This is a genomic window from Streptosporangium sandarakinum (assembly GCF_013409935.1).
GTDB lineage: Bacteria > Actinomycetota > Actinomycetes > Streptosporangiales > Streptosporangiaceae > Streptosporangium > Streptosporangium nondiastaticum.
Map to the genome: position 1 here is coordinate 223644 of NZ_JACCCO010000001.1, position 113737 is coordinate 337380.

Annotated in this window: 101 protein-coding genes and 2 pseudogenes (2 of these 103 only partly in view); 42 read left to right on the forward strand and 61 right to left on the reverse strand. The window is 73.1% G+C overall.

Annotated features, from left to right (window positions below; genetic code table 11):
• Both cuyB and HDA43_RS01100 read left to right on the forward strand, forming a co-directional pair.
• Nucleotides 1-604, forward strand: partial view of a cysteate racemase gene (gene cuyB, locus HDA43_RS01095; protein WP_218911549.1) — the 3' portion only. It extends 191 nt beyond the left edge of the window; 604 of the gene's 795 nt are visible here — the last part of the coding sequence; its start codon lies beyond the left edge, outside the window; the stop codon is at nt 602-604.
• Nucleotides 555-2318: a sensor histidine kinase gene (locus tag HDA43_RS01100; protein WP_179817872.1), complete on the forward strand. Its 1764-nt coding sequence runs from the start codon at nt 555-557 to the stop codon at nt 2316-2318. The genes cuyB and HDA43_RS01100 overlap by 50 nt, the downstream gene beginning before the upstream one ends.
• A gap of 115 nt (nt 2319-2433) precedes the next feature.
• Here HDA43_RS01100 and HDA43_RS01105 read toward each other — a convergent pair whose 3' ends face one another.
• From HDA43_RS01105 to HDA43_RS01140, 8 genes are all read right to left on the reverse strand, one after another.
• Nucleotides 2434-3246: a PIG-L family deacetylase gene (locus tag HDA43_RS01105; RefSeq protein ID WP_179817873.1), complete on the reverse strand. Its 813-nt coding sequence runs from the start codon at nt 3244-3246 to the stop codon at nt 2434-2436.
• Between the two features lie 206 nt (nt 3247-3452).
• Complete coding sequence (locus HDA43_RS01110; RefSeq protein WP_179817874.1) at nt 3453-4475, reverse strand: ROK family protein; 1023 nt, start codon at nt 4473-4475, stop codon at nt 3453-3455.
• A complete protein-coding gene (locus HDA43_RS01115) occupies nt 4472-6964 on the reverse strand; it encodes a glycoside hydrolase family 2 protein (protein ID WP_179817875.1) in 2493 nt (830 codons plus the stop codon). Before HDA43_RS01115 ends, HDA43_RS01110 begins: the two co-directional genes overlap by 4 nt.
• Before the next feature lie 54 nt (nt 6965-7018).
• A complete protein-coding gene (locus HDA43_RS01120) occupies nt 7019-7954 on the reverse strand; it encodes an ABC transporter ATP-binding protein (RefSeq protein WP_179822572.1) in 936 nt (311 codons plus the stop codon).
• A complete protein-coding gene (locus HDA43_RS01125) occupies nt 7954-8895 on the reverse strand; it encodes an ABC transporter ATP-binding protein (protein ID WP_179817876.1) in 942 nt (313 codons plus the stop codon). The genes HDA43_RS01120 and HDA43_RS01125 overlap by 1 nt, the downstream gene beginning before the upstream one ends.
• On the reverse strand, nt 8892-9785 hold the full coding sequence (locus HDA43_RS01130) for an ABC transporter permease (protein WP_179817877.1): 894 nt from the start codon (nt 9783-9785) through the stop codon (nt 8892-8894). Before HDA43_RS01130 ends, HDA43_RS01125 begins: the two co-directional genes overlap by 4 nt.
• Complete coding sequence (locus HDA43_RS01135; RefSeq protein WP_179817878.1) at nt 9782-10777, reverse strand: ABC transporter permease; 996 nt, start codon at nt 10775-10777, stop codon at nt 9782-9784. The genes HDA43_RS01130 and HDA43_RS01135 overlap by 4 nt, the downstream gene beginning before the upstream one ends.
• 72 nt (nt 10778-10849) lie before the next feature.
• Entirely contained in the window at nt 10850-12610 is a 1761-nt protein-coding gene (locus tag HDA43_RS01140; RefSeq protein WP_179817879.1) for an ABC transporter substrate-binding protein, read from the reverse strand.
• Between the two features lie 472 nt (nt 12611-13082).
• Between HDA43_RS01140 and HDA43_RS01145 the strand changes: the two genes are divergently transcribed.
• From HDA43_RS01145 to HDA43_RS01170, 6 genes are all read left to right on the forward strand, one after another.
• Nucleotides 13083-14105, forward strand: a complete 1023-nt coding sequence (locus HDA43_RS01145) for a LacI family DNA-binding transcriptional regulator (protein ID WP_179817880.1) — start codon at nt 13083-13085, stop codon at nt 14103-14105.
• A 29-nt stretch (nt 14106-14134) separates the two neighbouring features.
• Nucleotides 14135-14833 (forward strand): HEAT repeat domain-containing protein, encoded by a 699-nt coding sequence (locus tag HDA43_RS01150; protein ID WP_376770447.1) that lies wholly within the window; start codon nt 14135-14137, stop codon nt 14831-14833.
• A 6-nt stretch (nt 14834-14839) separates the two neighbouring features.
• On the forward strand, nt 14840-15844 hold the full coding sequence (locus HDA43_RS01155; RefSeq protein WP_179817881.1) for a MerR family transcriptional regulator: 1005 nt from the start codon (nt 14840-14842) through the stop codon (nt 15842-15844).
• Between the two features lie 179 nt (nt 15845-16023).
• On the forward strand, nt 16024-18156 hold the full coding sequence (recD2, locus tag HDA43_RS01160; protein WP_179817882.1) for an SF1B family DNA helicase RecD2: 2133 nt from the start codon (nt 16024-16026) through the stop codon (nt 18154-18156).
• A 336-nt stretch (nt 18157-18492) separates the two neighbouring features.
• Nucleotides 18493-22362: a methionine synthase gene (metH, locus tag HDA43_RS01165; RefSeq protein WP_179817883.1), complete on the forward strand. Its 3870-nt coding sequence runs from the start codon at nt 18493-18495 to the stop codon at nt 22360-22362.
• Between the two features lie 154 nt (nt 22363-22516).
• The gene (locus HDA43_RS01170; RefSeq protein ID WP_312872883.1) at nt 22517-23563 is read left to right on the forward strand and encodes a sporulation protein; all 1047 of its coding nucleotides are present in this window, start codon (nt 22517-22519) and stop codon (nt 23561-23563) included.
• 64 nt (nt 23564-23627) lie between these two features.
• Here the strand turns inward: HDA43_RS01170 and HDA43_RS01175 are convergent, their stop codons facing one another.
• From HDA43_RS01175 to HDA43_RS01210, 8 genes are all read right to left on the reverse strand, one after another.
• The gene (locus tag HDA43_RS01175; protein WP_179817884.1) at nt 23628-24245 is read right to left on the reverse strand and encodes a nucleotidyltransferase domain-containing protein; all 618 of its coding nucleotides are present in this window, start codon (nt 24243-24245) and stop codon (nt 23628-23630) included.
• Between the two features lie 351 nt (nt 24246-24596).
• Nucleotides 24597-25103 (reverse strand): flavin reductase family protein, encoded by a 507-nt coding sequence (locus HDA43_RS01180; protein WP_179817885.1) that lies wholly within the window; start codon nt 25101-25103, stop codon nt 24597-24599.
• Nucleotides 25100-25648: an NADPH-dependent FMN reductase gene (locus HDA43_RS01185; protein WP_179817886.1), complete on the reverse strand. Its 549-nt coding sequence runs from the start codon at nt 25646-25648 to the stop codon at nt 25100-25102. Before HDA43_RS01185 ends, HDA43_RS01180 begins: the two co-directional genes overlap by 4 nt.
• Complete coding sequence (locus tag HDA43_RS01190; protein ID WP_179817887.1) at nt 25645-27030, reverse strand: LLM class flavin-dependent oxidoreductase; 1386 nt, start codon at nt 27028-27030, stop codon at nt 25645-25647. Before HDA43_RS01190 ends, HDA43_RS01185 begins: the two co-directional genes overlap by 4 nt.
• Nucleotides 27030-28022: an ABC transporter permease gene (locus HDA43_RS01195; protein ID WP_246423878.1), complete on the reverse strand. Its 993-nt coding sequence runs from the start codon at nt 28020-28022 to the stop codon at nt 27030-27032. Before HDA43_RS01195 ends, HDA43_RS01190 begins: the two co-directional genes overlap by 1 nt.
• Entirely contained in the window at nt 28015-28806 is a 792-nt protein-coding gene (locus HDA43_RS01200; protein ID WP_179817888.1) for an ABC transporter ATP-binding protein, read from the reverse strand. The genes HDA43_RS01195 and HDA43_RS01200 overlap by 8 nt, the downstream gene beginning before the upstream one ends.
• 152 nt (nt 28807-28958) lie before the next feature.
• Nucleotides 28959-29984: an ABC transporter substrate-binding protein gene (locus tag HDA43_RS01205; protein ID WP_179817889.1), complete on the reverse strand. Its 1026-nt coding sequence runs from the start codon at nt 29982-29984 to the stop codon at nt 28959-28961.
• Nucleotides 29985-30403: 419 nt separating this feature from the next.
• Complete coding sequence (locus tag HDA43_RS01210) at nt 30404-31750, reverse strand: lanthionine synthetase LanC family protein (protein WP_179817890.1); 1347 nt, start codon at nt 31748-31750, stop codon at nt 30404-30406.
• 67 nt (nt 31751-31817) lie between these two features.
• Between HDA43_RS01210 and HDA43_RS01215 the strand changes: the two genes are divergently transcribed.
• Nucleotides 31818-32510 carry a sulfotransferase family protein gene (locus HDA43_RS01215; protein WP_246423879.1) on the forward strand — a complete coding sequence of 231 codons (693 nt, stop codon included), beginning with the start codon at nt 31818-31820 and terminating at the stop codon, nt 32508-32510.
• Between the two features lie 16 nt (nt 32511-32526).
• Here HDA43_RS01215 and HDA43_RS01220 read toward each other — a convergent pair whose 3' ends face one another.
• The 5 genes from HDA43_RS01220 to HDA43_RS01240 form a co-directional block, all read right to left on the reverse strand.
• Nucleotides 32527-32676 (reverse strand): hypothetical protein, encoded by a 150-nt coding sequence (locus tag HDA43_RS01220; protein ID WP_179817683.1) that lies wholly within the window; start codon nt 32674-32676, stop codon nt 32527-32529.
• Between the two features lie 166 nt (nt 32677-32842).
• A complete protein-coding gene (locus tag HDA43_RS01225; protein WP_179817891.1) occupies nt 32843-33658 on the reverse strand; it encodes an NAD-dependent epimerase/dehydratase family protein in 816 nt (271 codons plus the stop codon).
• An 84-nt stretch (nt 33659-33742) separates the two neighbouring features.
• On the reverse strand, nt 33743-34198 hold the full coding sequence (locus HDA43_RS01230; RefSeq protein ID WP_179817892.1) for a YchJ family protein: 456 nt from the start codon (nt 34196-34198) through the stop codon (nt 33743-33745).
• Nucleotides 34199-34341: 143 nt separating this feature from the next.
• A complete protein-coding gene (locus HDA43_RS01235; protein ID WP_179817893.1) occupies nt 34342-35673 on the reverse strand; it encodes a WXG100-like domain-containing protein in 1332 nt (443 codons plus the stop codon).
• 7 nt (nt 35674-35680) lie between these two features.
• Complete coding sequence (locus HDA43_RS01240) at nt 35681-36043, reverse strand: hypothetical protein (RefSeq protein WP_179817894.1); 363 nt, start codon at nt 36041-36043, stop codon at nt 35681-35683.
• A 115-nt stretch (nt 36044-36158) separates the two neighbouring features.
• Between HDA43_RS01240 and HDA43_RS01245 the strand changes: the two genes are divergently transcribed.
• Nucleotides 36159-36902 (forward strand): endonuclease/exonuclease/phosphatase family protein, encoded by a 744-nt coding sequence (locus HDA43_RS01245; RefSeq protein ID WP_179817895.1) that lies wholly within the window; start codon nt 36159-36161, stop codon nt 36900-36902.
• A 6-nt stretch (nt 36903-36908) separates the two neighbouring features.
• On the opposite strand, the gene HDA43_RS01250 is transcribed toward HDA43_RS01245, so the two are convergent.
• Nucleotides 36909-37916 carry an endonuclease/exonuclease/phosphatase family protein gene (locus HDA43_RS01250; protein WP_179817896.1) on the reverse strand — a complete coding sequence of 336 codons (1008 nt, stop codon included), beginning with the start codon at nt 37914-37916 and terminating at the stop codon, nt 36909-36911.
• Between the two features lie 242 nt (nt 37917-38158).
• Between HDA43_RS01250 and HDA43_RS01255 the strand changes: the two genes are divergently transcribed.
• Nucleotides 38159-38839 carry a pentapeptide repeat-containing protein gene (locus tag HDA43_RS01255; protein ID WP_179817897.1) on the forward strand — a complete coding sequence of 227 codons (681 nt, stop codon included), beginning with the start codon at nt 38159-38161 and terminating at the stop codon, nt 38837-38839.
• Between the two features lie 123 nt (nt 38840-38962).
• Nucleotides 38963-39913, forward strand: a complete 951-nt coding sequence (locus HDA43_RS01260) for an NAD(P)H-dependent flavin oxidoreductase (RefSeq protein ID WP_179817898.1) — start codon at nt 38963-38965, stop codon at nt 39911-39913.
• 14 nt (nt 39914-39927) lie between these two features.
• Here HDA43_RS01260 and HDA43_RS01265 read toward each other — a convergent pair whose 3' ends face one another.
• The 5 genes from HDA43_RS01265 to HDA43_RS01285 form a co-directional block, all read right to left on the reverse strand.
• Entirely contained in the window at nt 39928-40596 is a 669-nt protein-coding gene (locus tag HDA43_RS01265) for a LysE family translocator (RefSeq protein WP_246423880.1), read from the reverse strand.
• 78 nt (nt 40597-40674) lie between these two features.
• The gene (locus HDA43_RS01270; RefSeq protein WP_179817899.1) at nt 40675-41265 is read right to left on the reverse strand and encodes a TIGR03086 family metal-binding protein; all 591 of its coding nucleotides are present in this window, start codon (nt 41263-41265) and stop codon (nt 40675-40677) included.
• A 2-nt stretch (nt 41266-41267) separates the two neighbouring features.
• Complete coding sequence (locus tag HDA43_RS01275) at nt 41268-41801, reverse strand: SRPBCC family protein (RefSeq protein WP_179817900.1); 534 nt, start codon at nt 41799-41801, stop codon at nt 41268-41270.
• Nucleotides 41802-41852: 51 nt separating this feature from the next.
• Complete coding sequence (locus HDA43_RS01280) at nt 41853-42236, reverse strand: ArsR/SmtB family transcription factor (RefSeq protein ID WP_312872887.1); 384 nt, start codon at nt 42234-42236, stop codon at nt 41853-41855.
• 91 nt (nt 42237-42327) lie between these two features.
• Nucleotides 42328-42864, reverse strand: coding sequence for an NUDIX hydrolase family protein (locus HDA43_RS01285; protein ID WP_179817901.1), 537 nt, complete (start codon nt 42862-42864; stop codon nt 42328-42330).
• Nucleotides 42865-43086: 222 nt separating this feature from the next.
• On the opposite strand from HDA43_RS01285, the gene HDA43_RS35685 reads away from it, so the two are divergent.
• Nucleotides 43087-43221, forward strand: coding sequence for a hypothetical protein (locus HDA43_RS35685; RefSeq protein WP_281395006.1), 135 nt, complete (start codon nt 43087-43089; stop codon nt 43219-43221).
• On the forward strand, nt 43208-44155 hold the full coding sequence (locus HDA43_RS01290) for a tetratricopeptide repeat protein (RefSeq protein ID WP_179817902.1): 948 nt from the start codon (nt 43208-43210) through the stop codon (nt 44153-44155). Before HDA43_RS35685 ends, HDA43_RS01290 begins: the two co-directional genes overlap by 14 nt.
• A 58-nt stretch (nt 44156-44213) precedes the next feature.
• Here the strand turns inward: HDA43_RS01290 and HDA43_RS01295 are convergent, their stop codons facing one another.
• Together HDA43_RS01295 and HDA43_RS01300 are read right to left on the reverse strand one after the other, a co-directional pair.
• Nucleotides 44214-46508 carry a hypothetical protein gene (locus HDA43_RS01295; RefSeq protein ID WP_179817903.1) on the reverse strand — a complete coding sequence of 765 codons (2295 nt, stop codon included), beginning with the start codon at nt 46506-46508 and terminating at the stop codon, nt 44214-44216.
• 65 nt (nt 46509-46573) lie between these two features.
• Nucleotides 46574-47572: a phosphotriesterase family protein gene (locus HDA43_RS01300; protein WP_179817904.1), complete on the reverse strand. Its 999-nt coding sequence runs from the start codon at nt 47570-47572 to the stop codon at nt 46574-46576.
• A gap of 72 nt (nt 47573-47644) precedes the next feature.
• On the opposite strand from HDA43_RS01300, the gene HDA43_RS01310 reads away from it, so the two are divergent.
• A complete protein-coding gene (locus tag HDA43_RS01310; protein WP_312872889.1) occupies nt 47645-48682 on the forward strand; it encodes a cellulose binding domain-containing protein in 1038 nt (345 codons plus the stop codon).
• A gap of 93 nt (nt 48683-48775) precedes the next feature.
• Here the strand turns inward: HDA43_RS01310 and HDA43_RS01315 are convergent, their stop codons facing one another.
• The 3 genes and pseudogenes from HDA43_RS01315 to HDA43_RS01325 form a co-directional block, all read right to left on the reverse strand.
• On the reverse strand, nt 48776-48934 hold the full coding sequence (locus tag HDA43_RS01315) for a hypothetical protein (RefSeq protein ID WP_179817905.1): 159 nt from the start codon (nt 48932-48934) through the stop codon (nt 48776-48778).
• A gap of 47 nt (nt 48935-48981) precedes the next feature.
• Nucleotides 48982-49143 (reverse strand): annotated as a pseudogene (locus HDA43_RS36605) (hypothetical protein); the annotation flags it as partial.
• Nucleotides 49104-50563: pseudogene (locus tag HDA43_RS01325) on the reverse strand (glycoside hydrolase family 95 protein); the annotation flags it as partial. The pseudogenes HDA43_RS01325 and HDA43_RS36605, both read right to left, overlap by 40 nt.
• Before the next feature lie 327 nt (nt 50564-50890).
• Here HDA43_RS01325 and HDA43_RS01330 point away from each other — a divergent pair.
• A complete protein-coding gene (locus tag HDA43_RS01330) occupies nt 50891-51646 on the forward strand; it encodes a hypothetical protein (RefSeq protein ID WP_179817908.1) in 756 nt (251 codons plus the stop codon).
• 88 nt (nt 51647-51734) lie between these two features.
• Here HDA43_RS01330 and HDA43_RS01335 read toward each other — a convergent pair whose 3' ends face one another.
• Complete coding sequence (locus HDA43_RS01335; protein WP_179817909.1) at nt 51735-52337, reverse strand: DUF4291 domain-containing protein; 603 nt, start codon at nt 52335-52337, stop codon at nt 51735-51737.
• 192 nt (nt 52338-52529) lie between these two features.
• Entirely contained in the window at nt 52530-52769 is a 240-nt protein-coding gene (locus HDA43_RS01340) for a hypothetical protein (RefSeq protein WP_179817910.1), read from the reverse strand.
• 574 nt (nt 52770-53343) lie between these two features.
• Here HDA43_RS01340 and HDA43_RS01345 point away from each other — a divergent pair.
• From HDA43_RS01345 to HDA43_RS01355, 3 genes are all read left to right on the forward strand, one after another.
• Nucleotides 53344-58203: a non-ribosomal peptide synthetase gene (locus HDA43_RS01345; protein ID WP_179817911.1), complete on the forward strand. Its 4860-nt coding sequence runs from the start codon at nt 53344-53346 to the stop codon at nt 58201-58203.
• Nucleotides 58204-58267: 64 nt separating this feature from the next.
• Entirely contained in the window at nt 58268-63628 is a 5361-nt protein-coding gene (locus HDA43_RS01350) for a non-ribosomal peptide synthetase/MFS transporter (RefSeq protein ID WP_179817912.1), read from the forward strand.
• 279 nt (nt 63629-63907) lie between these two features.
• Entirely contained in the window at nt 63908-65020 is a 1113-nt protein-coding gene (locus HDA43_RS01355) for an ABC transporter substrate-binding protein (protein ID WP_179817913.1), read from the forward strand.
• 57 nt (nt 65021-65077) lie between these two features.
• Here HDA43_RS01355 and HDA43_RS01360 read toward each other — a convergent pair whose 3' ends face one another.
• Entirely contained in the window at nt 65078-65509 is a 432-nt protein-coding gene (locus tag HDA43_RS01360) for a hypothetical protein (RefSeq protein WP_179817914.1), read from the reverse strand.
• A 613-nt stretch (nt 65510-66122) separates the two neighbouring features.
• On the opposite strand from HDA43_RS01360, the gene HDA43_RS01365 reads away from it, so the two are divergent.
• From HDA43_RS01365 to HDA43_RS35690, 3 genes are all read left to right on the forward strand, one after another.
• Nucleotides 66123-66587, forward strand: a complete 465-nt coding sequence (locus HDA43_RS01365) for a hypothetical protein (RefSeq protein ID WP_218911551.1) — start codon at nt 66123-66125, stop codon at nt 66585-66587.
• 196 nt (nt 66588-66783) lie between these two features.
• The gene (locus HDA43_RS01370) at nt 66784-68196 is read left to right on the forward strand and encodes an Ig-like domain-containing protein (protein ID WP_179817915.1); all 1413 of its coding nucleotides are present in this window, start codon (nt 66784-66786) and stop codon (nt 68194-68196) included.
• A gap of 510 nt (nt 68197-68706) precedes the next feature.
• On the forward strand, nt 68707-68832 hold the full coding sequence (locus HDA43_RS35690; protein WP_281395008.1) for a hypothetical protein: 126 nt from the start codon (nt 68707-68709) through the stop codon (nt 68830-68832).
• Between the two features lie 141 nt (nt 68833-68973).
• On the opposite strand, the gene HDA43_RS01375 is transcribed toward HDA43_RS35690, so the two are convergent.
• The gene (locus HDA43_RS01375) at nt 68974-69393 is read right to left on the reverse strand and encodes a winged helix-turn-helix transcriptional regulator (protein WP_179817916.1); all 420 of its coding nucleotides are present in this window, start codon (nt 69391-69393) and stop codon (nt 68974-68976) included.
• 88 nt (nt 69394-69481) lie between these two features.
• Between HDA43_RS01375 and HDA43_RS01380 the strand changes: the two genes are divergently transcribed.
• Nucleotides 69482-70300 carry an NAD(P)H-binding protein gene (locus tag HDA43_RS01380; protein WP_179817917.1) on the forward strand — a complete coding sequence of 273 codons (819 nt, stop codon included), beginning with the start codon at nt 69482-69484 and terminating at the stop codon, nt 70298-70300.
• Between the two features lie 333 nt (nt 70301-70633).
• The gene (locus tag HDA43_RS01385; protein WP_179817918.1) at nt 70634-70909 is read left to right on the forward strand and encodes a hypothetical protein; all 276 of its coding nucleotides are present in this window, start codon (nt 70634-70636) and stop codon (nt 70907-70909) included.
• 357 nt (nt 70910-71266) lie between these two features.
• Here HDA43_RS01385 and HDA43_RS01390 read toward each other — a convergent pair whose 3' ends face one another.
• Entirely contained in the window at nt 71267-72049 is a 783-nt protein-coding gene (locus HDA43_RS01390; protein WP_218911552.1) for a TetR/AcrR family transcriptional regulator, read from the reverse strand.
• A gap of 12 nt (nt 72050-72061) precedes the next feature.
• Between HDA43_RS01390 and HDA43_RS01395 the strand changes: the two genes are divergently transcribed.
• A complete protein-coding gene (locus HDA43_RS01395) occupies nt 72062-72421 on the forward strand; it encodes a hypothetical protein (protein ID WP_179817919.1) in 360 nt (119 codons plus the stop codon).
• Nucleotides 72422-72827: 406 nt separating this feature from the next.
• Here the strand turns inward: HDA43_RS01395 and HDA43_RS01400 are convergent, their stop codons facing one another.
• The gene (locus tag HDA43_RS01400; protein ID WP_179817920.1) at nt 72828-73436 is read right to left on the reverse strand and encodes a TetR/AcrR family transcriptional regulator; all 609 of its coding nucleotides are present in this window, start codon (nt 73434-73436) and stop codon (nt 72828-72830) included.
• 122 nt (nt 73437-73558) lie between these two features.
• Here HDA43_RS01400 and HDA43_RS01405 point away from each other — a divergent pair, with 122 nt between their 5' ends.
• The 3 genes from HDA43_RS01405 to HDA43_RS01415 all read left to right on the forward strand — a co-directional run bounded on the left by HDA43_RS01405 (nt 73559) and on the right by HDA43_RS01415 (nt 76335).
• Nucleotides 73559-73780 carry a hypothetical protein gene (locus tag HDA43_RS01405; protein ID WP_179817921.1) on the forward strand — a complete coding sequence of 74 codons (222 nt, stop codon included), beginning with the start codon at nt 73559-73561 and terminating at the stop codon, nt 73778-73780.
• Between the two features lie 53 nt (nt 73781-73833).
• The gene (locus HDA43_RS01410) at nt 73834-75342 is read left to right on the forward strand and encodes a carboxylesterase/lipase family protein (RefSeq protein WP_246424054.1); all 1509 of its coding nucleotides are present in this window, start codon (nt 73834-73836) and stop codon (nt 75340-75342) included.
• Nucleotides 75343-75672: 330 nt separating this feature from the next.
• Nucleotides 75673-76335, forward strand: coding sequence for a recombinase family protein (locus HDA43_RS01415; RefSeq protein WP_179817923.1), 663 nt, complete (start codon nt 75673-75675; stop codon nt 76333-76335).
• Between the two features lie 20 nt (nt 76336-76355).
• Here the strand turns inward: HDA43_RS01415 and HDA43_RS01420 are convergent, their stop codons facing one another.
• From HDA43_RS01420 to HDA43_RS01430, 3 genes are all read right to left on the reverse strand, one after another.
• Nucleotides 76356-77408 (reverse strand): Tn3 family transposase, encoded by a 1053-nt coding sequence (locus tag HDA43_RS01420; RefSeq protein ID WP_179817924.1) that lies wholly within the window; start codon nt 77406-77408, stop codon nt 76356-76358.
• A 455-nt stretch (nt 77409-77863) separates the two neighbouring features.
• Nucleotides 77864-79078, reverse strand: coding sequence for an acyl-CoA dehydrogenase family protein (locus HDA43_RS01425; RefSeq protein ID WP_179817925.1), 1215 nt, complete (start codon nt 79076-79078; stop codon nt 77864-77866).
• Between the two features lie 127 nt (nt 79079-79205).
• Nucleotides 79206-80423, reverse strand: a complete 1218-nt coding sequence (locus HDA43_RS01430) for an MFS transporter (protein ID WP_218911553.1) — start codon at nt 80421-80423, stop codon at nt 79206-79208.
• 85 nt (nt 80424-80508) lie between these two features.
• Between HDA43_RS01430 and HDA43_RS01435 the strand changes: the two genes are divergently transcribed.
• Nucleotides 80509-81168 (forward strand): TetR/AcrR family transcriptional regulator, encoded by a 660-nt coding sequence (locus HDA43_RS01435; RefSeq protein WP_179817926.1) that lies wholly within the window; start codon nt 80509-80511, stop codon nt 81166-81168.
• A 10-nt stretch (nt 81169-81178) separates the two neighbouring features.
• Here the strand turns inward: HDA43_RS01435 and HDA43_RS01440 are convergent, their stop codons facing one another.
• Nucleotides 81179-81859, reverse strand: coding sequence for a DUF305 domain-containing protein (locus HDA43_RS01440; RefSeq protein WP_179817927.1), 681 nt, complete (start codon nt 81857-81859; stop codon nt 81179-81181).
• 86 nt (nt 81860-81945) lie between these two features.
• Nucleotides 81946-82470 (reverse strand): hypothetical protein, encoded by a 525-nt coding sequence (locus HDA43_RS01445; RefSeq protein ID WP_179817684.1) that lies wholly within the window; start codon nt 82468-82470, stop codon nt 81946-81948.
• A gap of 183 nt (nt 82471-82653) precedes the next feature.
• On the opposite strand from HDA43_RS01445, the gene HDA43_RS01450 reads away from it, so the two are divergent.
• Entirely contained in the window at nt 82654-82947 is a 294-nt protein-coding gene (locus HDA43_RS01450; protein WP_218911554.1) for a CPBP family glutamic-type intramembrane protease, read from the forward strand.
• Nucleotides 82948-83054: 107 nt separating this feature from the next.
• On the opposite strand, the gene HDA43_RS01455 is transcribed toward HDA43_RS01450, so the two are convergent.
• Nucleotides 83055-84029: a glucosyl-3-phosphoglycerate synthase gene (locus HDA43_RS01455; protein WP_179817928.1), complete on the reverse strand. Its 975-nt coding sequence runs from the start codon at nt 84027-84029 to the stop codon at nt 83055-83057.
• Between the two features lie 150 nt (nt 84030-84179).
• Between HDA43_RS01455 and HDA43_RS01460 the strand changes: the two genes are divergently transcribed.
• On the forward strand, nt 84180-86729 hold the full coding sequence (locus HDA43_RS01460) for a CHAT domain-containing protein (protein ID WP_179817929.1): 2550 nt from the start codon (nt 84180-84182) through the stop codon (nt 86727-86729).
• Between the two features lie 103 nt (nt 86730-86832).
• Here the strand turns inward: HDA43_RS01460 and HDA43_RS01465 are convergent, their stop codons facing one another.
• Nucleotides 86833-88269: a helix-turn-helix domain-containing protein gene (locus HDA43_RS01465; RefSeq protein WP_179822601.1), complete on the reverse strand. Its 1437-nt coding sequence runs from the start codon at nt 88267-88269 to the stop codon at nt 86833-86835.
• 272 nt (nt 88270-88541) lie between these two features.
• Here HDA43_RS01465 and aceA point away from each other — a divergent pair, with 272 nt between their 5' ends.
• Entirely contained in the window at nt 88542-89831 is a 1290-nt protein-coding gene (gene aceA / locus HDA43_RS01470; RefSeq protein WP_179817930.1) for an isocitrate lyase, read from the forward strand.
• Nucleotides 89832-89975: 144 nt separating this feature from the next.
• On the opposite strand, the gene HDA43_RS01475 is transcribed toward aceA, so the two are convergent.
• Nucleotides 89976-91442 (reverse strand): MFS transporter, encoded by a 1467-nt coding sequence (locus HDA43_RS01475; protein WP_179817931.1) that lies wholly within the window; start codon nt 91440-91442, stop codon nt 89976-89978.
• Between the two features lie 500 nt (nt 91443-91942).
• Between HDA43_RS01475 and HDA43_RS01480 the strand changes: the two genes are divergently transcribed.
• Complete coding sequence (locus HDA43_RS01480) at nt 91943-92131, forward strand: hypothetical protein (RefSeq protein ID WP_179817932.1); 189 nt, start codon at nt 91943-91945, stop codon at nt 92129-92131.
• 247 nt (nt 92132-92378) lie between these two features.
• Here HDA43_RS01480 and HDA43_RS01485 read toward each other — a convergent pair whose 3' ends face one another.
• Nucleotides 92379-92741 carry a hypothetical protein gene (locus tag HDA43_RS01485; RefSeq protein ID WP_218911555.1) on the reverse strand — a complete coding sequence of 121 codons (363 nt, stop codon included), beginning with the start codon at nt 92739-92741 and terminating at the stop codon, nt 92379-92381.
• Nucleotides 92742-93111: 370 nt separating this feature from the next.
• Nucleotides 93112-93420 (reverse strand): integration host factor, actinobacterial type, encoded by a 309-nt coding sequence (gene mihF, locus HDA43_RS01490; protein WP_179817933.1) that lies wholly within the window; start codon nt 93418-93420, stop codon nt 93112-93114.
• 161 nt (nt 93421-93581) lie between these two features.
• Here mihF and HDA43_RS01495 point away from each other — a divergent pair, with 161 nt between their 5' ends.
• Nucleotides 93582-93755, forward strand: a complete 174-nt coding sequence (locus tag HDA43_RS01495; protein ID WP_179817934.1) for a hypothetical protein — start codon at nt 93582-93584, stop codon at nt 93753-93755.
• A gap of 643 nt (nt 93756-94398) precedes the next feature.
• Nucleotides 94399-94686: an HU family DNA-binding protein gene (locus tag HDA43_RS01500; RefSeq protein ID WP_179817935.1), complete on the forward strand. Its 288-nt coding sequence runs from the start codon at nt 94399-94401 to the stop codon at nt 94684-94686.
• A gap of 8 nt (nt 94687-94694) precedes the next feature.
• On the opposite strand, the gene HDA43_RS01505 is transcribed toward HDA43_RS01500, so the two are convergent.
• From HDA43_RS01505 to HDA43_RS01525, 5 genes are all read right to left on the reverse strand, one after another.
• A complete protein-coding gene (locus HDA43_RS01505; RefSeq protein WP_179817936.1) occupies nt 94695-95510 on the reverse strand; it encodes an ABC transporter ATP-binding protein in 816 nt (271 codons plus the stop codon).
• Between the two features lie 97 nt (nt 95511-95607).
• Nucleotides 95608-97389: a protein kinase domain-containing protein gene (locus HDA43_RS01510; protein ID WP_179817937.1), complete on the reverse strand. Its 1782-nt coding sequence runs from the start codon at nt 97387-97389 to the stop codon at nt 95608-95610.
• A 330-nt stretch (nt 97390-97719) separates the two neighbouring features.
• Complete coding sequence (locus HDA43_RS01515; RefSeq protein WP_179817938.1) at nt 97720-98886, reverse strand: alpha/beta hydrolase; 1167 nt, start codon at nt 98884-98886, stop codon at nt 97720-97722.
• A gap of 449 nt (nt 98887-99335) precedes the next feature.
• Complete coding sequence (locus HDA43_RS01520; RefSeq protein ID WP_179817939.1) at nt 99336-100214, reverse strand: alpha/beta fold hydrolase; 879 nt, start codon at nt 100212-100214, stop codon at nt 99336-99338.
• A gap of 110 nt (nt 100215-100324) precedes the next feature.
• Nucleotides 100325-100786, reverse strand: coding sequence for a nuclear transport factor 2 family protein (locus tag HDA43_RS01525; RefSeq protein WP_179817940.1), 462 nt, complete (start codon nt 100784-100786; stop codon nt 100325-100327).
• An 89-nt stretch (nt 100787-100875) separates the two neighbouring features.
• Between HDA43_RS01525 and HDA43_RS01530 the strand changes: the two genes are divergently transcribed.
• Nucleotides 100876-101445 (forward strand): TetR/AcrR family transcriptional regulator, encoded by a 570-nt coding sequence (locus tag HDA43_RS01530; RefSeq protein ID WP_179817941.1) that lies wholly within the window; start codon nt 100876-100878, stop codon nt 101443-101445.
• Nucleotides 101446-101607: 162 nt separating this feature from the next.
• Here HDA43_RS01530 and HDA43_RS01535 read toward each other — a convergent pair whose 3' ends face one another.
• A complete protein-coding gene (locus tag HDA43_RS01535; RefSeq protein ID WP_246423882.1) occupies nt 101608-102039 on the reverse strand; it encodes a hypothetical protein in 432 nt (143 codons plus the stop codon).
• A gap of 121 nt (nt 102040-102160) precedes the next feature.
• Between HDA43_RS01535 and HDA43_RS01540 the strand changes: the two genes are divergently transcribed.
• From HDA43_RS01540 to HDA43_RS01555, 4 genes are all read left to right on the forward strand, one after another.
• Nucleotides 102161-102715 carry an MFS transporter gene (locus tag HDA43_RS01540; RefSeq protein ID WP_179817943.1) on the forward strand — a complete coding sequence of 185 codons (555 nt, stop codon included), beginning with the start codon at nt 102161-102163 and terminating at the stop codon, nt 102713-102715.
• Between the two features lie 240 nt (nt 102716-102955).
• A complete protein-coding gene (locus HDA43_RS01545) occupies nt 102956-103711 on the forward strand; it encodes a YcnI family copper-binding membrane protein (RefSeq protein WP_179817944.1) in 756 nt (251 codons plus the stop codon).
• A 413-nt stretch (nt 103712-104124) separates the two neighbouring features.
• A complete protein-coding gene (locus HDA43_RS01550; protein WP_179817945.1) occupies nt 104125-104691 on the forward strand; it encodes a hypothetical protein in 567 nt (188 codons plus the stop codon).
• Nucleotides 104688-105203 carry a hypothetical protein gene (locus HDA43_RS01555; RefSeq protein ID WP_179817946.1) on the forward strand — a complete coding sequence of 172 codons (516 nt, stop codon included), beginning with the start codon at nt 104688-104690 and terminating at the stop codon, nt 105201-105203. The genes HDA43_RS01550 and HDA43_RS01555 overlap by 4 nt, the downstream gene beginning before the upstream one ends.
• Nucleotides 105204-105284: 81 nt before the next feature.
• On the opposite strand, the gene HDA43_RS01560 is transcribed toward HDA43_RS01555, so the two are convergent.
• From HDA43_RS01560 to HDA43_RS35695, 5 genes are all read right to left on the reverse strand, one after another.
• Nucleotides 105285-106007, reverse strand: a complete 723-nt coding sequence (locus HDA43_RS01560) for an alpha/beta fold hydrolase (RefSeq protein WP_179817947.1) — start codon at nt 106005-106007, stop codon at nt 105285-105287.
• A gap of 146 nt (nt 106008-106153) precedes the next feature.
• On the reverse strand, nt 106154-106915 hold the full coding sequence (locus tag HDA43_RS01565; protein WP_179817948.1) for a 4'-phosphopantetheinyl transferase family protein: 762 nt from the start codon (nt 106913-106915) through the stop codon (nt 106154-106156).
• A 24-nt stretch (nt 106916-106939) separates the two neighbouring features.
• Nucleotides 106940-107209 (reverse strand): hypothetical protein, encoded by a 270-nt coding sequence (locus tag HDA43_RS01570; protein WP_179817949.1) that lies wholly within the window; start codon nt 107207-107209, stop codon nt 106940-106942.
• 551 nt (nt 107210-107760) lie between these two features.
• Entirely contained in the window at nt 107761-109302 is a 1542-nt protein-coding gene (locus HDA43_RS01575) for an acyl-CoA carboxylase subunit beta (RefSeq protein WP_179817950.1), read from the reverse strand.
• 259 nt (nt 109303-109561) lie between these two features.
• Nucleotides 109562-110728, reverse strand: coding sequence for an NAD-dependent epimerase/dehydratase family protein (locus tag HDA43_RS35695; RefSeq protein ID WP_179817951.1), 1167 nt, complete (start codon nt 110726-110728; stop codon nt 109562-109564).
• Between the two features lie 292 nt (nt 110729-111020).
• Between HDA43_RS35695 and HDA43_RS01585 the strand changes: the two genes are divergently transcribed.
• Nucleotides 111021-111329, forward strand: coding sequence for a hypothetical protein (locus HDA43_RS01585; RefSeq protein ID WP_179817952.1), 309 nt, complete (start codon nt 111021-111023; stop codon nt 111327-111329).
• Between the two features lie 545 nt (nt 111330-111874).
• Here HDA43_RS01585 and HDA43_RS01590 read toward each other — a convergent pair.
• A complete protein-coding gene (locus HDA43_RS01590) occupies nt 111875-112282 on the reverse strand; it encodes a RidA family protein (RefSeq protein ID WP_179817953.1) in 408 nt (135 codons plus the stop codon).
• Nucleotides 112283-112424: 142 nt separating this feature from the next.
• Between HDA43_RS01590 and HDA43_RS01595 the strand changes: the two genes are divergently transcribed.
• Nucleotides 112425-112805, forward strand: coding sequence for a winged helix-turn-helix transcriptional regulator (locus tag HDA43_RS01595; protein ID WP_179817954.1), 381 nt, complete (start codon nt 112425-112427; stop codon nt 112803-112805).
• 97 nt (nt 112806-112902) lie between these two features.
• On the opposite strand, the gene HDA43_RS36240 is transcribed toward HDA43_RS01595, so the two are convergent.
• On the reverse strand, nt 112903-113737 hold the 3' portion of the coding sequence (locus HDA43_RS36240) for a helix-turn-helix transcriptional regulator (RefSeq protein ID WP_179817955.1). It continues 152 nt past the right edge of the window; 835 of the gene's 987 nt are visible here — the last part of the coding sequence; the start codon falls outside the window, past its right edge — the gene reads right to left on this strand; the stop codon is at nt 112903-112905.

Below are 113737 nucleotides of genomic sequence, written 5' to 3' on the forward strand. Positions count from 1 at the left end.
GTATCTGCGGCGCGGCGTCGAGGGTCTGAAGCAGGCGGGGTGCGAGGTGCTCGCCGTACCCTGCAACACCGCCCACGCCTTCGTCCCCCCTCTGGCGGAGGAGGCCGGGCTGGAGCTGGTGAGCATCATCGAGGTCACCGCCGACGCCCTCGCGGCCGACGGCGTCCGCGCGGCCGGCGTGCTGGCCACCTCGGGCACCCTGCGCGCCGGCCTGTACGCGGACGCTCTGCGACGGCGCGGCGTGGCGGTGATCGAGCCGGACGAATCCGGTCAGCGGCAGGTCACGGCGGCCATCGGCGCCGTCAAGGGCGGCGGCGTCCAACCGGCCAACCGGCGGGCGCTGGCGGAGCTGTCCCGCTCCCTCGCCGATCGCGGCGCGGAGCGGGTCGTCACCGCGTGCACCGAGCTCGTCCTGGCCCTGGACCGCTCCAGCGTCCCCGTCCCGGTTCTCGACCCCGCCCGCCTGCTGGCCCGCCGGCTCGTCGAGGTGGCGTTCGGCGCTCCGGCGGCCCACCGCGGTGGGCTCCGACGCCCCCGGATGCCAGACTTCCCCTATGACGCAGAAGGAGCCCCGTTCCCTGATGCCCAGCATGCGGCTGGATGAGCTGCTGGAAGAGCTGCAGGTGCGGCTGGAGGCGGTGCTGGCCACCCGCGACCGCGTGCACGCCCTCCTGGAGGCGGTCGTGTCGGTGGGCAGCGACCTCGATCTCGAGACGGTGCTGCGGCGGATCGTGGAGACCGCCACCACCCTGGTCGACGCCGGCTACGGCGCGCTGGGCGTCATCGGAGAGGAGAACACGCTCGTACAGTTCGTCCCGGTGGGGCTGAGCGAGGAGGAGATCGCCCGGATCGAGCACTGGCCGCACGGCCTGGGCCTGCTGGGCCTGCTGATCAAGGAGCCGCAGACGCTGCGCCTGTCCGACCTGTCCCGGCACCCGGAGTCGTACGGCTTCCCGCCCGGCCACCCGCCGATGGGCTCCTTCCTGGGGGTGCCGATCCGGGTCCGCGAGGAGGTGTTCGGCAACCTCTACCTCACCGAGAAGCGCGGCGGCGGGGAGTTCGACGAGGAGGACGAGGCGATCGTGGTGGCGCTGGCCACCGCGGCCGGCGTCGCCATCGAGAACGCCCGCCTGTACGAGGAGACCCGCCGCCGGGAGGTGTGGCTGCAGGCGTCCTCCGACGTCACCACCGCCCTGCTGTCGGGCGCCGAGCCCACCGAGGTGCTGACGCTGGTGGCGCGCCGGGCCCGGAAGATGGCCGGCGCCGACGTCGTGGCGGTCATGCTCCCGGGCCCCTCCGGGGAGACGCTGCGGTGGGAGATCAGCGACGGCGAGCCCGGTGTCCGGCCCGCCGAGGGCGAGGTCCCCGTCTCCGGCACCCTCGCCGGCCGGGCCTTCCTCAGCGGCGAGCCGGTGACGGCGAGCGAACGCGACGCCGCCGACGTCTTCCCCATCGTCGACTCCGCCGCCGACGTCACCGAAGTCACCGAGGTCACCGAGGTCGACGGCGGCTTCACCGCCGACGGGGAGACGCCGATCGGCCCGGTGGCCGCCGTGCCGCTGGGCCGGGCCGGGGCCGTCCGCGGGGTGCTGAAGCTCGGCAAGCGCACCGGCCGGCTCCCGTTCAGCACCGGCGAGCTGCACACCCTGTGGTCCTTCGCCGGTCAGGCCGCGCTCGTCCTGGAACTGGCCGAGGCCAGGCGGGACGCCGAGCGCCTGGGACTGCTGGAGGATCGCGACCGCATCGCCAAGGACCTGCACGACGTCGTCATCCAGCGGCTCTTCGCCGTCGCCATGACGCTGATGAGCATCGTCCGCTTCGTCGAGCATCCCGAGGCGGCCTCCCGGCTGCGGCACGGGATCGACGAGCTGGACGAGACCATCCGGCAGATCCGCTCCACCATCTTCGCCCTGCAGGCCCCCCGCGACGCCGCCCCCGGCCTGCGCGCGCAGGTCGTGGAGCTGGTGGAGGGGGCGCGCGGGCACCTGGGGTTCATGCCGGGACTGCGCATGGAGGGCCGCCTCGACAACGGGGTTCCGGCCCCGGTCGCCGAGCAGCTCACCGCCGTGCTGCGCGAGGCCCTGTCCAACATCGTGCGCCACGCCAGGGCCTCCAAGGCCGACGTGCTGGTCGAGGCGACCGGCGACGAGCTGCTCCTCCGCGTCCGCGACGACGGCGTGGGACTTCCCGGTGAGGGCAGGCGCAGCGGCCTGCGCAACATGGAGGACCGCGCCCGGCAGCTCGGCGGCTCCTTCGAGGCGGGCGCGGCCCCCGACGGCGGGACCCTGCTGACCTGGCGCGTGCCGCTCGGCGGCTGACCGCGCCCGGCGGCCGGCCCGGCGGCCGGGCCGCCGCCGGCGCGAGTCACCGCCGGCACGGACCATCGTCGGTACGGGCACCGTCGACGCCGGTGACCGCCGGTGCGGGCCGTCCTCAGCGCAGGCCGTCGAAGAGGTGCTCCTCGCGGCCCGGGGCGGGGACGCGGCTGAAGACGCGGATGAACGCCTCGTGGGAGAAGGCCCGGTGCTGGGCGTCGGCGGGCATGCGCAGCAGGAAGATGTTCTCGCCCTGGCTGGCGTGCGCCTCCAGCGCCTTGCGCTTGCGCTCGACGTAGGGGGCGACGTCCACCATCGCGGTGATCTGCTCCTCGGGGACGCCGAAGTCGTCGGGCAGCTCGAAGTCCTCCGGAGCCGCGCCGGTCGAGCGGAGGAACTCGAACAGCTCGGCGATCCGCTCGCGGGGCACCGCGGTGTAGTAGAGCTTGGCGGGGACGCCGCTCGCCTCGGCCGCCGCCACGGTGATCCGGTGGGCCTGGATGTGGTCGGGGTGACCGTACCCGCCGTTCTCGTCGTAGGTGACCACGACCTGCGGGCGGTAACGCTCCATCAGCTCGGCCAGCCGTGCGGCGGCCTGCTCGACGGGGACGTTGGCGAAGGCGTCCGGCGACTGGTTGGCGGCCCAGCCCTCCATGCCGGAGTCGTGGTAGCCGAGCAGCTCCAGGTGGTCGATCCCGAGGTGGGCCACGGACTCGCGCAGCTCCTGGAGCCGGAGGGCGCTCACCTCCGCCTCGTCGTGGCCGTCCTCGCCAGGCTTGGTCCCGCCGGGGGCGTCGCCCTGCTCGCCGTTGGTGCAGGTGACCAGGACGGTGCGGATGCCCTCGTCCGCGCACCTGGCCAGAATCCCGCCGGTCCCGATCACCTCGTCGTCGGGATGGGCGTGTACGGCCATCAGCGTCAGCTGATCCATGAGTCTTTCTACCCTTCCGTCTGCGTCACAGGCGGCCCGCGAGGCCGGGGGCGGCCTCTGCGAGCTCTTTCCGAGCCCTCTTCGAGCCCTCTTCGAGCCCGGCCCACTCTACGGCGGCGCGCGGCACTGCGGACGGCCGCCCGGGGCGTCCTCGCGGGCCGGATCCCCGGCTCTCCGGGCCGGACGCCCGGGGGACACCCGCGGGATCACTCCGGGACGGCGGGCGCGGCTCCGGGCCGGGTGTCCGGGGGACGCCGGGGCAGGGCGAGGGCGGCGGCGCCGAGCAGGCCGGCGTCGCGGCCCAGGGAGGTGGCGTCCACCCGCAGGCGGCGGGTGAAGCCGAGCCCGGCGTTCTCCGCCATCGCCTGCCGGAGCGGGTCGAACAGGATCGGCCCGGCGGCGGCCACGCCCCCGCCGACGACGACGCGGTCGAGGTCGAGCAGGGCCGCGGCGGTGTGGAAGGCGGTGGCCAGCGCGTCGGCGGCGCGGCGGAAGGCGGCCTGCGCGATCGCGGACCCGGCGCGGGCGCTCGCGGCGAGCGCCCGCGCGTCCGCGCCGGTCCAGCCGCCCGCGCGGGCCCAGCGGACCATGGCGGGCCCGCTGGCGACGGTCTCCACGCACCCGGACGCGCCGCACGGGCAGGGGTCGCCGCCGGGATCGACGGTGATGTGCCCGATGTGGCCGGCGTTGCCGGTCGGGCCGAGGTACGGCACGCCGTCCAGGACGAAGCCGCCGCCGACGCCGGTGGAGACCACCACGCCCAGCACGGCTCGGGAGCCCGCCCGCCGCGGCCCCTCCCCCGGCCCCGCCGCGGCCTCGGCGGACGGTTCCGGCGCCGCGGCTCCCGGCTTCTCCGGTTCCTCCGGGAAGGCCCCCCGCCACCACTCCCCCAGCGCCATGCACTGGGCGTCGCCGGCCAGCCGTACCGGGCGGCCGGGCAGCATCCGGCCGACGGCGGCGGTCAGCGGGAAGTCACGCCAGCGGGGGATGTTGACCGGGCTGACCGTCCCGGCGCGCGGGTCGAGGGGGCCGGCCGAGCCGATGCCGATCCCCTCGATCGCGTCGGCCGGCACCCGGGCGGTGACCTGCTCGACGACCTGGGCGAGTGCCCGGTCCGGCGATCCGGCGCGGCTCAGCGGCACCTCGGCGCGGGCGGTCACGTCTCCGTCGGCGGTGACGGCCGCGGCGGCGAACTTGGTGCCGCCGATGTCCAGGGCGAGGACGGTCACCGGCGGGGCTCGTTCACGCAGCGCAGCACCGGGAAGGCGGTCAGCGCGTCCGGATCGGGGAGGTCGCCGGCGGTGACGTGGAAGACGGCGCTCTCCCCCGGCAGCAGCGTCACCGGCAGGTCGTCCACCCGGGCGCCGAGGTCGAGCCGGTCGGGGAAGAGGGCCAGCTCGCGCAGGAGTGTCCGGGCGGTGACCGTCACCCGGTAGCCGCCCCCCGCCGGTTCGGCGCGCGCGTCCCACCTGGCCTCGGGGAAGGCCACCCGGGTGTCCTCGGCGTAGAAGGACACCGTGCGCGTCCCGCCGAGGCGGGCGACGAGCAGTTCGGCGGCCGGGTCGCCGGGAGCGGCCACGGCGGCGGGCAGCGGGAGGCGGGTGACGGAGCGGGGGGCGACGGTCACCCCGGCGGTCTCCTCGGCCAGGATCTCCCCCGACAGGTCGTGCCGGACCAGCGACAGCTCGCCGTGCCACGGCTCGGCCGAGTCGTTGACCAGCGCGGCCTCGCCGTCGATGACGGCGAGCAGCCGGTCGGCGTAGACGCGGCGCAGCGCGTACCACAGGGGTTTGCGGCGGCCGTCGCCGTCGACGGCGGCCCAGGAGGTGACCGGCCAGCAGTCGTTGAGCTGCCAGACGATGCTGCCGGTGCAGTGCGGGGCCAGCGCGCGGAAGCGGGAGACTCCGAACTCGATGGCCCGCGCCTGGTTGAGCTGGGTCAGGTAGTGCCAGTCGTCGAAGTCCTCCGGCCGGGGCAGGTGCTCGCCCAGGCCGCGCAGCAGCTTGCCGTTGCCGTCGATCGCCTTCTGGTGGTGCAGCACCAGGGGCGCGTCGGGGGCCAGTTCACCGCCGATCGCCCTGCGCATCGTGGCGTACGCGGCCGGGCCCTGGAAGCCGAACTCGGCGGCGAAGCGGGGGCGGTAGGCGGCGTAGCGGGTGTAGTCCTCGCGGTTCCACACGTCCCAGATGTGCACCGTGCCGCGTGCGGGGTCGTTGGGCGGCAGGTCGGGGGCGCCGGAGTAGGGGCTGCCGGGCCAGTAGGGCCGGGTCGGGTCGAGCTCGGCGACCACCCGCGGCAGCAGGTCGTAGTAGAAGCCCGCGCCCCAGCTGCGGCCCGCCAGGTCCTCCTGCCAGCCCCAGTCGGCGTGGCCCTCGATGTTCTCGTTGTTGCCGCACCACAGCACCAGGCTGGGGTGGCTCGCCAGCCGGGTGACGTTCTCCCTGGCCTCGGCCTCCACCTCCGAGCGGAACGGCTCCTCCTCGGGGTAGGCGGCGCAGGCGAACGGGAAGTCCTGCCAGACGAGCAGGCCCAGCTCGTCGGCCAGGTCGTAGAAGTCGTCGCTCTCGTACAGGCCGCCGCCCCAGACCCGCAGCAGGTTCACACCGGCCTCGACGGCCTGGGTGAGACGCTCCCGGAGGCGGTCGCGGGTGACGCGGTTCGGGAAGCAGTCGTCGGGGATCCAGTTGACGCCGCGCACGAACACCGCCTCGCCGTTGACCCGCAGGCCGAACGCCTCGGGGTCCAGCTCGGCGGTGCGGAAGCCGATCCGGCGCCGCCACTCCCGCCGATCCCCCGGCTCCGCGGACTCCGCAGGCTCCACGGGCTCGCCGGGCTCCGGGTGCCCGCCGCGTCCCCCGTGCAGGCGGACGGCGAAGTCGTAGCGGGGCTGCGCGCCGTACCCGCGGGGCCACCACACCTCGACGGCGGGCACGGTGAGGTCGAGGACGGCCTCGTGCTCCCCGGGCGCCAGCCGGGCCTCCGCGGTGACGCCGGCGACCTCGGCGGTGACGATGAGCGGCTCCTGGGCGGCGCGCTCGACCCTGACGTGCGCCGTCACCCTGCCGTCCGTCCCGTCGAGGGTGACCAGCGGGCGCACCCCGGCCAGCCGCGCGCCGCTCCAGCTCTCCAGCCCGATCGGCCGCCAGATCCCGGCGGTGACCACGGCCGGCCCCCAGTCCCAGCCGAAGTTGCACGCCATCTTCCGGATGAACTGGTACGGCTCGGCGTAGGCCCCCGGCCGGTCGCCCAGGGCCGCCCGCCGCTCCTCGGCGTAGTCGTAGGCGGAGCCGAACACCACGGTGAGGGTGTTGTCCCCCTCGCGCAGCAGGTGCCGTACGGGAAAGCGGTAGGAGCGGTGCTGGTTGGCGGTGGTGCCGACCGTGACGCCGTTGAGGACGACCGTGGCGACGGTGTCGAGGCCCTCGCAGACGAGGTCGGTCCGCTCGTGGCCGTCCGGCGTCCAGGTGAAGGCGGTCTCGTACCGCCACGCGGTGCGGCCGATCCAGGTGAGCCGGGTCTCGTTGTCGTCCAGGTAGGGGTCGTCGATGATCCCTGCGGCCAGCAGGTCGGTGTGCACGCAGCCGGGCACGGTCGCCGGCACCCCGGCCACCTCGGCCGCCTCGGCCGCCTCGACGCCGGACGGTACGGCGTTCGCCCCGACGTCACGCGGGACGGCGGTGAGGGTCCAGCCGTCGTGCAGCGGACGGTAGATGCTCAAGTGGTTCTCCTTCTCGCGGCGGCCCGGGGCTTCCGGTGACCGCCGGGCGTTCTCTCAGCGGCCTTTGAGACGGCCTTCGAGGCGACCTCCGGAACGGCCTCCGAGGCGTTCTTCGAGGCAGCCTTCGAGCCGGGCGCACGCCACGAAGTGGTCCTCCCCGGCCTCCGCGAGACCGCCGGTGGCGCCGCCGTCGTGGTACAGGCAGGAGGTGACCGGCTCGGCGTCCTCCCAGGGGGCGTGCAGGCGCGGCACGGCCGACAGCAGCTGCCGGGTGTAGGGGTGCAGCGGACGGCCGAAGACCCTGTCGGTCGCGCCCATCTCGACGACGGTCCCGTGCCGGAGCACGACGGTCCGCTCGGCCAGGTAGTTGCCCAGGGACAGGTCGTGGGTGATGTACAGCACGCCCAGTCCCCGGCCCTTGATCTCGGCGAGCAGATTGAGCACGTCGATGCGGGTGGAGGCGTCGAGCATGCTGGTGATCTCGTCGGCGACCAGCAGCTTGAGGTCCAGCAGCAGCGCCCGGGCGATGAGGACGCGCTGGAGCTGGCCACCGCTGAGCTGGTGGGGATACTTGCCGATGACCTGGTCGGGGTCGAGGCGCACGTCCCGCAGGGCGGCGCGCACCCGCTCGTCCCAGTCGGCGGCGGTCGCCGCGGGGAAGTACGCCTCTCTGATCAGTTGGAACACCCGGTCGGCCTTGAACACCGGGTTGAACGTGCTGAAGGGGTCCTGGAAGACACCCTGGACGTGCCGGTAGTACTCCTTGCCGGGCCGTACCGGGGCGCCGTCGAGGGTGATCGAGCCGGCGGTGACCGGGACGAGGCCGAGGATCATCTTGCCGAGGGTGCTCTTGCCGCTGCCGCTCTCGCCGATCAGTGAGACGACCTGGCCCTCCGGCACGTCGAAGCTCACCCCGTCGACCGCGGTCAGGGTCTTGCCGCCGAAGGCTCCGACCTTGTAGACCTTCGTGACGTTGTCGAGTCTGAGCATCATGCCTTCCAGCAGGCGACGAAGTGATCGGGGGCGATCTCGGCGGCCGGCGGCTCCTCGGCGCACCGGTCGAAGGCGAGCGGGCATCGGTCCCGGAAGCGGCAGCCCGCGGGCGGGTCGAGCAGCGACGGCGGACTGCCCGCGATGCCCGACAGCCTGCGGTCGGCGTGGCGCACGCCGACCTCGGGCAGCGAGTCGATGAGCATCCGGGTGTAGGGGTGCCGGGGCGCCTCGACGATCGTCCTGGCCGGCGCCTTCTCGGCCAGCCTCCCGGCGTACATGACCATGATCGTGTCGGCGATCTGGTACGTGAGCGAGATGTCGTGCGTGATGAAGATCATGCTCTTGACGAACCCGTTGTCGCGGAAGCCGGCCAGCGCCCTGGCCACCGCCTTCTGGGTGGAGACGTCGAGGGCGGAGGTGACCTCGTCGGCGATGAGCAGCGAGGGGTCCAGGAGGGTGGAGATGACCATGACCATGCGCTGCTTCATGCCGCCGGACAGCTCGATCGGGTAGCGGTCCAGCACCTCGTGGGGCAGGCCCACCGCGTCCAGGCGGCCGAGCAGCTTGGCGGTGTCGGGGGTGACGCCGCGGGAGCGCAGCAGCTCGCCCACCATCTTGCCGATCTTGCGGGTCGGGTTCAGCGCGCTCATCGAGTACTGCGGGACGAGCGAGACCTCGTGGAAGCGGAAGTCGTTCATCCGCCGGTCGTCGCCGATGGGCAGCTCCGTGCCGTCGAGCTCGACGGTGCCACCGACGTGGCGCATGCGGCCGTCCATCCGGATGAGGCTCTTGCCGAGGGTGGTCTTGCCGCAGCCCGACTCCCCGGCCAGGCCGAGGATCTCGGCGTCCCCCAGCTCGAAGGAGACGCCGTCGAGCGCCCGCACGTCGCCCCGCAGGGTCCGGTAGTGCACTTTCAGATCGCTGACCCGCAGGCTCATGTCTCCCTCAGCTTCGGGTTGAAGACCTCGTCGAGGCCGACGTTGGCGACGTACAGGGCTCCGACGATCGCGGTGATCCCGGCGCCGGGCGGGATGAACCACCACCACATGCCGAGCTGCATGGCGCTCCACTGGCTGGCGTTCTGCAGCATCAGGCCGAGCGAGACGCCCTCGGTGGGGCCGAGGCCGATGAAGTCCAGCGACGAGGCGATCAGGATCGAGTTGCCGAACAGCAGGATGAACGTCAGCAGCAGGTAGGAGCTCATGTTCGGCGCGATCTCCCTGGTGATGATCTTCCAGGTGTTCGAGCCGCTCAGCCTGGCCAGGTCCACGAAGTCCCGGCCGCGCAGCGAGAAGGTCTGCGCCCGGATGGCCCGCGCCGCCCACGGCCACGATGTAAGGCCGATGAAGATCGCCTGCGCGACGACGCTGCGGATGCCGAGGTAGGCGTTGATGATGAGCAGTACGGCCAGCGTCGGGATGACCAGGACGATGTTGGTCAGCATGTTCAGGATCTCGTCGAGGAGCCCGCCGCGGAAGCCGGCCAGGAACCCGACGACCATCCCGATGAGGGAGGCGACCACGCCGCCCAGCAGGCCCGCCGCGAAGGTGGTGCGCAGGCCGTACACGAACTGGGCGAAGACGTCCTGGCCGAAGGTGGTGGTGCCGAACCAGTACTCCGACGAGGGGGCCTGCATGGGCGGGCCGACGTACTCGTTGGGCGGGGCGTCGATGGTCAGGGGCCCGATCAGGCCCAGCAGCAGCAGGACGAGGACCACGCCGGCGCCGGCGAGGAGCTTGCCGTTGCGCAGCGCGAAGTGCAGCGCCTCGCGGCGCCCGCTGACCGGTGCGGCGGCGTCGCGGGGGACGGCTTCCTGGAGCGCGGTCATGCCTGAGCACCCGCCATTCCCGCCCGCGTCCGCGGATCGACCACGACGTAGACGATGTCGATGATGAAGTTCGCGGCGAGGACGCCGAGGACGATGAACATGAACGTGCCCTGCAGCAGGAAGAAGTCCTGGTTCTGGATGGCCTTGAGGATGAGGCTGCCCAGGCCGGGGTAGGAGAAGACGATCTCCGTCACCAGGGCGCCGGCCACCAGCACGCCGAGCTGGAGCGCCAGGCCGGTGATCTGCGGCAGCACCGCGTTGCGGAAGGCGTAGCGCCGGATCAGCCGCTGCGGCGCGCCGAGCGCGGCGAGGTAGGTGGAGTAGTCGGACTCCAGCTCATAGATGATCATGTTGCGCATGCCGATCGCCCAGCCGCCGAGCGCGACGAGGAACAGCGAGGCGAACGGCAGCGCCCAGTGGTGCAGCAGGTCGAGCAGGAACTCCGCCGACCAGTTGGGCTGCATGGAGAAGCTGTAGCCGCCGGCGATCGGGAAGACGCCCGCGATCACGCCCAGCCCCCAGGCGAGCAGGACCGCCAGCCACATGTACGGCATCGCGGTCAGGACGTAGCCGACCGGCAGGACGGTGTTGTCCAGCAGCCTGCGCCGGGCCGCGTACGCCCCCAGCCGGTTGCCGACGACCCAGCTCAGCAGCACCGACGGGATCATCAGCCCCAGCGTGTACGGCACGGCGCCCATGATGACGTCGCTCACCGGGGTGGGGAACACCCAGATGCTGATGCCGAAGTCGCCGTGCAGCAGCGCCGTCCAGAAGTTGAGGTACTGCCGCCACAGCGGCTGGTCGAAGCCGAAGAGGCCGGTGTAGTACTGCCTCATCGCCTCGACGGCCGCGGGCTGGCTGACGTTGGCACGGGCGACCATGCCGGCGACCGGGTCACCGGGCATGAACCGCGGGATCATCCAGTCGACCGTGACGGCGACGACGAACGTCAGCCCGTAGACCACCAGTTTCCTGCCGAAATATCGACGCACGAGAGATCTCCCGAAGAGGGCCCCTCCTCCCCCCGGAAGGAGGGGAGGGGGAGGAGGGGCGGTACCGAACGGTCAGGAGGCGGGCTGGAGCTGGGTGAGCATCTCGAAGCCGCCCAGTTCCATCCAGTTGCGCCACATGGCCGGCGCGTACTTGGGAGCGCTCGGAGCCGAGGAGGGCCAGTTCTTCCAGACGCTGGTGCTCGACTGGGCCCACAGGCCGTTGTACCAGAGCGGGATGACCGGCAGCTCCTCCAGCTGGAACTTCTGGAGTTCGGCGATCTTCGCCTTCATGCCGGCGACGTCGTCGGTCTTGACCTGGTCGAGCTCCTGCACCAGCTTCCAGGCCCTCTCGTTCTCGTAGCGGCCGAAGTTGACGGTGGTCTGCAGCTTGCGGACCGGGAGCTGGAAGACGTACTCGTAGTACGTCCACGGGGTGTTGGACAGCTGGCGCTCGTTGTTGAGCACCAGGTCGAAATCGCCCTTGTTGCGCTTCTCCACCAGGGCGTTGAAGTCGGGGAAGTCGGGGGTGACGTCGATGCCGGCGGCCTTGGCGCTGGAGGCGATGACGCGGGCGGCCTCCATCCAGTCGGTCCAGCCGGACGGCACGATGAGGGTCAGCTTGATCTTCGAGCCGTCCTTGTTCTCCACCAGCCCGTCGCCGTCGCGGTCCTTGTAGCCGGCGTCGGCGAGGAGCTTCTTGGCCTTGCCGGTGTCGAAGGAGAACCCGGCGGAGGACACCGCGGCCTGGTCGACGAACTGGTCCCACTGCGGCAGCAGGCCGGTGGGGCCGGCGGCCTTGACGAGGTTGCCGTAGACGCCCTCGACGATCTTCTTGGTGTCGACCGAGGAGGCGAGGGCCTTGCGGAAGGCCGGGTCGCCCATCGGCTTCCTGGTGGTGTTGGGGACCAGCCAGGCGGTGTTGGCCGAGAGCATGTACGGCGGCTCGTTGTAGAAGGAGGTGATGCCGAAACCGCCCTTGACGAGGTTGGCCACGCCCGGCAGGAAGTTGTTGCTGAGGTCCAGGCCCTTCTGCAGCAGCATGCCCATCGCGACCTCGTTGCTGGGCGTGGCGATGTCGACGATGTACCGGGGCTTGGGCTCCATGTTCAGGGCCGTCTTGCCCCACCAGTCGTCGCGGCGCTGCCAGACGACGCGGTCCTGGCTGTGGCTCTTGTAGGTGTAGGCGCCGGTGCCGACGGGGTTCTCGTTGACCCCGTTGAGCACGTCCTCCTCCGACCTGCCGTTCCAGACGTGCTCGGGAACGATGGCGCGGCCGTAGAGGTTGAAGTCCCACTCCTGGTAGTTGGCCCTGGAGAAGGTGAAGCGCGCGGTCCGGTCGTCCACCGCCTCGACGCTCTTCAGCCAGTCCCACATGTTGTGGAACGGGATGGTCTCCATCTTGCCGAGCTCGTAGGAGTAGACCACGTCCTTGGCGGTCAGCGGCTTGCCGTCCGACCAGTTCACCCCGGAGCGGAGCTTGACCTCGTAGGTCCTGTCGCCGGTCCAGGAGCCGCTCTCGGCCAGCCAGGGGACGAGCTTGGCGGCGTTGGGGTCGTAGTGGAACAGCGTCTCGTAGACCAGGCCCTTGGTGCCGGTGGCGTAGTCCCACTCGCGGATCGGGTTGAAGTTGGCCGGCGGCCCCCACTGGGAGCCGGTGGTGTAGAGCGTCTCCTTGCGGGGCAGCGAGCCGCCGTCTCCGCCACCGGGGGCCACGGCGGGCGCGCTCGCCGCCCCGGAGCCCTGGGCGGGCGGCGTGGTCCCGCCGCCGGAGCACGCGGCGACGGCCAGGCCCGTCGCCAGGAGCGGGAGGATGATCCGCACCCGGTTTCGCATCTGTCTCTCCTTCCCCCGCCGCCCGGCGGAGGTCTGAACGTCGTCCCAGGCCCCCGATGGATCGGCCCGCGGGAGCATGGCTCCCGCGGGCCTTGTGGGAGCGCTCCCAGTGCGCCGCGAAAGCACGCTCCCCGTCTTCGGGCCGGTGGATGGTGTCGCAACCCGCGCCACACCCTCTGACGCGACGGCACGGGGCCGGACCGCTCCGGGATGCGACTGAACCGGATAAGTACCGAGAACGTAAATTCCGCGTGCACGGCGTGTCAATAGCCGTGACTCCTTCGAGACGTCCCGCCGCGTCGCCCGGCCCGCGCCCCGACGGAGCCCACCCGCGCCGAACAGCGGGGACATCGCAGGATCCGCCGCCCGCCCGCGCGTCCGGATCACGGGCGCTCCGGCTGTGGGCGTGTGCGGCCAGGTAGTAGGGTGCGCGTGGACATCGAGAACCGAACCGATTCAGTCAGGGGGCGTCGTGAAGCGGCCGACGATCGCCGACATCGCCCGCCGGGCGGGCGTCTCCAAGGTGGCGGTCTCCTACGCGCTGAACGACCGCCCCGGGGTGTCGGAGGCCAAGCGGGCGGTGATCAAGGCGATCGCCCAGGAGATCGGCTGGCGGCCCAACAGCGCCGCGCGGGCGCTGAACGGCGCGCGGGCGCGCAGCGTGGGGCTGGCCGTGTGCCGCCCGGCGCGCGTCCTCGGCATGGAACCGTTCTTCATGGAGCTGATCAGCGGGATCGAGAGCGAGCTCTCGGCCCGCTCCTACGGGCTGATGCTGCAGATGGTGACCGACCACGAGCAGGAGACGGAGACCTACCGCCGCTGGTGGGGCGAGGGCCGCGTCGACGGCGCCATCCTGGTCGACCTGCACTTCGCCGACCCGCGCGTCACCGAGCTGGAGACACTCGGCATGCCCGCCGTGGTGCTCGGCCACCCCTCGGAGGCGGGCTCGCTGGTCCCCGTCTGGTCCGACGACGACGCCCCCGTCCAGGAGACCGTCCGGTATCTCGCCGCGCTCGGCCACCGCCGCGTCGCCCGCGTCGCCGGGCTGCCCCGGCTGGTCCACACCGTCCTGCGCGACCGGGCGTTCACCGCCGTCTGCGCGGAGCTGGGCCTGGACGACCAGGTCGTCGTGCACACCGACTACACCGGCGAGGAGGGCGCCCGCGCCACCCGCCGCCTGCTCAGCTCCCGCGACCGGCCCACCGCGGTCATCTACGACAACGACATCATGGCCGTCGCCGGCCTGTCCGTCGCCCAGGAGATGCGCCTGGACGTGCCCGCCGACCTGTCGATCGTGGCCTGGGACGACTCTCCCCTGTCCCAGGTCGTACGGCCGGCACTGACCGCGCTGACCCGCGACATCCCGGCCTACGGCGCCCACGCCGCGCGCACCCTGCTGTCGCTGATCGCCGGCGAGCGCGTCCCGGGGGTCGAGGACGAGGCGGCCCGGCTCGTCCCCCGGGCCAGCACCGCCCCTCCCCCGCCCACGGCGTGATCCCCGCTTGACCTTGACACGATGACAAGGTGTTCGGTGTTGCCGAGGAGGTGGTCCCGATGGCCATGGCGAAACAGGACGCGGACACGATCCGGGCTTTGCGGGGGCTGGAGGACGGCGACTCGTCGGTGCGACTGCGGGCGACGCTGGCGGTCGGCACGGCCCCTGATCCGCGGTTCGTCGACAGGCTCGTCGAACGATGCGCGATCGAGCCCGAATTCCATGTGCGCGACACGCTGACGTGGGCACTCACCCGCCACCCGGCGTCGATGACGGTCCCGAGGCTCATCGACGAACTCCGCTCGGAGCGCGCGCAGGCACGAAGCCAGGCGTTGCACACGCTGTCCAAGATCGGGGACCGGCGGGCGTGGCCGGCGATCACACGGGCGCTGCTGACCGACGCCGACGACGAGGTGGCGCGGAGCGCCTGGCGGGCAGCGGTCGTGCTCGTGCCCGAAGGCGAGGAGACCGGGCTGGCCACGGTGCTGGCGACACAGTTCGGACGCGGCGGGCGCGAGACGCGGCTGAGCCTCAGCCGGGCGCTGGTCGCGCTCGGAGAGGTGATCATGCCGGCCCTGCGCGCCGCCATGACGGATCCCGACCCCCGCGTGCGCGCTCACGCGATCGCCACGGAACGGCTGTCGCGCGACCCTGACGCCGGGTTCGAGTTCGCCATCGAGGAGGCGAAGCGCGTCGTGGCCCTGGGCGGCACCGGCAAGGAGGAGTGACGGGCAGTGCTGATCGGCGATGTGGCACGGCGGTCCGGGGTCAGTGCCCGCATGCTCAGGCATTACGACTCGCTCGGCCTGGTGCGGCCGACGGGTCGCACCGGGGCCGGCTATCGGGAGTACTCCGATGAGGACATCCGGCGGATCTTCCATATCGAGAGCCTGCGGTCGTTGGGGCTGTCGCTGCGCGAGGTCGGGCGCGCGCTCGACGATCCCGACTTCACGCCCTCGGAGCTCGTCGACGACCTCATCCGCCAGACGCGGGAACGCATCGCGGCCGAGACGGACCTGCTCACCCGGCTCCGCCGGATCGACGCCGCGGAACCCGCGGGCTGGGAGGACGTCCTCCACATCGTCGCACTCCTCCAGGATCTGGGGGCGAAGAGCGCCGGCAAGCGCCAGCGCGCGGCCCTGTCCTCGGCCGGAGAGGTTCCGGTGCCGGTGGAAGCGCTGGTCGAGGCGGTGCTGAGTGAGACGGACCCGAACGTCGCCGGGGCCCTCCGGTGGGCTCTGGCGCGATCGGGCGACGACGGACTGGCACCGCTGGCGGAGGGCCTCGGCTCACCGGCGGCCGAGGTGCGCGAACGTGCCGTCCGGTCCATCGCCGAGATCCCGGGCGGGAAGGCGACCGCGCTGCTGCGGGAGACCCTCACGAACCCCGACATCGTGGTCCGCGGGTACGCGGCCCTGGCGCTCGGGGCACGCGGGGTGGCCGACGCGGTCCCGACGCTCATCGACATGGTCGTCGAGGGGACGAACGACGCCGACGCGGCCGACGCGCTGAGCGCGCTGGCGAGTCGTCCCGCGTCGGCGGACCGGATCGCCACCATGCTCGTCGATCGCCTCGCCCACGGCGCCGTCGCATCGTCCGCACGTCCACGGCTGACGCAGGCGCTCGCGGACATCCCGGGGGCCAAGGCGTCACAGGCCCTCGCGGATCTGTCACATGACGAGGACCGTGTCGTCGCGCTCACCGCGGCGTACGTTCTCGGGATACGCGACGCGCGATGACGGATCCCTCCTGGGGCGCTGTGCGCCCCGGACGGACCCGGCCCCCGGAGCGGCGCCGGCGTGGCCCCTTCACCCGCACGCCGTACCCGGTGCGAGCCATACCCGGCACGGGCCCCGGCGCGGGTCCTCCGCCCGCGTCGGCGGCGGCCTGTCGGTCCCGTTGCCTACAGTGATGTCCCATGGAGGCATCCGTCGAGCAGCTGGTGTACGTCCGCGAGGACGAGTACACCGTCGCCCGGATGAGCGCCGACGACGGCCCGGGTTTCGTCGCCTCGGGCCGCGCCCTGGCCGGGGCGCAGCCCGGGGAGACGCTCCGGCTCGCCGGGCGGTGGGACGAGCACCCCCGGCACGGCAGGCGCTTCGTGGTCGACGGCTGCGAGCGGATCGTGCCGTCCACCGTCCGGGCCATCCGCCTCTACCTCGGCTCGGGCCTGATCCGCGGCATCGGTCCGAGGCTGGCCCACGCCATCGTCGACCACTTCGGCGAGGAGACGCTGAAGATCATCGACGCCGAGCCCGAGCGGCTCCGCGAGGTCATCAACATCGGCCCGACCCGGCAGGGCCAGATCACCGAGGCGTGGCGCGAGCAGAAGGCGATCGCCGCGCTCATGGTCGTCCTGCAGGGCTTCGGGATCAGCCCGCTGCTGGCCGCCAAGGTCTACCAGGCGTTCGGCTCCGACTCCGCCGCCATCCTGTCCGCCGACCCCTACCAGCTCATCGGCCAGGTCAGGGGCGTCGCGTTCGCCACCGCGGACAAGATCGCCCTGCAGTCGGGGGTGCCGGAGTGCAGCCCGCAGCGGGTCAGGGCGGCGATCCTCGACCGGCTGGAGGCGGCCGCGGCCGGCGGCGGGCACTGCTACCTGTCGCTGACCGCCCTGGTCACCCAGACGATGGAGCTGGTCGGCCAGGACGAGGAGGTCATCCGGCGGATGGTCGACGCCCTGGTGGCCGACCGCCGGGTGGTGGTCGAGGCGGCCCTCGACGGCACCGGCCGGACCGTCGCCTACCTCGCCTACCTCCACGACCGCGAGCTGCGGCTGACCACCCACCTGACGCGGCTCTGGCAGGCGCCCTCGGAGCTCCCCCTGCGCGCCTTCCACGAGGACCCCGCGCTGCACGAGGACCAGCGGATCGCGGTGAACATGGCGCTGACCAGCACCGTGTCGATCATCACCGGCGGCCCCGGCTGCGGCAAGAGCCACACCGTCAGGACCATCGCCCGGGTGGTGCGGGCCGCGGGCGGCTCGGTGACCCTCACCGCGCCGACCGGCAAGGCCGCCAAGCGGCTGTCGGAGCTGGTCGGCATGCCCGCGATGACCGTGCACCGGATGCTGGCCCACCGGCCCGACGAGGAGGAGGGCACGCTGTTCCAGGAGACGCCCGCGCGGGCCGACCTGATCGTGGTCGACGAGGCGTCCATGCTGGACCTGCACCTGGCCACCCGCCTGACCGCGGCCATCCCTTCGGGCAGCCACCTGCTGCTGGTCGGCGACAGCGACCAGCTCCCCAGCATCGGCCCCGGCAGCGTGCTGGCCGACCTGCTGCGCGTCGAGGAGATCCCCCGGGTCCGGCTGACGCACGTCTTCCGCCAGGCCGAGGGCAGCGGGATCATCGAGGCCGCCCACCGGATCCGGGCCGGCGAGGTCCCGGCGGTCCCCGGCGGCGGGGGCTTCTGGTTCGAGGAGCTCGACGACCCCGAGCGGGTCGCCGAGCGGGTGGTCCACCTGGCGACGGTGGCGATCCCCCGCAAGCAGAAGGTGGACCCGGGCGAGGTGCAGGTGCTGTGCCCGATGCGCAGGGGTCCCACCGGCACCGTCGAGCTGGGCCGGATGATCCAGGAGCGGCTCAACCCCGCCCGCGACGGCGCGGCCGAGCACTGGGCGGGCTCCACGGTCTTCCGCGTCGGCGACCGCGTCATGCCGATCCGCAACAACTACGACAAGGGCGTCTTCAACGGCGAGACCGGCACGGTCACCACGGTCGTCCCGGAGAGCCGGGTCGTCGAGATCCGCACCGACGACGGCCAGGTCGTCGAGTACGGCTTCGACGAGCTCGACGAGCTGACCCACGCCTACGCCGTCAGCGTGCACCGCTCGCAGGGCAGCGAGTACCCGTTCGTGGTGGCGCCGATCGTCGCCGAGGCCGGCGGCGTCATGCTGCGCCGCCGGCTGCTCTACACCCTGGTCACCCGGGCGAAGGCGTGGGTGGTCCTGGTCGGCCGGCGCGAGGCCCTGGAGACGGCGGTCCACCGGCTCGGCGGGCGCCGCAACACCGGCCTCGCCCGCCGCCTCGCCCTGACGCTCCAGGGCTGAACACCCCGGCGCGTCCCGCACTGGTTCCGGGCCGCACGGATTCCGGCTCGCACGGGTTCAGGGCCGCACGGATTCCAGGCCGCGCGAGGCCCGGGTCGCACGAGGGCCCGGGTCGCACGAGGGCCCGGAGCGGCCCGTGCCCGCCGTACGGCATCGCCGGTTTTCCGGTGCCGTGCTCACCTCGTCCCGAAGGCCGGAACGAGTTGGCCCGGACGGGGGCGACCGGGTTAACCTTGATCCGGAAAGGCCGAGAGGCGCTGCAACGGGCCCAAGACCCGCCACGCTCGGTCCCCTACCTGTTCGACAAGGGCGCCTCCGACAACGGAGGTGAGCCGAATGAACACGTCTTCCACCCGCGCGACCACCCGCGACACCGCCCCCGCGCCCGACGGCGCGCCGCAGGAGACCGCGACCCGGGCCGCCGGCCGGACCCGCGCGCTGCGGGAGCTGCTGGACCGGCGGATCGCGGTGCTCGACGGGGCGTGGGGCACGATGCTGCAGGGCGCCGGGCTCACCCCGGCCGACTACCGCGGCGAGATCCTGGGCGACCACCCGCTCGACGTGACCGGCGACCCCGACCTGCTGAACCTCACCCGCCCCGACCTCATCCTCGACGTCCACCGCCGCTACCTCGCCGCGGGCGCGGACATCACCACGACCAACACCTTCACCGCGACGAGCATCGGCCAGGCCGACTACGGCCTGCAGTCACTGGTGCGGGAGATGAACCTGCGGGGCGCCCAGCTCGCCCGCCAGGCCGCCGACGAGGCCGGCGGCCGGTTCGTGGCCGGCTCGGTCGGCCCGCTGAACGTCACGCTCTCGCTGTCGCCACGCGTGGAGGACCCCGCCTACCGGGCGGTCACGTTCGACGAGGTGTACGCCGCCTACGCCGAGCAGATCGGCGCGCTGGCCGAGGGCGGCGTCGACCTGCTGCTGATCGAGACGATCTTCGACACGCTCAACGCCAAGGCGGCGGTCGCCGCGGCCCGCGACGTCGCCCCGCACCTGCCGCTGTGGATCTCGGTGACGATCGTGGACCTGAGCGGGCGCACGCTGTCGGGCCAGACCGTGGAGGCGTTCTGGACCTCGGTCGCGCACGCCTCCCCCCTGGTCGTGGGGGTGAACTGCTCGCTGGGCGCCGAGGAGATGCGCCCGCACGTCGCCGAGCTGTCGCGCCTGGCCGGCACCTACGTGGCCTGCCACCCCAACGCGGGGCTGCCGAACGCCTTCGGCGGCTACGACCAGACACCCGAGGAGACCGCCGGGCTGCTCGGCGAGTTCGCCGCGGCCGGGACGGTGAACGTCGTGGGCGGCTGCTGCGGGACCACGCCCGGCCACATCGAGCGGATCGCCGGCGCGGTGTCCGGGCTCGAACCGCGCCGGGTCCCGGCGCCGCCCGAGCGGACCCGCCTCAGCGGGCTGGAGCCGTTCGAGATCGGCGCGGACACCGGTTTCGTGATGATCGGCGAGCGCACCAACGTCACCGGCTCGGCCCGGTTCCGCCGCCTCATCGAGGCGGGCGACCACCAGGCCGCCGTGGACGTCGCGCTGGAGCAGGTGCGCGGCGGCGCCAACCTCCTCGACGTCAACATGGACGCCGACCTGCTCGACAGCGAGCGGGCCATGACGACGTTCCTGAACCTGATCGCGACCGAGCCGGAGGTCGCCCGCGTCCCGATCATGATCGACAGCTCGCGATGGAGCGTGCTGGAGGCCGGGCTCAGGTGCGTGCAGGGCAAGGGCATGGTCAACTCGATCAGCCTCAAGGAGGGCGAGGAGCCGTTCCTGGCGCAGGCGCGGCACATTCGCGACCACGGCGCCGGCGTGGTCGTCATGGCCTTCGACGAGCGGGGGCAGGCCGACACCGTCGAGCGCAAGGTGGAGATCTGCGCCCGCGCCTACGACCTGCTCACCCAGAAGGCGGGCTTCCCCGCCGAGGACATCGTGTTCGACCCGAACGTGCTGGCGGTCGCCACCGGCATCCCGGAGCACAACGGCTACGCCAAGGCGTTCATCGAGGCGCTGCCGCTCATCAAGGAGCGCTGCCCCGGGGTGCGGACCAGCGGCGGCATCTCCAACCTGTCGTTCTCCTTCCGCGGCAACGACGTCGTGCGGGAGGCGATGCACTCGGCGTTCCTCTTCCACGCCGTGCGCGCCGGACTGGACATGGGCATCGTCAACGCCGGCCAGCTCGCCGTCTACCAGGACATCCCCGCCGAACTGCTGGAACTCGTCGAGGACGTCATCTTCGACCGGCGTCCCGACGCCACCGACCGGCTGGTCGCGTTCGCCGAGACGGTCAGCGGGAGCGGCACCCGCCGTACGGTGGACCTGTCCTGGCGCGACGCGCCGGTGGAGAAGCGCCTGGCGCACGCGCTCGTGCACGGCGTGGCCGACTTCGTCGAGGAGGACACCGAGGAGGCGCGGCGGCAGGCGGCGCGGCCCCTCGACGTGATCGAGGGCCCGCTCATGGACGGCATGAAGATCGTGGGCGACCTGTTCGGCTCGGGGAAGATGTTCCTGCCGCAGGTGGTCAAGAGCGCGCGGGTGATGAAGCGCTCGGTCGCCTACCTGGAACCGTTCATGGAGGCGGAGAAGGAGCGGGCGCGGCTCGCGGCGGCCGGAGCGGGTGACGCGAACGGCGCGGACGGCGCGGACGGGACCGCGGCACACGGTGCGGACGGCGGCGCGACCGGCACGGCGGGTGACGCGGACGGCGCCGTGACCGGCGGCGCGGCGGACCTCGCGGCCGACACGAACCGCACGGACAGCGCGAACGGCACGAACGGCGGCACCGGGCGGGGCAGCGGCAAGGTGGTGCTCGCGACCGTCAAGGGCGACGTGCACGACATCGGCAAGAACATCGTGGGCGTCGTCCTGGGCTGCAACAACTACGAGGTCGTCGACCTCGGCGTGATGGTGCCCGCCTCGCGCATCCTCGACACCGCGGTCGCCGAAGGCGCCGACGCCGTCGGCCTGTCGGGGCTGATCACCCCGTCGCTGGACGAGATGGTCTCGGTCGCCGCCGAGATGGAGCGCCGCGGGATGAGGCTGCCGCTGCTGATCGGCGGCGCCACGACCTCGCGCCAGCACACCGCGGTCCGCATCGCCCCCGCCTACGGCGGCCCGGTGGTCCACGTGCTCGACGCCTCCCGGGTCGTCGGCGTGGTCTCCGACCTGCTGGACCCGGGCCGCGCCGAGGAACTGGACACGGCCAACCGCGCCGAGCAGGAGCGGCTGCGCGAGCAGCACGCCTCCCGGGAGCGCAGCCCGATGCTGACGCTGGCGCGGGCCCGCGCCAACCCCGAGCGGGTCTCCTTCGACGACCTGCCCGTGCCCGCCTTCACCGGCGTCCGCGTCGTCGAGCCCGGCCTGACCGAGCTCCGCGAGATGATCGACTGGCAGTTCTTCTTCCTGGCCTGGGAGCTGAAGGGCAAGTATCCGGCGATCCTCGACCAGCCGGTGGCCCGTGAGCTGTTCGACGAGGCCAACGTGCTTCTCGACGAGATCGTCGCCGCGGGCACGCTGCGGGCGCGGGGCGTCTACGGCTTCTGGCCGGCCCGCTCCGAGGGCGACGACCTCGTGGTGGACGCCGGTGACGCCGCGGGCGGCGCCGTACGGCTGCCGATGCTGCGCCAGCAGACGGCCAAGCCCGAGGGGCGGCCCAACCGGTGCCTCGCCGACTACGTGGCCCCGGCCGGCGACCACCTCGGCGGCTTCGCGGTGACCGTGCACGGCGCCGAGGAGCTCGCCGCCGGGTTCGAGGCCGCCAACGACGACTACCGGTCGATCATGGTCAAGGCCCTCGCCGACCGGCTCGCCGAGGCGTTCGCCGAGTGGATCCACCTGCGGGCGCGGCGCGAGTGGTACGAGCCGGACGCCGACCCGTCGCTCACCGACCTGCACGCCGAGCGCTTCCGGGGCATCCGCCCCGCGTTCGGCTACCCGGCGAGCCCCGACCACAGTCAGAAGCGCGACCTGTTCGACCTGCTGGGCGCCCGGCGGATCGGCATGGACCTGACGGAGTCCTTCGCGATGACCCCGGCCGCCAGCGTCAGCGGGCTGATGTTCGCCCACCCGGGGTCGCGGTACTTCACCGTCGGAAGGCTCGGCCGGGACCAGATCGAGGACTACGCGCTGCGGCGCGGCCTGCCGGTCGCCGAGATCGAACGCTGGCTGCGCCCCAACCTCGCCTACGGCGACTGACCTCCCGGTCCTCCGCCGCCGCCCGGGTGGCCCTCCCCCGGGCGGCGCCGCCGTCCTCCCCCGGAATCCCGGGGCGGACGGCGGGAACCGTGCTCCCCGGTTGATCGTTCCAGCGGGTGGTTCACCATTCAGGACGTCACAGGGAGAGGAAGCCGTGATCTTCAAACGCATGTTGGGGGCCCTGGGGGTCGGGGGTCCGTCGGTGGACACGGTCCTGGCCACACCGCGCGTACGGCCGGGCGGGCCGCTGCGCGGCGAGGTGCGGATCAAGGGCGGTGACTTCGACACCGACATCCAGTACGTCGCCCTGGGGCTGGTCACCCGGGTGGAGTCGGAGTACGGCGAGGGCGAGCACGTCGGGCTGATGGAGTTCCTGCGCGCCGAGGTCTCCGGGTCGTTCCGGCTGCGCGCCGGCGAGGACCGCGTCATCCCCTTCGAGCTTCCCGTCCCGTGGGAGGCGCCGGTCACCGAGATCCACGGTCAGCGCCTGCACGGCATGGCGATGGGCGTGCGCACCGAGCTGGCGGTCGCCGGCGCGGTGGACAAGGGCGACATGGACCCGGTCGAGATCGAGCCGCTGCCCTCCCAGGAGGCGATCCTGCGCGCCTTCGCCCAGCTCGGCTTCCAGTTCAAGAGCGCCGACCTGGAGCAGGGCCACATCTACGGCGCCGACCAGCGGCTACCGTTCTACCAGGAGATCGAGTTCTACCCGCCGCCCGCCTACTCGGGCCTGGTCAACGAGGTGGAGCTCACCTTCGTCTCCGGCCCCGGCGGCATGGACGTCGTCCTGGAGGCCGACCGGCGCGGCGGCTTCCACGGCTCGGGCGGCGACTCCTTCGGCCGCTGGCGCGTCGGCCACGACGAGGCCCTGCACCGCGACTGGGCCGCCGACATCAACGGCTGGCTGGCCGCCCTGTCCCAGCACGGTCACGGCGGTGCCCACGGACACGCCGCCGGGCACGGGTACGACGGGCACCACGACCCGTACGCCCACGGCGGGCACCACGACCCCTACGCGCACGGCGGGCACCACGGCCACCAGGGTCATCACGGCGGGCCCGGCTTCGGGGCCGTCGCCGCCGCGGGCGCGGCCGGGCTGGTCGGCGGTTTCGTGGCGGCCGAGATCGTCGACGAGATCGGCGACGCCTTCGAGGGCGACGACGACAGCGACTTCGGCGGCGGCGACTGGGGCGACGACTGACCCGAGCCCCGGCCCCGGATGACGGCCGGGGCCGGGGCCGATCCGGCGTCGCCGGTCCGCCCGCTCACCCGTCCCGCGCGCTTCGGCCGTCCAGCCGGTCACGCCAGGGGTGGGCGCCGTGCTCGACCGCCAGCGCCTCGTCCAGCCAGCGCCGCTGCGCGCCGGTCAGCGCGGGCAGCGCCTCGGCGAAGTCCGCCTCGTCCTTGGCCCGCCGCCCCCTGGCCTTGTAGAGCAATTGAACCTCCAGCGCCAGCCGGCGGAAACCGTCGGCGGCGACGGTGAGGGAGTCCAGCGGACGACGGATGCGCGCGTCGCGGCGGTAGACCCATTCGTCTCCGTCGGACTCGTCCAGCATCAGCTGGAAGCGCCACGGCCCTCCGGCGTGTTCGCGCACCCATACGTCGTGCGCCCTGGCCGGCAGGGTCTCCCCCACCGGCCAGGGACGAAGGGTGCCCGGCGGGTCGGCCACGTGGCAGTCCCAGCCGGCCAGCATGCGGCGCGTCGCGTGCTGGTCGCGGCGCAGCAGGCCGATGTCGACGTCGGCGTGCTCCCGCCAGGACCGGCCGACGGCCAGCTCCACGGCGTGACCTCCACCGACCCACCAGGGCGCGGCCAGCTCCCGGAACAGCCGGACGACCTCCATCAGGGGCGCCGGCTCCCATGAATCCTCGACGTGTGCCATCCGGCCATCCTTCCCGATCACCGCGGAGCGGTGAAGGCGGTCGAGGGGCCACCGGCCGCGGGGGTCATGAGGCGGTCGGTGAGGTGACCGGTTCCGGATGGCGGACCGGCCGGGATCGGGCTTCGGGCCGGGGAAGCAGGACCGGGGCCGGGACCGGTGGAAGTGGTCCCGGCCCCGGATGACGGCCGGGGCCGGGGCTCGGATCCACCGAGACGGCCCGGCCCCGGCCCGGGGGGTGACGGCCACGGGACGCGGCCCGCCCCAGTCCGGCGGGCGGCGTCCCGGCCGTCCGGTGACGGCGCCGCCGGAGACCTTCGGGGGGAGACCTCCCCTCCGGGGCGCCGTACCGGGTCAGGGGTGGGCGACGAACCGCCCGAACCGGCCCCGGTGGTACAGCAGCGGCAGGCCCCGGTCGCGCACGCTCACCTCGGCGACCAGGCCGACGACGAGGATGTGGTCGCCCACGTCGACCGTCTGGTGTGGAAGACAGACCAGATGGGCGGAGACGTCCTGCAGCAGCGGCGCCCCGAGCGGCCCGGGACGCCATCGGGTGGGTTCGGCGAAGCGGTCGACGCCCTTGCTGGCGAACCGGGCCGCCAGGACCGCCTGGTCACTGGTGAGGATGTTGACCGCGAAGTGGTCCGCGGCCCGCAGCCGGGGCCAGGTGGTCGAGTCCCGGTCCACGCAGAAGGAGACCAGCGGCGGCTCCAGGCTGACCGAGGAGAACGAGGTCGCGGTCAGCCCGGCCGGGACGCCCTCGCTCTGCGCGGTGATCACGACGACGCCCGCGGCGTGTACGGCGAGGGCCTGCCGGAACGTGTCGTGGTCCACGGACCGGTTCCACAGGGTCTCCGTCATGTCCCCGCTCCCTCCCTGAGCCGGATTCCCGTCCTTTCCCCGAGCGCCGCCGTCACCTGGGGGGCGACCCGGGCGGTCCAGCGCGCGAGGACCTCCCCGAGATCCGGCAGCTCCGGCTCCAGGAGCGCCAGCCCCGGGGTGGGGACGTGCGCGCCGAGTTCGACCAGGAGGGGCCGCAGGTGCACCTCGACGGCGAGGGCGTGCCGGGGGTCGCCCATGACCAGCACCGGCAGCGCCGCGACACCGGTCAGCGCGGCCGGGGGCAGCCGGTCGAAGAACGCCTTGAGCAGGCCGGTGTAGGTCCCCTTGTAGGTGGGGCTGGCCACCACGAGCACGTCCGCGCCCGTGACGAGCTCCAGCGCCACCTCCACGCCCGCGGACGGGCCGGGCGCGAGCAGCTGCGACCCGAGCGCCGACAGGTCCACGACCTCGTGGGAGCCGTCGTGCCCGATCCGCTCCCCGATCGCCTCGGCGGCCGCGACCGCGGCGATCCGCGTCCTGGACCCTCCGCGGGGGTTGCCGACCAGCGTCACGACGGAGGTCACGAGGCCACCACCGCGTCCGCCGGGCCCACCGTACCCACCGGGTCCGCCGAGTCGAGCCGCCCACCGGCCGGGGGCCGCGCGCGGCGGGAGGCCGGCCGGGGCAGGTCGTAGTTGTCGCGCAGCGTGCGGCCCTCGTACTCCCGCCGGAACAGGCCCCTGATCTGCAGTTCCGGCACGACGTGGTCGACGAAGTCCTCCAGGCCGCCGGGCAGGACCGGCGGCATGACGTTGAAGCCGTCGGCGGCGCTGTTCTCGAACCAGAGCTGGATCTCGTCGGCGATCCGCTCGGGGGTCCCGGCCAGGACCCGGTGCCCCCGGCCGCCCGCGAGGCGGCCGAGGAGCTGCCGCACGGTCAGGTCCTCCCGGCGGGCGAGGTCGATGACGAGCCTGCGGCGGCTCTGCGCCCCCTCCGTCTCGGCGGAGACGTCCGGCAGGGGACGGTCCAGCGCGTCCTCGGTCAGCTCGATGCCCACCAGGTGGGACAGCTGGGCCAGGCCGTACGCGGGGATGATGAGGTCCTGCAGCTCCTGCTCCAGCCGGCGTGCCTCCCGCTCGGTGGAGCCGATGACCGGGGAGATGCCGGGGAGGACCAGCAGGTCGCCCGGGTGCCTGCCGTACCGGGCGAGGCGGCCCTTGATGTCGGTGTAGAACGCCTGGGCATCGGCGAGCGTCTGCTGGGCGGTGAAGACCGCCTCGGCGTACCGGGCCGCGAAGTCCTTGCCGTCCTCGGAGGAGCCGGCCTGCACCAGCAGCGGGTGGCCCTGCGGCGGGCGGGAGGTGTTGAGCGGGCCGCGGACCCGGAAGTGGGGGCCGTCGTGGTCGAGCGGGTGGATCCGGCCGGCGTCGGCGTAGAGGCCCCCGAGGCGGTCGCCGACGACGGCGTCGTCCTCCCAGCCGTCCCACAGCCCGGTGACGACGTCGAGGAACTCGGCGGCCCGGGCGTAGCGGTCGGCGTGGGCGGGGCGTTCGATTCCGAAGTTGCGCGCCTCGGCCTCGCCCGCGGAGGTGACGATGTTCCAGCCGGCCCGACCGCCGCTGATGTGGTCCAGCGAGGCGAACTTGCGGGCTACGTGGAACGGCTCGTTGTAGGTGGTGGACACCGTCGCGATCAGGCCGACGTGGTCGGTGACCGCGGCCAGCGCCGCCAGCAGCGTCAGCGGCTCCAGGCCGCCCAGCGCGTTGTACCGGACGTCGCCCTGCAGGGCGAGGCTGTCGGCGAGGAAGACCGAGTCGAGCCGGCCCCGCTCGGCGATCCTGGCGAGCTGCTGGTAGTGCCGGACGTCGGTGAGGCGGGCGGGTTCGGTGCGCGGGTGGCGCCAGGCCGCCTCGTGGTGGCCGACGCCCATGAGGAAGGCGTTGAGGTGGAGCGTCCGGGTGGGCATCAGGTGGTCCTCCAGGTGGAAAATCGCCGCTCCACGGCGAGCAGGAGCAGGTTGAACAGCAGGCCGAGGGCGGAGATGGTGATGATCCCGGCGTACATGTCGGGGATGCGGAAGCTGAACTGGGCGTCCTGGACGAGGTAGCCGAGGCCGGCCTTGGCCCCGACCATCTCGGCGAACAGCAGGACGAGGATCGAGGAGGCGCCCGCCAGCCGGATGCCGGTGAAGATGGTGGGGACGGCCGCCGGGAGGATGACCTTCCGGAAGAGGCTGAGCGGGCCGAGCCCCAGGGATCGGGCCGATCTGACCAGCAGAGGCTCCACGGTCCTGACCCCGCTGACGGTGTTGAGCAGGATGGGCCAGGAGCAGGCGTAGAACACGAAGACGATCTTCGATGGCTCCCCCAGACCGAGGATCAGGATGAACACCGGCAGCAGGGCCACCGCCGAGGTGTTGCGGAAGATCTCCAGGACCGGGCTGAGGAAGTCGGCGACCGGCCGGTACCAGCCGATGGCCAGCCCGAGCGGTACGGCCAGCACGACGGCCAGGCCGAACCCGGTGAGGGAGCGGACCAGCGACGCCTGGAAGTGCTCCAGCAGCTGCCCGCCGAGCAGCAGGTCGTACCAGGCGCGCAGCACCTCCGACAGCGGCGGCACGAAGACCGGGTCCACCGCCCCGGTGCGTGGCAGCATCTCCCAGGTCGCGGCGAGCAGCACCACGGCCGGCGCCCGCCGCACGAGCGGGCCGAGCCGGACGCGGCGGCCGAGCCGGGCCAGGCCGGCGAGCCGGGCGGGCCGCGAGGTCTCCGGGCTCTCCGGGGCCTCCAGGATCTCCGGGCTCTTCGGGCTTTCCGGCGCGGCGGGCGACACCGGCGCCGGGGCCGGGATCTGGGTCTGGGTCTGGGTCTGGGTCTGGGTCTGGGTGGTGGGCGATGCCGGGGCCGGGGCGTCGCCCCGGGCGGCTCCGGTCGCGGGTGCGGCGAGGATGTCAGTCAACGGTCCGCTCCTGTTCCCTGCCGGCGGCGACCTCGTTGCGCAGCAGGCTCCAGACGTGGTGGCGGTACTCGCCGAACACCGGGTCGGCGCGCAGGTCGCCCTCGCGCGAGTCGAACCGGACGTCGACGATCTCCTTGATCCGGCCGGGGCGGGAGGTCATGACCGCGACCCGCTGCCCCAGGTAGACGGCCTCGTCGATGCCGTGGGTGATGAACACGACCGTCTTGTGCGTCTTCTCCCACACCCGCAGCAGCTCCTCCTGCAGCGACTCCCGGGTCTGGGCGTCCAGGGCGGCGAACGGCTCGTCCATCAGCAGCACGTCGGGGTCGAAGGCGAGGCTGCGGGCGATCGCGACGCGCTGGCGCATGCCGCCCGACAGCTCGTGCGGGTAGCGGTGCTCGAACCCGGCCAGCCCGACCAGGTCCAGGTAGTGCCGGGCCCGCTCGCGCCGTTCCCGCCTCGGGACGGCCTTGGCCTCCAGCCCGAACTCGATGTTGGCCAGGGCCGTACGCCACGGGAGCAGCGCGTACTGCTGGAAGACGATGCCCCGGTCGAGGCCGGGACCGTCGACGGCGCGGCCGTCGATGAGGATCTCGCCGTCGGTCGGTGCGGTGAGCCCGGCGATCAGGTCGAGCAGGGTGGACTTGCCGCAGCCGCTCGGCCCGACGAGGGTGAGGAACTCCCCCTCGCGGACGTCCAGGTCCACCCCGGTGACCGCGGTGAACGGGCGGTCCGAGCCGCGGGTGCGGAAGACCTTGCCGACGTCCCGGATCCCGATCTTCACCTGTGAGGGGGCGGCCGGTGTCCGGGCTGAGGAGGGAGCGAGCGCGGCGGGTGAGTGACGAGGGAAGGCACCGGCTCGAAAGCCCCCGAGCCGCGCGGCGGCGCCGTTCACGAGGGTCTCTCCCCCGGTGTCCCCGCCGGTGGCGTGCGCGCTCACGAGGTCCTCCCGTTCGCGAAGGGGTTGAACTCGTTGGTGTAGACGTCGGACGCCCTGACCTGGCCGGGCCTGATCTCGCCCTCGCGCCCCAGCCAGTCGATCCAGGTCTGGAAGTCCCTGTCGGAGATCGTCCCGCCCTGGGTGGCCACGCCGCTGCTCTTCCAGAAGCCGACCGTCGAGGGGTCCTCGTTACGGCCCCGCCGGGCGATGATCTCCCGGTACTTGGCGATCACCTCCTGGCGGGAGTGGGTGCGCGTCCACTCGACGGCCCTGGCGAACGCCTCCACGAACTTCCGGGTGGTGTCGGGGTTCTGCCGGATGAACCGCTCGGTCAGCACGACGCTGCCCGCGGTGAAGGAGCCGAACAGGTCGATGTCCTTGAACAGGGGGCGGATGCCGCCGCGTTCCAGGGCCTTCTCCCGCAGGATGCCGGACAGCGCGGCCACGTCGACCTGGCCCTGGCGCAGCGCCTGCTCGGTGTTGACCGGCGGCACGACGACCAGCTCGACCTTGCCGATCTCCTGCGGGGTCAGGCCGCCGCGCTTGAGGTACTCCTTGAGCACGGCCTCCAGGTGGGCGCCCAGGGTGTTGACCCCGATCTTCTTCCCGATCAGGTCGCGGGGGCCCCTGATCGGCGAGTCGCCGGTGACGTAGTAGCCGACGTAGCTGTCGGCGTCGCTGCCGTAGTAGCCGACCACGGCCTTGATCGGGGCCTTGGCCGCCTTGAGCTTGACGATCGCGCCGTTGAACGCGCCGCCGAAGTCGGTCTGCCCGGTGGCCGCGGCCTGGATGTCCTGCGGGCCGGAGATGGTGTTGCCGATCCACTTCAGCCTGATCGGCCCGAGGTAACCGAGCGCCTCGGCCAGTTCGGGGAAGGTGACGGCGCCGACGCTGCCCTGGTAGCGCAGCTCGGTCACCTCCGGCGCGCCGGGCTGGGAGGAGCCGGAGGCGGAGGCGGAGCCGCAGCCGGCGAGGGCGGCGACGAGAAGGAGGGACAGAAGGGCGTGTCTGGTTCTGATCACGGGGGTGGTTCCTCGTGGAGGGGCGCGCTCGCGCGGCGCCGTGCCGCGGGCGGGGCGCGCCGGGGGGAGGACGATGAGGGGGAGGACGCGTGGGCGTCGTCGGCCACGCGGGGACGCGAGGGTTCGGATGCGGCGGCAGGCCGGCCGTGCGCCCTCGTGGAGTGCGGTTGGACGCCGGTGATCCGCGATCAACGACACTGCGCGCTGGCGACGTGGCAGAAGTCCACGTGCGAGCGACGCGTCAGGTGAAGCCCCAGGCTCATGTCCTCGAACCTACGATCCCCCGCCGGATAAGTCAACTTTTCCTACTAGGATTGCATGAAATTAGGCGGGCCCTGTCCGGGGTGACGCGCCCGCGCCCGCCGGGAGCCCCACGACCACTGCGGCCGTTCCCGGCCCGGAGACGTGACGGCCGCCCTTCAGCCGCCGTGGCCGCCGTCGCGGCGCGGCACCGCGGGCGGCGCGGGGATGGCCGGGAACGGGTTGTCGGGTAGCAGGATGAGCCGCCGGGTCCCGCCCTGCAGCGCGGCGTCCAGGTGCAGCAGCGCGGCGCCGATGCCCGCCGCGCCCACCATGTAGCCGGTGTCGGCCGACACCTCGCCCGGCCGCAGCCGCCGGTACGCCTGGTACCAGCGCAGACCCAACCCGTCGTGGCCGTCCGCGCGGCCGATCAGGTCGTCGGCGAGCTCGCGGGCGAACTCCAGGTACGGCTCCCGCCCGGTCTCGGACCACAGCCCGACGAACAGCTCCAGCAGGCCGGCGGTGCCGCAGCACTGGCAGGCCGAGTTCCAGAACCCGGCCGTGCGCCGGTACGGCACGCCGCTGTGCATGACGCCGCGTGCCAGCCGCTCCACCCACATCAGGTCGGACGCCTCGCCCGTCACCCGGTACAGCTCGTGGAACATCCTCGCCACGCCGGCCGAGCCGGAGCAGAACCCGAGGTAGTGCAGGCCGCGGCCCTCCGGCAGGTGGTGCGGGACGACGGCGCACTCGCCGCTGACGACGCCGACCGCGCGGACGAAGTCCGCCCCCCGCCGCGCCGCCTCCAGGAACCGCACGTCGCCGGTGACGCCGTACAGCCGGGCGAGCAGGAAGGCGGTGCCGGCCGTGCCGGACAGGAAGCCCGGGGTGACCGCGTCGGCGGGCAGGCCGGGGCAGTCGCCGAAGAGGTGGCCGGGCACCGGCTGCCCGGCGATGCGCTCGCCCGCCTCGACGGCCAGCTCCTCCAGGGCGGGCGCCCCGAGGACGGCGGCGGCGTGCAGCAGGCTCAGCACCACCCCGCCGTCGCCTCGCTGGGCGGGCTCGCGCGACCAGCCGACGCCGCCGCGCACGGGACGCGCGGCGCGGACGATCCGGCCTGCGGCGGCCAGGGCCGCCTCCCCGAACTCCTCGTCGCCGAGCACCCAGCCGGCCTGCGTCAGCGCGAACACCGTGCCGGCCAGGCCGTGGTAGAGGGAGACGTCCCGCTGCTCCGGCCAGGTGGCGGCGAGGTGGCGGGCCCCGGCACGGGCGTCCTCCAGGTACGCCTCGTGGCCGGTGGCGGCGGCGAGCTCCAGGAAGAACAGCACGATGCCGGCCGCCCCGGCGTAGAGCGAGCCGGGCTCCGGGGAGAGCGCCGACCTGCCGCGGGCGTCGGGGTTGGCCCGCCAGTGCCGCCCCCGTTCGTCGTCGACGGCCGCCGAACGGATCCAGCGGCCGGCCATGATGGCGGCGGTCAGGGGCGTCTCGGCGCGGGCGCTCGATGAGCGCGTCGGATCCAGGCCCATGTTCAAACTATCCCACAAAATTGGTAGGGAAGACCGGTATTCGTCACGGCGTACCGAGAGGACGACGATGCCCCTGCCCGACTTCCTGATCGCCGGCGCTCCCAAGGCGGGGACCACCGCCCTGCACGCCGCGCTTCAGCGCCATCCGGAGCTCTACCTGTCCCCTGTCAAGGAGCCGAAGTTCTTCCTCACCGACGGTCCGCCGCCGGCGCGCGGCGGGCCCGGCGACGTCCAGACCTACCGCGAGCACGTCTGGCGGCGGGAGGACTACGAGGCGCTGTTCGCCGCCGCCCCGCCGGGGACCCTCAGCGGCGAGGCCACCCCCTTCTATCTCTACGACCGCGCCGCGCACCGGCGCATCCGCGACGCCGTACCGCACGTCCGGTTCGTCGTCGTGCTGCGCGACCCGCCCGCGAGGGGGCACCGGTGTCTGGACTGGGGAACGCAGCCGCGAAGCGGCGGAGAGACGAGGGAAGACACCGGATCAAGAGCCCCCGAGCCGCGACGCGCAGCGTCGCCATGGGATCGAGCGGGCGCACTCCAACTGGACCCACCTGTGGTCGGCGGGCCTGGAGCCGATCGGCGGCGTGGTCCGCGCGTGCGCCGAGGAGGACCGGCGGGTCGCGGCCTGCTGGGCCCACTTCTGGCACTACGTGCGGCTCGGCCGGTACGGCGAGCAGCTCGCGCACCTGCTCACGCTGTTCCCCCGCGAGCAGTCATGCGCTCAGCGCGGTCCCGTGCGCCCGGCGCGGCTCCGTGAACGCGGTCCCGTGCGCTCAGCGCAGCTCCGTGCGCAGCTCGTGCGCGCCGTCGGCGCGGGTGTACTCGTAGTACAGCCGCGTGCCGCCCCCGGGCAGGTCGACGATGTCGAGATAGCGCAGGCCACCGCCCCGGTACGGCGAGACCGCGGCCGGGCGGTCGCCCACGGCGACCAGCGCGGCCGGGTCCCACCCCTGCCGAGGACCGGGCCGCCACGATCCTCGGCCTCGTCCCCGTCCTGCTGGCCGTGACCGGCCTGATGTCGCCCTCGGGCTCGCCGTCCTGCTGTTCGGCGGCTTCAGCGTGACCGGGTGACCGGGTGACCGGCCGCCCTCAGGACCCTTCGGCCGGCCGCCGGCCGAAGGCGTGGCGGAGGGTGTACTCGGCGGTGGCGAAGTCGCCGCCCTGGAGCGGATCAGCGGCGAAGTGCTCCGCCGCCCCGGGGATCCGGTCGGCGTACGCCTCGGCGTCGTCGAGGGGGTGGTAGCCGAGCCCGTCGTCGAGCTCCCAGAACCGGCGGGTGTTGGCCGACACCGCGTACGCGGCGGCGAAGGTGACGCCGGGCCGGGTCAGCGCGGCCCAGACGAACCCGGCGCAGTCGCGCGGGCTCAGCCAGGTGGCGAGGTGCCGCGGCTCGCTCGGCTCGGGTTCAAGGCTGCCGATGCGCAGGCACACCACCTGCAGGCCGAACTTGTCGGCGTACAGCCGGCCCAGCGCCTCCACGGCGACCTTGCTGACGCCGTACAGCCCGTCGGGGCGGGGCGGCGCCGACGCCGATACCTGCTGCGCGGCCGGGTAGCAGCCGGTCAGCCGGTTGCTGCTCGCCAGCACCACGCGCCCGACCCCCGTACGGCGCGCCGCCTCCAGCACGTGGTGGGTGCCCAGGACGTTGCCGTCCAGGAGATCGGCGAGCGGCGCCTCGTCCGGCACCCCGGCCAGGTGCACGACCGCGTCCGCGCCCTCGATGACCGAGGCCGCGTCCTCGATGCCGTCCAGATGGGCCCGGCGGACCTCCTCGTCCGGCCCCTGGGCGGTCAGCGGCTCGCGGTCGACCGAGACCAGGCGGCGCAGCCGGCGCCGCAGCGGCTCGCGCAACACGGACCCGACCCGTCCGGCGGCGCCGGTGAGCACGACTCTCTCCACTGTCATGGACCGGGAGTATGCCAGCGGCCACCGACATCTCCGATCATCAGGGTGCGGTGCGGTCGTCCCGTCCCGCCGCGATCCCAGGCCCTAAAGGCGCGGATCGCCCGCCGGGCGCGCGGGCGGGTCCGGGATCGCCCCGACGTACACCCAGGCGCCCGCCTCGCGGACGAACCGGCTGTGCTCGTCGAGCCGCCCCTCGGCGCCGCGCTCGACGTAGTGGGCGCGGAAGCGCACGGTGCCCTCGGTGTGGAACGCGCTGCCGCCGGTCGTCTCCAGGACCTCCAGGCCGGTCCACCGCAGCGAGCGGTCGAGGTCGAGGCGCGGCGGCCGGGTCCGCGGATGCCAGGTCCGCAGGAGGTACCCCGCGTCGCCGACGCTGAAGGCGCTGTACCGCGAGCGCATGAGCGCCTCCGCGGTGGGCGCGGCGGCCTCCCCCCGGTGCAGCCGCCCGCAGCAGTCGCGGTAGGGCGCGGGCAGCCCGCACGGGCAGGGACCGGCGGATGCGGCGGACGGGCGCGGAGAGCGTGGGCTGCGTCGGGACACGTCCCCATTGTGCCCGTCGCCGCGACCGCGCCGGTTCCCGGCGGAGGGCGACGGGACGGGGCCGGCAGACCCGGTCGAGGGCGCCGCGACCGGTCAGAGCGGGAGCCGGACCTCACCGAAGACGTCCGCCCACGCCCTCACCGTCAGGACAGGGTCCAGGTGACCCTTCGTTTCAAGGACCCGTGCGTGTCATAGGACCGAGCCCAGCCGAGGGTCTCGAACCGGCCGTTCTCCTGGTTGATCCACTTGTCCTCGCGGTTGAAGTTGTAGCGGTCGTAGGCGTGAACGGTGATGTCCATGGTGGCCTGGTCACCGTCGATCCGGACGTCCGCGCTGCCCCAGATGGAGTGGCGGCCCAGCGCGAACTCCCAGTTCTTGGTCTCCGTCTGCTTGATCGCCGCCGGCTCGCCGGTCATCTGGAAGTCCCGCCGTCCGGTCTCCCGGTGGATGCGCTCGACGTTCTCCTGGGCACGGCGGATCTCCGCGTCCACGGCGTCGCGGATCAGCTTGTCGTCGCGGTACGCCTTGTCGTAGTCGATGCGGTAGTCGCCGCCGTTGCCCTCCAGGTAGTGCTTGAAGGTGGCGGCCGCCTCGTCGAACCCCGGCGTCGCCTCCTCGGCGAGTTGCAGCGCCCGCCACTTGTGCCAGGCCGCCTGGTCACCGAGCGAGGGTTCGGCGTCCGGGTCGTACGGCCAGGGATCGTCGTAGGGGATGCCCGGGTCCCGGGGCGGCCCGAGGTCGTACCGGCCATTGCGCGGGCCCTCCTCGGGACTGTCCAGGGGCGGGCGCGGGCGGCTCTCCGGCTGCCCCTCCACCAGCCAGGTCACGCCCGCGGACGAGGCGGCCAGGCCCTTGACCCCGTACACGCGACGCAGCGGCGAGACCGCCGGGCGGACCGGGAACGACGGGGGCTTGGCGTGCAGGATGCGGCGCAGGCGGGTCTCCACGGCACGGATCAGCCTGCCGCCGAAGTATCGCTCCAGCCTGCCGCGCAGCGTCGCCACGGCCTTCCTGGCGAACGTCCGCAGCATCATGACGAAGCCGCGCGCCTGGAGCGCGGCGAGCCCGCCGGAGATGACGGCCATGGACGCCGCCCAGATCAGGGCGAGCAGGACGTAGGTCGCCAGGAATATCAGGACGGCCTTGACGATCTCGATGATCCGGGCGAACAGGTCACAGCCGTCCGCCAGGGCGTGCAGGGAGACGGCGAGGCTCTGCAGGTGGCCGGATCGCGCGTCGTCGGCGTGGTAGTCGGCCCAATGGCCGGCCAGCGCGTCGATGTGGTCGCCGGCGTTGTTCCGGGCCGCGTGGCCGACGGCCCCGTGCGCCGCCGGGATCGTCTGGTCGTCGAGGGCGACGGCGCACGCGCGCAGGGCCGCCCCGCAGGCGCGGATATGGTCTTCGTCCTCCGGCGGCCAGCGCACGCCGAGCAGACCGAACGGGGCCTGCAGGTCCGGGGACAGGGTCAGTGCCATGTGAGCCTCAGGCCGGTCGGACCGGCCGGCCGGCGCGGGGTACGCCGGGGCTCTGCACCGCGGCGGAGCCGGGGCTCTGCACGGCGGCGGCGGAGTCGGCCTCCGCCAGGAGGAGATCGTCGGCCATGGCGCGGACGCCGTCGCCGGTCTGGTGGAGGTGGGAGTGCAACAGACGGCAGACGTCGTCGAGCAGGTCGCCGAGCCTGTCCATCGCCGCCCCGGTGGGGGTTCCGCCCCACGCCGTGTCCCCCGTGCCGCGCACGGTCGCCAGCAGGCCACCGGTGCGCCGCTCGAAGTCGGCCGCGGCATCCAGCAGGCCCTGACCGGCACCGACCAGCGACGACCGATCGAAGCGCAACACCTCGGTCATCCGGTGCCCCCTTCGTCCCAACGACAACCGTGAACGATCTTACTTCGGCCGGCGTGGACGGCGTGCCCCGCGGCCCATCGCGCCAGGATGATCATTTGTTCTACGCTGTCCGACCATGAGCAGTGAAGCGAGCATGGACTTCGACGCGGTCGGCAAGCTGGCCGGGAAGGTGGGCGAGGCCCACAGGTCCATCACGCGGGGACGGGCGGCCCTCTCCGAGGGTCCCGGAGCCGTGACCTACGTCCCCGTGCCCAGCGTTCCAGGTTCCAACGCGTTCGGGGGCACGAGCGGGGCCGTCTCCGCCGGTTCCGCGCACGCCGATCTGCAGGCGTCGGCCGACGGCTTGGCGGAGATCCTCATCGGCGTGCTCCATTCCGACGAGGGCAGGCTCCACAAGGTCATCAAGGCGTTCAGGGAGCTGGACGACGAGATCGCCGACCGGCTGTTCGCCGGGGCGAACAAGTCCTTCGACGTCTACAGCGCTCACGTGCACAGCCACGGCCTGCACGGGTACGACGACTTCGTCCGCACCGGCCAGATCGACAGACTCCACGAGGCCATGAACCGCGGACCGTCGCTGCTGGGCGCCGACCTCAACGTCGTGACGCACAACGGGGACAACCCGAAGAACAACTCCTCCGGCGACGCGATCCACGACTTCAAGAACGAGGGGTACACGGTCTACTCGGGCGCGGCCGACGAGACCGGCAGGGTCGTCGGCACGTCTCCCTCCGGCACCCGCATCGACCATGTCGCGGGGTCGCCGGCCTTCGATCTGAGCGGGCAGCCCGTCCTGGTCGACGGGGCCACCTCCGACCATGACGCGCAGCGGGTCGACGTGGACGTCCCCAACTGGTAGGCGGCGTCACCGGGGCCTGATCCGCACCTCCGTCCCGGCCGCGGATCGACCCTCGCCGTCGTCGATCCGCCTGTCGCCCGCGCCGGGCTCGTTGGCGGGCACCGTGATGCTGCCGCCGTCGACGTCCAGCTTCACCTTCTCGTTGTCGCCGGCCCCCTCGATGACGTCGCCCTCGCGGACGAGCACGGCGTTGCCGAACGGCGCGTTGATGACGTCTCCGATGATGGGCCAGTCATCGCTCGCGTGGTACTTCTTGCTCGCCTCCTCGAACCTGACCTCCCAGTTGTCGCCGGTCCGCTCCTCCAGCTCCTCCTCCAGGTCGAAGGTGTTATGCCGGAAGACCTCCTGGATGGTGGCGACGTCCGCGTCCTGGTCGGCGATCACCTGGGCGATGCCGGGGATGTCACCGGAGTCGGTGCCGCTCGAGTCGCCGGGTGAGTTGCCGGCGCCCTGGCCGATGTTGAGGTTGAGCAGGCGCAGCGTGCGCGGCTTCCATTCCTTGGCAATCAGCTCGAACTGGTTCTCGTAGAAGTTCATGTCGCGCTTCTTCTCCGCCAGCACTTCGTCCACCCGGTCGCGGATCTCCTGCGCCACGCTGATCGCGCCGGTGACCAGGCTCGCCTGTCCGGCGTCGCGCGGGCGGAAGGTCAGGCTGTCGAGGCCGGTGACCATGGGCACCGCGCTGAGCTTTCTGCGCTCGTCGTCGAGGAGCCCCTGCTGCACACGCAGCACCGTGGCGGTGTAGGAGAGAAGGTCGGCGACGTTGGCGGCCCACCGGCCGAACCGCTCCACGTCGGCGGTGAGCCTCTTGCGATGGTCGTTGAACGAGGCGGCGGTGTCGCCCGTCCAGTTCTCCTTGGAGAACACCGCGTGCGCGGCGTCGTTGATCAGACCCTCCGCGCTGCCCACTTCGGCGCCGAGGCCGCGCCACGTGCCGGCCAGGATGTCCAGGCGCGCCGGATCGGTCTTCAGATCCCACAGGTCCGCGGTGGTGATCGGGTCGGGTTCGGTCATGAATGCCTCCTCGGTACGGGGACCGGCGCACCAGGCTTACACCCCTTCGTGATCTTCGCAAGATCACGGACCGGACCGCGGCACCTGACAGGCACGGCCCGCCGTACGGGCTCCGGGGGCGGCCCCCACGGCCGTCCGCCCCGGCCCCGGCCCGATCCGTCGGCGGTCCCCGCCCCCTGAGGGGCCGGCGTCGCGGCCTCGCCGGTTTCCGGCCGGGACCCGGCCGGGCTAGGCTCCGCCGCATGCCCTCATCCGCCCGGTCCGCGCCGAAGCCGCCCAGGGAGCCGGCCCCGCCCCGGCTGCCCGCGCCGTCCGCCCTGGTCGTGCTGTCGGGAGACGACGTCGAGGACGACGGCACCTACCGGTCGGCCGGGTTCGGGGACGCGGGCCTGTCGTCCCGGGGGCTGGACGCCGTCGACTTCGAGGAGTGCCGCTTCGCCGGCGCGAGCCTGTCGGGCGCGCGGGCGCGCCGGACCGGTTTCACCGACGTTGAGCTGGAGCGGTGCGACCTGTCGAACATGCGGGCCGAGATGTCGTCGCTGCACCGGGTGCGGGTGTCGGCGAGCCGGCTGACCGGCATGGCGTGGACCGAGTGCGTCTTCCGGGAGGTGACGTTCGACGGCTGCCGCGCCGATCTGGCGGGTTTCCGCTTCTCGTCCTTCAAGAACGTCGTCTTCCGCGACTGCGTCATGCCCGAGGCCACCTTCCAGAACGCCGACCTGCGGGGAGTCCGGTTCGAGCGCTGCGACCTGACGAGGGCCCAGTTCTCCGGCGCCCGGATGGAGGGCGCCCGGTTCACCGACTGCGCACTGCCGGGGATCGGCGGCGTGACCGCCTTCGCGGGCGCCACCGTCAGCGACCGGGACGCCCAGGGACTCGTCCGCGCCCTGGCCGGCGCGATGGGCATCACCATCGAGGACTGAACCCCTCGCCCGCCCTCCGGGGCCGGGATGGCATGCTCGTCGGAACGACGAGGGACGGCGGACGGCCGGGCGCACGGCGGGTGAGAGACGCGGAACGCGCGGGCGGCGGAGAGAGGAGCTGCGATGCGTACCTGGCTGACCGAGCGGTTCGGGATCGGGGTGCCCGTGGTGGGCGCGCCGATGGCCGGCGTGGGCGCGGGGCGCCTGGCCGCGGCCGTGTCGGCGGCCGGGGCGCTGGGCATGATCGGCGTCCCCTCCGCCGCGACGGCCGAGTGGATCGCCGAGCAGGCCGCGATCGCGGGCGGGGACGGCCGGCCGTACGGGATCGGGCTCCTGGCCTGGACGCTGGACGGCGACCCCGCCCGGCTCGACGCCGTCCTCGACGCCCGGCCGAGCCTGGTGTCGGTGAGCTTCGGCCCGTACGCCGGTCCCGTCGAGCGGCTGCGGCGGGCCGGGATCACCGTGGTCACCCAGGCGGGCACCACCGACGAGGCGCGTGCCGCCGAGCGGGCCGGGGTGGACGCCGTGGTGGCGCGGGGCTCCGAGGCGGGCGGGCACGGGCGTGGCGATGTGGCGACCCTGCCCCTGCTGCAGAGCGTCCTGGATGAGGTTCGGATCCCGGTCCTCGCCGCGGGAGGCGTCGCGACCGCCCGCGGGCTGGCCGCCGTGCTCGCCGCGGGCGCCGCCGGCGCCTGGGTGGGCACGGCGTTCATGGGCTGCGTCGAGACGGCGCTCCCGGACGCGGCCACCGGGCGGGTGCTGGCGGCCGGGGAGACCGACACCGCCTACGGCCGGGTCTTCGACGTCGTCCAGCGGCTCGCCTGGCCGCCGGAGTACGGCGGGCGCGCGCTGCGCAACGCGTTCTTCGACCGGTGGGCGGGCCGGGAGGAGGAGCTCGCCTCGGACGAGGAGGCGCGCGCCGAACTGGAGGCGGCCCGCCGGTCCGGCGACTACGACACCGCCTACGTCTACGCGGGCCAGGCGGTGGGGATGGTGCGCCGGCGGCGGACCGCCGCCGAGGTGGTCGCCGGGTTCGCCGAGGCGGAACGGCTCCTGCGCCGCTTCGCCACCTGACCGGCTCCGGCGCGTCAGCGGCTCTCGGCGGCCACGCGCAGGCCCAGGGCGACGAGGACCGTGCCGCTGACCGCGTCCAGCCGACGCCGGATCACCGGGCGGCGGAACCACGCGCCGGCCCGCCCGACCGCGGCCGCCAGCGCCAGATACAGAACGGTCTCGATGGCCACCTGGAGCACGGCGAGCAGCGCGGTCGTGGCGAACAGCGGCCGGTCGGCCGGTACGAACTGCGGATAGAACGCGATCATGAAGGCGGCGGCCTTCGGGTTGGCCAGCATCACCACCGATCCCTCGCCGAACGCCCTCCACCAGGTCAGCGCCGAGCCGCGCTTCGGTTCCCCGGCCGCGACCTCCTCGGCCGCCCCGTCCGTCCCGCGGTCGCGCCACGCCGAACGCCAGGTCTTGATCCCGAGGTACAGCAGGAAGGCCGCGCCCACCACGCGCAGGACGAGGAAGGCCACCTCCGAGGCGGCCACCAGGGCTGCGAGCCCGGCGGCGGCGAGCAACGCCCACAGGTACAGGCCGACCTCCAGGCCCAGCACCGTGGGCACCGCGCCGGAGAAGCCACGCAGGGCCGCGCGACGCAGGATCAGCGCCATCGCCGGGCCCGGCGAGGCGGAGATCAGCACCACGGCGAGGACGAAGGCGGGCAGAGAGAAGCCGAGGTCCATGAGCTTCATCATGGTTGTGCGCGTACCGCCTGTTCAACGCGTTTTGCGCAGAGCACGGCGGCTGGGGCGGGAGCGGCGAGGCGCCCTCCGTCAGGGGCGGCGGCCCGCGAAGCAGAGGAACCTCGTCCGCGGGTCGGCGCCGGCCGGAGGTTCGACCGCCGGGGAGAAGGCGCCGGTGGCCTGCAGCGCGGCGTAGTGGGGACGCAGCGCCTCGTAGGTCCGGACGACGGCCTCGGCGTCCAGGGTCTCGTCCCCGCCGACGGCGCGGGCCAGATCCCAGGTGTGCACGAGCAGTTCCAGGGCGCCGATCACGTCGACCGCCTCCGCCACGGTGACGGCGCCGATGGGGGCGCGGAAGCCCGCGGCGGCCAGATCCGGATCAGCGAGTACGGCGAGCACGCCCGCCCGGCACTCGGCGAAGGCGGCGGCCAGGTCGGCGTCCGGGGCCACCTCCGGGGCGCCGGCCATGCCGGAGACGCCCACGCCGTGCGCCGGTTCCGGGCGGGTGCCGCGCACCGCCGCGACGATCCCGCGGTGCCCGTTGACGACGTGCGCGACGACGTCGCGGGCCGTCCACCCCTGGCAGGGGCTGACGGCGTCCCATCTGTCGCCGGGCGTCGCCTCGATCCGGGCCAGGAAGCCGTCCGCGAGCCGGCCGTATCTCTCCGCGATGTCGGACATCGTCATCCTTTCGTATGCCCCGGCCGTCCGGCCGCGAGATCCGCGCCCAGGTCATCCGGGAGGCTCCTTCGGTCGTCCGGGAAAGGGAGGCGGTCCAGGACGTCCGCCAGGGCGGGCACGACGCGGGACCGCCAGCCGCCGCCCATGATCGTGTGGGCCCGCCGCTGGAGGGGATCGTCCGGGTCGAAACCCTCGTGCGCCAGGAACAGCCGGGTGCCCGTGCCCTCCGGTTCCAGGGTCCAGGTGACCGTCCAGTCGACGCCGGCTCCGTCTCCGGGGTCGGCGTCGCGCCAGCCGAGGCGGAGCATCCGCCCGGGGGTGAAGGCCAGCACCTCGGCCTGGACGACGCCGGAGAATCCTGTTCCGGGCATCGCGACGCCGCGCATGGTGTAGCGGTGCCCGACCTCCAGCCGGAAGTCGCCGGGCATCAGCCATCTGGCGATCAGCTCCGGCTCGGTCAGCGCCCGCCACACCTTGGCCGGCGGGTGCGGCAGGAACTGGTCGAGGTGGAGGACGGTCAGGTCATCGCCGGTCATCGGTGCCTCCGGGGGGAAGCCCGCCGCCCCGGGCGGGGACGGTCGGGACGGTCAGGATTCGTCCAGGTCGTCGAGCAGGTCGCGCAGCCCGGTGAGCTTCTCGCGCCAGAACCGCTCGAACGGGTTCAGCCACTCCCGCACCTCGTGCAGCGGGACCGCCTCCAGCCGGTAGAGCCGCTGCCGGCCCACCTTTCGTTCGCTGACCAGCCCGGCCTCCCGCAACACCCTCAGGTGCTCGGAGAGGCTGGGGCGGGCCATGTCGAAGCGGCCGGCGATCCGCTGGACGGGCTGGGGGCCCTCCTCGCACAGCAGCCGCAGCACCTCCCGGCGCACCGGGCTGGCCAGCGCCGCGAAGACCCGGTCCCCGGCCATGTCCGCGGCGTCCGCCGACGCGCCGCCGCCTGGCCGGGCGGACCCGGCGCGTGTGTCGGTCACGCGCCCACTATAGGTAGGAAATATCCTACCTATCAAGTCGGCCCCGCCCGCCCGGCGCGGGCCGGGTGCGCGGCCGCGTCGCCCGGGGACGTCAGGTGAGGCAGCCGACGTGCGCCAGCGCCTGCTTCAGCAGGACGCCCTGGCCGCCGGCCATCTCCTGCTGCACCATCGGCGACGCCGCCTCCTGCGGGGTGAACCAGACCAGGTCGAGGGCGTCCTGGCGGGGACGGCAGTCCCCGGCGACCGGGACGATGTATGCCATGGACACCGCGTGCTGGCGGGGGTCGTGGTAGGGCGTGACGCCCTCGGTCGGGAAGTACTCGGCGATGGTGAACGGCTGCGGCGAGGGCGGGACGCGGGGCAGCGCCACCGGGCCGAGGTCCTTCTCCAGGTGGCGCAGCAGCGCGTCGCGGACCCGCTCGTGGTGGAGGACCCGCCCGGACACCAGGGCGCGGCTGACCGTCCCGTCCGATCCGATGCGCAGCAGCAGGCCGACGTGCGTGACCACCCCGGTGTCGTCGACGCGCACGGGCACGGCGTCGACGTAGAGGATCGGCATCCGCGCGCGCGTCAGCTCCAGTTCCTCGGGGGAGAGCCAGCCGGGCGTTGTTTCGGTCATTTCGGTCATTGGTCGATCGTACGTCGCCGCAGGCCGCGGGGCACGGCGGCTCCCTGGCTCCCCCGCGTCCCGCGCCGGCGGGCAGCCGGGTCCCGGTGACGGTCGCGGGGGCGCCGCCGGGCCACCGGCGACAGCGGGGACCGCGGAGCGGGCGGGTCAGTCGTTTCCAACCGGGTCACAAGTTCCCGCGGCCACCGTGAGGAGGACATTCCCGGACGACGAGGAGCAGTCATGCGAGTGATCAGACGTATCCGGATGGCGGCCACGGTGCTGGCCGTACCGTTCCTGCTGGCCATGACGAGTGATGTGGCGGAGGCCGGCATCCGCATCGCCAACCACTGCGAGCCGTCCCTTGCCGAGGACTGACGGTCTCCTGGGCCGCCGCCGGGCCCGCGTGGTCCGGCGGCACGTCCTCCGGGGCGCCCACTGCCTGCGGCGCGGCTGGTACGCCGAGGGCGAGCGGTGGGCGCGGCGGGCGGAGGAGGTCGCGCACCGGATGGATCCCGCCGGGCATCCGGCGCTCATGGTGGAGCTCGCGTCACTGTGGCACGGGCTCATCCGCTACCGGCCGGCGCGCGAGTGCGCCCTGCGGGCGGCGGGTCCGCTGTCGGCCGCGCCGCCGGGCCCGGGGCGTGACGGGCCGCTCGTCGACGCGCTGGTCCTGCTGGGCGACGTCGAGCGCAGGCTGGCACGGTACGGCCGGGCCGAGGCGTACCTGCGCCGCGCGGAGGAACTGACCGGCGCGGCCGGCGAGGCCGACCGGCGGCGGCTCGTGGCGGTGCGCCTGGCCCTCGGGGTGCTGTGCAAGGAGACCGGACGGCACGGCGAGGCGGAGGTCTTCTACCGGGAGGCGCTGGCCCTGCTGGAGCGGCACGGCGGTGACCCGCTGACGCGGGCCGACGCGCTGCACAACCTCGCCGGACTCGCACACGCCCGGCGCGAGGACGGCGGGGAGCGGCACATCCGGGCCGCGATCGGCATCCGGCGGGCGGTGCTGGGCCCCCGGCACGTCCAGGTCGCCGCCGACCTCACCGTGCTGGGCGCGCTGCTGACCGAGCGGGGCGACCTCGACGAGGCGGAGGACGCGCTGCGCCGGGCCGATGGCATCCTCCGCGAGCACCTGGGCGACGACCACTACGAGGTGGCGGTGTGCCAGGTGAACCTGGCGCGCCTGGACGCCCTCCGGGGCCGCGCCGACGAGGCGGCGCGGCGCCGGCGGGACGCCCTGCGCGTCAAACGCCTCACCCTCGGCCCCGACCACCCGGAGGTACGACGCCTGGCGGCGTCCGTGCCGGGGTGAGAGTGCCGGCGACCGCCCCGGGCCGGGCGGACGGGGGCGGGAAGCACCGGCGGCGGTCTCAGGCCGGGCGGGCGAGCCGGGCGAAGGAGAGCACCACCACCGTCGACAGCAGCCAGCCCAGCAGGCCGGCGACGTTCAGCGACGCCGAGACCCAGCGCCCCGCCGAACTGCGCGTCTCCGGGTACCACGTCGCGCGCTGACCCAGCGAGACGAGCGGGATGACGGTGTCGACGGTGTAGAACAGCGGGTCGAAGCAGCGCACCTGCCCGTCCCCGCACGGCCCCGGGCGGGCGCCGCGCCGCGCCGCGGTCGCGGTGCCGTCCCCGGGCGCCGACACGTCGTCGACGGTGACCAGCCGGCCGTCCACCGCGTAGACGTTCCCGCGCGGGTCCGTGGCCCGGAGGGTCTGCTGGACGGCGGGAATCATCGTCATGACGCCCACCAGGGCGAGCAGGGCGCCCAGCATCCACAGCACCCGGCCCGGCCGGTAACCGTAGCCGACGGTGAGGCCGTAGAGCAGGTCACGGGCGTTCCTGATCCACCGGCGCGGCGAGCGTCCGCCCGGCGGGAACACCTTCCGGGCCTGTCGCCGCTGCTCGATGAGCAGGTTCTCGGCCTCCACCGGACGGCCGTGCTGACGGAACACCCTGGCCGCCTGCTCGTAGGGACCGGCGTCGAAAGGGACGATCGCGCGCAGCCAGTCGCGGCGGGCCCGCCAGTCCCACGCGCCGTCGAACCGGTCGTAGACGAAACCGGAGATCGCCGAGTCCCGCGGCCACCGGGCAGGGTCGTCCGAGAGTACCGTGGTGGACGCGCCGGTCAGGTCCACCCGCGGCGGGATCTCGGCCCAGCGCAGCCGCATGCCGCTGCGCACCGCGGCCGAGACCGCGTCCAGCCCTCCGGCGAACGTGCCGCCGTCGCAGTCGAGCCGGCCCTCCACCGCGCACCGATTCAGCGTCACCCGACCCTCGGCGGCGAATCCGCCGCCCAGCAGCACCGGCCCGCGGACCAGCGCCTGCTGCAGCGCGAGCGCCTCACCGCCCGGGTTGCGCAGCCGGGCGCCGTGGGCGTCCAGAAGATCGCCGAGGGTCGCGGAGCGGAACCTCACCTTGCCACCGTCGGTCTCGACGTCACGCAGGTCGACCACGCCGTCGACGACGACACCCTGGGCCGCAATGAGCGTGTCCTTCTCCGGCCGGCTCCACCGGGTGCCCCTGACGACCAGGTCGCCCCTGATGCGCGCCCCGGCCAGCCGCAGCGTGCCCTCGACCGCCGTACCCGCCTCGATGAGCAGGCCGGAGCGCAGTTCGGCGTTGGTCAGGTCGAGGGCGCGCCCACCGCCGACGGTGAACGAGCTCCCGCGGTGGATCCGGATGGCGCCGAAGGAGCCCATCGCGAGATCCACGCCGCCGCCGATCCCGCACTCACCCTCGACGCTCAACTCACCGCCGACGAAGAGTCCCGGGGCGCTGATCGCGTCTCCCCCGTCGCGCCCGCTGGCGTACCCGGCGCCCCTGATCATCTCGGCGGGTTCGAAGGCGGCATGGCGGATCAGGAGCCGCCCGGAGATCCGGGCGTTGCCGAGGTTGACGCAGCCGCGGACCAGCGGACGGCGACCCGTCTGGTCGTCGATGAGGAAGACGCTGCCGCCGATCTGCGCGTCCCCCAGGTCCAGCGCCAGTCCCCGGTCCGGGTGGGTCAGCCGGGCGCCGGTCAGGTCCAGCGAGCCCGCCACCTGCACCCCCAGCAGCCGCAGCCCGCCGCGCGCCTCGAAACCGTGCAGCAGCCGGACCGTCCCGCCGACCCGCATCCGGTCGGCCTGGATCGCCCGGTCCGAGGACTCGACGACCGTGTCGAGGCAGAGCAGGCGTCCGCCGATCTCCGACTCGCACAGCCACACGGCCGCGCTGCGGGAGGTGCTGGCCGTGGTCTGCAGGTCGCCGGTGACGCGCGATCTGGACAGATCCAGGTCCCGGCGGACCCGCAGCCCGTTGGCCCGCAGGCCGGGCACCGCGCAGCCGTCGAGTGCCAGCAGGTGCAGGTCGGCGCCGTCCAGATCGACGGGCCGGTCGAACGTGCAACCGGTGAAGCGCAGCGGGAAGGGGACCTCCATCCCGCTCAGGTCGAGGTCCCCGGTGATCCTGGCGCCCTCGACGGTCAGTCCTCGCGGGTCGATCTCCTCGCGTCCCCGCCGGCACAGCTCGCGCACCAGCCGGGCCTCGACGACGAGCCTCCCGCCGTCCCGGGCCCGGACGGTCCGGCCCTCCCGGCAGGCGCGCACCAGGGCCGTCTCGTCGAGGGTCCGCACGGTGCCGGGCGCCATGTCAGCGGTCGAAGTCCCGATATGCGACATCCCGCCATCCTCCCCGAGGATCCGGTGAGGCGCGGCGGGAAGGCCGGGGCGCCGCCCCGGACGGCTCACGGGGCGGCCGGGGGCACCGGGGACAGGACGCGGCGCGGGGTGTCCACCAGCATGGTGGTGAGCTGCTCGTCGGTGACCCCGTTCCGGCGCAGGTAGGGGAGCACCTCCTGGCCCAGGTGCAGGTAGTGCCACTGCGGCAGGAACGCCATCACGTCCGGGTCGATCCAGTCGATGTAGCAGGCGGCGTCCTGCGACAGGACCATGGCGGCGGCGTGGCCGCGCCGGCACATCTCCACGACGGTGTCGGCGCGGGCCTCGAAGGTGGTGCCGAGGTTGAGGCCGAAGCGGTCCATGCCGAGCACGAAGCCGGCGCCGGCGAGCTCGGCGAGGTGGTCGCAGTCGGTGGTGTCCCCGCTGTGGCCGAGCACGATCCTGCCCGGGTCCACTCCCTCCTCCTCGCACATCACCCGCCTGACGTCCAGGCCGGTCCGCGTCTCCGGGTGGGTGTGCACGGTGACGGGGACCCCGGTCAGGTGGTGGACGCGGGCGACGGCGCGCATCACGCGCTCCACGCCGGGCGTCAGGCCCTGCCGGTCGATCGCGCACTTGAGCATCCCGGCCCGCACGCCGGTGCCGGAGATGCCCTCGGTGACGTCGGTGTGGAACATCTCGACCATCGGGTCGGGCACGTCGGCGCCCAGCGCCTCGTTGAGGGCAGGTCCCCGGTGGTGGAAGAAGAACGGGACGCTGTCGTAGGTGTAGAGCCCGGTCGCCATGACGATGTTGAGCTCGGGCACCCGCTCGGCGATGCGCCGGACGCGGTGGACGTCGCGCCCGAGGCCCACGACGGTGGGATCGACGATGGTCCGCACCCCCTGCGCGGCCAGTGCCCGCAGCCTGTCCACGGCGTCGGCGACCCGCCGGTCCTCCTCCCCCCACTCTCCCGGGTAGTTGCGCTGGACGTCCGCGGTGAGCACGAAGATGTGCTCGTGCATGTAGGTGCGGCCCAGGTCATCCGCCTCGACGGGGCCGCGGACGGTGTTCACTGCGCTCATGCCGACGCTCCTCGCGGGATCTCCCGTGGAGCCTACGGGAGGCGGCCCGCGCGGCGGGAGAGGCGGCCTCCCGTGTCGGAGGCGCCGGGCCGCGACGGGCGGGCCGCCCACGCCCTCGGGGTCGTACGCCGCGCCGGCGCCGAGGTCTCCGGCGTACGGCTCGGCGGCGACCTGCCCGGCGAGGTCGTCGCCGGGATCCGTCTGGCCCTGCTCACCCACAAGGTGATCTTCTTCCGCGGCCAGGACCACCTCGACGAGCAGGGCCAGACGGCGTTCGCCCGGCTGCTCGGCGAGCCGACCGCCGCCCACCCGACCGTGCCGTCCCTGGACGGCAACACCCACATCCTCGACCTCGACTACACCGGAGACCAGAAGGTCGACCGCTGGCACACCGACGTCACCTTCGTCGACCGCCCGCCCGCGGCCTCGGTGCTGCGGGCGTTCACCAAGCTGGTGGGCCAGATACGGGCCGCCAACCCCGACATGAGGATCCTGGTCGCCAAGATCATCCCGATGAACCCGTCCACCTGCGCCGAATGCGGGCAGCGGGCGGTGAACTTCAACAACGCCGTCCCCGCCTGGGCTGCGGCCACCTCCACCGCGCGGTCTCCGATCGTCGTCGTGGACCAGTGGACGGGGTTCGACACGGCCACCGACACCTACGACGGCGTGCACCCGAACGCGGCGGGCGACCGGAAGATGTCCGACCGGCGGTACCCGGCGCTCACCGGCCCGCTGGACGGCGCCCACCCGAGCCCCACCCCCACGGTCACTCCGACCCCCACCGCCACTCCCACCGCTCCGGTGGGCGGCTGCTCGGCCACCTTCAGGAACACCAACCAGTGGGCGGGCGGCTTCCAGGGCGAGGTCACGGTCAGGAACACCGGAACCGCCGCGATCCGCTCCTGGACGGTGCGGTGGACCTTCGCCGACGGCCAGCGGATCACCCAGGTCTGGAACGGCGAGTCGTCCGCGAGCGGCTCCGCGGTGACCGTACGGAACCTCTCCTGGAACGGTTCCCTCGCCGCGGGCGCCTCGACCACCTTCGGCTTCCTGGCCTCGTGGAACGGCGTGAACACCGCGCCGGTCCCCACCTGCTCGGCGGCGTGACCGCCCGGGCCGGCGTCCCCGCCGTCCCCCGAGGCGCCGGAGGGCACGGTGCGCGGGGACGCCGGGGCCGGACCGGGCCGGGTCCTCCGGCGGTCAGGCCGGGTCGAACGTCACGACCCGGGGCTCGCCGGCCGTCAGCCGCAGCTCGTCCGGTCCCGTCACGCCCGGGGGCGGGGCCAGGGTGACGACGCGGTCGCGTCCGGCGGTGAAGGAGGCCCGCCTGAGCAGGCCGCCCGACCATTCGAGGTCCACGATGACCGGGCCCGGGCACGCAGACCCGTCACCGCGCCCGCCGGCCAGCCCGGCGGGAGGGCGGGCAGGAGGCGCAGCGTCCCGGTGTGGCTCTGCAGCAGCGCCTCCGCCACGCCCGCGTCATGCGGAAGCCGTCGTCGTCGGCGAAGTCGGCGTGCTCGGCCAGATGCCTGACCAGCCAGGCCCCCGCCATCGGCCACATCGACCACATCGCCTCACCGGGCATCGCCCAGCTCGCCCGCCAGATGTCCACGTTGTGGTGCGCGACCCAGCCGTCACCGCCGTAGACCTCGCGGGCGGTGCGCGCGCCGGAGGAGGCCAGCTCCTCCACCAGGTCGGCCGGCGGCAGGTGGCACTCGGGCAGGTTCGTGGTCTCGGCGGGCCAGTGGTTCATCTGGACGTTGACGTTGGTGGTGTAGTCGCAGCTCCAGGGGGCCGCACGTCCTCGTTCCAGATGCCCTGGAGGTTGGGGGCCTGCGTGCCGGGCCGGGAGGAGGCGATCAGGAGGTAGCGGCCGTAGGCGAACATCAGCGCGGCGAGCCCGGGGTCGTCGGCGCCGGCGCGGACCGCGGCCACCCGCTCGTCGGTCGGCCGTTCGCCTGCCACCCGCTCGCCGGTCGACTGCTCACCGGTGGGCCGCCCGCCGTCCGGACGGGCCGCGTGGGCGCCGTCCCCCGCCTCCGGCCGCCTCTCCGGCGCCTCGCCGAGCCGCAGGCTCACCCGCGAGAACAGCTCGGCGTGGTCGGCGACGTGCCGCGCGAACAGCTCGTCGGCCCCGTACGGCTCCGCCGCGCCGATCGTGGCCAGGCACCGCTCCGGCGGCTCGGCCCGGTCGTCCCCCGGCTCCCGGTCCCAGCCGCGGAACGAGGTCTCGGCGGCCAGCGCCAGGGTGAGCGAGGCGGCCCTCTCCACGGTCAGCGTCCCGCCTCCGGCGCGCACCGTTCCGCCGTCGGCCCACGCCCGTACGGCGACCGCGAAGAGCATGCCCTCACCGGCGCGGTAGACGACGGGGTCGGCGACCGGCCGGTGCGGCTCGACGTGGGCGGGCGCGCGGCCGGTCAGCGTCAGCGTCCGCGCGTCGGGGTGGCCCGTCCGGGCCTCCGCGTGCGGGGTGCGCAGCTCAGCCCGTAACCCGATCGCGGAGGAGGTCACCCGCACCAGCAGGAGCCCGTCGGGCGCCGAGACGAACACCTCGGTGGTGACGCCGCCGGCGAAGGTGACCGCGACGGCGCGGTCGAGGTAGAGCTCCCGGCGGTACTCCCCCGCCCGCGGCCCGCCTCCCCGCGGATCTCCCCCGCCCGGCTCCCGGACCCCGGGTTCGCAGGTCAGCAGGAGGTCGCCGAGGGGCTGGTAGGACTCGCTCTCCGGTCCCTGGAGTCTCCGTACGGCGTCCTCGGCCGCCCGGCGGTCGTCCTCGTCGAGCAGGAGGCGGCGGATCTCCGCGAGGGTCTCGGGCCCGCCGCTCACCCCCGCCCCGTGCGGCCCGCCCGACCACAGCGTGTCGACGTTGAGCGCGATGCGCTCCCGCCGCGGGCCGCCGAACACCATGGCCCCGATACGGCCGTTGCCGACGGGCAGGGCCTCCATCCAGTTCCCGGCCGGGCGTGCGTACCAGAGCCTCAGGGCCATGTCCCTCCTTCGGGAGCCGCATGGAGCGAAGGTGATTCATCCGGCAGGAGCGGTGATCACCCGGGGAGTCCTGCCGGACAGGCCGATTTTCCGCGACGGCCGCCCCTCCACCTCCATCAGCGCGACGAATCCACCCGATGAACGGTCGCCGACGCGGTGGACGACGGCGGCTCGGTCCTTCCGGGGAGCGTCGGCCCCGGCCGTTCCCGAGCGCCGTCCGGAGTCGCCGATCCGCCCGGATCGCCGCCGGGCCCGGCCGTCCGCGTCGGAGCGCACCTGCAAGTGACCCTCAATCCACGTGCAAGTTGGAGCTCCTACCTTTGGGGCGTGTCCAGACGACTGATCCTCGGCGGCGCGGCGATCGCGGCGAGCGCCACGCTGCTGCTCCCCGCCGTCCCGGCCTCCGCCCGTACGGCCGGCGCCGTCACCGCCGGCTCCCCGGCGCGCACCGGGGCCGTCACCGCCGCGAGCACCACCATGAGCACCACCCCGGCCAGCCCGGCCAACGCGCCGGTGTCCGCCGCCGGGGCGGTGACCGCCACGGCCCCCGCTCCCTCGGCCGTGGCCAAGAAGCTGTTCCGAGCCTGGCTGCGCGCCGACCGCGGGGCCGCCGCCCGGGTCGCCACACCGTCCGCGGTGCGCGCGATCTTCTCCTACCGCTACCGCGCCCCGGACGAGTTCGCCGGGTGCCGGGGCACCGCGTGCCGCTTCGTCCACACCAGCGTGCGCGTGCGGGGCGGTCTCAACGGCGTCCTCATGGTGGTCTCCGGCTCGAAGGTCACCGGGGTGTACACCTCGCGGCTGCTCACCACGCCCTCGGCCGCAGCCCGGCATCTCTTCTCGGCCTGGCGGCGCGGCGACCGGAACGCCGGCCTGGAGGTCGCCACCACCGCGGCGGTCGGCAGGCTGTTCCGGACCGCGTACGACCCGCGCGGCGTCCGCCACATCTTCCAGGGGTGCACGCCGGAGCCCCATGGACAGGCCTGCGCCTACTACTACGAGGGCGGCGCCATGGTGATGCACGCGCGCGGCTCGGCCGCCACCGGCTACGAGATCCACTCCATCGGCTACCTCGCCGACTGACGCCGGGCGGAACATCCGGCCCCGGCCACCGGCCCAGGATCAGGCAGACCCTGGCCGTGCCGCGCCGGCAGGCCACGCCGGTGCGGGCTCAGACCGCATCCGGCGTGACGCTCGCGCCGACGGCTCGGGCGAGTTCGGGGGGCAGGGGGTACGGGCGCTCCGCAGGGAGCATGCCGGTGACGTCCTTCCCGTCGCGCAGCGCCTGCCGGACGTCATGGACCCGGTCGGTCAGGTCGGTGATCCCGAGGACCCACCGGTCGGCGTAACGGGCGGCGGCGTCACCGGACAGGCCCACCTGGATGGACCGGTACGGCAGGGCGTTGTGGTGCGGGTCGCGTTCCGGATCCCACTGGATGCGGACCGGGCTCTCCCGCAGGCGCTTCTTCCACACCGTCCGGTCCGTCCCGGCGTCGGGGTGGCTGAGGCAGGAGTGTCCCAGCGCCCACTCGAACCCCTCGCGCGTGATGTCCACGGCCAGGACCCTGGTCTGGCCCGGCTTCGTGGCCCAGCCGCAGCGGTACATCATCCACAGGAAGGACGGTTTGATCCAGGTCATCCGCTCACGTTTGAAGGGTGGGACGAAGCGTTGCGCGGTGACGGCCGGGGCCGCGACGGCCGGATCGTAGGCCTGGTAGACGGTGATCGCTTCGTCGGTGAAGGAGGCTCGGATCTGCCGGTACGGGACGTTCATCCTCCGCAGGATGGCGAACCGCGTGTCCGCCGGACAACCGGATTATCGGGGTGGACGGGACGGCGCGGGCGTCCGCGGCGCGCCGGCTCACGTATCCGTCCGGTCGATGTGAGCGGGGCGGAACGGTACGGCCGGCCCGGACGGCCGCCGCGCCCGCGCGGCATGCGGGCGGCCGGCCGGGGTGTCAGCCGTTCAGCGGTTGGTCCACAGATGCCAGAGCCAGTCGCCCTCGGAACAGGTGTAGGTCTCCCAGTGGCCCCGGTCTATCCCGCCCTGGCCGGCCGCCACGCAGGCTGAGTGGGTCCAGTACCAGTCGCGGTACACGTCGTTGCCCGCGGCCGACCGGGGGGTCGCGCCGGCGGGCGCGGGGGCGCAGAGCAGGACGGTCGTCGCGAGGGCCGCGGCTCCGGCCCTGAACACCGATCTGATCATGACGTTCCTTTCGTTGAAGGATGCACGACGGTCACATTATGACACCGATTGATTACTCTCCGCATGCATGGCGATTGCCGAACCATCCGGTCCGGACAAGATTCCGGAAGCCGAACCGCGAACCAGACAGATGAATCGGATATTCGCCCCAGGTGACATCACCGGATCACGAAATCTGGAAACGGGCGACAAAGCGGACGAAAGGTCGATCGGCGCCGCGACGGCCGGTCGATGCCGCGACGGTCCGATCGGCGGATGCGCGATACGGAGCGCAACCAGATCGAACGCCCCTGACAAGCAGCCATTAATGACTTTTCGAGGAAAAGTCAGTAAATACCACCAGAAAGCTCGACACCCCGTGCCACCAGCGCGTCACATCGCGAAATCTTTCCGCGAACGGTCTTACGGAGTGTCACCCTTCGCGACCTGGGCGGAACATTGCATAAAACTAAATATGTCCGATTCGCCTCTTTAACGTAACGAAACGATCTTTGCGTTGTATCGCCCTTCTACCTTTTGCAACCCTTGCCCGCGTACATTCCAAGCAACCCCCGCCCCCAAGAGGAGATCGCAGGTGGCTCGCAAACTCACGCTGCTCGAACCGGTCTACAAGGCCTTCGAAGAGCAGGTGCGGCGCACCCCCGAGCGGACGGCGGTCGTCGCCGGGGCGACCCGCACGACCTACACCGACCTCAACGCGCAGGCCAACCGGATAGCCCACGAGCTCCTCTCCCGGGGAGTGGGACGGGGTTCGACCGTCGGCGTGTGCCTGGACCGCGACGAGAAGCTGATCGCGGCGCTCCTGGGCGTGTGGAAGACCGGCGCCGCCTACGTGCCGCTGGAGTCCACCTTCCCGGCCGAGCGGCTGGAGTTCATCGTCGAGGACGCCGGGGTTTCGCACGTGGTCACCTCCGCGGCGCTGGCCGAGCGGCTGCCGGAGACCGAGATCGTGCCGGTGGAGTCCGTCGGGGAGCGGCCTTGGAACGATCCCGGCCTGCCGAGCGACCCGGCCGACCTGGCCTACATCATGTACACCTCCGGCTCCACCGGCCGCCCCAAGGGCGTCATGATCGAGCACCGCAACGTGATGACGCTGCTGCGCTGGGACGCCGACTACTTCACCGAGGAGGAGCTGGCCGGCTTCCTCGCCTCGACCTCGGTCTGCTTCGACCCGTCGGTCCCCCAGCTCTACCTCCCCCTCCTGCTCGGCGGCACGGTGATCATCGCCGAGAGCCCCCTGGCGCTGCACTCCCTGCCCGCGAAGGACGAGGTCACGATGGTCAGCGCGGCGGCCTCGGCGCTGACCGCGCTGCTGCGGGAGCCGCTGCCGCCGAACGTGCGCACGGTGCTGTCCAGCGGCGAGCCGGTGAGCCGGGCGCTGGCCGACCGCGTCTTCGCCAACCCCGGCGTACGGCGCATGGTGAACCTGTACGGTCCGACCGAGTGCACCGTCCACTGCTGCGCGCACGAGATCTCCCGGGACTCCGCGGGCGAGCCGCCGATCGGCATGCCGTACGCCTGGTCGGAGCTGTCGGTGCGCGGCGCCGACGGCGCGGCGCTGGGCGACGGCGAGATCGGCGAGCTGTGGGTGGCCGGCCCGCTGGTCGGCCGGGGCTACCTGCACCGGCCCGAGCTGACCACCGAGCGGTTCGTGACCGACGCCGCGGGCGTGCGCCACTACCGCACCGGCGACCTGGTCCGCCGGGAGGGCGGGGTCCACTTCTACGAGGGGCGCATCGACGACCAGGTGAAGGTGGCGGGTTTCCGCGTCGAGCTGGGCGAGGTGCAGGGCAGGCTGGCGCGCCACCCGCTGGTGAACCACGCCGTCGTGCTGGCCCCCACCGACTCCGAGGGCACCCGGCGGCTGGTCGCCTACGTCGAGCCGGCCGGTCCCGGCCTCGACGACGGGGGGCTGCGGTCCTGGCTGCGCGAGTGGCTGCCCGACTACATGATCCCCGCGAGGATCGTCTTCCTCGACGCCATCCCGGTCGGCCCGACGGGCAAGGCCGACCGCTCCCGGCTGCCCGCGGTGACGTTCTCCCCGGCCGCCGGAGCCGCCGGAACGGCGGGGAACGCCGGCACCGAGTTCGTCGCGCCCCGCGACGAGACCGAGCGGCGGCTCGCCGCGGTCACCGCCGAGGTGCTCGGCGCCGAGCGGGTCGGCGCACACGACCACTTCCTCGACCTGGGCGGGCACTCCCTGGCCGCGGCCAAGATCTGCGTCAGGATCGAGCACGAGTTCGGCGTCCGCGTCCCGCTGACGGCGTTCCTGGCCCGCCCCACGGTCGCCGAGCTGGCGGCGTACATCGCCGAGGCCGCCCCCGCGGCGGTGACGCCGCTGGTCCGCAACGCCGGGCGGACCACCTACCCGCTGACCGGGATCCACCGCGACCTGTGCCTGATGCGCGAGGTCAGCCAGAACCACGGCTCCACCGCCATCGCCTTCCGCCTCGGGCTGCGCGGCCTCGCCTCGGCCGAGCCGCTGCGCGCCGCGCTGGACGGGATCGTGCGCCGCCACGAGGCGCTGCGCACCGTCGTCACCGACGGTGCGACCGCCGAGGTCGGGCCGCCGATCCCGGTGCCGCTGACCGAGCACCGCCCGACGTCGGAGGAGGAGGCCGCCGGGCTGCGCAGCGCCGCGGTCGCCCACGGCTTCGACGTCACCCGGGACTCGCCGCTGCTGCGGGCCACCCTGCTGTGGTCGGGGCCGGACAGCGCGGAACTGGTGCTGCTGACCGACCACACCGCGTTCGACGGCTGGTCGCTGGGGGTCGTGATGCACGAGCTCCTCGACGGCCTGGCCCACTCCGGCGACATCTCCCTGCCCGAGCCGGCGCTGCAGATCGGCGACGTCGCGCTGCACGAGCAGGCCACCGTCCTGGACACCGGGACGCTGCGGGCCTTCTGGGCCGAGGAGCTGGCCGGGGCGGTCCCGCCGTACGAGCTGATGCCCGGCTTCGACGGGCGTCCCAGCCGGATGCGCGGCGAGCGCCTGGTGCGCCCGCTCGACCCGGCGACGGCCGCGCGGATCGGCGAGCTCGCGGCCGACTGCGGCGCCACCCCGTTCGCCGTCCACCTGACGGTGCTGGGCATGCTGGTCGCCGGGCTGACCGACCGGCCGGACGTCGTCCTCGGCGCCGCGGTGGCCGACCGCGCCGCCCCGGGCATGGAGTCCGTGGTCGGCGTGCTGGTCGACGTGGTGCCGGTGCGGCTGCGCCTGGGCGACGGGCTGTCGCTGCGCGAGGCCGTACGGCACGCGGGAACCGCGACGGTCCGGGTGATGGACCACCGCGCGCTGCCCGCGCGGGACCGCGCCGACGTCGGCGGCGTCGAGCGGCCGCCCGGCGCGGTGCTGACGCCCGTCACGTTGTCCATCCAGCCCGCGGAGGTCCCCCTCTCGCTGGAGCGCGACGGCGTGGGCGTGGACCTGATCGGCGAGCTGGACGCGGGCAGCGCACAGGCACCCCTGATCGTCTACGTCAACGACACCGCGGCCGGGCCCGAGCTCCAGGTCGAGTACGACCTGGAGTACCTGGGCCGGGCCGCGGCCGAAGGTTTCACCGACCGGCTGATCCGCCTGCTGGAGGACGCGCTGGCCCACCCCGACCGGCCGCTGTCGGCGTTCGAGGTGGTCGGCGCCGAGGAGCGGGCGGCGCTGCTGGCCGCCGGGACCGGCGCGCCGCTGCCCGCCGACACGCCGCGGACCGTGGTGGAGGCGGTGCTGGAGCAGGCCGTACGGCGCCCGGACGCGCCGGCGGTCGCCGACGCCGGGGGCGTCCTGACCTACGGCGAGCTGACCGCCCGGGCGGGGCGGGTGGCCGCGGCGCTCGGCCCGGCCGCGGCGGGTTCCTGCGTGGGCGTGTGCCTGCCCCGCGACCGCCACCTGCCCGCGGCGCTGCTGGGCGTGCTGCTGGCCGGCGCCGCCTACGTCCCGCTCGACCCGGGCCACCCGGCCGAACGGCTCCGCCACCAGGTCGAGGACTCCGGCGCCAAGGTGATCCTCGCGGCGGGCGAGGGCCTGGAGGTGGCCGGGCGGTTCGGCTGCACCGTCGTCGACCTGGCCGGGCTGCCCGCGGCGGAGACCGGCGACGTCTCCCCGGCGGGGACCGGCGCCTCCCGGGTGGAGCCCGGCGACCTGGCCTACGTGCTGTACACCTCCGGCTCCACCGGCCGGCCCAAGGGCGTCGAGGTCACCCACGCCAACCTCGCCGCGTTCACCGCCTCGATGCGGCTCGCGCCGGGGATCCGGCCCGGCGACGTGATGCTCGGCCTGACGCCGTTCTCGTTCGACGTGTTCGGCTTCGACCTGTGGGTGAGCCTGTGCCACGGCCTGCGGCTGGAGCTGCTGGGCCGCGACGACGCGCTCGACGGGCGGGCCGTCGCCCAGCGGATCGAGGAGGCCGGGATCACGCTGATGACCGCGACCCCGACGATGCTGCGCATGCTGGTCGCCTCCGGCTGGCGCGGCGGGGACGTGCGCGTGGTCAGCATCGGCGAGGTGCTCGACGCCGCCCTGGCCGCCGAACTGGTGGAGCGGGTCGCCGAGCTGTGGAACGCCTACGGCCCCACCGAGACCACGATCTACTCCACCATGGTCCGCATCACCGCCCCGGTGGGCGACCCGGTGTCGATCGGCGTCCCGCTGGCCGGGGAGCGGGCCTACGTACTGGACCGGGCGGGCCGGATGCTGCCCGCCGGGACGGCCGGCGAGCTGTGGATCGGCGGAGTCGGCGTGGCCCGGGGGTACCGCGGCCGGCCCGAGCTGACCGCCGCGGCGTTCACCGAGGACCCGCTGGACCCGGCGGGCGGCCGCCGCTACCGCACCGGCGACCTGGCCCGCTGGCGGTCCGACGGCACGCTCGACTTCCTCGGCCGCCGGGACCGGCAGGTCAAGGTCCGCGGCCACCGCATCGAGCTGGGCGAGATCGAGACCGTGCTGCGCGAGGGCGAGGACGTCGCCGACGCGGCCGTGACCGTCCACGGCGGCGACCACCTGGTCGGCTACGTCGCCGCGCCGCCGGGGACCGACACCGGCGGGCTGGAGCGGCGCCTGGCCGCCCGGCTCCCGGAGTACATGGTGCCCCACCGCTGGGTGGTCATGGACGCCCTGCCCCTCACCGCCTCCGGCAAGGTGGACCGCACCGCGCTGCCCGAGCCCGGCGACGAGGCCGGGACGGTGCCGCCGAGCACCGAGGCCGAGCTGCTGGTCGCCGAGGTGTGGGCCACCGTGCTGGGCCGCTCCGAGATCGGCGCGCACGACGACTTCTTCGCCGTCGGCGGCCACTCGGCGACCGCCGCGCTCGTCACGGCCCGGCTGAGTGACGCCCTGGGCCTGCGGTTGCCGGTGCGGATGATGTTCGAACGGCGCACGCTGTCGGGCTACGCCGCGCGCCTGGAGGAGCTGCTGCTGGACGACCTGGAGGCGGAGGCGTGAGCGGACTCGCGACGACCGACGACCGGTACGACACGCCGGGCGCCGTACCGGTGAAGGAGATCCCATGACCGTCAGCGACGAACGCCGCGGCGCCCTGTCGGCGCGGCTGGCGGCGGCGCGGCTCGCCGCCGCCCAGACCGTCCCGGCGATCCCCGTCCGGGAGGCGACCGGCGGCCCCGCCCCGCTGTCCCCCGCCCAGGCCCGGCTGTGGTTCCTGTCCCAGCTCGACGACCTGGCCGCCTACAACGTGCCCGCCGCCGTACGGCTGCGCGGCCCGCTGGACGTCGAGGCGCTGACCGGGGCGGTGCGCGACCTCGCCGACCGGCACGAGGTGCTGCGCAGCCTGGTCACCGACGAGGGCGCCACCCCGGTCGAGGCCGCCCGGGTGCCGGTCACCGTCGAGGACCTCGGCGACCCCGCCCTGCTGGGGCCGCGGCTGTCCGAGGAGCTGGCCCGGCCGTTCGCGTTGGACGCCGAGCCGCCCACCCGCGCCCTGCTGCTGCGGCTGCCCGGCGGCGAGGAGCACGTCCTGGCGCTGACCGTGCACCACATCGCCTTCGACGCCTGGTCGCGGAACCTGGCGCTGGCCGAGCTGGCCGCCCTGTACGCGGCGCGGCTCGGCCTGGCCGGCCCGCCCGCGCCGCCGCAGGTGCGCTACGCCGACTACGCGGCGTGGCTGGCCGGGCGGCCGGAGGGCGACGTCACCTGGTGGACCGAGCGGCTGGCCGGTCTCGAACCGGTGCTGGACCTGCCGGTGGACCGGGCCCGGCCGTCGATCGCCGACTGGACCGGCGCGACCGTCCCGGTACGGCTGACGCCCGCGCTGACCGCCCGGATCCGCGAGACCGCCGCCGAGACCGGCTGCACGCCGTTCATGGTGCTGCTGGCCGCCTGGCAGGAACTGCTGGGCCGCGTCTCCGGCACCGACGACGTGCCGGTCGGCGTGCCGGAGGCCGGGCGGCTGCACCCCGACACCGCGCGCATGCTGGGCTGCTTCGTCAACACGCTCGTCCTGCGCGGCGACCGGTCCGGCGAGCCGACCGGCCGGGAGCTGCTGGCCCGGACCAAGGACGCCGTGCTGGACGCCCTCACCCACCGCGACGTGCCGTTCGAGCGGATCGTGGAGCGGCTGCACCCCGAGCGCAGCCTCGCCACCACGCCGATCTTCCAGGTGATGCTGAACGTCCTGGACGACCCGCCGCGGGCGCTGGACTTCCCCGGCCTGACCGCCGAGGACGTCAACCCGGCGCCGCGCACCACCAAGTACGACCTCAACCTCGCCTTCGCCAACGCCGGCGAGGAGTACCACGGCGAGCTGGTCTACCGCACCGACCTGTTCGACGAGTCCACCGCCCTGCGGATGGCCGGCTGGTACCTGAACCTGCTGGAGGGCGTGCTCGCCGACCTGGACGCGCCCGCGGCGGCCGTGCCGCTGGAGCCGGTGACCGGGCCCGCCGTCTCGGGCGCGCGGATCCCGATGGACCTGACCCGGCCGCTGCACGAGGTGGCCGCCGACTGGGCGCGGCGCACGCCCGACGCGGTCGCCGCGGTGGACGCCTCCGGCTCGATCACCTACGGCGAGGCGGACCGGCTGGCCGAACGCCTGGCCCGGCATCTGATCGCGGCCGGGGTACGGCCGGACGAGCCGGTCGGCATCCTGATCGACCGGCACCGGGGGCTGGTCCCGGCGCTGCTCGGCGTGCTGCGCGCGGGCGGCGCATACCTGCCGATGGACCCCGCCTACCCCGACGACCGGCTTGCCTACATCCTGGAGACGGCCGGCGCGCGCGTCGTGCTGACCGACCGCGAGTACGCCGGCCGGGTGCCCGGCGCGCTGGTGCTGCCCGACCTGCTGGCCGCCGACCCCGGCGGGCCTGACCGGCCCGACGGGCCGGTGGACGCCGGCGTCACCCCCGGCCACCTGCTGCACGTGATCTTCACGTCCGGCTCCACCGGGCGACCCAAGGGCGTGGCGATCGAGCACCGCTCGGCCCTGCACTACCTGCACGGCCTGGCCGAGCTGGTGCCCGAGGGGTGCGAGTCCTACGCCGTGGTCTCCACGATCGCCGCCGACCTGGTGATGACCTGCCTGTACGGCCCGCTCTTCCAGGGCGCGGCGGTCCACTTGGTGGACCAGGAGACCTCCACCGACCCGGAGGCGTACGCCGCCTACCTGGAGAGCCACCGGGTCGATGTGATCAAGATGGTGCCCAGCCACCTGGAGCTGCTGGCCGCCCACGGCGACCTGGCCCGGATGCTGCCGCGCCGGCTGCTGATCCTCGCCGGCGAGGCGACGTCGTGGGAGTTCGCCGAGCGGATCCGCGCGGCCCGCCCCGACCTGGAGGTGCAGATCCACTGCGGGCCGACCGAGACGACGGTCTCGGTGCTCGGCGGCCGGGTGCCCGAGGTGCCGTCGGGGTCGGGGTCGGTCCCGCTGGGCCGGCCGCTGGCCGGCGTCGACTGCCACATCGTCGACCCGGCGGGCCGCCCGCTGCCCGCCGGGGTGCCGGGAGAGCTGTGGGTGGCCGGGCCCAGCCTGGCCCGCGGCTACCTGAACCGCCCCGACCTGACCGCCGAGCGGTTCGTCTCCGACCCGGTGAACGGGACCGCCCGCTGCTACCGCACCGGCGATCGGGTCCGGCTCAACTCCGCCGGGCTCGTGGAGTTCCTCGGCCGGGTCGACGACCAGGTCAAGATCAGGGGCTTCCGGGTGGAGCTGGGCGAGGTGAAGGCCGCCCTGCAGGAGCAGCCCGGCGTCCGGGAGGCCGCGGTGCTGCCGGTCGGTGAGGGCCGCTCCCGGCGGCTGGCCGCCTGGGTCGCGCCCGCCTCGGTGGACGTCGCCGCGATCCGGGCCGGACTGCGCGAGCGGCTGCCCGACTACATGGTGCCGTCCGGCATCGTCGTCCTGGACGACCTGCCGCTCACCCCGCTGGGCAAGATCGACCGGGCCCGGCTGCCGGTCCCCGAGGCCGCGCCCGCCGGCGAGCGGGTCGCGCCGGGCACCCCGACCGAGCTGCGGATCGCCGAGGTCTGGTCCAGGCTCCTGGACCTGACGGAGATCGGGGTCGACGACGACTTCTTCGACCTCGGCGGCGACTCCTTCCGCGCGGTGCGGGCGGTCCGGGAGATCGACCCGGCGCTGCGGGTGATCGACCTGTTCACCCGGCCCACGATCCGCGAGCTGGCCGCGCACCTCGACGGCGGCTCCGACGCCCCCGCCGGGCTGCTGCACCGCCTGGCCGGTCCGCGCCGGGCGAGCCGTACCGTCGTGTGCCTGCCCTACGGCGGCGGCTCGGCCGCCGCGTTCCAGCCGCTGGCCACCGAGCTGGCACGCCTCTCCCCCGCCACCGCGGTGCTCGCCGTCGAGCTGCCCGGCCACGACCCGGCCCGGCCCGACGAGGACGTGCTGCCGATGGCGGAGCTGACCGACCGGGTCCTGGCCGAACTGGCCGAGCAGGCCGACGCGACCGGCCCGATCGTGCTGTACGGCCACTGCGTCGGCTCGGCCGCCGCGACCGAGCTGGCACTGCGGCTGGAGGAGGCCGGGACGCCGGTCGCCGGCGTCTTCGTCGGCGGCAGCTTCCCCGACGCGCGACTACCCGGACGGCTGTCGGCCTGGTGGAACCGTAGATTCCCGGCGCACCGCTGGTCCTCCGACCGCGCCCAGCGCGACTTCCTGCGCACGCTGGGCGCCCTGGACGAGGACTTCGGCGACACCGGGATCATGTTGCGCGGCCTGCGGCACGACGTGGAGGAGGCACAGGGCTGGTTCAGCCGCCGCCTCGGCGACCCCGCCGCGCAGCAGCGCAGGCTCGCCGCGCCGCTGCTGTGCGTGATCGGCGAGCGGGACCGGGCCACCGAGCTCTACCAGGAGCGCTACCGCGAGTGGGGGGCGTTCGCCGACCGGGTGGACCTGGCCACGATTCCCAAGGCCGGCCACTACTTCCTCAAGCACCAGGCCGAGTCCCTGGCCCGGCTGATGTGCGACCGCCTGGACCGCTGGACCGCGGGCGAGCTGCCCGAGCCGGTCGGGGAGGTCGGCGTGTCGGGCGGCAGCGCCCGCCGGGACCTGCGCCGCTTCTACACCGTCGCGGCCGGGCAGACCCTGTCGCTGCTCGGCGCGGCGCTGACCTCCTTCGCGCTGGGCGTGTGGGCCTACCAGAAGAGCGGCCGGGTGCTGGACTACGCCCTGGTCAGCATGCTCGCCCTGCTGCCGTCGCTGCTGGGGGCGCCGCTGGGCGGCGCGCTGGCCGACCGGGTGGACCGGCGGCGGATCATGCTGGTCTGCGACGGCGTCTCCGCCGTGGCCACCGCCGCCCTGGTGCTCCTGCTGTGGCTGGGCCGGCTGGAGATCTGGCAGGTCGGGATCGTCGCCGGGATGCTGTCGCTGGTGTCGGCCTTCCACCGGCCCGCCTACCTGGCGGCGGTGGCGCAGCTGGTGCCCAAGCCGTACCTCATGCAGGCCAACGCGCTGGCCAACCTCGGCACCGGCCTGGGCATGCTCGTCGGCCCGCTGGGCGGCGCCGCGCTCATCTCGCTGGTCGGGCTGCACGGCGTGGTGGCCGTGGACGTCGTCACGTTCCTCGCCGGGCTCGGCACGCTGCTGGCCGTACGGTTCCCCGACCGGCTGTTCTACCGGCTGGAGGAGTCCTTCGGCCAGGCCATCGTCGGCGGCTGGCGCTTCCTCGTACGGCGCCGCCCGCTGATGATCATGATCGGGTTCTTCGTCGTGCAGAACTACCTGAACATGCTCGCCATGTCGGTGACCGTGCCGGCGGTGATGTCGTTCAGCGACGTCGGCGGCGTCGGCCTGGTCACCGCGATGCAGGGTCTGGGCGCGGTGCTGGGCTCCCTGGTCATGGTGTTCTGGGGCGGCACCGAGCGGCGCGCGATCGGCATGGTCGGCTTCGTGGTCAGCCTCGGGATCGGCGTGCTGCTGGTGGGCCTGCGGCCCTCGCTGCCGCTGGCGGCCCTCGGCGGCCTGCTGTCGTGGGCCTCGCTCAGCGTGCTGAACGCGCACTGGCTGTCGATCATCCAGCTCAAGGTCGGCCTGGAGCTGCAGGGCCGGGTGCTGGCCACCAACCAGATGATGGCGGTGTCGATGACGCCGCTGGCGTTCCTCACCGCCTCACCGCTGGCCGACGACGTCTTCGGCCCGCTGCTCGCCCCGGGCGGCCTCCTCGACGGCACCGTCGTCGGCGACATCGTCGGGGTGGGACCGGGCCGCGGCGTCGGCCTGCTGCTCGTCGCCTGCGGCGCGCTGCTGGCGCTGTGGGGCGCGCTGGGACTGTGGTACCGGCCGCTGCGGCGCATGGAGGACGCGCTGCCCGACGCGGTGGCGGGCGCGGAGATCGCCGACGACCTGGACGCGGTCCAGGCGGAGGCGGACGCCGCGCTGCTGGTGGGGGCGGCTCCGGTCCGGTGATGTCGGGAAGGGTTCGCCCGGTGACCGGGTGAACGCCTCAGCGGGGCCCGGCCGGGCGTCACCGGCCGGGCCCCGCCGCTTTCCCGGCGGGGCCGGTACGGCGACCGCTTTCCCAGGGGGCTGATACGGCGGCTGCTTTCCCGGCGGGGGCGGGCCGACGGCGATTGGACAGGGCGCCGAAGCCGGCCATTCCCTGCTCGGCTACTCTCGGCGCCACCGACGTTCACTCTACGATCCGGGCAGGCTGCGGCCGGATCATCACTCGGGAGACGCCGACGCATGAATACGCCACCATCGTCACCTGGAGCGGAGCGAACCGACGGATCAGCCGTCCGGATCGGCGCTCTCGTTCCGCTGACCCGGCCCGGCTGGGTCGAGGCGGGCCGGCACCTGCTCGCCGGACTCGAGCTGGCCGTTCGCGAGGTCAACGACGCCGGCGGGATCGGCGGAAGGCCCCTCGAACTGATGGTCCGGGACACCGCAGCCGACCCGCAGAGGGCCGTGGCGGCCGTGGACGAGCTGGCCCGCCTGGGCGTGGCCGCCCTGGCGGGGGAGTATCACAGCGTCGTCGCCCGCGCCGCCGCCGCCAGGGCCGACGCCCTCGGCCTGCCGTTCCTCTGTTCGTCGGCGGTTCTCGACGCGCTCACCGAACAGCCGACGGAATGGGTCGCGCGCCTCGCCCCGGCGCAGTCCCGCGGCTGGCAGGTCTACGCGGACTTCCTCCTCGGCGCGGGCCACAGCCGGATCGCCGTGGCGACCCAGCCGAGTGTCTACTGGGCCTCCGGGGCCCGCATCCTGCGGGACCACCTCGCCGCACGCGGCGGCACCGTCCTCGAACTCGACATGGGCGTGCTCACCCCCGCGGCCGTGTGCGACGAACTCGCCGGCAGTCGCGCGACAGCACTCCTTCTCCTGGTCGGCCACCCGGAGCCGGCGGTGCCGATCGTCAGGTCCGTCCGCCGCGACCGGCGCCTCGCCGAGATCATGATCGGCGCTCCGGCCGGACAGCCGGAGTTCGCCGAATGGGCGACGCTGCTGGGCGGCGACGGCGCCGCGATCCCGTTCCTGCGCTACCTGCCCGAGCGCCTCAGCCCGCTCGGTGCACGCGTCGAGACGGCCCTCCGTGAGCGGCTGGCCGAGGCGCCCTCCTTCGTCGCCTTCGAGGGCTACGACACGGTCACCGTCCTCGCCGACGTGTGGCGTTCTCAAGGCGCGGACCGGACGCGCACCGCCGAAGCCTGGTCGCGCGTCGCGGTCGAAGGCACCCGCGGGCGGATCCGGTTCTCCCGCGTGCCGGGCATCGGCGTTCGGCAGTGGGACTGGCCGCCGATCCAGGTCGTCGATCGGGACCCGGCGGAACCCGATCGCTTCCGGATCCTCCACACCGGCTGAAAGAGCGCACAGGCCCGACAGCCTCAGATCTGCCCGGACCTGAGGCTGTCCGCCTGTCTACGTGCTGATCACTGGGCGCGTCCCCACTGGCCTTCCTGAGCATCCGGCTGCCGCGGAGCGCCAATCCCAGAGAGGGTCGCGACGGAAGCGTTCCAGGACCTCTTCGTACTCGATCAGCTCACCGAAGTTCGTGTCCAGCAATCCCGACACTCCCTGGAGCAACTCACCCAGGAGGTCGCGGATACAGGAAACCCCGGAATACTCGAGCAGGATCGCCTGGAACTCGCCGATCCTGTGGCGGATTCCGTCCACTTCCCCTTCACTGAATTCGTCCAGGACATCCCCGGACGTGTCCACACCGAAGCCGCACTCCCCTCGGTCGAGTCGATCGAGGATCAGTCCCTCGTCATGGATACCGGCTTGCCGAAGCCGGGTCACGATCCGCTTGTGATCCTCCGGAGGGCCGAGGAGGACGATGGTGGGCCTCATGAATCCTCCTGTCATGACGGGCACATGATTCCAGGTTCGGCTGCGAGGTCACCATGCCCGGCAGGACATTCCTGTCGCGCGCAACCATGAATCGGCCTGCCCAAGGAACTTCCCGGCCTCAGCCGCGTCGGCGTCACCGCCACGTCCTGCTTCACCTCCGGCACCGGGTGGCCAGGACGCTCTTCGAGGGACCCGGGCCCCTGACGATCCGCCCCGCGCCGCGGCCGTCGGCTGACCACCTGACGGCACGGATCGGCTCACAGGCACCCTGTACACGGTCACCCGCTCCGCCACCGCGTGTGTCGCGTGACGGGTGGGGTAGGAGTGACGATCATCCGCCGAGTCCGCGCACGTCCGGAAAGGAGAGACCGAGATGGCAGACCGGATCACCGACCCGTGGGGACCCCGCACGCCGTACGGTCCCCCGTCCGCCGCCGGGCGGCTCGCCGCGTCGCTCCCCGGGCGGCACAGCCCCTGGCCGGTACCGTACGGCGAGCGCGGGCGACCATATGGCGCGGGCAGGTGACCATACGGCGGGCGCGGGCGCGCATGCGGCGGGAGCCGGCGGACACACGGGGCGGGCCGATCCGACCCGACGAGACACCGAGGAGGCGTGACCATGCATCTGGCGCACTACCTGGGGATGCTGCACCGCTCCCTGAACGAGCTGGCCGGCGCCTTCAGCGAGGTCGGCCGGAGCCACGCGGGCGAGCCGGACGTCCACCACATCTGCGAACGGCTGGCCGACCAGTGCGTGGAGCACTCCCGGAGGCTGGAGCCGTTCGTCGGACGCTACTCCGAGGAGGCGTCCGACGAGCCCGAGCGGCTGCACTCCACGCTGTTCTCAGGCACCCGCGCCGGCGGTCTGGGCCTGCTGCGGGACCTGCACGACCTGTACCTCATGGCCGCCGAGTGCGACATCTGCTGGACGCTGATCGGACAGGCCGCCCAGGGCGCCCGGGACGAGGAACTGCTCGGCACGGTCAACGCCTGCGAGCAGGAGACCTCCACCCAGATGCTGTGGTTGCGCACCCGGATGAAGCAGGCCGCGCCCCAGGCCCTGGTCGTCGCCTCCTGACGGAGCGGGTCCCGGCGGCGGCCCCGCGGACCGGCGGCGGAAGATCGCCGTGCCCGGTTCGCGGGGCCGCCGCCGGGATCCTGAGCACGACACGAAGATCACTCGTTCGCCACCAAGGGTGATCTAAAGAACCCGCACAGTAACATCCCCGTGAAGTTGATCTACGAAGGCATCCTTCACGCAGGGGAGAAATTCAGTGTTGAGGTCACATCACCCGAGATCCGCGCTCACCGTGCTGGCCTGCGCCCTGTCGGTTCTGCCGGCCTCGGCCGGGGCGCGGGTCGCGGCCGACGCGGGCGCGCACACCGCCACCGCGCCGCAGGCCGCCACGCGAGCCGCCGCGCCCTGCCTCCAGCAGGGGCAGGCGACCTACCCCGTCAGCTACTACTGGAAGAACGCGCTCGGCATGAGGCTGGGCAGCGGAACGGTCTCGGTCGACACCTCCCCGCCGCTGTGGGGCGGGCGGATCACACCGGGCGGCACCTTCACCCTCACGGTCACGCACCGCACGGCCCAGTGGCCGCTGCTGGTGAGGACCTACACCACCACGTGGGACCTGTCGTCCCTCCTGGCCAACGCCGACATCGTCAGCCAGTCGGGGACCGGGACCATCGGCGGCAACACCCTGACGATCACCTCGCCGGGCACCAAGACCGATCCGGTGGCCAAGGTCATCACCTTCCGGGTCAAGCAGGGCACCGTCGGCAACAGCATGACCATCCGGCCGACCGGGATCAGCAGCGTCCTCGCCGCCCCCGGCCAACTCGGCGGCAACACCCCCGCCCCGCCGATCCAGATCGCCGGCGGGCAGTCCATCGCCCCCACCACGGCCGTCGACGACACCGCCACCACCGCGCCGGGCACGGCCGTCAACGTGCCCGTCCTGGCCAACGACACCGCCACCGCACCGACGATCAGCGGCGTCACCAAGCCCGCCAACGGCACCGCGACCATCTCCGGCGGCAACGTGGTCTACACGCCCGACCCCGGCTTCAGCGGCACCGACACCTTCACCTACACCGTCACCACCGACTGCGGGACCAGCACCGCCAAGGTCACCGTCACCGTCCCCTGCAACTGGAAACCGGTCAGCCTGGTCAACGGAAGCTTCGAGGCACCACCCGTGGCCACGATCGACTACTCCATCCCCGACGCCTCCACCAACCCGGCCGTCGGCTGGCAGACCACCGCCACCGACCGCAAGCTGGAGTTCTGGCGCGGCGGCGCGAGCGGGGTCCCGGCGGCCGACGGACAGCAGTTCGCCGAACTCAACGCCAACGAGGTCTCCACGCTCTACCAGGACCTGCCCACCGTGCCGGGTACGCCGATGACCTGGTCGCTCTACCACCGTGGCCGCCTCGGCACCGACGTGATGCGGGTGCTCGTCGGCCCGCCGGGCGCGACCGTGGCGCAGACCCCCACCGGCGCCTCCTCCCCCGACATCTCCGACGACAACACCGCCTGGCGCCGCTACACCGGGACGTACATCGTCCCTCCGGGGCAGACCACCACCCGGTTCGCCTTCGAGTCGGTGTCGGCCACGGGCGGCAGCCCCGCGCTCGGCAACTTCCTGGACGGCGTGACGTTCAGCACGCCGCCCTGCCCGTGAACCGCCACGGGCGCCGGCCGCCGAGCCGTAAGCGCTCAGATACCTGACCATCGACACAGGGGCCCGGCGACGACGGCACGCGCCGCCGGGTCCCCCGGTGATCACACGGCACGCCGGCCTCGCGTGCGACCCCGGTCATCGGGCCATCGCACTGGAGCGTCGCCGTACCGGTATCCCCTGCCGCTCGTCGGCATGAGCCGGTGCCGGTCGTTCTGTGGTGAAGATCAAAATGAGCCGGTAGGGTGCGGCGAATGCCGACATCGCGTGGCGTCCGCGCAGCACTCGCCCTCGTGCTGGTGGGAAGCGCCGTCGTGGCCGGTGCGCCGGAGGCGGCCGAGACGTCCATGTGCAGCATCGGGGGCTTCGGCTCCATATCGATGACGTGCTACGACTCCGAGGGGCGCCGGGACACGGAGCTGGGGGCGACGATCCGGGCGCGGGCGCTCAGCCCGGCCCAGGCCCGCGCGCGGCGAGAAGGAGTACGGCCGGAACCTGCGCTACGACGGCCCGGTGGGCCGGCCCTCCTACCTGGCCCTGCTTCGGGCCACCGCCGACTCCCTGGAGACCGGGAGACCGATCCGCGGCTGGCGTCCCGCGGTGCGGAAGGGCGAGCTGGACTGGAAGCAGGCGCGGTGACGGGAAGGAGTCTCACCGATGCGGCCGGTGAGGCCCTCCGGCTTCCGTCAACCGGCCTGGCCGGCCACCGGTCCTGAGCACCCGCCGCATCGGCCGGCGCCGCCCCCACGAGTAGCCGATGTACGGCGACAGCGGCCCTCGTCAGCGGATGTCATGGTCGGGGTGGGTCTGGTCGTATGCGTGCCGCGCCTCGGCGATGACGGCGCGGTGGGCGAGTGACCAGTCGGCGAGCGCCTTGACCAGGTGGGTCAGATCGGCCCCGGTCCCGGTCAGGCGGTAGTCGACCTGGGCCGGAACGGTCGGGTACACGGTGCGCAGCACGAGGCCGTCACGTTCGAGCCTGCGCACGGTGAGGGTGAGCATGCGCTGGGAGATGCCGTCGATGGCGCGTTGCAGCTCGCGGAACCGGCGCGGCCCGCTCGCGAGTTCAACGATCACGAGCACCGACCATTTGTCGCCGATGCGGTCCAGGACATCGCGAATGCCGCAGTCGGGGTGGTTTGCGCGTCCGCAGGGGTCGAGGGCGGCGGGGGCGGTTACCCCGGTGTGCGTGGGTGACATCGAACTGCCTTCTTGTGGCCGGTGGGCGTTGCGATCGAGGATCAAGCTTAGTTACCGATGAGAACCACGACGGAAGACTGTGATTGACATGATCCTGGTGACGGGAGCGAACGGGAACCTGGGCTCGGCCACCCTTGCCGCGCTGCGTGCCCGCGGCATCGCCGCGACGGGTGGAAGCCGCACGCCGGGCGAGGGGATGCGGCGTCTCGACTTCGATGACCACGCGGGTCTCGATCTCGCCGGGGTGTCGACCCTGGTGCTGATCTCCGCCGGTTACGCCGAGGACGACCAGGTCATCGAGCGGCACGCGGCGGTCCTGGACGCCTCCGTCCTCGACGGCGTCGGCCATGTCGTCTACACGAGCCTGACCACGGCCGGCGACCATCTCGGTTTCGCGGCGGCGCACCGTGCCACCGAACGCCTTGTGCGGGCGAGCGGACTGCCGTGGACGATCCTGCGCAACGGCCTGTACGCCGAACTCTTCGGCGGTCTGCTGATGTGGGCCGAAGACGGTGTGGAGTCCCCGTTCGGGGACGGCGCCCTGGCGGCGGTCGCGCGGGAGGACCTCGCCGATGCCGCGGCGATCGTCGCGGCGAGTCCGGCGGGACACAGTGGACGCGTCTACGACCTCGTCGGTACGCCGATCACGGCGGGTCAGGTGGCCGACCGGCTCGGGGTCCCGCACCGCGCCATCGGCCTGGGCGAGTACCGGCGCAGGCTCCTGGAGGCGCCGGGGCTCCTGCCGTTCCAGCCGCCCATGCTCGCCTCGATCGCCACGGGCATCCGGCACGGCTTCCTGGACGGCACCGCTCCCGCCCTCACGGACCTTCTCGGCCGCCCGGCCCGCGACCCGCTGGCCGCAGCCGTCGCGGTCGCCTCCGCCACGCGCCCGAAAGCACACGTCTGACAGCCGTACCGCGCGCCGAGCAGCGAGACGAGTCCTCCCGGCGACCTTCTCCTCCGGGCCGTGGATCGGCGGCACCGGCGGTGCCGAGGTCCCGGGGGCCGGAGTCCGGGAGGGCTGAGGCGGGGGCGGGAGAACTCACGACGGTCGCTCCCGGGCCGGGCGATCGGTCCGTGCCGGCGGGACACGGGCGTTGATCGGACCCAGGAACTGACCCGGAGGGTCCTCGTCTCGACCTCTGCGGTCCGATGGTTCGATGAGGTTTCCCACGACTCGATCACCAAACTGAGCCGAGAAGATCTGGACCGCATCGTCCTGATCCCCGGCCGAGGTGCGATGAGACTGGCCGACTGGGTCGTCACCCGTGTCGTCTCCGTCGCGGCCCATGGGCTGGACGTCGCGTTGACCCTGAAGCGGACGCCATGGACCTCGCCCTCCGCGCTGCACGTCACGCGACCGGTTTTCACCGCGCTGCTCGGCACAGGGATTCCAGCCGCCTTGAACTGGGATGATCAAGCATTTCTGGCCGCGGCGACCGGTCGCCGGGCCTTGACAGGGGACGAGCGGATCCTGCTCGGCCCCCAAGCGGAACACTTCCCGCTTCTGTCCTGATCTTCGTCGCGCCCCCTGGTCACAGTGCGTGACGACCCCTGGCGAGCGAGGTCTCCGCGCTCCGCCAAAAGGTCCTCTGATGCCGACGGCCGCTCAGGTAGGGCCGGGAACAACACCGCGACCTCGTCTTATCGGGCCTCCCGCCCCCGCTGGAGCACGCCTTGACGATCATCAGGTTGCGCACCGCGTTCCAGGTGGGCCCTCCGCTCCCGAACGTGTCCCCAGCCGCCAGGTAGCGGGGTGAGACATCACGATTGCGGTTCGTGATCGTTTCAGGTGGGTGCCTGCGGGTCGTGTAAGGCCGGCGATGCTCCGGTGTCTAACAACAGTGACGGCATATAGACGCCATGACTGTCGTCACGGAGCTGACGATGTCGGGGAATGGATGCGCGATTCCAGTCCGGCCAGAAGTGTCTGGAGTCCGAACTCGAACGGGTCCCCGGGCGGGGTTATGGCGGCGGAGTCGACGCGGACCCGCAGCCGGGGGAGGGTCTGGGCGATCGCGAGCATCTCAGCGGTGATCCCTTGGAGCTCTTTGTCGGCGTCGGCGCCGTTTCGTCGTAGATGCGCCTGCCAGGCTGCCTGTGCCGCCTGGCCCTGCGCGGCACCGATCACGAACATGAGCACGGTAGCGGCTGCCTGGTCGGCCTCGGCTTGGGTGAAGCCCGCCGACTCATAGATCGTCAGGGATTGTTCGTCGAAGTGGGCCTTGTTGGGGCCGTAGATGAGGTGCGTACTCATCGCCGGGATCAACCAGTAGTGCCGCACGACCATGGCATACGCTCCACGCGCCAGCGACGCGGCGGCTTCCCGCCACCCGACTGTGGCGGTGTCGGGCAGCGGGATCTCGCCGAACGCGTGGTCGGCGGCGAGAACTACCAGCTTGTCCTTGCTCTTGACGTGGTAGTACATCGCCGATGCGGCCGACCCGAGGTGTGCGCCCAGACGGCGGATGTTCAGCCCGTTCACGCCTTCGGCGTCGAGTACCTCGACGGCTGCCCGGACGATCTGCTCCTTGGTCAGCATGTCGCCCTGCAGTTCCTGCTGGCCCTGACGTACCTGGTCGTTCCGCTGGCCGGCCATAGGTACGGCGCCGCCGCTCAGAAAGAAGCCGATGCAGAGATTCACCGACAGGGCCACAGCCCCGCCGTATTGACCAAGCACGGCCTCGACTTCACCGCCAGCACCACCAGCGTGACGGCGTCCGTGGCGATCGCCGCGGGTCTGGCGACGCTTGCCGTGCTGAATCTGTTCGATCAGCCAATGCTCACCTGGATCCTTCAGCCCATCCTGCTGATCGCCGGCGGCTTCGTCACCGCCTCCCAGGTTTTCGTCGTCCGCTATGTGGAGGCTGCCTTGCGCAAGTCCGGCACCGCCGACATCGACGCCAAGTCGCTGATTGGGGCGGCGAAGGCGGCGTTCCCCGGCTGGTTCCATCCGCTCGTCCTGGCGCGCTTCCTCCTCACGACCGCGGGCTCGCTGGTCATCCTGCTCTTGCTTGCTGTTTCCTGACCGGGGGGCTGAGGGCCCCCGGCTGGCGAGTAGGGGGTTGAGCAGCAACCGAACCGTCAGTGGCGTTAGTGAGCCGTCGGCGCGGACTCACCGTATTCGGCGGCGGGTGCCGCGTAGTTCTCCGCGATGCTGGCCCAGCCAGCCCTGCGGTGAGGCGGTCCGTGTCCGTCGCCGCAGAGGTGACGTCGATGTGATCGCTGCTTTCCCGTCCGACCATCTGCGCGCAGGCGGTGTCAGGCCAGCGAGCAATACCGCCGTCGCACCGTTGGTCCAGTGGGCAACGATCGCCTGCGCGCACAGTGATGGCCAGGACAACCCGAGCGCCGCACCGGCCGGGCGGCTGACGCTCCTCGCCCGGCCGCCGCCGCAAGGCGGGTGGCGGGCACGGACAGGTTCGGGGAGGTGGTCATGCAGGGGTCGGGGTGAAGACGCGGGCGAGCTGATGGTCGATCATCGCGACGGCCTCGTCGGCCGTCCGTTGCCCCAGCAGGACGCTCGACTGCAGCCCCTCGGCGCCAGCCACCAGGAAGGCGGCCTCGGCCGCGGCGTCGACGCGCCGGGGCACCTGACCGGTGTCCTGGCCTTGCGTGATCAGGCCGGCGACCAGGTCCTCCAGCGCGCGTGGCGCGTCGCGGGCGACCCCGGCCAGGTCGGGGTCGGTCAGGAAACGGACGAAGTAGGCGGCGTACACCAGGTGCCGGGTGCGCCGTTCCTCGTCCACGGGGAGCAGTTCGAGCAGCACTCCCCGCACGATCGCGTGCATGCCGGGTGTCTCACCGAGCAGGGCGAGGCGTTCGCGGGCCCGGTGCTCGGCATCGTCGTTGAGGATCTTCAGCGCGCCGAGCAACAGGTCGGTGCGGGTGCCGAAGTAGTACTGCAGCAGCCGGGCGGAGACCTGGGCCTCGGCGGCGACCTGTCTCAGGGTGACCTCTTCCAGGCCGCCGCCGACGGCCAGGCGCCAGACGGCTTCGGCGATCTGGCGGCGGCGCCGATCATGGTCGGCCTGTCTCGGCATGCCGGTCGCCTCCTGCGGTTCTTTTGTGGTGCGATCGCACCACAAGGCTGTTATGGTTCGATCGAACCATAACAGGTGGGGGGCGTGTCCATGCCCTTCGAGAGCGATGGGGGACAGGCCATATGAAGCACGTCACCGTGCTGATCGTCGGCATGCTGCTGCTGGCGCTGGGAGCACAGGGCGCCATCCGGCTGCTGGCCGACCACGGCAACGCCGGGCTGCTCGCCTGGCTGCCGGGCGGATTCGCGGTACGGCTCACGCTCTACGCGACGGCCGCCGTCGCCGGAGCCCTTCTGGCCGGCTGGGGCGGCAAGCAGACCAAGCGGAACGGACGCGGGCGATGACCGGCCACGCGCGAGCGGCCGCCGGGGTCCTCACCGCGCTGGCCTGCGCAGCGATGCTCGCGGCGAACGCTCTGCCTGCTCATGCCGGCGACAGCTCAGCCCTCGTGGCCGTGACGGAGTCGGGCAAGGTACGTGGCACGGATCAGGACGGGATCCGACGCTTCCGCGGCCTCCCGTACGCTGCTCCGCCCGTCGGGGAGCAGCGCTGGCAGCCGCCTCAGCCGGCGAGATCCTGGACCGGCACCCGCGACGCGACGAAAGCGGGACCGGCGTGCCTGCAGCCGCAAGCGCCTGACATGCCCAAGGGCACCCCGCAGAGCGAAGATTGCCTGACCCTGGAGGTGACCACGCCAGCCCGGCCAGGCAAGGGACGGCCGGTCATGGTCTGGGTGCCCGGCGGCGGTTTCATCACCGGCACCGGCTCGATATACGACCCGGCCCGGCTGATCAGGGCCGGAGACATCGTGGTCGTGACGGTCAACTACCGGCTCGGCGTGTTCGGTTTCTTCGCCCACCCCGAGCTCGGCGAAGCCAGCAACTTCGGCCTGCAGGACCAGGTGGCGGCGCTGCGCTGGGTGCGCGCCAACATCGCCGCGTTCGGCGGTGATCCCGGCAAGGTCACTCTCGCCGGAGCCTCGGCCGGCGCGATGAGCACCTGCACCCTCATGACCTCACCGGCCGCCCGGGGGCTGTTCCACCGGGCGATCATCCAAAGCGGTTCGTGCCGCACCAGCCACCCGGCCGGCGCGATGGGCGAGGGCATGCCCGCGATCTCCTCCTGGCACCCGATCGACGCGATCCGAGGCGCCGGCCAGGCTCTGGCTGGGCAGCTGGACTGCGCCGACGTGGCCTGCCTGCGCCGCAAGAGCGCCGAGGAGCTGCTGCCGTACACTGCCCAGTTCCCGCTGCTCGCCTACGGCACCAGCTTCGTCCCGCAAGAGCCGGCCAAGGTCTTCGCCGCGGGCAAGCAGATGGCCATACCGCTGCTGCAGGGCAACGCCCGCGACGAGCATGTCGAGTTCACCCTGGGCCTCTACCCGCAAGGCATCACCACCCGCCAGTACCCGACCATGCTCAAGACCGCCTTTGCCTCGGCCGCGCCACAGGTCGAACGACGCTACCCGGCGCGGCGCTTCACCTCTCCCACCGCGGCGGCCAGCCGCGTGTTCAGCGACAGCGGTTGGATCTGTCCCTCCTGGAAGTCGGGCCGTGAGCATGCGAGAAAGGCGTCCACCTACGCCTACGTCTTCGCCGACCCGTCGGCACCCACGCCCAGCGGCAGCCCTCTGCCCGCGCACGTCCGGCCCGCAACCGCGCACGGAGCCGAGACCTTCTACCTGTTCGACTTCCCCGACGGCCCAGGGCTCAGCGCGGCGCAGCGGCGCCTGGCCGACCGGCTCGTGGGTTACTGGGCCAGGTTCGTCCGGACCGGTGACCCCAACGGGGCGGGCAGTACGAGATGGCCCCGTCTGGATGCCGCCGACCGTGCGCTCAAGCTCGCTCCGGACACGGTACGACCGATCAACATGAACAGCGCCTACCATTGCGGCCTCTGGTTCTGACGCGGCTGAACCGTCCACGAGAAGCCTCAGTGTGGCGGTCCCGAGATTGACGCGATCTCGGAAGGGCACTCTCCAGGTGTGACTGCCGAGATTGCGCAACCCGGTCCTCCGCTCCCGAGCGCGGCCCCACCCCAAAGCAGGAATTGATCTTCAGGTGGCGCCCTCGCGAGGTGTCGGGATTAGATGGTTTCCCGACAGGGTGTTCACCAAGCCCTGAGAAGCGGACATCAGTGGACGAAACGCCCCGCCAGAGGGCTGATTTTGAGCGCCGATTGACGACAGTATTTTCCGACAGATAGAACAGGGCTCCGTCCTTCCAGAGGAGCGCCGGTGCGGATCGTCTACTCCCGCTCGTCCACCGCGACCCAGTCCTTGCTTCGGCAGCGGCACATCCTCACCGAGGCCGGGCTGCTGGTCCGGACCGAGGGCGTCGCCGAGGGATTCCACCCGGCCGAAGGGGTCCTGCTGTTCGAGGACCCGGCGACCACATCCAAGATCCCCGCGCTGGAGCGGCCTGCGTTCGCCCGGGTCGCCGCCGCTGCGCACCCCGGCGACACCCTCACGGTGTCGGAGTTGTTCCGGCTCTGCCGCGACCTGGTCGACATCCACGCCGTCCGCGAGTGGTGCCAGGCCCGCGGCGTGGTGCTGCGGGTCCTGTCCGGGCCGCTGTCCAACTTCCACGATCTGGCCGCCAACGACGCGACGACCGCCCTGATCATCAACGTGATCACGGCTGTCGGGCAGTTCCAGCGCGACCTGCAGAACGAGCTGACCGCCGAGGGGATCGCCGCGGCGGAGGCCGAAGGCCGCTACCGCGGCCGGCCGCCTGTGCTGACCGGCGCCCGCCTCGGAGAGGTGCGGGCGGCGTACCAGGAACAGGGCGCCTCGATCGCGGCTCTCGCACGCGCCCACGGGGTGAGCCGGGCCGCCATCCGGACCGCTCTGGCCGATCTGCTGCCCCACCAGAGCGTCCCGTCCCCTCGATCAGCCTGACCGAAGGGACGGGAAAGGGATCAGGCCGCGAGGCCGAGATCGAGGCGGCGGTCCATGTCGATGTCGATCGTCCCGTGCAGGTTGGCGTTGGACCAGAACAAGGGTGAAAGACCTCGCTTGTCGGCATCGGTCATCTTCTCCTGCCAGGCCGGATCCTTCAGCACGGACTGGACGAGCAGAGTGTTGATGAACACCAGTGCGGACTGCAACGGGTGCAGACTCAGCATGGAGACCTCCTGGTGCTCCTTGTCGCTGCCGGGCAGGGTACCTGCGCTGCCGTAGAACAGGTCGGTGTTGGCCGAATTCCAGTTCTCCACGACCTGCAGGCCCTCGTGGATCTCGCGGCGCAGCTCTTGGGCGGCGATGTACTCGGCGACGAAGATGCTCTTGACCGCCTTGCCGAGTTCCTCGATGGCCCGGTAGGTGGGGTGTTTGGGGCCGCCGCGAGTGAAACGGCGCAGCACTTGTTCGGCCTCGGCCGTTCCGAGCCGCAGGGCGGTGGCGTACTTGACCATCTGGTCGTACTGCTGGGCGATGATCTTCCAGTCGATCGGCTTGTCGGACACCATGCCGCTCAAGCTGGAAGGGACCGGATCGTCGACATCGGCTTTCACAAGCTTCTGCCGGGCGATCTTCTTCATCCGTGGCAGAAGCTTGAACCCCAGCAGATAGGAGAAGGCGAACCCGACCACGGATTGGCCATGACTATCGGTGTACTGGCGGTCGATGGTGGCGTCGGTGCAGTGCCGCAGCACGTCCTCATCCGCCCGGGTCGGCTCCCGAAACCCCAGCGCCTCCCGCACCTGCGCCCGGTGCCGCTCGATCGACCGGCCCGACCAGTCGTACTCCGCCAGCAACGCCGGATCGACCTTCACCTGCCCCGCCATGTAGTCGACAGCGGCCTTGGGCAGCTCACCCACGTGCCGGGGGAACCGGCCCTCCTGCTCGAAGAACTTCAGCAACAGGCCGAACCCCAGACGAGTCGCCCCCGTCTTGTTCCCCACCAGATCCCAGTCACCGTCCAGCAGCGTCCACGCCGCGATCAGCGCCTCAGGCTCCCACTCCCGACGCACCCGAACCCGCCCTCCACCCGACCGTCTCCGACACGAACACGATCAAGCAGAAACCGCACCTAACCAGCCGCATTCACCCCACCAAAACGATCACGAACCGCAATCGTTACCTCTCACTCCGCTACCTGGCGGTTGGGGACACGTTCGGGAGCGGAGGGCCAGGTGGGGGCGTCGGCGAAGAAGGCCGTCCGGACAGCGCAGGCATCGCCCTCGCCCGAGGCCACCAAGGATGCCGACTCGGCGGAATGACCAGCACGGCGCCAACCCACACCAAGGCTCCGTCAGCCTCACGCCGCCGGGGTCTTTTCACATCCCTGCATCCTCGCCCTGAGCGGCGCGTTCGTTCATCCCTTGGTGGCGTGCCCACCCGCCGCCCCGGGCACGCCGCCGCCGCTCCATGGCGAGGGCCGGCCTCGCCATGGGGAGCGGCGGGGCCGGCCCGGTGTCATGCGAGGTCAGCGGACAGGCAGGCCGGTGACGGCGCGGCCGATGATGAGGCGCTGGATCTCGCTGGTGCCCTCGAAGATGGTGAAGATCTTGGCGTCGCGGTGGAAGCGCTCGACCGGGTGCTCGCGGGTGTAGCCGGCGCCGCCGAGGATCTGGATGGCCTGCTCGGTCACCCAGACGGCGGCCTCGCTGGCCACGAGCTTGCACATCGACCCCTCGGCCTGGCCGAAGGCGCGGTCGTTGCGGGCCATCCAGGCCGCGCGCCAGGTCATCAGGCGGGCGATGTCGACGCGGGTGGCCATGTCGGCGAGCCGGAACGCGATCGCCTGGTTCTCGCCGATCTTCCGGCCGAACTGCTCGCGCTCGCGGGCGTAGTCGCGGGCGTACTCGTACGCCGCGCGGGCGATGCCCACGGCCATCGCCGCCACCACCGGGCGGGTGGTCTCGAAGGTCCGCATCGCGCCCTGCTCGCCGGCCCGGCCGCCGGAGCGGACCCGCGCCAGCCGGGCCTCCAGCTTCTCCCGGCCGCCGACCAGGCACGAGCCCGGCACCCGGACGTCCTCCAGGACGACCTCGGCGGTGTGGGAGGCGCGGATGCCGTGCTTCTTGAACTTCTGGCCCATCGACAGGCCGGGCGTGCCGGGCGGCACGATGAAGGACGCCTGGCCCCGGGTGCCCAGCGCCGGGTCCACCGAGGCGACGACGACGTGGACGTTGGCGATGCCGCCGTTGGTGACCCAGGTCTTGACGCCGTTGAGGACCCAGTCGTCGCCGTCGGGGACGGCGCGGGTGCGGATGGCGCCGACGTCGGAGCCGGCGTCGGGCTCGGAGGCGCAGAACGCGCCGACCTTGACGTCGTCGGGGGTGCCGAACATCTGCGGCAGCCACTCCCCCACCTGTTCGGGGGTGCCGCCGGAGGCCAGGGACGCGGCGGCCAGGCCGGTGCCGGCGATGGACAGGCCGATGCCGGCGTCGCCCCAGAACAGCTCCTCGAACGCGGCGATCAGGCCGAGGCCGCTGGGCTCGAACCACTGCTGGGCGAAGAAGTCGAGCGAGTACAGGCCGATCCGGGCGGCCTCCTGGATGACGGGCCAGGGCGTCTCCTCGCGCTCGTCCCATTCGGCCCCGGCGGGGCGGACGACCGTGCGGGCGAACTCCCGCACCCAGTCGCGCACCTCCCGCACGTCGTCACCCAGCTCCGGGCAGAAGCCGGTCTCGCTCATCGTGATCAACCCCTTTCGCGCGCTGCCCACCGTAACGGCTCACCCCGCCGTCCGGTAGATCAGGCCGTACGGCGGGCCGGACGGTCGTCGGCGCGGCGGTCCCGCGGGCGCGGGAGCCGCGGCGGCGTCATGCGCGGCCGGTGCGGGCGGCGGCGGCCAGGGCGAGGACGCCGAGGAGGAGCAGGGCTGCCGTGCCGTACATCAGGAGGCCGAACCCGCCGCCGGCGAAGGCGGTGGCGAGCTGCGGGCCGAGGCTCCCGCCGAGGAAGAGGGCGAAGGTGAACAGGGACAGGGCGGTGCCGCGGGCGCCGCCGGCGATCGCGCCGATGCTCTCGTTGACCGCGGGGGTGCCGGCGGCGATGCCGAAGACGTAGAGGGCGAGCAGCAGGGCGAGTCCGGTCACGCCCGGTCCGGTGGCCCCGGCGGTGGCGAGCGCTAGGGCGGCCACCGCGAGCAGCGCCGTCGCGCGCCGGGGGGCGGGGACGCGGGCCAGCACGGGGGTCAGCAGCGGGACGGCCAGCATGAACGGCAGTCCGCTGATCCGCAGGGCCAGCAGGGCCTGCGGGGAGCCTGCGATCTCGGCGGGGCCGGCGAGCTGCAGGCCGGTGTAGACGGCGACGAACGTGGTCAGGATGGTGACGGTGCCGGCGTAGCGGAGCAGCAGCGCGGGGGTGGCCAGCAGGGACGGGATCGCGCGGTAGGCGGAGGCGAGGGAGCCGGTGGCCGTACGCGGCGGGTCGGGCAGCATGACGGCGCGGGCGGCGACGGCGGTGACCGCGAACACCGCGGCCGACAGCAGGAACACCCCGCGCCAGCCGATCGCCCCGGCCAGCGCCTGGGCGGCGACCTGGAGCAGCACCGCGGCGGCGAGGAAGGCGCTGGTGATGGTGGCCAGCGACAGCGTACGGCGGTGCGGGGCGACGCGTTCGCCGAGGTAGGCCATGGCCGCCGGGGGGAAGATCGAGACCGCGACGCCCTGCAGCACGCGGAGCCCGATCGCCGCGCCGGCTCCCGGCGCGACGGTGACGAGGGCGGTGGTGGCCGCGGCGGCCAGCAGGCCGGCGAGGATCAGCCGCCTGCGGCCGTACCGGTCGGAGAGCGGGCCGAAGAGCAGGAAGCCGGCGGCGTAGCCCACGCCGAACGCGGTGACGAGCCAGGTGAGGCTCGCCTGGGCGGCGCCCCAGCCGGTGGCCATGCCGTGCAGCAGGGGGATCACCACGTACAGCTGGCCGCTGGACAGCACGGCGGCGAGGGAGAAGACGGCGAGGGTGGGCCCGAGGGGGGCGAATCCGCCGGAGCGGGGGGCCGCGGCCCGGGTGGCCGGGGCCGGCGGGGAGATCGTCATGGCGAGACCGTAGCCAACCAACCGGTTGGAAGTCAACCAACCAGTTGGATAGCGCTCCGGCGGACGGTCCCGTACACTTCGGCGCATGTCGAAGGAATCCACCAGGGGCGCCCTCCTGTCCGCCGCCCGCGCCGAGTTCGCCGCCCACGGCATCGCCGGGGCCCGGGTCGACCGCATCGCCGAGCGCGCCGGGGTCAACAAGGAGCGCATCTACGGCTACTTCGGCAGCAAGGAGAAGCTCTTCGACCAGGTCATGATCACCGTGCTGGACGAGCTGACCGCGGCGGTCGCCATGCCGGGCGACGACCCGGTCGAGTACGTCGCCAAGATCTACGACTACTACCGCACCCACCCGGAGCTGACCCGCCTGCTGATGTGGGAGTCGCTGCACTACCGCGACGGCGAGCTGGAGGGGCAGGAGCACCGGGTCGCCAGGTGCGCCAGGAAGGCCGAGTCGCTCGCCGCCGGGCTCGGCCGCGAGCCGTCCCAGGAGACGGCGCGCACCATGATGACGCTGATCGGGCTGGCCGGCTGGCCGGTGGTCATGTCACGGCTCGGCCGGGTCATCCTCGGCGACGAGGCGGCGACCGAGGAGGGGCGGCTGCAGATGCGCGAGCATCTCGTCGCCTTCGCCCGGGCCGCCCTGGGCGGGGAGCCGGACGGCGCCCGCCCGATCTCGGGCGGGCGGCCGAGCGGGGCCACGGAGGGGGACGCGAACGGTCCCCGCCCGGACGGCCCCGCCTAGGACGGCCGGCTCACAGCCGGTCGAGGAGCTTCCGCATCTGCTTGATCTCGGCCTGCTGGGCGGCGATGATGTCGGCCGCGAGCTTCTTGGCGGCGGGGTCGGCGCCCTGTGCCTGCTCGGTCTCGGCCATGCCGACCGCGCCCTCGTGGTGAGCGATCATCATCTTCGCGAACATCCGGTCGAACTCGGCGCCCTTGGCCGCCTTGAGGTCGGCCATCTCCTTGTCGCTCATCATGCCGGGCATGTCGTGTCCCATGTGGCCGCCGTCGGGCATCTCGGGCGCGCCCCAGGCCTTGAGCCAGCCGGTCATGGTGGCGATCTCCGGGTCCTGCGCTCCCTTGATCTTCGCGGCCAGCTCCTTCACCTCCGGGTCGGCGGCCCGGGTCTCGGCGAGCTCGGACATCGCGACGGCCTGCCGGTGGTGCGGGATCATCATCTGGGCGAACATCACGTCGGCGGCGTTGGAGCCGGTCGCCGGCGAGGTGCTCTCGGCGGGTGAGGCGCTCGCGGCGGGCGCGGGCGCACCGCTCGTCATGCCGGTCATACCGGTCATGCCGGCGTTGCCCGGCTGGGCGCTCGTCGCGTCGCCCCCGCCGCCGCAGGCGGTGAGGAGTGTGAGGGCGCCGGCCCCCGCGGTGACGGCGAGGGCGAGCCTGCGCAGGGCGGGGCGGGTGAGGTGGTGCGTGGACATCTTCGCGTTCTCTTTTCGTTCCGTCGGGTCTGCGAACCGGTCGTCCGCGGGCGCGCTTCAACCGCCGCCCGCGGTGGACGGCCGGCCTATATGCGGAGGACCGACAGACGTGCGAGACGCAGGGCCGTCCTCGGCGGGGGCGGCCGGGCGACGAGCGGCGCCGGCCGTACGCCGGCGGGCCGCGCCTCCCGGCTCCGCCGCGTCCACGCCCACGCCGCTCCGGCGAGGATCAGCACGAGCGAGGTGAGCACGGCCAGGCAGACGGAGGACGGGTCGGAGGATGGAAGGGTGCCGCCGGGGCCGGAGAGCGAGCCCCGGGGGTCCGGCGTCAGGTGGGACGCCGCACCGGCGCCGGACCGCCCGTGATCACCGGGCAGCGCCTCCGGCGCACCGTGACCGCGGCCGTGTACGGCGACGGCGGCTTCGCCTGTTCCGGGCATACCGCGGTCGTGTACGGCGACGGCGGCTTCGTCCGTGCCGGGCATGCCGTCGTGCCGCCCGCCGTGGTCGAGGTGCCCGAGCGTGTGCATCCCGGCGATGCCGAGGACCAGGGCGACGAGGAGCAGCCAGCGGTACGCCGGAAGGGCCGGTCGGCGGGTCGGGCCGTCCATCTCCCCTCCCCCACGTTCGCGCTCCGCCCGTCGCACGGGCCTTCCCCTCAGAAAAGCATATGGCGGCCCGGAGCCGGTCCCGCCGCGGGCACGGCCGTACCGGACCGCGGACGATCCCGCACCGCCGGTAGGCCCGGGGTCCGAGGTGCCGGGGGCCGGGCCGGGACGCCGGACGGTCACGGGTTGCTGCTGCTCGCCACGGCTCCGCTGATCGTCGCGCTCTGCGCCGGCTGCTACGGCCTGCTCACCGGCGATGCCCGGTTCACCGGCCCGGAGACGCTGAGCAGTCCGTTCGCGCTGATCGTGGCCGCGCAGCTGATCGTGGCCGCGCAGCTGATCGGCGCGTGCGCCGAGGAGATCGGCTGGCGCCGCCTGCTGCAGCCGCTGCTGCGCCGCCGGTTCGGCCCGCTGACGGCGCCGATCGTGGTGGGACTGCTGTGGGCGTGGAAGGCACCGGCTGGAATCCGCCTCCGATGAGATCGAAGAGGGCGCCGGCAGCGGGTGGGATCCTCGCCGACGAGGGGTTCTGGCGGGAGTTGGTCTGGGCCTGGCTGGAGCCGTGGCCGCAGGCGTTCGAGGGAGGGTCAGCCGGTGGCGTGGGAACGCCGGCCGGGGACGGTGACCATCGGGGGACGCTCGGCCACGGCCGTGTCGCGGACGGTCGCCCGGTGTCCCCCGGCTCCTCCGGCTCCCCCGGCCCCGCGGCGGAACTGCACCAGCCGGGGGGACGGCTCGTGCAGGGGGATCATCTTGTTCTGGCGCTCCAGCCGGGACCAGCAGGTTTGCAGGATCTGGGCGGCCATGCCGCCGAGCGCCTCGGTGGACTGGTGGGAGTGGACCCGGCGGCCCAGGTCCACCTGGGCCAGGGCGTCGAGCCCGGCGAGCTCCAGCAGGTCGACCAGCAGGGCCAGCTCCACGCCGTAGCCGGTGACGAACGGGACGCGCTCCAGCGCGGAACGCCGCCCGGCGTACTCCCCCGCCAGGGGCTGGACGAACCCGGCGAGCATCGGCCAGTGCAGGTTGAGCAGCGGGCGGGCGACGAGCTCGGTGACGCGCCCGCCGCCGCCCTGGACGTCCCGCAGCGGCCGGTCGTAGCAGCCCTTGACGTAGACCACGCCCGGGTCGGCGAGCAGCGGGCCGAGCAGCCCGGTCACGAACGAGGTCCGGAACTCGCGCAGGTCGGCGTCGACGAAGACCAGCAGGTCGCCGGAGGTCGCGGCGAGCGACTTCCACAACGCCTCCCCCTTGCCGTCCAGCGGCTTGAGGTCGGGGAGGACCTCGTCCTGCGCCACCACCCTGGCGCCGGCCCGGGCGGCGCGCGCGGCGGTGTCGTCCACCGAGCGGGAGTCGACGACCACGAGCTCGTCCACGAGGGGGGCCGCCTCCATCAGGTCGCGCCGGATCACGGCGACGATGTCCCCGACCGTCTCGGCCTCGTCGCGCGCGGGCAGCACGACGCTGACGGTCGCGTCGCCCTTGGCCTCCAGCAGCCACGACAGCGGCCAGTCCTCCGACGATGAGGTGCGTCTCCGCAGCCATGCCTCCACTTCAGGCAGCACAGCCCACCCTTCTCATCATCGGCGACCTACGGCTATCACCATATGCGTCGATAATCATGGACGAGTATCGGGGAACACCTCCTGTCTTCTGTGCTCCCCGCAGGTGGGAGGATCTGCACTGACCGGAGGGAAAGGGGCACCATGGACCCGGTGGCCGTGATGAAGGCGGCACGCATCGTCCGTGACGAGCTTGACCGGCTGCTGGGCGGGTCTTCCGGGGAACTGCGCGGGCGACTCGATCCGCTGCTGGCCGAGGAGGGCCGGCAGGCCCCCGGGCCGCTGGCCGACGCCATCGTGATGCTGATCGTCCAGTACGGTCCCGTCTGGGAACGGTTCAGCGAGCTGATGGCCGCGGGCGACGTGGACGGCGTGAACAGCGTGGAGGGCGGCGGACCCGCCGGTCCCGGCGCGCCGCACGGGGCCGCCCCCGCCCTCCCGGCCGCCCCCGGCGCACCGCACAGTGCCGCCCCCGCGCTTCCGGCCGCTCCCGGCGCGCCGTTCCCCGGATCCCCGAACCCGCCGATGCCCCCCGGTTCCGCCGGCCCCGGGACGCCGTTTCCCGGCCCCCCGAACCCGCCGACGCCGTTTCCCGGTTCTCCGATTCCCGGTTCTCCGAACCCGCCGATGCCTCCCGGCGCGGCGGGCCCCGACGCGCCGCCGCCCGGCCAGACCGGGCCGAACCCGCCGCTCCCCGCGCCCGTCGGCCCGCCGCTGATCGCGGATCCGGTGGACGTGAACCCGCCGGTCATCGGCCAGGTGGAGCCGGAGCCGCCGGCCGGGCCCTCCGCTGAGCCGGGCTCCCCGGAGTGGGGGTTCCCCGGCCAGGACGGGCCGATCGGCACGCCGCCCGAGCAGGCCGGACCGATCGGCGCGCCGCCCGCGTGGGGCGGGCCGATGGATGTGCCATCCGGTCCGGCCGGGCCCGAGTGGCCGCCGGCCGGTCAGGCCGCACCGCCGCCCCCGCCGCCCGGATCCGAGTGGCCGATGCCCGGTCAGGCCGCACCGCCGCCCGTGTCCGGGTGGACGTCGCCGGGTCAGGCCGCACCGCCGCCCCCGCCGCCCGTGCCCGTGTGGCCGCCGTCCGGGCAGACCGGGCCGTCCGCACCCGACGGGCCGGCCGGCGCGCTGCCCCCGCAGACGGGCCCGGCCGGCTCGCCCCCGGCGCGGACCGGGCCCGAGTGGCCGCCGCCCGGACTGCTGGGCTCCACGCGGACCGAGGAGGACCAGGCCACCACGTCCGTACGGCGGGACGGTACGGAGGAGCCGCAGCCCGCCCGTCCCGCGCAGGGAGGCAAGGGTCCCTCGGTGCTCGGCCGGCTGACCGGCGCCTTCCGCAGGCGGCGCCCCGAGTCCGCCCCCTCCGGCCCGGCGTGGGCCGGGTTCCCGCTGATCCAGGTGACCGGCGAGGTGGTCGCCGGGACGGAGACACGGGTGGAGGTCGGCGTGGTGCCCGGCGAACCCGGCGTGGCCACCGGAGCCCCGCCCGGGAACCCGGCCGCGGGTCCGGGCGCCGCCCCGGCGGCGCCGTACAGCGGTGAGCCGTTCGACCTGGACGTCCAGCTCGTCGCCGAGGGGTTCGAGGCGCCCGGCGGCTGGCGGGTGCGGCTGCGCGTCGATCCGGCGACGCCGTACCCGAGGACGGCGGTGCGCCTGGTGGCGCTCCCGCAGGAGCAGCCGGTCACCGCGCGGCAGATCCAGGTGGTCCACTCGGTGCGCGGACAGGTGACCGGGTTCGGGGTGCGCGCGCTCGCCGTTGTCGGCGCCCCCGGCACGCTCCCCCAGGAGGGTGACGCGCAGCCGGTCGCCGGCACCCGGGTCCGGACGGGGAGCGACGCCGACCCGCCGGACGTCACGGCGGTCGTCGTGCACGGCGACCAGCCGGGACGGCTGTGGTGGACCTACCACTCGCCGCACTTCCTCACCCCCGACCGGGCGGAGGTCTGCGAGCTGGGCACGCGGATCTCGGAGTTCGGGCGGCACCTGGCGGAGCAGGCCGGCAGCCTCGACGACATGGGACGCCGGATCACCGCGCGGATCCCGCGGGGCTTCTGGGAACTGCTGCACGCGGTGGCGGCCCGGGTGGCCCCGCGCCGCCCGAACGTGCTGATCGTCTCCCAGGAGACGCACGTCCCCTGGGAGCTGGCCGCGCTGGAGCACCCGTTCGACCCGTCGGTGCCGCCGTTCCTGAACTGCCAGGCGGTGGCCGGCCGCTGGCCGCTGGGCGGGCGGCGCCCGGAGCTGCCGCCGCCGGCGCGGGCGGCCGGGCGGAGCATGGCGGTGGTCTACGGCGGCGCCGAGCCCCACCCGCTGACCGGCGCGTACGGCGCCGCCCGGATCAACCCCGTGCTGAGCGAGGTGCTGGCCCTGCTGTCCCAGCCCACGGACATGGTGCACTTCACCGCCGGAGGTTCGGCGGCCGAGGCGCTGGGCCGGGGCATGGGCGGCGCGCCGTTCGTCTTCCTGGAGGAGCCGGACGACTGCCAGGCGTTCCTGCTGGCGGGCGCGAGCGCGGTGGTCGCCCCGCTCTGGCCGGTCGGCGACGACGGCCTGCCGCAGGAGTTCTACCGGCGCTGCCTGGCCGGGGAGCCCCCGGCGGAGGTGTTGCGCTCCCTGCGCTGCCAGGCCCCGGCCACCGCGACGGCCTACCGGTTCTTCGGCCACCCGTCGCTGACGCTGTCGCCCGGCGGGCCGCCCGCGTGACGGGCCGCCCCGGCGGACCGCGTGACACGCCGTGCCCGCCGGGACGCCGCGGCCCCGCCCGGCCGGGTGGCCTCGCGCCGGCCGGAGGACGGGGCGGCGCGGGTCAGTCGAGGGCGTGGCGCTCCAGGAAGGTGTAGACGTCGGCCTCGTCCACCCCGGGGAAGGAGCCCGGGGGCAGCGCCGCCAGGACGTGGGAGTTGCCCCGGGCGGAGGGCCAGGCGTAGCCCTCCCAGCGGCGGGCCAGCTCGACCGGCGGACGGCGGCAGCAGTCGCCGGTGGGGCAGCCGGAGCGGGTCCGGTTGGTGGTCTCCCGCCCGCGGAACCAGCGCGACTCCCGGTACGGCACGCCGAGGGTGATCGCGAAGTTCCGCTCGCGGCTCGGATCGACGTGCGCGACGCAGAAGTAGGTGCCGGTGGGCGAGTCGGAGTACTGGTAGAAGACCGAGAACCGGTCCGGTGAGAGGAAGACCTGCCGGCCCGACCACTGCTGGCACATCCGCTGGCCCTCGATCGCGCCCTGCTCGTCGGCGGGGAAGACGATGCCGTCGTTCTCGTAGGCCTTGTAGATGATGCCGCCGGCGTCGTTGCGGACGAAGTGGCAGACCAGGTCCAGGTGGTGGGTGGCGAGGTTGGTGAAGCGGTGCGCGGCCATCTCGTAGGAGACGGCGTAGACGTCGCGCAGGTCCTCCACGCTCAGCGCCCGGTCCTGCTTGGCCTCCCGCAGGTACGGCACGGCCGTGGCCTCGGGCACCAGCACGGCCGCGGCGAAGTAGTTGGCCTCGGTGCGCTGGCGCAGGAAGTCGGCGAAGTCGCGCGGCTTGTGGTGGCCGAGGGCGAGGTGGCCGAGGGTCTGCAGCAGGATGGTGCGCGGCGTGTGCATGCCGAGCTGCTCGTGCTTGACGTAGATGCGCCGGTTGCGCAGGTCGGTGATGGAGCGCACCGAGCGCGGCAGGTCCTGGACGGTCTGCACGGTGTAGCCGAAGTGCGTGACCAGGGCCTGGACGGTGCTCTGCGACAGCGCGCCGGCGCGGTAGCCGACGGCCGACAGCGCCTCGGCCGCGGCCTTCTCGATCTCCTCGAAGTAGTTGCCCAGCTCGCGCTGCGTACGGCGCAGCTCGGCGTTGGCGGCGCGCGCCTCCTCGGGGGTGGCGGTGCCCTTGGCCTGGCGTGAGCGCAGCTCGCCGTACAGGCCGAGGATGTGCTCCAGCACGTCGTTGGGGACGCGGGCGGAGACCTTGAGCCTGGCCAGGCCGAGCCCGGCGTAGACCGGGTCGCGCTGCGCCTCCTCCAGCGCCATCTCCAGCTGCGCCCGCCTGCTGGGCGCCTGACGGCGCAGCAGCTCCTCCACCGGCACGTTCAACGCGGCGGCCAGCGACTTCAGCAGCGACAGCTTCGGCTCGCGCTTGCCGTTCTCCAGCAGGGACAGCTGGCTGGGGGCGCGGCCGACGCGCTCGCCGAGGTCGGCGAGGGTCAGGCCCCGCTGCTTGCGCAGGTGGCGGAGACGCTGGCCGAACGCGATGAGGTCCAGCTCCTGCGTCAAGGTCAGCGGTTCTTCACCCACCAGTGATCCCATGCTCCGATGCTAGACGAAATTTCAACGGATATTTCCGTACAGCGAGGACAGCTGTGACCCTCGTTGCGCGATTGGTCTAGTCCATAGCGCAAACTGTACGGTTCTTCTGCTCTGAATACCGGCTGGTATTCGCTCTGTGGGAAAAAATGACGTTCTTTCGCCAACTTCGGCCTTGTTCGCCCGTTTCGCCCCGACTCACACTCAGACCAAGGCACCCAGGGGACGACAAGGAGTGAAAAATGATCGATCGCCTCAAGGGAGCCGCAGAGGAACTGCGGCGCGAGTGGGAGAACGACCCCCGCTGGAAGGGCACCGAGCGGGCCTACACCGCCGAGGATGTGATCCGGCTACGGGGGTCGGTCCAGGAGGAGCACACCCTGGCCCGGCTCGGCGCCGAACGGCTGTGGAGCCTGCTCCACTCCGAGGACTACGTGCACGCCCTGGGCGCGCTCACCGGCAACCAGGCGGTGCAGCAGGTCAAGGCCGGTCTGAAGGCGATCTACCTGTCCGGCTGGCAGGTCGCCGCCGACGCCAACCTGGGCGGGCAGACCTACCCCGACCAGAGCCTCTACCCGGCGAACTCGGTCCCGGCGGTGGTGCGGCGCATCAACAACGCGCTGCTGCGCGCCGACCAGATCACCTGGTCGGAGGGCGACGGGAACGCGCCGCACTGGCTGGCCCCGATCGTGGCCGACGCCGAGGCCGGCTTCGGCGGCGTGCTCAACGCCTTCGAGCTGATGAAGGGCATGATCGCCGCCGGCGCGGCGGGCGTGCACTGGGAGGACCAGCTCGCCTCCGAGAAGAAGTGCGGCCACCTCGGCGGCAAGGTGCTCATCCCGACGAGCCAGCACATCAAGACCCTCAACGCGGCCCGTCTGGCGGCCGACGTCTGCGGGGTCCCGTCCCTGATCATCGCGCGGACCGACGCCCAGGCCGCGACGCTGCTGACCACGGACGTCGACCCCCGCGACCAGGTCTTCACCACCGGCGAGCGCACCGCCGAGGGCTTCTACCGGGTCCGCAACGGCGTGGACGCCTGCGTCGCCCGCGGCCTGGCCTACGCCCCCTACGCCGACCTGCTGTGGATGGAGACCTCCACGCCGGACCTGGACGTGGCCCGCGAGTTCGCCGAGGCGATCAGGGCGCGCTACCCGGACCAGATGCTGGCCTACAACTGCTCGCCGTCCTTCAACTGGAAGAAGCACCTGGACGACTCCACGATCGCCAAGTTCCAGCGGGAGCTGGGCCACATGGGGTACAAGTTCCAGTTCATCACGCTGGCGGGATTCCACTCGCTCAACCACTCGATGTTCGACCTGGCCCACGGCTACGCCGAGGAGGGCATGAGCGCCTACGTCCGGCTGCAGGAGGCCGAGTTCGCCTCCGAGGCGCGTGGCTACACCGCCACCCGCCACCAGCGGGAGGTCGGCACCGGATACTTCGACCTGGTCAGCACGGCCATCGCGCCGGACTCCTCGACCACGGCCCTGCGGGGCTCCACCGAGGAGGAGCAGTTCGAGGCTCACTGACCCGCGAGGACACGCGCCGGCGGCGGTGACCGCGGGCGCCGGCGCGGTCCCGGGCCGGGAAGCGGTGACGGAACGGCTCGGCGCCGGACAGGGCGAGGAGGGGCCCGCCGGTCAGACGACCGGCGGGCCCCTTCTCTGACGCTGTCAGCCGGTGAGGCGCAGGTCGGCGTCCGGGTCGGGGACGGCCCGGGACGCGACCTCGGCGCCCCGGGCACGCGGACCGGGGAGCCTGAGGGCGGCCAGGACGGCCGTCAGCATGACGGCGCCCAGAACGTAGACGGCGGTGCGCATCCCCCCGGTGGAGGCGGTGCGCAGGGCCTGCCCGGACAGCCTCTCGATGCCGTGGTTGGCGACGGCCACGAGGATCGCCAGACCCGCTGCGGTTCCCACTTGCAGCGCGGTGGAGGCCACCCCGGAGGTCAGGCCCTGTTCGTCCGCCGAGACGCCGGCGCCGGCGGCGATCCACATGGCCTCGTAGGTGATGCCCATGCCCAGACCGATGACGACGACCCCGGCCAGGACGGTGAGGACGGATCCGTCCGCGTGCATGCCGGGGGCCAGGAGCGCAGCGCCCACGGCGTTGGCGACGATGCCGGTGATCAGCGTGCTCCGGGTGCCGAAGCGGTGGATCAGCCGCTCGCTGAGGAAGTTGCCGACCGTGATCGACAGGGTCGGGCCGAGGAATGCCAGCCCGGTCTCCAGGGCGCTGAAGTCAAGGACGTTCTGGAAGTACAGGGTCAGGAAGTACGGCACGGCCTGCATCGTCAGCCCGAAGACGAGGATGACCACGACCGCTCCGCTGAACGCACGGTTGCGGAACAGCCGCAGCGGCATCAACGGCGTCCGGCTGCGGGCCTGGACACGCGGGAACGCGGCCAGCAGGACCGCCGCGAGAACGGCCGCGGTGATCACCTCGGCCCGTGCCCAGCCGACCTCGGAGCCGTGCGCGATCGTAAAGATCAACAGTGTGACGCCTGCGGTGCCGGTCAGGGTTCCGGGGACGTCGATGCTTCCTCTGGTGACGCGGCCGTCCGGGGGCAGCAGGGCGAAGGCGGCGACGGCACCCGCGGCGGCCAGCGGGACGTTGACGTAGAACACGGCCTGCCAGCCCAGCGTCTGGGTGAGCACCCCGCCGGCCAGCGCGCCCACCGTGAGCCCGCCGGCGCCCGCCATGGCCCAGACCGTCAGCGCACGGTTGCGCTCCCTGCCTTCGGCGAAGGCCGTGTTGACCAGGGCCAGCACGGCGGGGAACAGCACCGCGCCGGCGAGGCCCTGCAAGGCGCGCGCGGCGAGCAGCACCGCCGGCGCCGTGGCCAGGCCGCCCAGCACGGAGGCCACGCCGTACAGCGCCATGCCGAGCACGAACATCCGCCGGCGTCCCATCAGGTCAGACAGCCTGCCGCCGACCAGCAGGAAGCCTCCGTAGAGGACGGCGTACGCGGTGACCACCCACTGCAGGGTGTGCGGGGTGAAGCCGACCTCGGCGGCGATGTCGGGCAGGGCCACATAGATGATGGTGAAGTCGAGACTGATGATCAAGTGCCCGAGCGCGAGCAGCGCGAGGCTCCATCCCGGCCGTCGACCGCGGGCCGGGGACTGAGTTGTGGACATGGGTGTGCCTTTCGTCCGTGTGTGGTCCGGTGGCCTGTCATGGCTGCACCGGGACCGGCGGACATTTGTTGGCACACCCCTTGAGGGCACTGGGATGGGCGGCGCCCGGGCTCGATTCGTCCGGTCCGGTCATCGCCCCTCCCCTCCCTGCGTGTTCCGCGCCGTTTTCGGGACGACTATGCCGCTCGCAGCGGTCCACGGGATCGGACTCCCGGTCGACATGCCCCCGGGACCTTGGACTTAGGACCACCGGAGGTCTTCGCGGCGAGATCGGCTCCGTTGACACACGAGGCCGTTCATCGCGCCGGACCCATCCGGTCCTGTTCGAGCCCAGAACCATCGGCAGTCCTGCAACCTCACCGGGCTCGAACGCTGTCCCCGGGTGAGCGGATCGCGATCCCGTCCGGCCGGGTGAACGGATCGCGACCCCGTCCGGGCGCTCCGCGACATCGCCTTCGAGCCGAGGACGCACGAACAGGCGATCAACAGGCCGATGGCCGATGGCCATCGGAGTGTCCCGGGCGGACGCCGGGTATGTCATCGGCTGGTACGCCGCGCCCGGTGACTCCTCCACGACCGTGGACGACGCGGCCGCACGGGTGACCGGCCGTCCGGCATGTACGTTCGCACAGTGGGCGGACGGGCACGCGGACCGTTTCCAGGCGGGGGTGGTGATCTCTATCGGCTGAACGCGCCCACGCCGGCCGATCTCCCTGGTTCGGGGCCGCGCGTTTCCGCGTTCCCCACCATGAGGTGATACGGAAACCACGCCTTCGCCAGGCCGGCCGCCACCGGCAGATCAATGTGTTACGACGACCGCTGGAAAGCGTCATCCCCCGGGAGGCTGGGCGTTCCGCTGCCGGGCCGGAGCGGGTGACACGGGCAGGGCGCTTTCCGGGCCCGGCGACGTCCGACGCGCGGCCACGATCACGGGGGCTAGGAGACGGCGGTGTAGCACTCCACTTCGGCCCGCCGATAGGTCAGCCCGGCCTTCACCAGATTCGCGATGCACTCGCACTGTTTCCCGGTGAGTGTGAGATCGCCGCAGACGGTGACGCCGGAGTAGGTGCGGCAGTCGAGGTTCGGGTTCGCCGCGCCGATCCGGTAGGTGCTCTTGACCCGGGCCCGGCAGTCGGCCCGGAGCGACGCGCTGCCCGCGTAGTCGCACTGGTTGAGGAGAATCCGGTACTGCGATTCGCTCACCGGCGTCCTGGGCTTCGCCTCGGCCGCGGCACCCGCGCCGGAAAGCGTCGCCGCGGTGCCCGCCAACAGCGCCGCCACTGCGATGATCCGCTTCATGATGCCCCCCTTTGGCATCCAGTATCCGATACGCGAACGCGGGATTTCCACCGTGGACGAGTAACCATCCAGGGAACCTCCCGGCCCGGCCGATGCCTCCTCCTCTACTTCTTCCCCGTCTCGTTGTGCTCATGGCGACGCTGCGCGACGCGGCTCGGGGGCTGGAGTCCGGCGCCTTCCCTCGTCACTCCGTCGCTGCGCTCCTGCGCTCCTCAGTCCAGACACCGGCGCCCCCTCGCGGGCTCATTGCGACGCTGCGCGTCGTGGTGAGGCCCCGCCGTACGGACGATTGGACATCCGTACGGCGGGGCCTCACTTTCCCGCCGCCCTCCCGCCTGGGCGCGCCGGGGGATCGGCGCGCCCGGGGTGCTCAGCGCTCGACGGCCTGCAGCAGCTTGCGGCGCTGCTGGGCGCCGAGACCGCCGAGCCGGCGGGTCTCGTCCACGTCGGCCGTCTTCATGAGCTGGGCCGCCTTGACGTTGCCGATGCCCGGCAGTGCCCGCAGCGCCTGCGAGACCTTGATGCGCTTGGCGACCTCGTCGTCGCGGCCGAGCAGCTGCTCAAGGCTCACGGACCCGGCCTTGACGTCGGCCAGGAGCTTGGCCCGGGCCGCACGCGTCTCGGCGGCCTTGGCAAGTGCCGCTTGACGCTGTTCGGGGGTTAGCTTGGGCAAGGCCATGTTGGTTTCTCCCTGGTTGCTTGGGTTCTGCCGTCCTGTTACCCACAGCGACGCGGCTAATCATCCTGGAACCAGGGAAAAACAGGGCATCTGTCACTGACCACCACGATATGCCCGAATGGTTACCCCAGACTTACCTGACTCTTCGTAGCCTCGACCTCATGGGTATCTGGCAAGGACCGGACGGCATCGAGGTGGAGGCGGTCGTGCTTCACGACCTCCCCTGCCTGCGGGTTACCCGGCGTGTCGGTGACCGTCAGGTGCTCCTGGCGTACTGCACCGACGTGCGGGAGGTCGGCGAACACGTCGACCTGGCCGAACTGGTCGCCTCCTGAGGAGACGGCCGGGTGTGCGGGGGACGGCGGGTCCCGAGGAGACGGCCGGGTGTGCGGGGGACGGCGGGAGGACGACCACGGGGAACGGCGGAAGGTTGACCGGCCGTTCCCCGTGCGGGACCGGTACGGCGAAGGTGGTTCCGCACCGCCGGGAGGAACCGCGGGCGGAACGACCGGCCGCCCCGGGGGCGAGGCCGGTTCGGCATCGGGGTGAACTTCCCCGATCACCGAGGCGTCCCTGTGCACAGGGAGGCCCGCGTGACTCCTCCGCTCCCTGAAGAGAGCGGCTTCTCGCTTTCCTCGGCTGAGGTGGGCGACGGACAAGCCCTGCCCGTTCTGAACACAGGAACCATATCAATGAAGCGATTCCCCCACCGGGTGAACCCGGCAGTCCCTTCGCTAGATCTGATGGAAGTACTCGACGGCCTCGCTGACGAGAGGCTCCGCCTGGAGCTCCTCCTCATCGAAGCCCTGCACCGCGAAGCGGAACGGCTGGCCGCGCAGGCCGGCCTCACCTGACCGGCACGCCCCTGCCCGGAACACACGGCAGGGCTCCCCGTACGGCCGTGGTGTCCCGGTACGCCGCGGCCGTACGGGGAACCCGGCTCGACGCCGCGGCCGATGATGGCGTTAGCTATTCCCTATGAACAAGCGCGAGCTGATCGACAAGGCCGCGGCCGAGGCGGGGCTCAGCAGGCGACAGACCGCCGCAGCCCTGGACGCCATCCTCGGCGTCATCCAGACGACCGTGGCGGCCGAGGAGAAGGTGGCCATCCCCGGCTTCGGATCCTTCGAGATCGTCCACAAGCCCGCACGCACCGGGCGCAACCCGCAGACCGGCGAGCCCCTGGAGATCGCGGAGACCTGGACCGCCAAGTTCAAGCCCAGCCCGGGCTTCATGGGCCTCATCCGCCAGCGCAAGAAGGACTGACGCCGCGGTCAGCCCCGAACGGCGCGGGCGTACCAGCGCCCGTCCAGGGCGTCGATCCGCAGCGGCCTGCCGAAGCACTCCGACAGGTTCTCCCCGGTCAGCACCTCCCCCGCCGGACCGGCCGCCTGGACACGGGTGTCGCGCATCAGCAGGGCGTGGGTGGTGGTGGCCGGGACCTCCTCCAGGTGGTGGGTCACCGTGACCGTGGTCAGTGCGGGCCGGGACGCGGCCAGGCCCTCCACGGAGGCGATCAGGTCCTCGCGCGCGGGCAGGTCGAGCCCGGCGAACGGCTCGTCCAGCAGCAGTATCACCGGCTCGGCCATCAGCGCCCTGGCGACCCTGACCCTGGCCCGCTCCCCCTGGGAACAGACGCCGAACGGTCGCTCGGCGAGGTCCTTGCACCCCATGTCCGCCAGCAGCCGGTGGGCCCGCTCGTGCTCGGCCGGGCCGTAGCGGTCCCACAGCGGGGCGCTGGTGCCAGTGTGACCGGTCAGGACGACGGTGTGCGCGGTCGCGCCCTCGTTCTCCAGCAGGTCCTCGTCGACGAGCCGCTGACTCGCCGCCACCAGCCCGATCCGGCGGCGCAGCTCCCGCAGGTCGACCCGGCCCAGGCGCTGGCCGAGCACGGTGACCGAGCCGCTGCTGGGGTGCCGCACGGCGGCCGCCAGGGACAGCAGCGTGGTCTTGCCCGCCCCGTTGGGTCCCAGCACCACCCAGTGCTGGCCGTACTCCACCCGCCAGTCGACGCCGGACAGGAGGGTCCGCCCCACCACCCGTACCTCGACGCCGTTCAGCTCCACCGCCCCGGGTCCGAACCCGCTCATCGTCCTCCGTCCGGCTCCGCACGTACGACGATGATCACCCTAGCCGACCCGGCGGTCCTCGCCTCCGGCCGGGCGGAAGCCGCCGGATCACCGCCTCTCAGTCGCCGATCTGGACCGACGGGGTCGCGCCCGGCGGGGGCGAGGACGTGCTCTCCGTGGCCGACGGCGCCTGCGACGGCGCCGGGCTCTCGCCGTCACCGGTCTGCGGGATCTGGGTGAAGGAGGGCCTCGTACCGGGAGTGGGCGCGCCCGTCGCCTCCGGGCAGCCGCGGTTCGCACCCCGGCCCCGGCCGTTGCCCCGCCCGTTGCCGTTGCCCCGGCCGTTGCCTTTGCCCGGGAGGTCCGCGCAGGTCTGCGGCCCGTCACCGCCGCCGGGCGGGCCGGCGGTGTCGCGGGGACGGCTCGGGGACGGCTCGGCCGAGATGTCCGGAGGGATGTGGGCGGTGGGAACCGGCACCGTGCGGGTGGCGGTGACCGTGACCGTGGTCGGCTCGACCGGGGGCGCCGACCGCGTCCCGCCCTCCGGCGGGCGGGACGGGCGGAACGCGGACGTCGCCGTCGCGCCCTCGGCCGGCACCACCACCGGGACGCGCTCGGGGACGCCGGCCCCGCCGGACCCGTCCACCCCGCCGTCACCGGCCCTCGCCGCGGCCACCACGGTCAGCGCCGCCATGGACACCGTGGCCAGCGCGGCGAACCCCGCCTGCGAGAAGCTCCCGCCGCGTCCCGGCGCCGCCCGCCTGGAACCCCGCGCCCGGGAACGTTCCCGCGAGGGGCCGGCGGGCGCGGACCGCCCCTCCTCCCCCGGCCGGTACGGCGCACCCGCCGACGGATACGGCGCCGCCGCGTACGGGTACGGCACGGCACCGGACGCGGCCCCCGCCCCCGCCCAGGGGGACGCGGCCCGCGACGCCCCGCCGCGCCCCGGGTCCGGGACCCGCGGCGCGGCGGGGGGATACGGCACCGCCGTCCAGATATCCCCCAGCACCCCGGCGACCGCCTCACGCGGATCAGCCGGCGCGGCCACACCGCCCGCCGCCAGCAACGCCACGAGCAGGTCGGCGGCGCGGGGACGGTGCGCCGGGTCCTTGGCCAGGCACGCCTCGACCGCCGGGCGCAGCAGCATGGGCACCGAGGAGAGACGCGGCGGCTCGACCATGATGCGCCGGGTCAGCACGTCGAGTTCGCCCGTGCCGAAGGGGTGGTGTCCGGTGGCCGCGTAGGCGATCACGCAGCCCCAGGCGAAGACGTCGGAGGCGGGCCGCGCGGGCCCCCCGGTGAGCCGCTCCGGGGCGACCCAGCCGGGGCTGCCCATGACCTGCCCGGCCTGGGTGTGCGCGCCGGGGGCGTCCACGTCCGTGGCGATACCGAAGTCGATCACCCGGGGCCCGGAGGGCGACAGCAGCACGTTGCCGGGCTTGAGGTCGCGGTGCACCAGCCCCGCCTCGTGCACCGCGACCAGCGCCGCGGCCACCCCCAGGGCGACGCCGTAGGCCAGGTCGGGCGTGAGCGGGCCGCCGGCGGGCACCACCTGGGACAGCGCGGGCCCGGGGATGTACTCGCAGACCAGGAAGGGCCGGTCGCGGTCGGTGCCGTCCTCGACCACGGCCGCGGTGCAGAAGGGCACCACGCGCCGGGAGAACGCCACCTCCTCGGCGAACCGGGCCCGGAGCGTGGGATCGTGCAGGTGCAGCGGATGCGGCGTCTTGAGCGCCACCACTCCGCCCTGGGGATGCTCGGCGAGATAGACGACGCCCATCCCGCCCACGCCGAGACGGCCGAGCAGCAGGTAACGGCCGATGATGACCGGGTCTCCCACGGTCAGCGGCCGCACACCGGGCGGCAGGCCGTCGATGGGTCCGGTTCCGCCACGCACCATCCTGGTCGAGCCTCCCGTGTCCGCGATACGGCAGAACACACTGTGGCCGTAACCCGCGGCGCTTCGCGCCCGACCGGACACAAGCGATATGACAGGTAAGGCGACTGATCCCTCAAGGTAAGTAACCCCTGGTACGCGGGACACGGATGGTGCCCGGCGTGACACCGTGACCGGCCGGTACGGCCCGCGGCGGGCCCCGGGGCCGGGACGCCCGGAGAGCGGACGCGGCCCGGCACCGGGACGACCGGAGATCGGCACGACCGGACACCGGGCCACCCGGAGATCGGCACGGCCGGGCACCGGGACGCCCGAGGACGTGGCGCCCGGAGGTCAGGCGGCGGCCGAGCCGGACGGCGCCGGCAGGTCCCGGGCCGTCACGGCGCCGGGCCGCGCGAGATCCTCGGCCGTCACGGCGCCCGGCCGCGCCAGGTCCTCCGCCGCCGCGGTGCCCGGCCGTACGGCTTCCCCGGCCGCCACCAGGCCGGAATCGCCGGAGAGGTCCGGCGCCGGAAGGCCGGGGGCCTCCGCGGGACCGGATCCGGCCGACAGGCCCCGGGCCGCCGCGAGGAACCGGTCGATGTGCCGGAAGACCTGACGCGCCTCCGGCAGGACGTCGGCCAGGATGGCGAAGACGTGCGGCATCCGCCGCCACTCCTCGTAGGTCACCGGCACTCCCCCGGCCCTCGCCCGCTCGGCCACGCGGCGCCCGTCGTCCCGGAGGACCTCGGTGGAACCGGTCACGACCATCAACGGCGGCAGCCCCCGGTAGTCGCCGAAGACCGGGGACACCAGGGGGTCGCGCACGTCCAGGCCCGCCGTCCAGCGGCGGGCCAGCCAGTCCACCCGGCCGGCCGGGATCAGCGGATCCACCAGCCGGTTGACCCGCCGCGGCACGTCCGTCAGGTCCGCCCACGGCGACAGGCACACCGCCGCCGACGGCAGCGGCGACCCCCGGTCGCGCAGCGCCAGCAGCGCGGTGAGGGTCAGGTGACCTCCCGCCGAGTCCCCGGCGAACAGGATCCTCGCCGGATCGTAGCCGCGCTCCAGCAGGCATCCGTACGCGGTGACCGCGTCCTGGAGGGACTCGGTGGGCCGGTGGACCGGACCCTGCCGGTAGTCCACGGCCAGCACCGGACGCCGGGCGACCGCCGACAGACGCCAGGTGATCGCCCGGTGGGTCGCCGGGGAGCAGGCGAAGTAACCGCCGCCGTGGAAGTAGAGCAGCACCCCGCTCTCGTCGAGGTCCTCCCCCGCGCGGACCCATTCCCCCCGGCAGACCCCGGTGTCGTCCCGGGTCACCCGTACGTGGGAGGGCAGGCGCACCGGCACCCGCGCGGCGAGGGCGGCGATCTGGGAACCGGCGGTCACCCCGGCCTCGGAGCGGAGCAGCAGGCCGGCGAGCGGTTTGAAGGTCCCGCGCATCATCGCGTTGAGAGCCGCGGCCTGCCAGCTCACCGGATAGCCGGGACAGACGTCCACGTCGATCTCGTCATGCATGCGGACCTCCCGCAGGGCCACGAGCGCGGACCTGCCGAAAGGCCGTGCACGCGGACCTTCTGAAAAGGGGATTCCCCGCGGCGGATCCCCCTACTCCCCCCGCCGGGCCACCCGTTCCCCGCTCCACCACCCGAGATCCGTTGCCGGGCACGGGGCCGGCGGGGAAAATCAGGTGGTCCCGACATCCCCGGGAGGCCGTCTTCCTGCTCTGCGCGCGTCGCCGGCCACGGCTTCCGCCGCCGCTCCGCCTACCGTGCCGCCGCACGGCCCGGCGCCCTTCCGGCCGCCCCGGTCCGCCTTCATCGACATCACCGAGGCCATTCAGCGGTTGGAGCGCAGGCCGCCGCTTTCACCACCCCCGCCCACCACCTGACGAACGACCACCGCCTCCCCGGCAGATCGTCGGACCTGCGGGGTAGGCGTGGCTCCGGCGGGGACGGAGACGCTGATCAGGCCGTGGCGACCTTGCGGTCGAGGAAGTCGCGGACGAGGGCGGCGATTTCGGTTCCGTGGGTGGCGAGGGCGAAGTGGCCCGCGTCCAGGAGGTGGATCTCGGCGTCGGGCAGGTCGCGGGCGAAGGCTTTGGCGCCTTCGGGGCCGAAGATCTCGTCGTTCTGGCCCCAGGCGACCAGGACGGGCGGCCGGTGGGTGCGGAAGTACTCCTGGAAGGCGGGGTAGCCGTCGAGGTTGAACTGGTAGTCCCAGAACAGCTGGAGCTGGATCTCCTTGTTGCCCGGACGGTCCAGGTACGCCTGGTCCAGCACCCAGGCGTCCGGGTTGACGTGCTCCAGCAGGTCGGCGGGTACACCGTGGGTGTGCTGCCAGCGGGTCGCCTCGGCGGTCAGCAGCCGGCGGACGGCGGGCTCGTTGGCGGCCCGATCCTTGGCGTGGGCGAACAGCACGTCCCAGAACGGGGTGAAGCCCTCGATGTAGGCGTTGCCGCTCTGGCTGATGATGGCGGTGACCCGTTCGGGGTGGCGGGAGGCGATGCGCAGTCCGATGGGGGCACCGTAGTCCTGGATGTAGAGGGCGAACCGGTCGAGCCCGAGCGTGTCGAGCAGTTCCAGGGTGATCTCGGTGAGCTTGTCGAAGCTGTAGTCGAACTCCTCCACCGGAGGCATCGCCGACTGTCCGAAGCCGATGTGGTCGGGTGCGATCAGGTGATACGCGTCGGCCAGGTCGGCGATCAGGTCGCGGTACATGGCCGAGCTGCTCGGGAAGCCATGCAGCAGGAGCAGTGTGGGGTTGGCGGGGTCGCCGGCCTCTCGGTAGAAGACGGGCAGTCCCTGGATCTCGACGGTGGCGTGGCGGATCTGCTGGACGGTCATCTCAGTGCTCTTCTCTCAGGTGGTGCGACGGGTTCTCTGTGGCGGGCGAGGGCCGATGCCACGGCGGCGACACCGCGCGGCAAGGGTGACGCCGGCGCCTGGTGGCGGGGCTATCGCAGTGGGATGTCGGCCCCGTGTTCGCCCCGGGGACGGGGACCGTGGATGCGCCTGTCGGCCTCGGTGATGGCGACGTCGTCGATGCTCGCCTCGCGGCGTCGCATGAGACCGCGGTCGTCGAACTCCCACAGTTCATTGCCGTAGCTACGCCACCACCGGCCTGCCGCGTCGTGCCACTCGTACTGGAACCGGACGGCGATCCGGTCGCCCTCGAATGCCCAGAGGCTCTTGCGCAGCGCGTAGTCCAGTTCGCGTTCCCACTTGCGCGCCAGGAAGGCGACGATCTCCTCCCGGCCTCTGACGAACGTGTCTCGATTCCGCCACAGCGAGTCCGGCGTGTAGGCCGACGCCACGCGGTGGGGATCGCGGGTGTTCCATGCGTCCTCGGCCGCCTGGACCTTCCGCAGGGCCGCCTCGCGGGTGAACGGCGGATAGGGCGGGCGATCTTCTGACAATGGGACCTCCCCAGGTAGAGAACGATCGTTCTCAAGCGATGGGTGCCCTAAGATAGAGAACGATCGTTCTCAGTGTCAAGGAGGTGCGGATGCCGGCCCCGATCAGCGACGAACAGACGCGACTGGACCGTGAGGCGCTGCTCGACGTGGCGGAGAGGCTGTTCTACGAGCGAGGGATTCAGGCGGTCGGCATGGACAAGATCCGTGCGGCATCCGACCTGCCGCTCAAGCGGATCTATCGGCTCTTCGCCGCCAAGGAGGACCTCGTCGTCGCGATGCTCCGACGCCGGGATCAGCGCTGGCGGAGGAGTCTGGCGGACCGTGTGGAGCAGGTCGCGGATCCTCGGGAGCGGGTCCTGGCGGTCTTCGACTGGCTCACGGACTGGTTCGCCGAGCCCGGTTTCCGCGGATGCGTCTGGATCAACGCCCACGGCGAACTCGGCTCCTCGTCCGAGGCGGTGCTCGCCGAGGTCCGGTCACACAAACAGGCGTTCCACGACCAGATCGCCGGGTGGGTCCACGCCACCGGGACGTCGGCGGCCGAACCCATCTTCCTGCTCGCCGAAGGGGCCATCGTGACCGCCGGTATCAGCGGCGACCCCGCACCGGCCCGGCACGCACGCGCCGCCGCCGCGATGCTGCTCGGGACGCCCTCATGACCCGGCCGCACCCGCCGGCGACCTGTCGGCCCACTCGGCGGCGAGAGCCGCGCGAGCCGGACGATTCGAGTGGTCTCCCGGCCGCCTTCGCGCCCGGCGGAACACGCCGCTCACGGCCGAGAAGCACCCCGCCGGAATCACGGCCGGAGCACCGGCCCGCATTCAGTGGTCGTCGTAGTCGTCGTCGCGGACCCGGGGCGCCCAGCGGGAGGGCATGAGGACGGGCAGGAAGAGTGCGACGCCCACGAGGGCGTAGACGCCGGCGGCCAGCAGCACGCCCATGCCCCGGCCGGCCTGCAGGAGCGCGGCGGGCAGGGAGGGGTCGCGCGGGACCAGGTCCGTGGCGCGGGCGGGGTCGAGGGCGTAGACCACGGTCCAGGCGAGCAGGACGATCGACGGGACGAACGCGGCCATCGGGGAGACCCGGCCGGAGGCCACCAGCCCGAGCAGGAGGCCGACGCCCGCCATGACGCCCAGCGCGGTCCAGGACCTCGGGCCGCCGAGCGCGAAGGCCGCCGCCGCAGACAGTCCCTCCTGTACGGCCCAGCCGGCTCCGCCCAGCAGGGCGGCGGTGAGGAGCAGCCCGACCAGCAAACCGGAAAAATGTCGCATTGACCCCGCCTAGCTACGAACTGTCTGCCGTGCTCGCGGCAACCATAGCTGCAAAAGACCGGAAAAGGCAGGCGTTGACGGTACGTGAGAACATGGGGGCACCATGCGCGCCCACCTCCCCCTGCGCCTCGCCCGCGCGGCGGCCTTCTCGGCCGTGTGCGTGGCACTGGCCGTCGCCGGCCACCGGGCCGCGGGCGGGTCCGGGCCCGAGCCGCAGGCGGTGGCCGCCGCCTGGACGGCCGTCGCGGCGGCGACGGCGGCGCTCGCCGGGCGCGAGCGCTCCGCCACGGTGATCAGCGCCGGCCTGGCGGCCGCGCAGCTCGTCCTGCACGAGCTGTTCGCCTACGGCGACCCCTCGGGGATCTCCCTGGTCACGCACTCCCACGGCCGGGGTCTGGGCGAGGGGCTGGGCATGCTTCTCGCGCATCTGACCGCCACGCTGCTCACCGGCTGGTGGCTGGCCCGCGGCGAGGCCGCCCTGTGGACGCTGCTGCGCGCCGCGGGCCGGCGCCTCGGCGCGGCGCTGCGGCTGCTCCCCTCCCCCGCCATGCCGCCCGCTCCCCCGCGCGCGGCCGTCGCCTCCGTCCCGCTCCTCCCGGCGCGGGGCGTCCTGCGGCACATCGTCAGCCGGCGCGGCCCTCCACTCCCCGCCGCCTGATCTCTTTTCCCGTGCCTTCCCGGCACCGCGGAATCCGTCCCTTCGCGCGGGAACCGTTCCGCGCCGGGCGGCGGCCACCGCGCCCGCGTCCGTGCGCGGCGTGACCGCCGCCGGCCGCCGCACGCCCGTGATCGGCGCACGCCCGTGATCAGTGCACGCCCGTGATCGGTGCGCGCCGTGGTCCCGTCGCGGGGTTCCGCGCCTCCTCCGAACGTCCCGAACCCCGAAGTGGAGAATCCCATGTCGTTCCCCGCAGCGTTCCGCCGCCTGGCCGCCGTGACCGCCGGCGCCGCCGCCCTCACCATCGGCCTCGCCGTGCCCGCGCTCGCGCACGTGAGCATCAACCCCGGCACCGCCGAGCAGGGCGGCTTCACCAAGGTCGCCTTCCGGGTCCCCAACGAGCGCGACAAGGACTCGACGAGCAAGGTCGAGGTGTCCTTCCCGCTCGACCACCCGCTGCCGTTCGTCTCGGTCAAGCCGGTGCCCGGCTGGAAGGTCAAGGTGACCGAGGGCAAGCTGCCCAAGCCGGTCACCACCGAGTACGGCGAGATCACCGAGGCCGTCACCAAGGTGACCTGGTCGGGCGGGAAGATCGAGCCCGGCCAGTTCCAGGAGTTCGAGGTGTCCATGGGCGCGCTGCCCGAGGACACCGACCGCCTCCTCTTCCCCACGACCCAGACCTACGACGGCGGCGAGGTCGTCAAGTGGGCCGACGAGCCCAAGGCCGACGGCTCCGAGCCGGAACACCCGGCCCCGGTGCTGCGGCTCACCCCGGCCGCCGGCGGCGACGGCCACGGCACCGGTACGGCGAGCCCCTCGGCGGCCCCGGCCGCGACGGACGCCTCGCCTGCCGCGCCGTCGGTCACCGCGGTCGCGGCCTCCGGCGCGGACTCCTCCGACGGCACCGCCCGCGCGCTGGGCGTCGCCGGTCTGGTCCTCGGGCTCGTCGGCGCCGTGGCCGGCGTGCTGGGCCTGCGCCGCGGCCGTAACGCCTGAGAGGAGCACCCGAGAGCGCCTTGGGACGACTGAGAGAGCGTCCGAGCGAGCGCCTGAGAACGCTTGAGAGCGCCTGAGTGCGCCTGAGGGACGGCGGGCCGCGCACCGGGGAACCGGTGCGCGGCCCGCCGGCTTGAACCCGCCCGGACCGGGCCGCCGCCGGGACCCACCGCCCGGACCCACCGCCTGGACCGGGCCCACGGTCCGAACCGGGCCGCGGCCCGGCGTCAGGCCGGAAATTCACACCGGGGCACTGGAAAGTCAGCACTCGCCGATAAACACTCGTGGGGGCCCGGCGGAAAAATCGACCCTGCGGCCCGCGGTTCCCGCCACCGGGATGTGGAACACGGGGCGTCCGGGATCGCGGTCCGCGTGACGGCACACGGTCACGACCCCCGAAGCGAGGTTCGCGCATGGCAACCGAGACAGTCTCGGCACGTCCCTCCGGCGGATGGATTTCCGCACTCAACACCCGGCACCACAGGACCGCACTCAACCTCTACATGCTGATCGTCCTCGGTCACTGGGCCGAGCACATCGCCCAGGCCATCCAGATCTACGTCCTCGGCTGGCCGCTCTCGGAGGCACGCGGCGTCCTGGGCCTGCCGTTCCCCTGGCTCGTCACCTCCGAGTGGATGCACTACGGCTACGCGCTGCTCATGCTGATCGGCCTGATCCTGCTGCGGCACGGCTTCACCGGCAGGTCACGCACCTGGTGGAACATCTCCCTCGGTATCCAGGTCTGGCACCACTTCGAGCACCTGCTGCTGCTCAGCCAGGCGATCAGCGGCTACCACCTGCTGGGACGTCCCACTGTGACCAGCATCATCCAGCTCCTGATCCCGCGGGTGGAACTGCACCTGTTCTACAACACCCTCGTGTTCGTCCCCATGGTGGTCGCGATGGTCCTCCACCGGCGTCCCCGCGCGTCGGAGCGCTCGCTGATGCGGTGCACCTGCGCGGTCGCGCACCAGTGGTGAGGCGGCACGGCGGGCCCGCGGCGAGGAGGCGCTCCCCCTTCTTCAACACGGTCCTGACGTTCGTCGCGATCTTCCTGCTCTACCTGGCCGTTCCGAACATCGGCCCGGTCGTCCGCGCCGCGCGGGCCGACGGGATCGGCGGCCGGTTCACCGCGCGGCAGCTCGAGTGCATCCAGCACCCCGGGCACGAGTCCTGCACCTGGATGGGCGACTTCCGGTCCGCCGACGGCACGGTCCGCAAGACCGATGTCGCGATGTACGGGAGCTCACGCGAGTCGCTGCGGACCGGGCAGGAGACCCCTGCCGTGGACGTCGGCCGTCCCCGCCAGGTGTACGGCCCGGGCGGCTCCATGGAGTGGGTCTTCACCGGGCTGCTGCTCCTGATCGGGGTCGCCATCCCGGTGTACCTGTACGGCGGGCCGCTGCGCCGGGCGCTCACCGGCCGCGGGGCACCCGGGACGCCCGGTGACGCGGGCCGCCCGGAACCGCGGGAGTCGGAACCGGTCCGCTGAGGGCCGGTGCGGGGGCCCGGCCGGCGGCCGGGCCCTCGTCGCGCGGTCGCGGGTGTTCTCACGGCCGGCCCTTCCGGGGGCTCAGGAGTGCCGGGCCGCGACCTGGTCGAGGAGGGCGGCGAGATGGCCGGGGGCCGAGACCATGGGCCAGTGGCCGGTGTCGATGGTGCGGAAGTCCCAGGTCGGCGCGGTGCGCATGGCCGAGACGTCGGCGGACACCCGGCCGCCGAAGTGCTCCATCGAGCACATGACGTAGGTGGCCCGCTGCTGCGCCAGCGGGCGCGTCAGGACGGCGGACTCGGCGACGGTGCGCCCGGGGTGGCCGACGAAGCGCCTGGCGAGCCAGCCGGCCTGGCGGCGGGAGAGCCCCTGGCCGTCGGCCACGACCGACGCGTCGGGAGCCGGCCAGCGGCCGTTGTTGGCGGCGATGAGCCGCAGTTCCTCGGCGCGCAGGCGCTCGGGGAAGGCGTGCAGCATCGACTTGCCGTCGTGGGGCAGGAACGCCTCGACGAACACCGTGTGCGCCACCCGGTCGCGGGCCCGGTCGGCCACCAGGCCGGCCACGATGCCCGAGTAGCTGTGCCCCACGACGATGACGTCGCGCAGGTCGTCCCTCTCGATGGTCGCCAGGACGTGGCCGACGTGCGTCTCCAGCCCGACGTCGGCGACGTCGGCCTCGGCGGTGGTCAGGCCCGGCAGCGTGACCGCGTGGACCCGGTGGCCGTGGCCGCGCAGGCGCCGCGCCACCGGCTCCCAGGCCCAGGCGCCCATCCACGGGCCGGGGATGAGAACGAAGTTCTTCATGAGGAGTCCGTTTCCCCTGCTTCCGGCCGTTCCGCGCCTCGTGGGAGGCGCGTTCCGGCGGTGGGACATCGTCGTTGTCGAAGGTCCGGTGATGGCGACGCCCATCGCCATTCAGCAATCCGGCGCCGGGCCCCGTCAAGCTTTCGTCAGGCGGCCTTACCGGATGCCCCGGCGAGGGAGGCCCGGGTGAGGACGGCGGCGTCGGACTCCACGACCCGGACGTCGGGGTTCCCGGTGAGGATCGCCACCACCCCGACGTAGCCGTATCCGGGGTCCAGCGGCAGGAGCCGCACCCCGTCCACGGGGACGTCCAGCGGCCAGCTCAGCAGCGCGGGCCTCTCGTCCGGGCCGCTGACCTCGACGCGGTCCGGGGAGATCCGCAACCCGTGCCCGGTGGCCTTCAGGGCCGCCTCCTTGCGCACCCATGTCCGGGCGAACGCCTCGTACCGCTCGTCGCCGGGGAGCGACTCCAGGGTCCTGCGCTCGGCCGGCGTCAGCGCGCACCGCGCGAGCTCGTCGACCGAGGTCGTCGGCACCGCCTCCACATCCACGCCCAGCGGCCCCTCGGCCGTCAGCGCGACCCCGACCCGGTCGCCCGAGTGGGAGATCGAGACGTGCAGCGGGGGTCCGCCGGTGTGGATCCGCGGTTTGCCGTGGTTCCTGGCGCAGTCCGAGCACGACCTGTCGACCGCCACGTCCTCCGGGCGGAGGCCGAGCTGGGCGCCGGCCGTGACCCGCAGCAGCCAGGCCCCGGTGAGGAAGCGGCGCAGGTCCGGCTCGCGCCGGAAGCGCGCCGCCCGCTCCAGTTCACTGGGGCTCAGCACCTCGGTCAGGCCCTCGATCGTCCCCTGTCGCGGATCGGCCCACCACACGTGGCACTCGCCCGCCGACAGAACAGAAGTGATCATCGATCTTCTCCTTGTCGCAGCGTTCTACTCGCGGTGACCGGCGGACAGGGCGCGGCAGGTCACCAGTTCCAGGTGGCTGACCTCCGGCCTGGCGAGGATCCGGACCACCTCGGCGCGGATCTGCGCGCTCGTGGCCTCCTCCTCGGCGCGTACCCGGATGACGATGTCACCGGCCGCCTGCCTGAGGTCCTTGTGCCATTCCTCCGGAAGAAGCGCCAGAACCCGGATTCCGTCTACCGGAGAATTCGGTATCGGTCGCCCGTCGATATGGCGCATCGTCAACTGAACCAGCATGAGCCACGGTCCTTCTCCCATTTACCGGCCCATCGGAAAAGACCGGTTCCTCGACGTTTCACGCCCGTCCGGATGAACGGCCGCCCCAGCGAACCTCCCGAATTCACCTGATGAGGGCCGGGTCATCGTCCCTTCGATGTCCCCGCCGTCCGGCGTGGTCGGTGATTCGTTCTCACACCCTCAACTCTGCGATGCGGGATGGGGCGGGACCAGGCTTCGGCGAGGCAGCAAGTTGCACGTGGGTAGCCGCATCCTGTCACCGGCCGGCGGGCGTGACGGGGCCGTACGGGACGCGCCGGGGTGTACGGGGTCAGCGTGCGGGACGGCGGCGGAGCGGGGTGCCGCGGGGTGCCGCGGGGCGGCGTACGGGGCGAGGCGTACAAGTCAGCGTGCGGGGCGGCGGGGCGAGGCGTGCGGGGCGGCGGCGGGGTGGGGTGCCGCGGGCCGGCGTACGGGGCGGTGCGGAGGTGGTGCGAGAGTGAGGCGGCGAACGCGAAGGAGCCGTGCCTCGGTGTTCGAGGCACGGCTCCGGGGGGCGGGCGCGGCGGATGTCAGAGGGGCACGTTCCCGTGCTTGCGCCGGGCCCCGGCCCTGCGCTTGTCGCGCAGCATCGCCAGCCCGCGGGCGACCGCCGACCGGGTCTCCACGGGGTCGATCACGTCGTCGACCAGCCCCCGCTCGGCGGCGTAGTACGGGTGGACGAGCTCCTCGACGTACCGGCCGAGCAGTTCCGCGCGCAGCGCGGCGGGGTCGGCCGCGGCGGCGAGGTCCTTGCGGTAGATGACGTTCACCGCGCCCTCGGCGCCCATCACGGCGATCTCGTTGGTCGGCCACGCGAGCGACAGGTCGGTGCCGATGGAGCGGGAGTCCATCACGATGTAGGCCCCGCCGTACGCCTTGCGCACGATGACCTGGACGCGGGGCACGGTGGCCTCGCAGTAGGCGTACAGCAGCTTGGCGCCGTGCCGGATGACCCCGGCGTACTCCTGGTCGGTGCCCGGCAGGAAGCCGGGCACGTCCACCAGGGTCACCAGCGGGATGCCGAAGGCATCGCAGAAACGCACGAAGCGGGCGGCCTTCTGGGACGCGGCGACGTCCAGCACGCCGGCGAGCACCATGGGCTGGTTGCCGACCAGGCCGACCACCTCGCCGTCGATCCTGGCGAGCGCGCAGATCACGTTGGGCGCCCAGCCCTGGTGCAGTTCCAGGAAGTCCCCGTCGTCCACCAGCTCGGCGATGACCAGGCGCATGTCGTAGGGCTTGTTCGGCTCGACGGGCACGATCTCGGCCAGCCGGGGCCGCGGGTCGTCGGTCGCGCCGCGGGACGGATGGCGGGGCGGCGGTTCCTGGTTGTTGCCCGGCAGCATCGAGACGAGGTAGCGCACCTCGGCCAGGCAGCTCTCCTCGTCGTCGTGCACGAACGTCGCCACCCCCGACCGGGTGCCGTGCACCTGCGCGCCGCCGAGCTGGGTGTGGGTGACCCGCTGGCCGGTCACCACCTCCACGACGTCGGGACCCGTCAGGTAGAGCTGGGCGTTCTCACCGGCCATGAAGGTGAAGTCGGCCAGCGCCGTGGAGTAGGCCGCGCCGCCCGCGCAGGGCCCGAGCACGACGCTGATCTGCGGGATGACCCCGGACGCCTGGACGTTGCGCTGGAAGATGCCGCCGTAGCCGTTGAGCGACATCACCCCCTCCTGGATCCGGGCGCCGCCGCTGTCGTTCAGCCCGATGAACGGCGAGCCGGTGGCGATCGCCAGGTCCATCACCTTCTGGATCTTCAGCGCGTGCGCCTCGCCGAGCGAGCCGCCGAAGACGGTGAAGTCCTGGGCGTAGACGAACACGCGGCGGCCGTGGATGGTGCCCGATCCGGCGACCACGCCGTCGGTGTACGGGCGCTGCCGCTCCATCTTGAGGCCGTGCGCCCGGTGCCGCCGGTACATCTCCACCTCGACGAACGACCCCTCGTCGAGCAGCAGGTCCAGCCGCTCGCGGGCCGTGCGCTTGCCGAGCCTGTGCTGGCGGGCGACGGCCTCACCGTTTCCGGCGGCGATGCCGTCCCGCAGCCGGCCGTGCTCCTCGCGCAGCGCCCGCATGGAGCGGGACGCTGGCCGGGCGGCCGGCGCGGGGGGTGCGGCCGGCGGCACGTCGTCACAGCCGCCGGCGGGCACTGCGGGCCCGGCGGGCCGGTCGCCGGCGGGCGCCACTGGGCGGACGGCGAGGTCCTCCCTGGCGGGCGCCGGCGCCGGTATGGATACGGCGTCGAGTTCCGAGATACTCACTGGAGATCCTCCCTCAGGTGTTGCACGCGCCGGCGTGCCGGGTGACCCCGGCCGCCCGCGGCCACGTGGGGCGTCACCTCACGAGCGCGGGCGCCGGGTAGGCGAGGCCGGCGCGACCGGCGGGCAGGTGCCCGCTCTCGCACAGCCACCGCACCGTGTCCCCGACGGTCTCGGCCAGGGGGCGCGGGGTGATCCCGCCCGCGCCGGCGGTTCCGGCGGGGCGTCCGGCGTGGGCGCAGGTGTGGATGGCGCCGTACTCGGCGGGGATGTGCCACGGCCACACCCGCTGCACCAGGTCGGCGAGCAGGCCGACCGGGATCATCGTCGCCGCGGGCAGGAAGGCCGCCGGCAGGGCGCGGCCGGTGACCTCGCGCAGCACCCGGACGTACTCCCGGGTCGTCACGTACCGGCCGGGCCCGAAGTGGCGGCCCGTCTCCGGACCGCCCGGCCCGGCGGGCGCGGCGTCACATGCGGCGTGCGGGGCGGACCCGGTGCGCGCGGTGGGCGCGATGGTCGCGGTGTCCCGTACGGCGGACGTGGCGTCCGGTGCGGTCAGCAGCCGGGCGTGCAGCGCCGCGGTGTCCCGCACGTCGCCCAGCGGGAACCCGCCCGCCGGCCACAGCGGCATCAGTCCGCGCAGCGCGTCGCGCAGCCTGGCCGTCTGGTCGCCCAGGTTGGGGTCGTGCGGCCCGAGCAGGGCGGGCGGGTAGGTGATCACCACCGGGGCGCCCTCGGCCTGGTGGCGGCGGGCCACCAGCTCGGCCGCGGCCTTGGTCGCCGCGTAGGTCTCGCGCGGGCGGGCGACGGGCGACCGCTCGTCGATCGTCCCGGGCCGTGCCGGGGACGACGGGTCGCGTGAGGGCTCCGGGGCCAGGGCCACGACGGTGGAGACGTGGATGATCGGCCCGCCGGCGGCGCGCCGCGCGGCGCCGAGGACGACCTCGGTGCCGCGCTCGTTGACCCGGCGCATCCGCGCCCGCAGCCTGCTGTCGAAGGAGTAGACCGACGCCGCGTGCAGCACCGCGTCGGCCCCGCGCACGGCCCCGGCCACGCTTCTCTCGTCGGTCACGTCGCCCGCCACCACGTCCACGGCCGACGGCTCGACGTGCAGGGGCGCCAGCGCGCGCTCCACCTTCGAGGGGTCGCGGACCAGCATGCGGACCCGGTGGCCCGCGCTCACCATCGCCGCGATCGAATGGGCGCCGACGAATCCGGTGCCGCCGGTGACAGTTACGAGCATCGGTTCACCTCTCCCAATCCCCACCAGTCAAAGGCGGCGGGCCGTCCGGTGTCATCTCCTGTTGTGCTTGCCGCCGAACGCGCACTTCACGGGCCGTCCGGCCCTTCCCGGAAATGCGTGGCCGATTGCTGTCACAAGGCCCTTCTCCCGGGGCAGGGGACTGGCAGGAAGTGGTAACCGGTATGCAACTTGCTGCCTCCGCCAAGCCTGGTCCGGGCCCTTCCGGGAACGCAGAGTTGATTGTGCGAGGACGACTCGCCGAGAAAACGAAGAACGAGAAAGAGGCAGTGATATGAAGAACCTGACCGCCTTCCCGGCGAACTACAGGAACATCGTCAAGGGCGCCGTCGCGGTCGCCTCCGGCGCGCTGGTGCTGACCTTCGCGGCCGGCGCCCCCGAGGCGGTGGCCGGGCAGGCCGGCGGGCGGCACGCGGCGGTGCTGGCCGACGGCAACACCTGGGGCGCGGCCGCGCAGGGTGACGGCAACACCTGGGGTTCCGCCGCCCAGGGCGACGGCAACACCTGGGGTGTCCTGGCGGAGGGCCCCGGCAACACCTGGGGCTCCGCCCCGCAGGGCGGCCCCGGCAACACCTGGGGCTGACCGGCGGCGCCCCCGGCGGCACGCCGCGCCGAAGGCGCGGAAAGGCGAAACGCGGAGAACCGGGACGGGGAAGACGGCGCACAGGAAGGCGGGACGCGGACCGTACGGGAGAAGGGCCGGACCCCCCGTACGGGAGGAGCGGAAACCGCGAGGAGAGACGAGAAAGGTCCGGAAAGGGCCTAAGAGAGCCGGGGCGGCGGGCAGAGTCCCCCCGAGGCCATCGAGCGGCGTGTCGACCCCGCCGGTACGGCCTCCCCGGAAACCTCGCCCGGAGCGGCGGACCCGCTCACGCGCACCACACCCACGTGCGCCACACCCACGTGCGCCCCGATCGCGCGCACCACGCTCAGGCGGACCACGCTCAGGCGCGTCCCGATCGCACGGGCTCTGATCGCACGGGCCCCGCGCCGTGGTCCTCCCCTCCCTCACGACTCCCCCGCCGGCGTCTCCGCCCGCGGTGGTTCCCCCGGCCTGGCACCCGTCCGGCGTCCCCGCCGGTCGGCGGGCCGGACCCCGTAGAGGGACGTCCGCCCGCGTCGCCGCGGTCAGTCGATGATCGCGGTGGCCTCGACTTCGACCAGGTGGTCGGGCACGTCCAGTGCCGCGACACCCAGCAGCGTGGCCGGCGGCACCGGGGTGATCCCCAGCTTCGCGGACGCCCGGGTGATCCCCTCCAGGAGCAGGGGCATCTTGTCGGGGGTCCAGTCGACGACGTAGACGGTCAGCTTCGCGACGTCGTCGAAGGAACCGCCGGCCCCGGACAGGGCGGTGCCGATGTTGAGGTAGCACTGTTCGACCTGGGCTGCCAGGTCGCCTTCGCCGACCGTGACCCCGTCGGCGTCCCAGGCGACCTGCCCGGCGACGAAGACCAGCTTCGACCCCGACGCGATGGACACCTGCCGGTAGACGTCGATTTCCGGCAGTCCGCCGGGGTTCATCATGGTGATGGCCATGCCACTCGTCTCCTCGTCATGAGAGCCCAGGGGCTCGCTTGCATCGGACCACGACGCTCGTGGTCTCTTGCGGTTACTGGGGAACTGTAGGAGAGTGTGCGCTGACATGGAAGAACGCACTTTTCAGTGACTGGGGAACCTCATGGTGACCAAGCAGTTCGAGGGCTCGCCCGCGGACGCGGACCTGACACGCGCCGACTCCCTGGCGCGCGAGATCTTCTCGGACGTCGCCAACAAGTGGGCGCTGCTGATCATCGAGGCTCTGGGGGAACGCACCCTGCGCTTCAGCGAGCTGCGGGACGGCGTCGAGGGGATCAGCCACAAGATGCTCACCCAGAACCTGCGCATGCTGGAGCGCAACGGCCTGGTCGAGCGGAACGTCCACCCCACCGTGCCGCCGCGGGTCGAGTACACCCTCACCGAGCCGGGCCGGGCCCTGTGGGAGATGACCAACGAGATGTGCGGCTGGACCCACCGGTACCTCGGCCACATCGAGGCGTCCCGCCGCCGCTTCGACGCCTGAAACGCTCAGGACGTTTGAGACGTCCGAGGCGCTTGAGACATCCGGGGCGCCCCGGAGAACCGGAACGTCCCGGGGGGAGGGGACGCGCGGCGGCCGGTCAGATCCAGTTCTCCTCCTTGGCGCGCAGCGCGGCCTGGAAGCGGTTGACCGCGCCGAGACGGGCCATGAGGTCGGCGACGTAGCGGCGGTAGGTCCGCACCGAGATGTCCAGCTCGCGGGCGGCGATCTCGTCCTTGTCGGCCGTGGCCATCACCTCCAGCACCCGCTGCTCCATCTCCGAGAGCAACGGCTGCTCGGTGGAGGGCTCGATGAACTCGCGGAGGTCGACGGCGGACTTCCACATGCCCTCGAAGTAGATCACGAGCTGGGACACCAGGCCCGGCTCCCTGACCAGCAGGGCGCCCCTGGCGCTCTCCTTGGGGTCGATCGGCACGACCGCCACGCTGCGGTCGTAGATCAGCATGCGGTCCATGGGCTGCTCGGTGATGCGCACCTCGCCGCCGAGGCTGACCAGCTCGCGGAGGTAGGAGAGCATGAAGGCGTCTTCGAGCGCCTTGGGGTGGTACACCCCTTTGATCGACAGGCCGCGGCGCAGCGAGCGGGTGTCCAGCGGCAGCGCCGACTCGATCATCACCCGGCTGAACGGCCCGCCGGGGTGCAGGCAGAGCGTCTCCTTGTAGGAGAAGAAGGCGAGGTCGTCGAGCCGCTGGCGGACCCGGTCGGCGCCCTCGACCCGTTCGATGTCGAGGGCCGTCGCGGCGCGCTCCCCCTCCTGCTTGTCCTCCATGAAGACCGAGATGGCGTCGCGCGCCGCGAGGACGCGCAGGACCTCGGCGTTGAGCTCGTTGAGCCGCTTCTCCACCAGGCGCTCGATGCCGATCCGCGGCTCGGTGGCCACGACCCGGTGCCGGTCGTGCAGGTCGAGCAGACCC

Excerpts from the sequence above, each read along its gene's own strand:
- HDA43_RS01255 (WP_179817897.1), top strand. The coding sequence starts at position 38,159 with ATGCCCTCATCCGCCCGGTCCGCGCCGAAGCCGCCCAGGGAGCCGGCC.
- HDA43_RS01505 (WP_179817936.1), bottom strand. The coding sequence starts at position 95,510 with ATGAGCGGGTTCGGACCCGGGGCGGTGGAGCTGAACGGCGTCGAGGTA.
- HDA43_RS01430 (WP_218911553.1), bottom strand. The coding sequence starts at position 80,423 with ATGACGATCTCCCCGCCGGCCCCGGCCACCCGGGCCGCGGCCCCCCGC.
- HDA43_RS01340 (WP_179817910.1), bottom strand. The coding sequence starts at position 52,769 with ATGATCAGATCGGTGTTCAGGGCCGGAGCCGCGGCCCTCGCGACGACC.
- HDA43_RS01495 (WP_179817934.1), top strand. The coding sequence starts at position 93,582 with ATGGGTATCTGGCAAGGACCGGACGGCATCGAGGTGGAGGCGGTCGTG.
- HDA43_RS01285 (WP_179817901.1), bottom strand. The coding sequence starts at position 42,864 with ATGACCGAAATGACCGAAACAACGCCCGGCTGGCTCTCCCCCGAGGAA.
- HDA43_RS01475 (WP_179817931.1), bottom strand. The coding sequence starts at position 91,442 with ATGTCCACAACTCAGTCCCCGGCCCGCGGTCGACGGCCGGGATGGAGC.
- HDA43_RS01100 (WP_179817872.1), top strand. The coding sequence starts at position 555 with ATGACGCAGAAGGAGCCCCGTTCCCTGATGCCCAGCATGCGGCTGGAT.
- HDA43_RS01250 (WP_179817896.1), bottom strand. The coding sequence starts at position 37,916 with ATGACCGAACCCGACCCGATCACCACCGCGGACCTGTGGGATCTGAAG.
- HDA43_RS01125 (WP_179817876.1), bottom strand. The coding sequence starts at position 8,895 with ATGAGCCTGCGGGTCAGCGATCTGAAAGTGCACTACCGGACCCTGCGG.
- HDA43_RS01350 (WP_179817912.1), top strand. The coding sequence starts at position 58,268 with ATGACCGTCAGCGACGAACGCCGCGGCGCCCTGTCGGCGCGGCTGGCG.
- HDA43_RS01435 (WP_179817926.1), top strand. The coding sequence starts at position 80,509 with ATGTCGAAGGAATCCACCAGGGGCGCCCTCCTGTCCGCCGCCCGCGCC.
- HDA43_RS01570 (WP_179817949.1), bottom strand. The coding sequence starts at position 107,209 with ATGCTGGTTCAGTTGACGATGCGCCATATCGACGGGCGACCGATACCG.
- HDA43_RS01265 (WP_246423880.1), bottom strand. The coding sequence starts at position 40,596 with ATGATGAAGCTCATGGACCTCGGCTTCTCTCTGCCCGCCTTCGTCCTC.
- HDA43_RS01335 (WP_179817909.1), bottom strand. The coding sequence starts at position 52,337 with ATGAACGTCCCGTACCGGCAGATCCGAGCCTCCTTCACCGACGAAGCG.
- HDA43_RS01380 (WP_179817917.1), top strand. The coding sequence starts at position 69,482 with ATGATCCTGGTGACGGGAGCGAACGGGAACCTGGGCTCGGCCACCCTT.
- HDA43_RS01590 (WP_179817953.1), bottom strand. The coding sequence starts at position 112,282 with ATGGCCATCACCATGATGAACCCCGGCGGACTGCCGGAAATCGACGTC.
- metH (WP_179817883.1), top strand. The coding sequence starts at position 18,493 with ATGAACACGTCTTCCACCCGCGCGACCACCCGCGACACCGCCCCCGCG.
- HDA43_RS01180 (WP_179817885.1), bottom strand. The coding sequence starts at position 25,103 with ATGACGGAGACCCTGTGGAACCGGTCCGTGGACCACGACACGTTCCGG.
- HDA43_RS01130 (WP_179817877.1), bottom strand. The coding sequence starts at position 9,785 with ATGACCGCGCTCCAGGAAGCCGTCCCCCGCGACGCCGCCGCACCGGTC.
- HDA43_RS01530 (WP_179817941.1), top strand. The coding sequence starts at position 100,876 with ATGCCGGCCCCGATCAGCGACGAACAGACGCGACTGGACCGTGAGGCG.
- HDA43_RS01360 (WP_179817914.1), bottom strand. The coding sequence starts at position 65,509 with ATGAGGCCCACCATCGTCCTCCTCGGCCCTCCGGAGGATCACAAGCGG.
- HDA43_RS01585 (WP_179817952.1), top strand. The coding sequence starts at position 111,021 with ATGAAGAACCTGACCGCCTTCCCGGCGAACTACAGGAACATCGTCAAG.
- HDA43_RS35685 (WP_281395006.1), top strand. The coding sequence starts at position 43,087 with ATGCGAGTGATCAGACGTATCCGGATGGCGGCCACGGTGCTGGCCGTA.
- HDA43_RS01215 (WP_246423879.1), top strand. The coding sequence starts at position 31,818 with ATGCCCCTGCCCGACTTCCTGATCGCCGGCGCTCCCAAGGCGGGGACC.
- HDA43_RS01120 (WP_179822572.1), bottom strand. The coding sequence starts at position 7,954 with ATGCTCAGACTCGACAACGTCACGAAGGTCTACAAGGTCGGAGCCTTC.
- HDA43_RS01295 (WP_179817903.1), bottom strand. The coding sequence starts at position 46,508 with ATGTCGCATATCGGGACTTCGACCGCTGACATGGCGCCCGGCACCGTG.
- HDA43_RS01425 (WP_179817925.1), bottom strand. The coding sequence starts at position 79,078 with ATGAGCGAGACCGGCTTCTGCCCGGAGCTGGGTGACGACGTGCGGGAG.
- HDA43_RS01565 (WP_179817948.1), bottom strand. The coding sequence starts at position 106,915 with ATGATCACTTCTGTTCTGTCGGCGGGCGAGTGCCACGTGTGGTGGGCC.
- HDA43_RS01235 (WP_179817893.1), bottom strand. The coding sequence starts at position 35,673 with ATGGCACTGACCCTGTCCCCGGACCTGCAGGCCCCGTTCGGTCTGCTC.
- HDA43_RS01400 (WP_179817920.1), bottom strand. The coding sequence starts at position 73,436 with ATGCCGAGACAGGCCGACCATGATCGGCGCCGCCGCCAGATCGCCGAA.
- HDA43_RS01520 (WP_179817939.1), bottom strand. The coding sequence starts at position 100,214 with ATGACCGTCCAGCAGATCCGCCACGCCACCGTCGAGATCCAGGGACTG.
- HDA43_RS01540 (WP_179817943.1), top strand. The coding sequence starts at position 102,161 with ATGCGCGCCCACCTCCCCCTGCGCCTCGCCCGCGCGGCGGCCTTCTCG.
- HDA43_RS01410 (WP_246424054.1), top strand. The coding sequence starts at position 73,834 with ATGCTCGCGGCGAACGCTCTGCCTGCTCATGCCGGCGACAGCTCAGCC.
- HDA43_RS01270 (WP_179817899.1), bottom strand. The coding sequence starts at position 41,265 with ATGTCCGACATCGCGGAGAGATACGGCCGGCTCGCGGACGGCTTCCTG.
- HDA43_RS01515 (WP_179817938.1), bottom strand. The coding sequence starts at position 98,886 with ATGCATGACGAGATCGACGTGGACGTCTGTCCCGGCTATCCGGTGAGC.
- HDA43_RS01375 (WP_179817916.1), bottom strand. The coding sequence starts at position 69,393 with ATGTCACCCACGCACACCGGGGTAACCGCCCCCGCCGCCCTCGACCCC.
- HDA43_RS01210 (WP_179817890.1), bottom strand. The coding sequence starts at position 31,750 with ATGGGCCTGGATCCGACGCGCTCATCGAGCGCCCGCGCCGAGACGCCC.
- HDA43_RS01480 (WP_179817932.1), top strand. The coding sequence starts at position 91,943 with ATGGCCATCGGAGTGTCCCGGGCGGACGCCGGGTATGTCATCGGCTGG.
- HDA43_RS01225 (WP_179817891.1), bottom strand. The coding sequence starts at position 33,658 with ATGACAGTGGAGAGAGTCGTGCTCACCGGCGCCGCCGGACGGGTCGGG.
- HDA43_RS01485 (WP_218911555.1), bottom strand. The coding sequence starts at position 92,741 with ATGAAGCGGATCATCGCAGTGGCGGCGCTGTTGGCGGGCACCGCGGCG.
- HDA43_RS01260 (WP_179817898.1), top strand. The coding sequence starts at position 38,963 with ATGCGTACCTGGCTGACCGAGCGGTTCGGGATCGGGGTGCCCGTGGTG.
- HDA43_RS01440 (WP_179817927.1), bottom strand. The coding sequence starts at position 81,859 with ATGTCCACGCACCACCTCACCCGCCCCGCCCTGCGCAGGCTCGCCCTC.
- mihF (WP_179817933.1), bottom strand. The coding sequence starts at position 93,420 with ATGGCCTTGCCCAAGCTAACCCCCGAACAGCGTCAAGCGGCACTTGCC.
- HDA43_RS01175 (WP_179817884.1), bottom strand. The coding sequence starts at position 24,245 with ATGGCACACGTCGAGGATTCATGGGAGCCGGCGCCCCTGATGGAGGTC.
- HDA43_RS01405 (WP_179817921.1), top strand. The coding sequence starts at position 73,559 with ATGAAGCACGTCACCGTGCTGATCGTCGGCATGCTGCTGCTGGCGCTG.
- HDA43_RS01300 (WP_179817904.1), bottom strand. The coding sequence starts at position 47,572 with ATGAGCGCAGTGAACACCGTCCGCGGCCCCGTCGAGGCGGATGACCTG.
- HDA43_RS01275 (WP_179817900.1), bottom strand. The coding sequence starts at position 41,801 with ATGACCGGCGATGACCTGACCGTCCTCCACCTCGACCAGTTCCTGCCG.
- HDA43_RS01550 (WP_179817945.1), top strand. The coding sequence starts at position 104,125 with ATGGCAACCGAGACAGTCTCGGCACGTCCCTCCGGCGGATGGATTTCC.
- HDA43_RS01560 (WP_179817947.1), bottom strand. The coding sequence starts at position 106,007 with ATGAAGAACTTCGTTCTCATCCCCGGCCCGTGGATGGGCGCCTGGGCC.
- HDA43_RS01595 (WP_179817954.1), top strand. The coding sequence starts at position 112,425 with ATGGTGACCAAGCAGTTCGAGGGCTCGCCCGCGGACGCGGACCTGACA.
- HDA43_RS01245 (WP_179817895.1), top strand. The coding sequence starts at position 36,159 with ATGAGCAGTGAAGCGAGCATGGACTTCGACGCGGTCGGCAAGCTGGCC.
- HDA43_RS01190 (WP_179817887.1), bottom strand. The coding sequence starts at position 27,030 with ATGCCCACCCGGACGCTCCACCTCAACGCCTTCCTCATGGGCGTCGGC.
- HDA43_RS35695 (WP_179817951.1), bottom strand. The coding sequence starts at position 110,728 with ATGCTCGTAACTGTCACCGGCGGCACCGGATTCGTCGGCGCCCATTCG.
- HDA43_RS01500 (WP_179817935.1), top strand. The coding sequence starts at position 94,399 with ATGAACAAGCGCGAGCTGATCGACAAGGCCGCGGCCGAGGCGGGGCTC.
- HDA43_RS01105 (WP_179817873.1), bottom strand. The coding sequence starts at position 3,246 with ATGGATCAGCTGACGCTGATGGCCGTACACGCCCATCCCGACGACGAG.
- HDA43_RS01575 (WP_179817950.1), bottom strand. The coding sequence starts at position 109,302 with ATGCGGGCGCTGCGCGAGGAGCACGGCCGGCTGCGGGACGGCATCGCC.
- HDA43_RS01140 (WP_179817879.1), bottom strand. The coding sequence starts at position 12,610 with ATGCGAAACCGGGTGCGGATCATCCTCCCGCTCCTGGCGACGGGCCTG.
- HDA43_RS01385 (WP_179817918.1), top strand. The coding sequence starts at position 70,634 with ATGAGACTGGCCGACTGGGTCGTCACCCGTGTCGTCTCCGTCGCGGCC.
- recD2 (WP_179817882.1), top strand. The coding sequence starts at position 16,024 with ATGGAGGCATCCGTCGAGCAGCTGGTGTACGTCCGCGAGGACGAGTAC.
- aceA (WP_179817930.1), top strand. The coding sequence starts at position 88,542 with ATGATCGATCGCCTCAAGGGAGCCGCAGAGGAACTGCGGCGCGAGTGG.
- HDA43_RS01240 (WP_179817894.1), bottom strand. The coding sequence starts at position 36,043 with ATGACCGAGGTGTTGCGCTTCGATCGGTCGTCGCTGGTCGGTGCCGGT.
- HDA43_RS01355 (WP_179817913.1), top strand. The coding sequence starts at position 63,908 with ATGAATACGCCACCATCGTCACCTGGAGCGGAGCGAACCGACGGATCA.
- HDA43_RS01510 (WP_179817937.1), bottom strand. The coding sequence starts at position 97,389 with ATGGTGCGTGGCGGAACCGGACCCATCGACGGCCTGCCGCCCGGTGTG.
- HDA43_RS01545 (WP_179817944.1), top strand. The coding sequence starts at position 102,956 with ATGTCGTTCCCCGCAGCGTTCCGCCGCCTGGCCGCCGTGACCGCCGGC.
- HDA43_RS01445 (WP_179817684.1), bottom strand. The coding sequence starts at position 82,470 with ATGGACGGCCCGACCCGCCGACCGGCCCTTCCGGCGTACCGCTGGCTG.